At 33.7% G+C, this 115,343-nt stretch carries 100 protein-coding genes and 1 tRNA gene (1 of these 101 running past the window's edge); 48 read left to right on the top strand and 53 right to left on the bottom strand.

The window, feature by feature from the left end:
• The 4 genes from HNQ90_RS05530 to HNQ90_RS05515 form a co-directional block, all read right to left on the bottom strand.
• A protein-coding gene (locus HNQ90_RS05530) for a peptidylprolyl isomerase (protein ID WP_144116887.1) crosses the window boundary here: on the bottom strand, window positions 1-14 show its 5' end (the start). 919 nt of this gene lie to the left of the window's left edge; the window shows 14 of its 933 coding nt (coding positions 1-14); it begins with the start codon at window positions 12-14; its stop codon lies off the left edge, out of view.
• A gap of 184 nt (window positions 15-198) precedes the next feature.
• Complete coding sequence (locus HNQ90_RS05525) at window positions 199-1,101, bottom strand: TIGR01777 family oxidoreductase (RefSeq protein WP_144116886.1); 903 nt, start codon at window positions 1,099-1,101, stop codon at window positions 199-201.
• A gap of 293 nt (window positions 1,102-1,394) precedes the next feature.
• Window positions 1,395-2,087: a tRNA (5-methylaminomethyl-2-thiouridine)(34)-methyltransferase MnmC2 gene (gene mnmC2 / locus HNQ90_RS05520; protein WP_144116885.1), complete on the bottom strand. Its 693-nt coding sequence runs from the start codon at window positions 2,085-2,087 to the stop codon at window positions 1,395-1,397.
• 226 nt (window positions 2,088-2,313) lie between these two features.
• Window positions 2,314-2,817 carry a DUF4920 domain-containing protein gene (locus tag HNQ90_RS05515; RefSeq protein WP_144116884.1) on the bottom strand — a complete coding sequence of 168 codons (504 nt, stop codon included), beginning with the start codon at window positions 2,815-2,817 and terminating at the stop codon, window positions 2,314-2,316.
• A 94-nt stretch (window positions 2,818-2,911) separates the two neighbouring features.
• Here HNQ90_RS05515 and HNQ90_RS05510 point away from each other — a divergent pair, with 94 nt between their 5' ends.
• Window positions 2,912-3,976: a branched-chain amino acid aminotransferase gene (locus HNQ90_RS05510; protein WP_172625889.1), complete on the top strand. Its 1,065-nt coding sequence runs from the start codon at window positions 2,912-2,914 to the stop codon at window positions 3,974-3,976.
• Window positions 3,977-4,071: 95 nt separating this feature from the next.
• On the opposite strand, the gene HNQ90_RS05505 is transcribed toward HNQ90_RS05510, so the two are convergent.
• Both HNQ90_RS05505 and HNQ90_RS05500 read right to left on the bottom strand, forming a co-directional pair.
• Window positions 4,072-7,086 carry a ThuA domain-containing protein gene (locus HNQ90_RS05505; RefSeq protein ID WP_144116883.1) on the bottom strand — a complete coding sequence of 1,005 codons (3,015 nt, stop codon included), beginning with the start codon at window positions 7,084-7,086 and terminating at the stop codon, window positions 4,072-4,074.
• A gap of 58 nt (window positions 7,087-7,144) precedes the next feature.
• Window positions 7,145-7,531: a pyrophosphohydrolase domain-containing protein gene (locus tag HNQ90_RS05500; RefSeq protein ID WP_144116882.1), complete on the bottom strand. Its 387-nt coding sequence runs from the start codon at window positions 7,529-7,531 to the stop codon at window positions 7,145-7,147.
• A 733-nt stretch (window positions 7,532-8,264) separates the two neighbouring features.
• Between HNQ90_RS05500 and HNQ90_RS05495 the strand changes: the two genes are divergently transcribed.
• The 4 genes from HNQ90_RS05495 to HNQ90_RS05480 all read left to right on the top strand — a co-directional run bounded on the left by HNQ90_RS05495 (window position 8,265) and on the right by HNQ90_RS05480 (window position 12,495).
• Complete coding sequence (locus tag HNQ90_RS05495) at window positions 8,265-9,590, top strand: DUF5723 family protein (protein ID WP_144116880.1); 1,326 nt, start codon at window positions 8,265-8,267, stop codon at window positions 9,588-9,590.
• Window positions 9,591-10,168: 578 nt separating this feature from the next.
• Window positions 10,169-11,218, top strand: a complete 1,050-nt coding sequence (locus tag HNQ90_RS05490; RefSeq protein ID WP_241678377.1) for an SRPBCC family protein — start codon at window positions 10,169-10,171, stop codon at window positions 11,216-11,218.
• A gap of 3 nt (window positions 11,219-11,221) precedes the next feature.
• A complete protein-coding gene (crcB, locus tag HNQ90_RS05485; protein ID WP_144116879.1) occupies window positions 11,222-11,587 on the top strand; it encodes a fluoride efflux transporter CrcB in 366 nt (121 codons plus the stop codon).
• An 86-nt stretch (window positions 11,588-11,673) separates the two neighbouring features.
• Window positions 11,674-12,495: a hypothetical protein gene (locus tag HNQ90_RS05480; protein WP_144116878.1), complete on the top strand. Its 822-nt coding sequence runs from the start codon at window positions 11,674-11,676 to the stop codon at window positions 12,493-12,495.
• 169 nt (window positions 12,496-12,664) lie between these two features.
• Here the strand turns inward: HNQ90_RS05480 and HNQ90_RS05475 are convergent, their stop codons facing one another.
• Entirely contained in the window at window positions 12,665-13,258 is a 594-nt protein-coding gene (locus tag HNQ90_RS05475) for a DUF1684 domain-containing protein (RefSeq protein WP_172625902.1), read from the bottom strand.
• A 170-nt stretch (window positions 13,259-13,428) separates the two neighbouring features.
• A complete protein-coding gene (locus HNQ90_RS05470) occupies window positions 13,429-13,956 on the bottom strand; it encodes a DUF4252 domain-containing protein (RefSeq protein WP_144116876.1) in 528 nt (175 codons plus the stop codon).
• A gap of 269 nt (window positions 13,957-14,225) precedes the next feature.
• Between HNQ90_RS05470 and HNQ90_RS05465 the strand changes: the two genes are divergently transcribed.
• Together HNQ90_RS05465 and HNQ90_RS05460 are read left to right on the top strand one after the other, a co-directional pair.
• Window positions 14,226-15,440, top strand: coding sequence for an MDR family MFS transporter (locus HNQ90_RS05465; RefSeq protein ID WP_144116875.1), 1,215 nt, complete (start codon window positions 14,226-14,228; stop codon window positions 15,438-15,440).
• Window positions 15,437-16,402 (top strand): YpdA family putative bacillithiol disulfide reductase, encoded by a 966-nt coding sequence (locus HNQ90_RS05460; RefSeq protein WP_144116874.1) that lies wholly within the window; start codon window positions 15,437-15,439, stop codon window positions 16,400-16,402. The genes HNQ90_RS05465 and HNQ90_RS05460 overlap by 4 nt, the downstream gene beginning before the upstream one ends.
• 160 nt (window positions 16,403-16,562) lie before the next feature.
• Here HNQ90_RS05460 and HNQ90_RS05455 read toward each other — a convergent pair whose 3' ends face one another.
• Window positions 16,563-17,006 (bottom strand): Lrp/AsnC family transcriptional regulator, encoded by a 444-nt coding sequence (locus HNQ90_RS05455; RefSeq protein WP_144116873.1) that lies wholly within the window; start codon window positions 17,004-17,006, stop codon window positions 16,563-16,565.
• 123 nt (window positions 17,007-17,129) lie between these two features.
• On the opposite strand from HNQ90_RS05455, the gene HNQ90_RS05450 reads away from it, so the two are divergent.
• Complete coding sequence (locus tag HNQ90_RS05450; protein WP_144116872.1) at window positions 17,130-17,525, top strand: hypothetical protein; 396 nt, start codon at window positions 17,130-17,132, stop codon at window positions 17,523-17,525.
• Window positions 17,526-17,542: 17 nt separating this feature from the next.
• Here HNQ90_RS05450 and HNQ90_RS05445 read toward each other — a convergent pair whose 3' ends face one another.
• The 3 genes from HNQ90_RS05445 to HNQ90_RS05435 form a co-directional block, all read right to left on the bottom strand.
• Complete coding sequence (locus tag HNQ90_RS05445) at window positions 17,543-18,082, bottom strand: sigma-70 family RNA polymerase sigma factor (protein WP_144116871.1); 540 nt, start codon at window positions 18,080-18,082, stop codon at window positions 17,543-17,545.
• A 321-nt stretch (window positions 18,083-18,403) separates the two neighbouring features.
• Window positions 18,404-18,826 (bottom strand): hypothetical protein, encoded by a 423-nt coding sequence (locus HNQ90_RS05440; protein ID WP_144116870.1) that lies wholly within the window; start codon window positions 18,824-18,826, stop codon window positions 18,404-18,406.
• A gap of 140 nt (window positions 18,827-18,966) precedes the next feature.
• Window positions 18,967-22,404: a methylmalonyl-CoA mutase family protein gene (locus HNQ90_RS05435; RefSeq protein ID WP_144116869.1), complete on the bottom strand. Its 3,438-nt coding sequence runs from the start codon at window positions 22,402-22,404 to the stop codon at window positions 18,967-18,969.
• A 143-nt stretch (window positions 22,405-22,547) separates the two neighbouring features.
• Between HNQ90_RS05435 and purU the strand changes: the two genes are divergently transcribed.
• Window positions 22,548-23,402: a formyltetrahydrofolate deformylase gene (gene purU / locus HNQ90_RS05430; protein ID WP_144116868.1), complete on the top strand. Its 855-nt coding sequence runs from the start codon at window positions 22,548-22,550 to the stop codon at window positions 23,400-23,402.
• Window positions 23,403-23,530: 128 nt separating this feature from the next.
• Window positions 23,531-24,628, top strand: a complete 1,098-nt coding sequence (locus HNQ90_RS05425; RefSeq protein WP_144116867.1) for an OmpA family protein — start codon at window positions 23,531-23,533, stop codon at window positions 24,626-24,628.
• 565 nt (window positions 24,629-25,193) lie between these two features.
• On the opposite strand, the gene HNQ90_RS05420 is transcribed toward HNQ90_RS05425, so the two are convergent.
• Entirely contained in the window at window positions 25,194-26,327 is a 1,134-nt protein-coding gene (locus HNQ90_RS05420; protein ID WP_144116866.1) for a TlpA family protein disulfide reductase, read from the bottom strand.
• A gap of 121 nt (window positions 26,328-26,448) precedes the next feature.
• On the opposite strand from HNQ90_RS05420, the gene HNQ90_RS05415 reads away from it, so the two are divergent.
• Together HNQ90_RS05415 and HNQ90_RS05410 are read left to right on the top strand one after the other, a co-directional pair.
• Window positions 26,449-27,153: a DUF4197 domain-containing protein gene (locus HNQ90_RS05415; RefSeq protein WP_144116865.1), complete on the top strand. Its 705-nt coding sequence runs from the start codon at window positions 26,449-26,451 to the stop codon at window positions 27,151-27,153.
• Window positions 27,154-27,289: 136 nt separating this feature from the next.
• On the top strand, window positions 27,290-27,436 hold the full coding sequence (locus HNQ90_RS05410; protein WP_172625888.1) for a hypothetical protein: 147 nt from the start codon (window positions 27,290-27,292) through the stop codon (window positions 27,434-27,436).
• Here HNQ90_RS05410 and HNQ90_RS05405 read toward each other — a convergent pair.
• The 3 genes from HNQ90_RS05405 to prfA all read right to left on the bottom strand — a co-directional run bounded on the left by HNQ90_RS05405 (window position 27,396) and on the right by prfA (window position 30,220).
• Window positions 27,396-28,202 carry an ABC transporter substrate-binding protein gene (locus tag HNQ90_RS05405; RefSeq protein WP_144116864.1) on the bottom strand — a complete coding sequence of 269 codons (807 nt, stop codon included), beginning with the start codon at window positions 28,200-28,202 and terminating at the stop codon, window positions 27,396-27,398. The genes HNQ90_RS05410 and HNQ90_RS05405 overlap by 41 nt on opposite strands.
• Before the next feature lie 117 nt (window positions 28,203-28,319).
• Window positions 28,320-29,132, bottom strand: coding sequence for an orotidine-5'-phosphate decarboxylase (gene pyrF, locus HNQ90_RS05400; protein WP_144116863.1), 813 nt, complete (start codon window positions 29,130-29,132; stop codon window positions 28,320-28,322).
• An 11-nt stretch (window positions 29,133-29,143) separates the two neighbouring features.
• A complete protein-coding gene (gene prfA / locus HNQ90_RS05395; RefSeq protein WP_144116862.1) occupies window positions 29,144-30,220 on the bottom strand; it encodes a peptide chain release factor 1 in 1,077 nt (358 codons plus the stop codon).
• Window positions 30,221-30,497: 277 nt separating this feature from the next.
• On the opposite strand from prfA, the gene HNQ90_RS18050 reads away from it, so the two are divergent.
• Entirely contained in the window at window positions 30,498-30,623 is a 126-nt protein-coding gene (locus HNQ90_RS18050) for a hypothetical protein (protein ID WP_260847856.1), read from the top strand.
• A 76-nt stretch (window positions 30,624-30,699) separates the two neighbouring features.
• On the opposite strand, the gene HNQ90_RS05385 is transcribed toward HNQ90_RS18050, so the two are convergent.
• Together HNQ90_RS05385 and HNQ90_RS05380 are read right to left on the bottom strand one after the other, a co-directional pair.
• Window positions 30,700-31,662 (bottom strand): DUF3078 domain-containing protein, encoded by a 963-nt coding sequence (locus HNQ90_RS05385; protein WP_144116861.1) that lies wholly within the window; start codon window positions 31,660-31,662, stop codon window positions 30,700-30,702.
• A 71-nt stretch (window positions 31,663-31,733) separates the two neighbouring features.
• On the bottom strand, window positions 31,734-32,912 hold the full coding sequence (locus HNQ90_RS05380; protein ID WP_144116860.1) for an AIR synthase related protein: 1,179 nt from the start codon (window positions 32,910-32,912) through the stop codon (window positions 31,734-31,736).
• 204 nt (window positions 32,913-33,116) lie between these two features.
• Here HNQ90_RS05380 and HNQ90_RS05375 point away from each other — a divergent pair, with 204 nt between their 5' ends.
• Window positions 33,117-33,617 (top strand): DUF1648 domain-containing protein, encoded by a 501-nt coding sequence (locus HNQ90_RS05375; RefSeq protein WP_144116859.1) that lies wholly within the window; start codon window positions 33,117-33,119, stop codon window positions 33,615-33,617.
• A gap of 161 nt (window positions 33,618-33,778) precedes the next feature.
• Window positions 33,779-34,489, top strand: coding sequence for a hypothetical protein (locus tag HNQ90_RS05370; RefSeq protein ID WP_144116858.1), 711 nt, complete (start codon window positions 33,779-33,781; stop codon window positions 34,487-34,489).
• A gap of 261 nt (window positions 34,490-34,750) precedes the next feature.
• On the opposite strand, the gene HNQ90_RS05365 is transcribed toward HNQ90_RS05370, so the two are convergent.
• Window positions 34,751-36,937 carry a glutamine synthetase III family protein gene (locus HNQ90_RS05365; RefSeq protein WP_144116857.1) on the bottom strand — a complete coding sequence of 729 codons (2,187 nt, stop codon included), beginning with the start codon at window positions 36,935-36,937 and terminating at the stop codon, window positions 34,751-34,753.
• Window positions 36,938-37,208: 271 nt separating this feature from the next.
• Here HNQ90_RS05365 and HNQ90_RS05360 point away from each other — a divergent pair, with 271 nt between their 5' ends.
• The gene (locus tag HNQ90_RS05360; protein WP_144116856.1) at window positions 37,209-38,225 is read left to right on the top strand and encodes a glutamine synthetase beta-grasp domain-containing protein; all 1,017 of its coding nucleotides are present in this window, start codon (window positions 37,209-37,211) and stop codon (window positions 38,223-38,225) included.
• 327 nt (window positions 38,226-38,552) lie between these two features.
• On the opposite strand, the gene HNQ90_RS05355 is transcribed toward HNQ90_RS05360, so the two are convergent.
• A complete protein-coding gene (locus tag HNQ90_RS05355; protein ID WP_144116855.1) occupies window positions 38,553-39,503 on the bottom strand; it encodes a calcium/sodium antiporter in 951 nt (316 codons plus the stop codon).
• 568 nt (window positions 39,504-40,071) lie between these two features.
• Between HNQ90_RS05355 and HNQ90_RS05350 the strand changes: the two genes are divergently transcribed.
• From HNQ90_RS05350 to HNQ90_RS05335, 4 genes are all read left to right on the top strand, one after another.
• Window positions 40,072-40,224: an SsrA-binding protein gene (locus HNQ90_RS05350; protein ID WP_144117365.1), complete on the top strand. Its 153-nt coding sequence runs from the start codon at window positions 40,072-40,074 to the stop codon at window positions 40,222-40,224.
• Between the two features lie 101 nt (window positions 40,225-40,325).
• Window positions 40,326-42,443: a hypothetical protein gene (locus HNQ90_RS05345; RefSeq protein ID WP_144116854.1), complete on the top strand. Its 2,118-nt coding sequence runs from the start codon at window positions 40,326-40,328 to the stop codon at window positions 42,441-42,443.
• A 220-nt stretch (window positions 42,444-42,663) separates the two neighbouring features.
• The gene (locus HNQ90_RS05340) at window positions 42,664-43,158 is read left to right on the top strand and encodes an RNA polymerase sigma factor (RefSeq protein WP_092851761.1); all 495 of its coding nucleotides are present in this window, start codon (window positions 42,664-42,666) and stop codon (window positions 43,156-43,158) included.
• A 4-nt stretch (window positions 43,159-43,162) separates the two neighbouring features.
• Entirely contained in the window at window positions 43,163-43,804 is a 642-nt protein-coding gene (locus HNQ90_RS05335; RefSeq protein WP_144116853.1) for an MFS transporter, read from the top strand.
• A 158-nt stretch (window positions 43,805-43,962) separates the two neighbouring features.
• Here the strand turns inward: HNQ90_RS05335 and HNQ90_RS05330 are convergent, their stop codons facing one another.
• Together HNQ90_RS05330 and HNQ90_RS05325 are read right to left on the bottom strand one after the other, a co-directional pair.
• Complete coding sequence (locus HNQ90_RS05330) at window positions 43,963-44,553, bottom strand: pseudouridine synthase (RefSeq protein ID WP_144116852.1); 591 nt, start codon at window positions 44,551-44,553, stop codon at window positions 43,963-43,965.
• A complete protein-coding gene (locus HNQ90_RS05325; RefSeq protein ID WP_144116851.1) occupies window positions 44,540-46,831 on the bottom strand; it encodes a type IA DNA topoisomerase in 2,292 nt (763 codons plus the stop codon). The genes HNQ90_RS05330 and HNQ90_RS05325 overlap by 14 nt, the downstream gene beginning before the upstream one ends.
• 266 nt (window positions 46,832-47,097) lie before the next feature.
• On the opposite strand from HNQ90_RS05325, the gene HNQ90_RS05320 reads away from it, so the two are divergent.
• Complete coding sequence (locus tag HNQ90_RS05320) at window positions 47,098-48,240, top strand: fibrinogen-like YCDxxxxGGGW domain-containing protein (protein ID WP_144116850.1); 1,143 nt, start codon at window positions 47,098-47,100, stop codon at window positions 48,238-48,240.
• A gap of 5 nt (window positions 48,241-48,245) precedes the next feature.
• On the opposite strand, the gene recQ is transcribed toward HNQ90_RS05320, so the two are convergent.
• The 3 genes from recQ to HNQ90_RS05305 all read right to left on the bottom strand — a co-directional run bounded on the left by recQ (window position 48,246) and on the right by HNQ90_RS05305 (window position 51,948).
• Window positions 48,246-50,390 (bottom strand): DNA helicase RecQ, encoded by a 2,145-nt coding sequence (recQ, locus tag HNQ90_RS05315; protein WP_144116849.1) that lies wholly within the window; start codon window positions 50,388-50,390, stop codon window positions 48,246-48,248.
• A gap of 40 nt (window positions 50,391-50,430) precedes the next feature.
• Entirely contained in the window at window positions 50,431-51,228 is a 798-nt protein-coding gene (locus HNQ90_RS05310; protein WP_144116848.1) for a lysophospholipid acyltransferase family protein, read from the bottom strand.
• Window positions 51,229-51,306: 78 nt separating this feature from the next.
• The gene (locus tag HNQ90_RS05305) at window positions 51,307-51,948 is read right to left on the bottom strand and encodes an NUDIX hydrolase (RefSeq protein WP_144116847.1); all 642 of its coding nucleotides are present in this window, start codon (window positions 51,946-51,948) and stop codon (window positions 51,307-51,309) included.
• 5 nt (window positions 51,949-51,953) lie between these two features.
• Here HNQ90_RS05305 and HNQ90_RS05300 point away from each other — a divergent pair, with 5 nt between their 5' ends.
• The gene (locus HNQ90_RS05300) at window positions 51,954-52,658 is read left to right on the top strand and encodes a peptidylprolyl isomerase (RefSeq protein WP_144116846.1); all 705 of its coding nucleotides are present in this window, start codon (window positions 51,954-51,956) and stop codon (window positions 52,656-52,658) included.
• Window positions 52,659-52,809: 151 nt separating this feature from the next.
• On the opposite strand, the gene HNQ90_RS05295 is transcribed toward HNQ90_RS05300, so the two are convergent.
• Window positions 52,810-53,418, bottom strand: coding sequence for a trimeric intracellular cation channel family protein (locus tag HNQ90_RS05295; protein ID WP_144116845.1), 609 nt, complete (start codon window positions 53,416-53,418; stop codon window positions 52,810-52,812).
• A 261-nt stretch (window positions 53,419-53,679) separates the two neighbouring features.
• A complete protein-coding gene (locus HNQ90_RS05290) occupies window positions 53,680-54,399 on the bottom strand; it encodes an RDD family protein (RefSeq protein WP_144116844.1) in 720 nt (239 codons plus the stop codon).
• Window positions 54,400-54,423: 24 nt separating this feature from the next.
• Between HNQ90_RS05290 and HNQ90_RS05285 the strand changes: the two genes are divergently transcribed.
• From HNQ90_RS05285 to HNQ90_RS05260, 6 genes are all read left to right on the top strand, one after another.
• Window positions 54,424-55,413, top strand: coding sequence for a stage II sporulation protein M (locus HNQ90_RS05285; protein WP_144116843.1), 990 nt, complete (start codon window positions 54,424-54,426; stop codon window positions 55,411-55,413).
• On the top strand, window positions 55,410-56,135 hold the full coding sequence (locus tag HNQ90_RS05280) for a hypothetical protein (RefSeq protein WP_144116842.1): 726 nt from the start codon (window positions 55,410-55,412) through the stop codon (window positions 56,133-56,135). The genes HNQ90_RS05285 and HNQ90_RS05280 overlap by 4 nt, the downstream gene beginning before the upstream one ends.
• The gene (locus HNQ90_RS05275; protein ID WP_144116841.1) at window positions 56,135-57,340 is read left to right on the top strand and encodes a DUF4350 domain-containing protein; all 1,206 of its coding nucleotides are present in this window, start codon (window positions 56,135-56,137) and stop codon (window positions 57,338-57,340) included. The genes HNQ90_RS05280 and HNQ90_RS05275 overlap by 1 nt, the downstream gene beginning before the upstream one ends.
• Window positions 57,341-57,342: 2 nt before the next feature.
• The gene (locus HNQ90_RS05270) at window positions 57,343-58,413 is read left to right on the top strand and encodes an AAA family ATPase (RefSeq protein ID WP_172625887.1); all 1,071 of its coding nucleotides are present in this window, start codon (window positions 57,343-57,345) and stop codon (window positions 58,411-58,413) included.
• A gap of 71 nt (window positions 58,414-58,484) precedes the next feature.
• Entirely contained in the window at window positions 58,485-59,816 is a 1,332-nt protein-coding gene (locus HNQ90_RS05265) for a DUF58 domain-containing protein (protein WP_144116840.1), read from the top strand.
• Between the two features lie 268 nt (window positions 59,817-60,084).
• Window positions 60,085-60,474, top strand: a complete 390-nt coding sequence (locus HNQ90_RS05260) for a hypothetical protein (RefSeq protein WP_144116839.1) — start codon at window positions 60,085-60,087, stop codon at window positions 60,472-60,474.
• A 72-nt stretch (window positions 60,475-60,546) separates the two neighbouring features.
• Here HNQ90_RS05260 and HNQ90_RS05255 read toward each other — a convergent pair whose 3' ends face one another.
• A complete protein-coding gene (locus tag HNQ90_RS05255) occupies window positions 60,547-61,353 on the bottom strand; it encodes an alpha/beta hydrolase family protein (RefSeq protein WP_144116838.1) in 807 nt (268 codons plus the stop codon).
• A 323-nt stretch (window positions 61,354-61,676) separates the two neighbouring features.
• On the opposite strand from HNQ90_RS05255, the gene HNQ90_RS05250 reads away from it, so the two are divergent.
• A complete protein-coding gene (locus tag HNQ90_RS05250) occupies window positions 61,677-62,099 on the top strand; it encodes a DUF2141 domain-containing protein (protein WP_144116837.1) in 423 nt (140 codons plus the stop codon).
• Between the two features lie 93 nt (window positions 62,100-62,192).
• On the opposite strand, the gene HNQ90_RS05245 is transcribed toward HNQ90_RS05250, so the two are convergent.
• The 4 genes from HNQ90_RS05245 to HNQ90_RS05230 all read right to left on the bottom strand — a co-directional run bounded on the left by HNQ90_RS05245 (window position 62,193) and on the right by HNQ90_RS05230 (window position 70,220).
• Window positions 62,193-63,989, bottom strand: a complete 1,797-nt coding sequence (locus HNQ90_RS05245) for a RagB/SusD family nutrient uptake outer membrane protein (protein WP_144116836.1) — start codon at window positions 63,987-63,989, stop codon at window positions 62,193-62,195.
• Between the two features lie 30 nt (window positions 63,990-64,019).
• Window positions 64,020-67,136, bottom strand: a complete 3,117-nt coding sequence (locus HNQ90_RS05240; protein WP_183822291.1) for a SusC/RagA family TonB-linked outer membrane protein — start codon at window positions 67,134-67,136, stop codon at window positions 64,020-64,022.
• 513 nt (window positions 67,137-67,649) lie between these two features.
• Window positions 67,650-68,885: a BamG family beta-barrel-assembly machinery protein gene (gene bamG / locus HNQ90_RS05235; protein ID WP_144116834.1), complete on the bottom strand. Its 1,236-nt coding sequence runs from the start codon at window positions 68,883-68,885 to the stop codon at window positions 67,650-67,652.
• A gap of 12 nt (window positions 68,886-68,897) precedes the next feature.
• On the bottom strand, window positions 68,898-70,220 hold the full coding sequence (locus tag HNQ90_RS05230) for a DUF4270 family protein (RefSeq protein WP_144116833.1): 1,323 nt from the start codon (window positions 70,218-70,220) through the stop codon (window positions 68,898-68,900).
• Window positions 70,221-70,485: 265 nt separating this feature from the next.
• Here HNQ90_RS05230 and HNQ90_RS05225 point away from each other — a divergent pair, with 265 nt between their 5' ends.
• The 3 genes from HNQ90_RS05225 to HNQ90_RS05215 all read left to right on the top strand — a co-directional run bounded on the left by HNQ90_RS05225 (window position 70,486) and on the right by HNQ90_RS05215 (window position 73,393).
• Window positions 70,486-71,469, top strand: a complete 984-nt coding sequence (locus HNQ90_RS05225) for a Kelch repeat-containing protein (protein WP_144116832.1) — start codon at window positions 70,486-70,488, stop codon at window positions 71,467-71,469.
• A gap of 440 nt (window positions 71,470-71,909) precedes the next feature.
• The gene (locus tag HNQ90_RS05220) at window positions 71,910-72,683 is read left to right on the top strand and encodes a sensor histidine kinase (protein WP_172625886.1); all 774 of its coding nucleotides are present in this window, start codon (window positions 71,910-71,912) and stop codon (window positions 72,681-72,683) included.
• The gene (locus HNQ90_RS05215; protein ID WP_221279761.1) at window positions 72,680-73,393 is read left to right on the top strand and encodes a LytR/AlgR family response regulator transcription factor; all 714 of its coding nucleotides are present in this window, start codon (window positions 72,680-72,682) and stop codon (window positions 73,391-73,393) included. The genes HNQ90_RS05220 and HNQ90_RS05215 overlap by 4 nt, the downstream gene beginning before the upstream one ends.
• Window positions 73,394-73,501: 108 nt before the next feature.
• On the opposite strand, the gene HNQ90_RS05210 is transcribed toward HNQ90_RS05215, so the two are convergent.
• Complete coding sequence (locus tag HNQ90_RS05210) at window positions 73,502-73,984, bottom strand: Dps family protein (RefSeq protein ID WP_144116830.1); 483 nt, start codon at window positions 73,982-73,984, stop codon at window positions 73,502-73,504.
• Window positions 73,985-74,086: 102 nt separating this feature from the next.
• On the opposite strand from HNQ90_RS05210, the gene HNQ90_RS05205 reads away from it, so the two are divergent.
• The 6 genes from HNQ90_RS05205 (at window position 74,087) to HNQ90_RS05180 (ending at window position 80,683) form a co-directional block, all read left to right on the top strand.
• Window positions 74,087-75,028, top strand: coding sequence for a LysR family transcriptional regulator (locus tag HNQ90_RS05205; protein ID WP_144116829.1), 942 nt, complete (start codon window positions 74,087-74,089; stop codon window positions 75,026-75,028).
• Window positions 75,029-75,109: 81 nt separating this feature from the next.
• Window positions 75,110-75,475: a hypothetical protein gene (locus HNQ90_RS05200; protein WP_144116828.1), complete on the top strand. Its 366-nt coding sequence runs from the start codon at window positions 75,110-75,112 to the stop codon at window positions 75,473-75,475.
• A 290-nt stretch (window positions 75,476-75,765) separates the two neighbouring features.
• On the top strand, window positions 75,766-76,689 hold the full coding sequence (locus tag HNQ90_RS05195; protein WP_144116827.1) for a hypothetical protein: 924 nt from the start codon (window positions 75,766-75,768) through the stop codon (window positions 76,687-76,689).
• Between the two features lie 4 nt (window positions 76,690-76,693).
• Window positions 76,694-78,679: a TonB-dependent receptor plug domain-containing protein gene (locus HNQ90_RS05190; RefSeq protein WP_144116826.1), complete on the top strand. Its 1,986-nt coding sequence runs from the start codon at window positions 76,694-76,696 to the stop codon at window positions 78,677-78,679.
• Between the two features lie 30 nt (window positions 78,680-78,709).
• Window positions 78,710-79,588, top strand: a complete 879-nt coding sequence (locus HNQ90_RS05185) for an MbnP family protein (RefSeq protein ID WP_144116825.1) — start codon at window positions 78,710-78,712, stop codon at window positions 79,586-79,588.
• Window positions 79,589-79,663: 75 nt separating this feature from the next.
• Entirely contained in the window at window positions 79,664-80,683 is a 1,020-nt protein-coding gene (locus HNQ90_RS05180; protein ID WP_144116824.1) for a cytochrome-c peroxidase, read from the top strand.
• Between the two features lie 87 nt (window positions 80,684-80,770).
• On the opposite strand, the gene HNQ90_RS05175 is transcribed toward HNQ90_RS05180, so the two are convergent.
• From HNQ90_RS05175 to HNQ90_RS05150, 6 genes are all read right to left on the bottom strand, one after another.
• A complete protein-coding gene (locus HNQ90_RS05175; RefSeq protein WP_144116823.1) occupies window positions 80,771-80,968 on the bottom strand; it encodes a hypothetical protein in 198 nt (65 codons plus the stop codon).
• A 321-nt stretch (window positions 80,969-81,289) separates the two neighbouring features.
• Window positions 81,290-83,959 carry a T9SS type A sorting domain-containing protein gene (locus tag HNQ90_RS05170; protein ID WP_144116822.1) on the bottom strand — a complete coding sequence of 890 codons (2,670 nt, stop codon included), beginning with the start codon at window positions 83,957-83,959 and terminating at the stop codon, window positions 81,290-81,292.
• A 327-nt stretch (window positions 83,960-84,286) separates the two neighbouring features.
• Complete coding sequence (locus HNQ90_RS05165; protein ID WP_144116821.1) at window positions 84,287-87,346, bottom strand: T9SS type A sorting domain-containing protein; 3,060 nt, start codon at window positions 87,344-87,346, stop codon at window positions 84,287-84,289.
• 133 nt (window positions 87,347-87,479) lie between these two features.
• Entirely contained in the window at window positions 87,480-89,063 is a 1,584-nt protein-coding gene (locus HNQ90_RS05160; RefSeq protein WP_144116820.1) for a helix-turn-helix transcriptional regulator, read from the bottom strand.
• A gap of 99 nt (window positions 89,064-89,162) precedes the next feature.
• The gene (locus HNQ90_RS05155) at window positions 89,163-89,963 is read right to left on the bottom strand and encodes a TIGR00266 family protein (protein WP_144116819.1); all 801 of its coding nucleotides are present in this window, start codon (window positions 89,961-89,963) and stop codon (window positions 89,163-89,165) included.
• A 316-nt stretch (window positions 89,964-90,279) separates the two neighbouring features.
• The gene (locus HNQ90_RS05150; RefSeq protein ID WP_144116818.1) at window positions 90,280-90,735 is read right to left on the bottom strand and encodes a DUF4442 domain-containing protein; all 456 of its coding nucleotides are present in this window, start codon (window positions 90,733-90,735) and stop codon (window positions 90,280-90,282) included.
• Window positions 90,736-90,894: 159 nt separating this feature from the next.
• Here HNQ90_RS05150 and HNQ90_RS05145 point away from each other — a divergent pair, with 159 nt between their 5' ends.
• The 6 genes from HNQ90_RS05145 to HNQ90_RS05120 all read left to right on the top strand — a co-directional run bounded on the left by HNQ90_RS05145 (window position 90,895) and on the right by HNQ90_RS05120 (window position 96,704).
• Window positions 90,895-91,341, top strand: a complete 447-nt coding sequence (locus tag HNQ90_RS05145; protein ID WP_144116817.1) for a DUF4870 domain-containing protein — start codon at window positions 90,895-90,897, stop codon at window positions 91,339-91,341.
• A gap of 278 nt (window positions 91,342-91,619) precedes the next feature.
• Window positions 91,620-91,961, top strand: a complete 342-nt coding sequence (locus HNQ90_RS05140; protein ID WP_092851718.1) for a PadR family transcriptional regulator — start codon at window positions 91,620-91,622, stop codon at window positions 91,959-91,961.
• Window positions 91,958-93,745, top strand: coding sequence for a PspC domain-containing protein (locus HNQ90_RS05135; RefSeq protein WP_144116816.1), 1,788 nt, complete (start codon window positions 91,958-91,960; stop codon window positions 93,743-93,745). Before HNQ90_RS05140 ends, HNQ90_RS05135 begins: the two co-directional genes overlap by 4 nt.
• Window positions 93,746-93,898: 153 nt before the next feature.
• The gene (locus HNQ90_RS05130; protein WP_144116815.1) at window positions 93,899-94,627 is read left to right on the top strand and encodes a head GIN domain-containing protein; all 729 of its coding nucleotides are present in this window, start codon (window positions 93,899-93,901) and stop codon (window positions 94,625-94,627) included.
• A 148-nt stretch (window positions 94,628-94,775) separates the two neighbouring features.
• The gene (locus tag HNQ90_RS05125; protein ID WP_144116814.1) at window positions 94,776-95,612 is read left to right on the top strand and encodes a GIN domain-containing protein; all 837 of its coding nucleotides are present in this window, start codon (window positions 94,776-94,778) and stop codon (window positions 95,610-95,612) included.
• Between the two features lie 345 nt (window positions 95,613-95,957).
• Window positions 95,958-96,704: a 6-phosphogluconolactonase gene (locus HNQ90_RS05120; RefSeq protein WP_144116813.1), complete on the top strand. Its 747-nt coding sequence runs from the start codon at window positions 95,958-95,960 to the stop codon at window positions 96,702-96,704.
• A gap of 2 nt (window positions 96,705-96,706) precedes the next feature.
• Here the strand turns inward: HNQ90_RS05120 and HNQ90_RS05115 are convergent, their stop codons facing one another.
• Entirely contained in the window at window positions 96,707-97,729 is a 1,023-nt protein-coding gene (locus tag HNQ90_RS05115; protein WP_144116812.1) for a LacI family DNA-binding transcriptional regulator, read from the bottom strand.
• 379 nt (window positions 97,730-98,108) lie between these two features.
• Between HNQ90_RS05115 and HNQ90_RS05110 the strand changes: the two genes are divergently transcribed.
• The gene (locus HNQ90_RS05110) at window positions 98,109-99,587 is read left to right on the top strand and encodes a sodium:solute symporter family protein (protein ID WP_144116811.1); all 1,479 of its coding nucleotides are present in this window, start codon (window positions 98,109-98,111) and stop codon (window positions 99,585-99,587) included.
• 4 nt (window positions 99,588-99,591) lie between these two features.
• Complete coding sequence (locus HNQ90_RS05105; protein WP_144116810.1) at window positions 99,592-100,749, top strand: N-acetylglucosamine-6-phosphate deacetylase; 1,158 nt, start codon at window positions 99,592-99,594, stop codon at window positions 100,747-100,749.
• Window positions 100,750-100,752: 3 nt separating this feature from the next.
• On the opposite strand, the gene HNQ90_RS05100 is transcribed toward HNQ90_RS05105, so the two are convergent.
• Window positions 100,753-100,827, bottom strand: a tRNA-Pro gene (locus tag HNQ90_RS05100).
• 98 nt (window positions 100,828-100,925) lie between these two features.
• Window positions 100,926-101,906 carry a thioredoxin-disulfide reductase gene (trxB, locus tag HNQ90_RS05095; RefSeq protein ID WP_144116809.1) on the bottom strand — a complete coding sequence of 327 codons (981 nt, stop codon included), beginning with the start codon at window positions 101,904-101,906 and terminating at the stop codon, window positions 100,926-100,928.
• A 161-nt stretch (window positions 101,907-102,067) separates the two neighbouring features.
• Here trxB and HNQ90_RS05090 point away from each other — a divergent pair, with 161 nt between their 5' ends.
• The gene (locus HNQ90_RS05090) at window positions 102,068-102,538 is read left to right on the top strand and encodes a hypothetical protein (protein ID WP_144116808.1); all 471 of its coding nucleotides are present in this window, start codon (window positions 102,068-102,070) and stop codon (window positions 102,536-102,538) included.
• Window positions 102,539-102,635: 97 nt separating this feature from the next.
• On the opposite strand, the gene HNQ90_RS05085 is transcribed toward HNQ90_RS05090, so the two are convergent.
• The 9 genes from HNQ90_RS05085 to HNQ90_RS05045 form a co-directional block, all read right to left on the bottom strand.
• The gene (locus tag HNQ90_RS05085; protein WP_172625885.1) at window positions 102,636-103,940 is read right to left on the bottom strand and encodes a TRAP transporter large permease; all 1,305 of its coding nucleotides are present in this window, start codon (window positions 103,938-103,940) and stop codon (window positions 102,636-102,638) included.
• 2 nt (window positions 103,941-103,942) lie between these two features.
• Window positions 103,943-104,434, bottom strand: a complete 492-nt coding sequence (locus HNQ90_RS05080) for a TRAP transporter small permease (protein ID WP_144116807.1) — start codon at window positions 104,432-104,434, stop codon at window positions 103,943-103,945.
• 2 nt (window positions 104,435-104,436) lie between these two features.
• A complete protein-coding gene (locus HNQ90_RS05075) occupies window positions 104,437-105,411 on the bottom strand; it encodes a TRAP transporter substrate-binding protein (RefSeq protein ID WP_241678375.1) in 975 nt (324 codons plus the stop codon).
• A gap of 46 nt (window positions 105,412-105,457) precedes the next feature.
• Window positions 105,458-106,864, bottom strand: coding sequence for a glucuronate isomerase (gene uxaC, locus HNQ90_RS05070; RefSeq protein WP_144116806.1), 1,407 nt, complete (start codon window positions 106,862-106,864; stop codon window positions 105,458-105,460).
• Between the two features lie 9 nt (window positions 106,865-106,873).
• The gene (locus tag HNQ90_RS05065; protein WP_144116805.1) at window positions 106,874-108,055 is read right to left on the bottom strand and encodes a DUF4861 family protein; all 1,182 of its coding nucleotides are present in this window, start codon (window positions 108,053-108,055) and stop codon (window positions 106,874-106,876) included.
• 92 nt (window positions 108,056-108,147) lie between these two features.
• Entirely contained in the window at window positions 108,148-108,942 is a 795-nt protein-coding gene (locus HNQ90_RS05060) for a gluconate 5-dehydrogenase (protein ID WP_144116804.1), read from the bottom strand.
• A 3-nt stretch (window positions 108,943-108,945) separates the two neighbouring features.
• Complete coding sequence (gene kduI, locus HNQ90_RS05055) at window positions 108,946-109,788, bottom strand: 5-dehydro-4-deoxy-D-glucuronate isomerase (RefSeq protein ID WP_144116803.1); 843 nt, start codon at window positions 109,786-109,788, stop codon at window positions 108,946-108,948.
• A gap of 23 nt (window positions 109,789-109,811) precedes the next feature.
• Window positions 109,812-110,987, bottom strand: a complete 1,176-nt coding sequence (uxuA, locus tag HNQ90_RS05050) for a mannonate dehydratase (RefSeq protein ID WP_172625884.1) — start codon at window positions 110,985-110,987, stop codon at window positions 109,812-109,814.
• A gap of 18 nt (window positions 110,988-111,005) precedes the next feature.
• A complete protein-coding gene (locus tag HNQ90_RS05045) occupies window positions 111,006-111,833 on the bottom strand; it encodes an SDR family oxidoreductase (RefSeq protein WP_144116801.1) in 828 nt (275 codons plus the stop codon).
• A 189-nt stretch (window positions 111,834-112,022) separates the two neighbouring features.
• Between HNQ90_RS05045 and HNQ90_RS05040 the strand changes: the two genes are divergently transcribed.
• Window positions 112,023-113,105, top strand: coding sequence for a substrate-binding domain-containing protein (locus HNQ90_RS05040; RefSeq protein ID WP_144116800.1), 1,083 nt, complete (start codon window positions 112,023-112,025; stop codon window positions 113,103-113,105).
• A 125-nt stretch (window positions 113,106-113,230) separates the two neighbouring features.
• On the opposite strand, the gene xylA is transcribed toward HNQ90_RS05040, so the two are convergent.
• Both xylA and HNQ90_RS05030 read right to left on the bottom strand, forming a co-directional pair.
• Window positions 113,231-114,547 (bottom strand): xylose isomerase, encoded by a 1,317-nt coding sequence (gene xylA, locus HNQ90_RS05035; protein WP_144116799.1) that lies wholly within the window; start codon window positions 114,545-114,547, stop codon window positions 113,231-113,233.
• A 190-nt stretch (window positions 114,548-114,737) separates the two neighbouring features.
• Window positions 114,738-115,343, bottom strand: a 606-nt coding sequence (locus HNQ90_RS05030; RefSeq protein ID WP_244962212.1) for an FGGY-family carbohydrate kinase, incomplete at its 5' end; no start/stop codon positions are given.

The following is a 115,343-nucleotide window of genomic DNA, read 5'->3' as shown; positions in this document are numbered from 1 at the left end:
AATCCGTCTTGCATTGTTCTAAATTTTAAGATGTGCAAAGATAGGAAAGTTAGTTAAAAGTTCTTACCAAAGGAATATAAGTTTTAGAAATGCTTAACATATCGCTTTCGCGGAAAGCATAGCGTACCAAAAACAAACTTCTTTACTCTTGCGTTGTATGTTTTTAAAATGAATTAAAAGAATAATTACTACTGAAGCTTAAAGTAAATCTTGTAAAGCTGGTTCTAAATAATTGTACTTAAAAGAAAATCCCCTATTTACTATATTTTTAGAACTTACCCGCTGACTTTCAAACAATAAAATGTGCATTTCTCCTAAAACCAACTTCATTATACCTTTTGGAATGTTAGGCATAAATAAAGGTCTAGATAAAACATTGGCAGCCGTTTTTGTTAACTCGGTATTAGAAACCGGGTTTGGAGCAACACCATTATAAACACCAGATAACTTATGTTCTAAAACATATAAAAACAGGTTTGCTAAATCTTGAATATGAATCCATGACTGCCATTGCTTACCCGAACCAAATGCAGAACCTACGCCTAATTTTATAGGTTTAACCATTTCCTTAAGCGCACCACCTTTGTTTGATAACACAAGGCCAATCCTGATTTTAGAAACGGGAATATTTAGCGCTTCAAAGCCATCGATAGCTTGTTCCCAAACCGACACGACTTGCCCTAAAAAGGATGTGCTAATTTCGCTCGAAGATTGATCGTAATACTTTGTTAGCGAATCGGGATAAATACCAATAGCACTCGCCGAAACCACATGTTTAACAGTATGTTTTATAGATTTTAATGTACTTATTAATAAAGTTATAGTCTCTGTTCTACTAGAAAGAATTACTTTTTTGTAGCTGGACGTCCACCGTTTAGAAATCGTTGCTCCTGCTAAGTTTATTATAGCATCGACACCATCAAAGCAACTTGAGTCGATCTCTTTTGTTTTAGGATTCCAATAGAACCCTTTATAATTTTCTTTTTGGACAATTTTAGATTTACTAGTTGTTAAATAGTTGACTTTTATCTCCTTTTCGTGGCAAAGTTTAACTATTTCACCACCAACTAAACCTGTAGCTCCTGTTATTAAAACACGCATTTTTCTTTTTTTATTAAAGTTACAAAATGCATAATCAATGTACTAATGTTTTATATAAGGTTTAACACATTTAAGGGACGAAGATGGGAGTTGGAAGATTGAAGACGGAAGACGGAAGACGGAAGACGGAAGACGGAAGACGGAAGACGGAAGACGGAAGACGGAAGACGGAAGACTAAAAGCTATAAAAACATCTCGTTACAGCACTGAGCCACAAAAGAAAAGTAGAATAAAGAATAAAACCCCAAAAACACTTTATTATCGCCAGCCCACTGAGTATTGTTTACTGAAGACTACTTACTAGCTCTTAACATTTCGCGTTTTCCTGGAGGTCCGGGTAGTCTTTCTACCTTAAACCCTACAGCTTGCATAGCTCTACGAACGCTACCCTTAGCCGAATACGTTACCAAAACACCTTTTGGCTTTAAGGCTTTAAACATGATTTCGAAAATATCTTCTGTCCATAACTGGGGTTGAACACGTGCTCCAAAGGCATCAAAATAAATGATATTATATTCCTCAACATCCTTTATTTTCGAAAAAAATTGCTGCCGCTTAGTTAATGTAAAGTCATCGTGTATTTTATGAGCTTCTTCCCAAGTGGTGCTATGAAGCTTATTGAAAAGTATATCGCTGTTTTCGGTTTGTAATGAATTGGTATAATTAAGTGCATCGATTTCCTGAGGAGAAACTGGGTAAGCTTCCACACCCGTATAATTTATATGTAAGCCTAGTTTTTGCGCTTCTATTAGGGTAATAAAAGCATTAAGACCAGTACCAAATCCAATTTCTAGAATGCCTATATTTTTAGATTCTGAATCTGCTTCTTTACTGCAATATAATGTATTGTAATGCTGTAACCCATGTTTTATAAATACATGATTAGCCTCTTGTATAGCGCCATGTATGGAATGGTATTGCTCGTTCCATTCTGGAATTTGTATGGTGGTCGAGCCATCGCCTGTTATTATTATTTCGCGTTTCATGGGGTTATAGTATTGATATTATAATTATATTTTTTAATACTCGCTTCTATTTTGATGTTTGCATGACCCAATGATAGCAAATAAATAGAACTGACAGGTTGAGCATAGGTTTTAGCAAAAGGTTGCGTTAGGGATTGGAATGAAAAGCCCACAGCCCGACGTAGGAGGCGCGAGGACTTGTAATGAAAAGCGCGACCCTTGTGGTAACGCCCAAAATATTATTAGATTATTTCGCCACTAAAACGCCATCCGCCTCGAAAGAATATGTACGTTTCGGAGTGGTTATTGCAGCTATATCTTGAGGTGATTTTCCAGCGTCTTCGGCGTAATGCCTTTGCTCATCGACAGAAACCTCGGTTACAAATGCCTTTCCGTTTATTATAACTTGCTTACCCTTAATGTCTTTGGGTACAAAAAAACCGTAGTCTTTAAATTTTACCATGACCTCGTTTTGGTCGTCTAAATTTAAACGCATCCAACAGCCTTTGGCTTGACAAACATCGTTAACCGTTGCTATAATTTTAGAGTTAATACTATCGCCACTTTTCATGGTTTTATAATGTGCAGCCATAGAAGTTGCCGCAATAGCATCGTTAGGAATTATGACTTCTCCGAATGATGCATATTCTACTTTTTCTTGTTTTGCTGTGTTTTTAACCTCTTCCTTAGTTTTATTATTGCAAGAAATTAACATTAAAACGCATATTATTACTAAAGAAATTGACTTCATAGAACAAATATTTCGATTTTATTGGATTTGTGTAAATATACCGCTTTTTTAAAAACGTTTTTCTTTAAATTTGTATTAACAAATAACTTGGAATATGAATTCTATAATCAACGACATCGAGATTATAAAGACGAAAACTTCGAAAATTAACGAGGTAGATTTTGACAACTTAAAGTTTGGAAGTGTTTTTTCTGACCATATGTTAGAATGCAATTTTAAAGACGGAAAATGGCAAGCGCCAAAAGTGCTGCCTTACCAACCTATTGTGTTGGATCCATCGGCTAAAATTTTTCATTATGGGCAGTCTATTTTTGAAGGCATGAAGGCTTATAAAGATGTGGATGAAAATGTCTGGTTATTTAGACCATTAGATAATTTTAAGCGTTTGAATATTTCGGCTAAACGTTTGGCAATTCCTGAATTACCTGAAAACTATTTTATGGATGGTTTAAAGGCACTTTTGGAGGTTGACCAAGAATGGATTCCTAAAAAAGATGGAAGCTCGTTATACATAAGACCATTTGTATTTGCTTCTGGTAATGGTTTTCATGCATCGCCTGCCGATGAGTATAAATTTATTATTTGTACTGCGCCTTCTGGGGCTTATTTTGCTGGTGAAGTTCGTGTTTTAATTGAAGAAAAATACTCGCGCTCTGCTAATGGTGGAGTTGGTTTTGCTAAGGCTGGTGGTAACTATGCTGGTCAGTTTTACCCAACGCAATTGGCTATTGATAAAGGTTACCAACAGGTAATTTGGACCGACGATAATACACACGAGTATATTGAAGAGGCTGGTGCAATGAATATTTTTATTCGTATTAACGATACTTTAATTACAGGACCTACAAGCGATAGAATTCTTGATGGTATTACGCGTAAAAGTATTATTGAACTTGCTAAAAAGGAAGGTATAAACGTTGAAGTTAGAAAAATAACGGTTAGCGAAGTGGTTGAAGCTGCCAAAAACGGATCGTTAAAAGAAATGTTTGGAGCTGGTACTGCTGCTGTAATTTCGCCAATAGCCGGATTTGGTTATAAGGATGCAGATTACGAATTACCAAAGCTTGATGAAACTTACGCTAGTTTCTTGAAAAAACGTATTACAGATATACAAACTAATAAAGCCGAAGATATTTTTGGATGGCGTTATCAAGTTTAATCTAAAACAATAACTCAAAGAAAAAGCCTCTAAAAATAATATTTTAGAGGCTTTTTTAATTTTTTAATTCTGAATAATAGATTTTAAAAGCTAGCTTACTTCTCTCTGTTAAGTCTTACCGATGCCGCTCCAATTAATGGTCTTACTCCGTTTAAACCATTATCTGTATAACTTGCTTTAAGCACCAATACATTATCGTCTTTTGAAGTGCTTGGTGTTATACTTCCTTCTTGAGGTAATGATTTTTTATCACCACTATTTTTTACCAACGACATAATATAAGTTGCTATTTGTCTTGTTTCATCGCTAGAAATACTTGGATGTATAGGCATCATAACTTCGCCCCAAACGCCACCGCCACCATTCACAATTTTATTTTGCAAATACGGAATAATTTTTTTCTGGTGTTTATATTTTTGTGCTACGGCTAAGTAACTTGGCCCTATTGATGCTTCTTTTTCTTTGTGGCAGGCTTTGCAATCCATAGCTTGAGTTAAGGCTTTACCTGTAATTTCGGCAGAAACTTGTTGATGTCCAAGTGCTACATTAGCTTCGTCCAAGCCTTCTAAATAATCAACCGACACAAAAATATTATCAGGATTAACATCTGTATTGCCATCGGGATCGGTTACTGTTACTTTATACTTTATAGGTTTCCCCGAAGTAAAGGTTGATGTGTTTCCATCCAACAAATCGACATTAACTACTGGTGTTGAATTTCCTGCAACTATTGAAGATAAATTGGTATGCGTTATGCCGCCTTTATCATCCTTAACATCTAAAGCAACGTTGTACTCACCAATATTGTTGTAAGTATAAGTTATTTCAGCCTCTGTGGTTTCTTTGGTTTCCCCATTACCTAAATCCCACAAATAAGTCATACTATCGCCATCGCGATCTATAGCTTTGGCTTTAGCTGTAACGGTTAAAGGTACGGTTCCAGAATTTTTATTTACTGTTACAGTTTCAATTACTGGCGGTCTATTACCCGCATTAAAGGAAATATAGCCTAAAGACGAGTTTAAGTTATGGCTGTACCATCCACTACCATACTCTAAAATATATAGTCTTCCATCTGGACCAAGTTCCATGTCCATAGCAGAATTAATTTCTACATTTGGAGCAAAAGGTTCCATTTTATTAAAACTACCATCTTCAAAATTGGTTATAGCCATCATCCAACCACGTACCCAATCGTATACAATAACCTTACCATCGTAGTATTTTGGTAATCCGCCACCGTTAGGAAACAAATCTGAATAATAGGTTGGTCCAGCCATAGCATTTCGGCCTCCAGTACCTAATTGCGGAAAATCTCCAGACTTAGCATATGGATAATACACAAAAGCAGGCATTGCTTCTGGTAATATTTTAAGTCCTGTATTGTTTCTTGAATCGTTTACGGGTTTACTAGGATTAAAGGTAACACCACTTTCTCCTGTTTCATAATCATAATCTACATACGGGATATTATTGGCTATAAACAGCGGCCATCCAAAATTACCTGCTTTTTGTGCTTGCCCAAACTCATCGTAACCTTTTGGTCCACGATTTTTAAAATCGTCTTTTCTAGAGTCTGGACCTACTTCGCCCCAATATAAATAGCCTTTTTTAGGATCTATGGAAATACGGTATGGATTACGGTGTCCCATGGTATAAATTTCTGGCTTTGTTTTTTCAGTGCCTTCAGCAAACAAATTGCCTTCTGGAATGCTGTAGCTACCATCTTCATTCACTTTAATTCTTAAAATCTTACCTCTTAAATCGTTTGTGTTTCCTGATGAACGTCTGGCATCATATTGCTCATGCCCTGGTATATCGTTTAATGGCGCATAGCCACTACTTACGTATTCTACATTTTTCTCGTTAAAAGGTGTTGTATTATCTCCGGTTGAAAGATATAGTAATCCATTAGCATCAAATGCAATAGAACCTCCTGTATGGCAACAAATTTCTCTATCTGAATTGACGTCTAAAATAACTTGCTCTGATGCCATATCAAATACATCATCCTTAAACTTAAATCGAGATAAGCGGTTTACCCATGCATCACCTGTTGGGCTATAATACACGTAAATCCAATTATTGGTAGCGTAATTAGGGTCTTTCTGCAAACCCAAAACACCTTCTTCTGCGTTTACTTTAGGTGTGTGTAATGTTCTATCGTACACATCTAAATTAGCTACATCTATTAATTCTTTTGTGGCTTCCTTATATAATTTAATTTTACCTCTACGTTCTGCAACAAGTACATCGCTATTTGGCAGAACCGTCATTTCTGTAGGTTCAAAAAAATCACCTTCTTTTAATGTTACTTTCGAAAAACGATCGGCATCTGGAGGAATTTGAGTCGTAGATTTGCTATAATCTAAGTTTTCATTTTTTCCGATTGCATATTGAATACCTCCTAAAATATGCTTTAAGAAATCTGGTTCTTCAAAACTTTCAGCAGTATGCCCTCCACCAGTGTAAAATGCGCGTCCTCCATCATACTCATGATACCAAGCAATAGGATGAAAATCGCCATTTTCTCCACCTTTATAAGACGACTCATCCAGCGTTAATAACACATTAACATCTGGATTCATGTTTTTGTAGTTATACAATTCATCGGTTCTATGCCATATAGTATCTTTTAAATGCTTGTTTGCTATAAAATTTTTATCTTTTACAATAAAATCGGCTTCTGGAGTGCCTCGTGGATGACTTAAAAATTGAGCACCCGCTAATTTTGTATACCAACCCCAATCGTATTCCGTATCGGTTGCTGCATGAATACCAACGTAACCTCCACCTGCTTGAATGTATCGCTCGAAAGCTGCTTCTTGTTTATTGTCTAAAACATTTCCTGTAGTACTTAAAAATATTACGGTACTATAGTTTTTTAGATTATCGTCGGTAAATAAATTGGCGTTTTTTGTAGTATCTACATCAAAACCAACCTCTGAGCCAAGTTTTTTAATAGCCGCTATTCCTGCTGGAATTGATTTGTGTTTGTAACCCGAAGTTTTTGAAAACACTAACACTTTTGCTACACCATCTCTTTTATTACTGCAACTGCTGATAATAAAACCGAATACAATAATTAAAACAACAACAATTTTTTTCATTTAAAATATATTTATAATCATTAACGAGTTCATATGTATTTATAATTAAGTTATAAATTTACTTATCTAAAATAGATTTTATATTTGGTTTAAAATAATTAGGCCCCTTTAAGACTTTGCCGTCTTCTCGATAAATAGGCTCGCCATTTTCTCCTAATTTACTCATGTTACTGCGCTGTATTTCCTCAAAAACTTCTTCAATTTTATATTGCATGCCGTGTTCTATTATAGTACCACATAAAATGTAAAGCATATCGCCTAAAGCATCTGCTACCTCAACTAAATCGTTGTTATTTGCGGCTTCAAAGTACTCCTCATTTTCTTCTTTCATTAAGTTGAAACGTAAGGTGTTTTTGTCTGTCCCTAAATCGGCCTTTGGAGTTTCTCTGTGCCCTATTTTAAAAGCGGTATGAAATGCTTTTACATCCTCGATTTTATTTTTCATAAATACTTTTTTTTGTCTTTTACAATACGTGGAAATATTTGTTTATTCATTCCCACAAATACAAATAGTTATAAGGAGGGAATCTCACGAATATTCTATAAATTTGCATAAAAGTAACTATATGTTTAGTAAAGGTCAAATCATTTTCGGAATTATTTTCTTCATAGTGTTCGCTATTGTTATTGCCTACACTTACCGAAAGGACTTTAAACTACATAAGCGTTTTTATAGCGGTAGTATTTGGATTTTAGTTGCCTTCATTGGTTTTATATTAATGATTTCGGCTATAAAGTTTTTCTTTAAATAGACCTTTTCTACCTGTTTAAATACTATTCATCGATTATATTATTAGTTGAAAAACATTTTGTTTTAAATTAAAAATCTCCCTTAGATTATTTTTTAGCATAGGTGGTTTCGCCTCCTATTTTTTTGTGTATGCTAAACTTAATAATCTTAATTATGAAACAACTTTTACTTTCTAAACATTTTCAATTTTTTCGAAACATAAACTTAATATTAAATTCACTCTATTTACCTTAAATTCTTTTAGCTTACCGAAATAACTAAAGTGAAATTCAAAACGATTTTATTATTGCCACGCTCTATTAAAAAACACAAACACACTATTATTCAGTACATTAAAATATTCTTAAACAAAATCCCTCATGTAGCGGTTTTCTATTTTAATATTTATTGTATGTTTGAAAGCTATAATTAACCAAACCAATTAAAAATGAAAAAACTAAATTTAAATCTTTTAGTATTATTAATTTTAACTATTCCAAACCTAGTTAAAGCCCAAAGTTATGTTGGGCATTCCGTAGACAATTATTCAGGTGTACACGGATTAATTTCAAACCCATCCAATGTAGTAGACTCTAGAGTTAAAACCGATGTAAACTTGTTTTCTGCAAGTGTTTTTGGCGGAAGTGACTACTTCGGAATAAATGTAGGCGATGTAATAAAATCTGATGGCGGTTTCGATTTTGAAGCTGATGCTGAAAAGTTTCCATCTAATGCTAACAATTTCTTTTTAAATGCCGATATATTAGGCCCTTCGTTTATGTTTAACCTTACTCCAAAAAGCAGTATTGGTATGGTAAGCAGAGTTCGTGCCTTTTTTAATATTAATAATATTAGCGGAGAACTTTATGAAAACTTAGCCGATAATTTTGATACCGATGAAGATTTTATTTTTGACTCCCAAAACCTAACAGGAACCATACATGCTTGGGCCGAAGTAGGCTTAGTATATGGTCGCGTACTTATGGATAAAGAACAAAACTTCCTAAAAGGTGGTGTAACTTTAAAATACCTGCAAGGTGCAGGAGGCGTATTTATAAACAGTCCTAGCTTTACGGGTAATTACAACGCTACTAACGAAACCCTTACTACAACAGGATCTCTACAATATGGTATAAGTCAAGACTTTGATAATGACGATATTGAATTTAACAATTTAACATCTGGTTTTGGAGCCGATATAGGTTTTACTTATGAGTTTAGACCAAGAACCGATTTAGATTCTTTAACAAAAAAGCATAATAAATATAAATTGAAAATTGGAGCTTCAATAACCGATATAGGGTCTATAAATTACAAAGAAAGTGTTGTAACCACTTATGATTTAAATGCTACAGCAGATGCATCAGATTACGATGAGGATACTGAAGATTTTTTAGATGATAATTACACAAGCACCGAAGAAACTATTGCTCAAAAAATAAACCTACCTACGGCGTTTCACTTTTTAGCAGATTATAACATAAAGAATAAACTTTTTGTAAGCTTACAAACTAATTTATCGTTAGTAAAGAAAAACACCGCAAGTGGTAATAACATTATTAATTCTGTAACCATAGCGCCTCGTTTAGAAACCAAGTGGTTTAGCATCTATTCACCAGTAAGCTTTAGGCAATATGGAGATTTTGCTTGGGGTGGTGGCATAAGATTAGGACCATTAATGGTTGGTTCTGGATCAATACTATCTAATCTACTTTCCGACACTACAAAAACCACAGATGTTTATTTAGGTTTAAAAATTCCTATATACCAATAAACTAAAACATTATAAATATTTAAAATCCCCTTTAATGGGGATTTGTTATTTCGAAATTAAACTTAGTTAGAGTTGCAATAACCTATAATATGACAGCAATAAAACCGATTATAAAAAAAATGTATTTTTTACACGCAACCTTTTAAAGTTATTAGCATCTAGTAATTACTAAACCATACTAAAATGAATATTATATTAATTATTAGTGCTCTAATTGTTTTTAACGTCATCCTATTAGTTTTTAGTGTAAATAAAAAAACGGAGCCTTAATTACCCTTTTTTATCGATGACTTTTTTATGTTTTTGCGATGTATTTTAAGCATACATTCGTAAACGTTATAAATATCTTTTTAAAACTTTATTCTTTACTTATTTTTAAATATAATTCTATTTTTTTAGTGTTAATAAATACCGTAAACACTAATTTAAACAAGGTGTTTTTTTTGGCTTCATCTATTTATTTTAGCCATAGTTACATCAATTATTAAACGAAGTAAAACCTTAAATCGGCAATCTATCCATCGGCTTTATTTAGTGATTTTTCTTAAAATTCTTTTAAGTAGTAAAAATCATTATATTTGATTATTAAAATCTCTCAAATAATTAATATGAAGGCTGCTAAATACATTTTATTTTTACTACTAATTGCTATAATTGGTTTAGCCATTTATATTGCTGTGCAGCCTAATAATTTTGAGGTTTCACGAACAAGAACTATTAATGCTCCTGCAGCAGTAATTTATAATAACGTTATAGATTTTAAAAATTGGGAAGCTTGGTCGTCTTGGGCAGAAGCAGATCCAGAAATGACCATTACACTTGCCGAAAACACTAAAGGTGTTAATGGCGCTTACTCTTGGGAAGACAAAGATGGTATTGGAACCATGAAAACTACAGAAACCTTACCAAACCAATCGATACAACAAGAAATGCAATTTGCAGATTTTCCTGCATCGGATATTTCGTGGTTATTTAAATCGAATGAAAATGGATCTACCGATGTAACTTGGACTATAACCGGCAAAGATTTACCTTTTGGGTTTAAAGCCTTCGCAACTTTTACGGGCGGTATGGAAAAACAAATTGCACCGCATTACGAGCGTAGTTTAGAAAAACTAGATAGCATTGTACAAGAAAGCATGAAGGTTTACACCATTAATATTGATGATATAACCGAGTATGGTGGCGGCTTTTACTTGTATAAAACCACATCGGCAAACAAAACAAACATAAGTCGAGTAATAGGTAAACAATTTGGCGAAATTATGAAGTTTATGTCTCAAAACCATATTGTTGCCAATGGCATGCCGTTTACCATTTATAATGAAATGAATACCGAAAACGGTAGTGTAATAATGAGTAACGCTATACCTGTAAGAGACCGTGTTATTGTAAACGACACTAGCGAGGTATTATGTGGCTACATACCTAAAACAACAGTTTTAAAAACAACATTAAAAGGCAACTACACCAACTTACCAGAAGCTTGGACATCTGCAATGGAGTATTTGGCTGCTAAAAACCTTGAACAGTCAGATTTAAAACCTTTTGAAATTTACGCCAACGATCCTGGTGAATTTCCTAATCCGGCCGATTGGATTACAGAAATTTATATCCCAATAAAATAACATATGAAAAACATTTTATTGGTTTTTTTAGGTGGTGGTTTTGGTAGTAGTTTACGTTACATTATTGGAAAATACCTAAACAACCCCGAAACAGGAATTCCTTATGGCACTTTTGCTGCCAATATTTTAGGAAGCTTATTAATTGGTATTTTTTTAGGATTAGCGGCAAAAAACAATGCCCTATCTCAAAGCCATACGCTATTGCTAGCCACAGGCTTTTGCGGTGGCTTTACAACCTTTTCTTCCTTTGCTTACGAAAACCATGTGTTTTTAAAATCTGGAGATTTTACAAGTTTTGCTGTGTATACTATTGCTAGTTTTGTTATTGGCTTTTTGGCGGTATTTGCAGGGATGTATTTGGTTAAATAAACACTTGACTTTGTAAAAAATTTCGAATAACTTCGTTTAACGTCGGATATAAAACATTGTAGTTTATATTTAAGAAAAAAATAATTATGAAAAAACTTCTACTGATTTTATTGATATTTCAGATTTCTTATTCACAATCAAATTTAAATTTACCGATTTCAGATTATGAACTAAACTTTAAATCTTTAACTCCTATTTCAAACATATATGTCTATAAAAATGGAGATGTCTATTTAGAAAAAGAGAAGACTAGAATTTCAGATTTAGGAATGACACTATTTGAAACTAAAAATGAATTTCCAATTCAAAATCAAAGATTTATTCAAGTTCATCTTTTAGCAGATAAATCTACAGATTTTGAGATTATTGATTCTATAAAGACTCAAATGAGTAGTGCGAGACTTCATTTATATTATAGAACAAATCATATTGAGGATGTAACAAAAGGAATTAATTGGAGAAATCATAGTTCTTTAAAATATTTTGAAATTAAAGAAAAAGAGCCCGAAAGTAACAGCGAATCAGACTTTTTTGAAATAGTGACAATTAAAAACCCTATAGAACTTCAAATCAATGAAGAACTATACAGCCTTAATTTGGATAAGGCTAAAGAATTGATTAAAAAAATCAAATATGCAAATATTAGATTTATTAATAAAAATAGAATTAAAATTAATAACATTAAAGTTAGAATTAACGATTCACAAAAAATATTTGATATAATTTCAAATTATGATATTCTATTTATTCGATTTAAAGATAAAATGACTTATAACGATTATATCACTCTAATTACATCAATTAAGGATGTTTATAAAATCTTAAGACAAGAATCTAAAGAAAAACCTGTTTTTGAAATATCATTTGAGTTAGAAAAAGAATTAAAGAAAAATGATTTCAAATTATAAAAATACAAACTACAACAACGTACAAAATTAATTGCTTGGTTAGAGCACATTTACGAAAGTCCTCACGGACTTTCTTTGCTCGGGAATTATTTACTAAATTTATAGCCTAAACACACAACTAAATCTTGTACAAGCCCGTTAAACGAACCATCCAAAACTCATAAGATAATTAACCCTTATTAAACGCCTTAACCCCTGCTTCTACTCTAGTTTTTAAATAATTTTTTCTTGGCACTATAGGGCAAGAATACTTATCGTTATAAGCACAATATGGATTGTAAGCCTTATTAAAATCGATTTGCATGGTATTGCCTTTTGGTATTCTGGCATCTAGATAACGGCCGCCACCGTAACTTTCTAGCCCGTTAGTTTCATCTAAAAAAGGTAAAAACAAATAGTCTTCGAAGCCTTCTGTTTCAATGAGTCCTTGATTTTGGTATATATTTAATTTAAATGCTTCTCCTTTTAAACTAAAACTTAACTCGCCGTATTTTACATAAATTGGTCGGTGGTCTGTTGTGGTTTTCATTTTAAAAGTTTTTTCGTTTGGTGTTCTTTTAAAATTGGCGGTTACCACATAGGTAGAATCGAACTTAAAAAAATCTAAGCCTTTAAAGTTTTTTCTATCCTTGTCTTTTAAGGGTGATTTACTGGCATCCTTATACTCTGCATTCAATTCTTTTTGAAATTCGGTTTCGCCTTGTATTGGGCGTTTATCTTGAGCGCAACTTGTGCAAACTACAAATAGAGCTAGTAATGCCAACCATTGGCCTTTACTTTTAACTGGCTGAAATACCCGCGTTAGGGATTGCAGCAGAAAGCCCACAGCCCGACGTAGGAGGTGCGAGGACTTGTAGCGTAAAGCCCGCCCCTTGTGGTAACGCCCAAATAATTTTAGGCTTGCGGCTTGGTTACTTCCTATGGATTTAAGCATTAGTTTATGGGGTTTAATGTTGGGTTTAGATTTGTGTTATAGGATTGTAATAAATCGGTTGAAAAGGTGTTAAAGGTTTCGGGATCTGAAAATGACTTAATTTTTTCGGGATCGAAATTGCCCTGTAAATAATAAGCCGTAGTTTCGGTGGCAGTGCTATTAAAAATAATAGCGTGGGTTACTACAGCGCCTAATTCTACCACAGAAATAATTCGGGTATTATCGACTTCGTTTTGCCTAAATATATCGGTATAGCCACTATTTGTTACAGCATTCATTTCATCGATTAGCGTGTTGCGTTTTAGTGCGTTTGTGTTTTGGAACTTTATGTATTTAAAATCTGAAATATTACCAATGGCATTTTTTACCTCGGGCGATATGTTACTTAAAACTGCCTTCATAAAATTTGGTACTTGAAAGGATGTTGCTCCCATATCGGCCTTATGATTATTATAAAAGCTTTGAAAACTACTACCACAAGATACCAGTAGAATACTTAACAGGAGAACTAAACGTATTCGTTTCATTTTTAAAAATTTACGATTATAAAATGCAAGTTAAAATTATTTTACCTAGATTTGAAGTATAAGAGAAATTAAAATGCGTAATAACGTCACTATTTATACAAAGCAATGGACTTCTTGTTTAAAGACAGGTTGTTGGGCTAGTTATATATTGTGTTGATGTTTATATAAGATATTACAATATTAAAAAGTCCGACTTCGCAGTCGGACTTTTTATTTTTAAACCAAACATAAATCCATTTAAATATTTAGAAAAAGTACATCTAGAACTCATGAAAAAATTATTACACAATTACATTGAAACGTTTAGAGGCCTCTCGGAAGAAGTTTGGTGGCTCGCATTAATTACGCTTATAAACAGGGCTGGAACTATGGTAATTCCTTTCTTGTCGTTGTATTTAACCGAAGATTTAGAGTTTTCGTTAACCCATGTAGGTTCTATAATGATGTGTTTTGGATTAGGTTCTGTGGCGGGCTCATGGTTAGGTGGCAAACTTACCGATACTATTGGCTATTATAAAGTAATGGTTAGAAGTTTAATTGGTACTGGCATTCTATTTATAGCCTTACAGTTTTTAACCACTTTTTATGCCTTTTGTTTGGGTATATTTTTGGTTATGTTGGTCGCCGATATGTTTCGTCCGGCTATGTTTGTGGCATTAAGTGCTTACAGTAAACCCGAAAATAAAACACGAAGTGTAACCCTTATTAGGTTAGCCATAAACTTGGGGTTTTCGGCAGGACCTGCAGTTGGCGGTATTATTATAACAACCTTAGGTTATAGTGGTTTATTTTGGGTAGACGGCATTACATGTATACTTGCTACAGTTGTGCTTTTTAAAGTTTTAAACCCTAAAAAAATTACGGTGTTAGATAATGTGGTAGTGACTAATCCTGATTCGGCGTATAGAGACAAAGCATTCGTTATTTTTTTAGTTGCCATGTTTTTATTTGGTGTTATATTTTTACAATATTATTCTACCATGCCTATTTATTACAGAGAAGTGCATATGCTATCTAAACTAGATATTGGCTTGCTATTAGGTGCTAATGGCTTTTTAATTTTCTTGTTAGAAATGCCGCTTATAAAATGGTTGGAAAACAGTAAGTTTTCTAAAACAGACCTCATGATATTTGGTGCTTTATTAACCGCATCGAGCTTTATTATTTTAAACAGCACAACATGGTCTGGTATATTAATTATTGGTATGTTTTTAATGACTATTGGCGAAATGATTGCCTTTCCGTTCTCTAATGCCTTTGCTATGGAACGGGCTAAAAAAGGGAACCAAGGCGAGTATATGGCATTGTATTCCATAGCGTTTTCTATGGCGCATATTTTTGGTCATAAAGCCGGTATGCAAATGGTTAACGATTGGGGATTTGATAACACCTGGTATATGATTACAGCTATTGGTACTTTTTGTGTTATATTATTACTAATTTTAAAAAGTCATTTAAATTTAAAAGTAAAATTATTAAAATGAAAGATGTTATAATTATAGGTGGTGGCCCGATTGGAATTGCTTGTGCCTTAGAGTGTAAAAAAAGAAACTGGAATTATGTTATTATTGAAAAAGGCGCACTTACCAACTCACTTTTTAATTATCCTAAAAACATGACGTTTTTCTCGACTTCTGAGAAATTAGAGATTGACGATATTCCGTTTATAAGTAATAACCCGAAGCCAAACCGAGATGAAGCTTTGGAGTATTACAGGCGCGTAGCAACCTCAAACCAAGTAAATATTAACTTGTTTGAAACCGTTGAAACCCTAAAAAAAACAGGAACACATTTTACAGTAAACACCAATAAAGCCAATTACTACACAAAGCATATTATTTTGGCTACTGGCTTTTACGATATACCCAATCTATTAGATGTGCCGGGTGAAGACTTACCAAAAGTAACACACTATTACAAAGAAGCGCACCCTTACGCTATGCAACATAGTGTGGTGGTTGGTGCCAGTAACTCATCGGTAGATGCGGCATTAGAAATTTACAGAAAAGGCGGTTATGTAACCATGATAGTTCGTGGCAATGCTATTGGGCAACGTGTAAAATATTGGGTAAGACCAGATATTATAAACCGTATTGAAGAAGGCAGTATAAAGGCGTATTTTAATTCTGAAATCACCGAAATTAAAGCCCATGAATTAACGTTTAAATCGCCTGAAGGTTTAAAAACGATTCAAAATGATTATGTAGTGGCGCTAACAGGCTACAAACCAAATTTCGAGCTCTTAAATCAGTTAGGAGTTTCACTTAGTAACGATGATAAAAAACGACCGGAATATAACCCAGAAACCATGGAAAGCAATATTCAGGGTGTGTATTTAGCTGGTGTAATTTGCGGAGGAATGGAAACCCATAAATGGTTTATTGAAAATAGCCGTATTCATGCGAAACAAATAGCAACGCATATTGAAAAGACTTTAAATCAATAAAAAATGAACCTAAATTAGATTACAATACCTTCTTTAGATTTAGAAAAAGCAGTAGAATTCTATTAAACTTTAAGGTTGAAACTTATTGTAGTTGAAATCTCGAATTTATATGTTGCTAGGAAAAACAGAAACAATCCGCCTTGGCGTTTATAACAAACCACTATTTTATAGGAATGATACCTTTCTGTTTAACCACTCTAGACAATACAATTTGGGTTTTAGATTCGCCGTAAGTAATAAGTTGGTCTATAAAAGATTCTAAATGCTTTTGATTTTTTAAAACCACTTCCATAACAATGTTTTCATCTCCAGTTATGCGATAGCAATTTATAACCTCATCGTAGGTTTTAACCTTATCTAAAAAAGGCTTTAATTTCCCCATAAAGGCACGCAATGTAATAATAGCTTTAAATTGATATCCCATTTCGTAAGGCGAAATAATGGCCTTATAATCTTCAATAATTCCAAGATCTTCCATTTTTTTTATCCGTTCGGAAACAGCAGGCGAACTAATGCCAACTTGCCTACCAATTTCGGCATTGGAGAGTCTTGCATTTAGCTGTAAACAGCTTAGAATCTTACTGTTAATCGAGTCTACTTTCATTTAAAGGAAAATTAACACAAATAAATTAAAATTTAAAGCAAATATACGGTTTTACTTTAAATTGTAAAGTCAAATGTCATTTCTTGTGAGTAATTTTGGTACAATTGCTATTAGAAAAAGATTATGTTACACAATACCCCACCAAATCTATCGGATTTACCGGTTTATCAAAAAGCACTTGAGATTTTCGCCCTATCTCAAAACATATCCACGTATCTCAATCACGACCTATCTAATTTAAAACCAGATGGTTCAGAAGATAATGATATTTATTTTTCTGGAGATATTGTACAACAGTCCGTTTCATTAGTTCCTGAAATTTTGAATGCTGAAAGGGAGCGTTACTCAGATAGGAAGCATAGACATCTTGCTACTCTTAAAAGGTTAACCAATAAACTTTACAAAAACTCTTATAGATTAGAACGTTCTAACAGTAACGGAAAAGATTTTTTACCGATTCTTAGAAGCGAATTGAAAAAATTTAAAAAGCTACAAAGTAATTGGATACTCACTTTGTAATTATATTCTAGACTTACTTAATGACACATTTTACAATCGGCTTTGTCTTTAACTTCGCCTACTAAAAAGCCATCATCGTTAATTACAAAATCACAACAATCCACAAAGCCTTGAGCTATTAGTTTTCTGCCACGTTGTATTTGAGATTTTACAGTAGGTAGTGGCAATTGCAGTTGCTCTGCAACCTCCTGTTGCTTAAATCCTTTTACATCGCTTAAAAATAATGGATCTCTGTACTTTTTAGGTAAACTTTTAATAATACCACGTAAGCAATCGGCCTCGGAGTGTTCTAGTTTTTGTTCTTCAAAAATAAAATCTTCATCGGTGGTTTCGTAAACCAACTTTTTACTTTTAAAATAATCTAAAACCGTATGTCTGGCTATAGAAAATAACCAAGACTTCATTTTATTGTCGTCTTTTAAAGTATTGAGCTTAGTATGTACTTTTATAAAGGTTTCCTGCACCAAATCATCTGCAATAGTAGTATCCTTTACTTTACTTAAAATAAAGTACTTAATATCGTTTGCATGTAAGGTCCAAATATCTTGAGTATTCATAACTAATTATTAAAAACAACGCTAATTGTAGTATAAAGTTACTAAAATTAGCGTTGTTATTACTGGATTTAAGTCTTACTTAACAGTTGCAATTTGCACAAGTACAATTCTCGCAAGTACAATTTTTACAATTTCCTTTAGAGCAGCCTTCGCAGTTGCAAGTACAATCTTTATTTTTCATGATATCTAATTTATAGGTTCATATAATAGACGAGTTCATTCTAAAAAAGATGCAAAATAATTGAAGTTTTTTTTTAAAACTGAAGTATTGAGCTCATAGCAAGTATTAAAATGGATGAATTCAGACTTTATAATTAAGCTTTAAATTTTACTGAATTTTTGCCCACAGCCCTCTATACAAGGATACCAAAGAATTAAATTTCCACTAGTAGGTAAATCAAAATATACTCTTGCTGATTTTGAATTACAAGTATTCGGAATTATTTCACCATCATTTTGTGCATCAGAATCTGTAATGAGATTATAAGTCCCTGTTTCTTCATCTCCTACGTCATTCGACATGTAACATAACACACCATTAACTGTTACTGTACCATCACTAAGAAATTCGATGACACGGTTGCTAGAAACGGGCTGAAATGTTCCACTACCATCTCCAGGATCTGCATATTGCTCAATAAGTTTCCATTTACCAACGAGTCCAGTTTCATCTTTTGGCTCACTATCATCTGATGAGCAACTAGAAATTACAACGAGTAAAACGATACATAAATATTTTTTCATTCTATATGAATTTAACCTTTACTTTATAGATGAATACTTTTCGAAAAGGTTGCGTAAGCCGTTTATTTAAATAGATAACGTTATAAACTCGGGATAAGCGATTCACACACTTTTTGCTAGGGCAAAAAGTGGTTCTCTGCTTACATATTTCTGCGGTACTGCCCGCCTACTTCAAATAATGCTGAAGTAATTTGCCCTAAAGAACACACCTTACAAACTTCCATTAAGGCTTCAAAAATATTTTCGTTATTAATGGCTTTATGTTGTAAATCTTTCAATAATGCTTCAGAATCATTTGCTTTATGAAGGTTGTTAAGGGTTTGTATTTGAAACTCTTTCTCTTCTTCGGTAGCTCTTATAACTTCCGCAGGTAAAACCGTTGGCGACCCTTTACTACTTAAAAAGGTATTTACACCTATAATTGGAAACTTGCCATTATGTTTTAAGGTTTCATAATACAAACTTTCTTCTTGAATTTTTGAGCGCTGATACATGGTTTCCATAGCGCCTAAAACCCCACCACGTTCGGTAATTCTATCGAACTCCAACAACACAGCTTCTTCAACTAAATCGGTTAATTCTTCAATTATAAACGATCCTTGTATTGGATTTTCGTTTTTTGCTAATCCTAATTCTTTATTTATTATAAGTTGAATAGCCATAGCACGACGCACAGACTCTTCGGTTGGCGTTGTTATCGCTTCATCGTAGGCATTGGTGTGCAATGAATTACAGTTGTCGTAGATAGCGTATAACGCCTGAAGTGTGGTACGAATATCGTTAAAATCAATTTCTTGAGCATGTAAACTTCTTCCTGAAGTTTGAATGTGATATTTAAGCATTTGCGCTCTAGCATTAGCCCCATATTTGTGCTTCATGGCTTTTGCCCAAATTTTTCTAGCTACACGCCCAATAACCGCATATTCTGGATCGATTCCATTTGAGAAAAAGAAGGACAGATTAGGACCAAACTTATTAATATCCATGCCTCTGCTTAAATAATATTCTACGTAAGTGAAACCATTGGATAACGTTAATGCTATTTGAGTTATTGGGTTCGCTCCTGCTTCAGCTATATGATAACCAGAAATAGAAACGCTATAAAAATTACGCACATTATTTTCAATAAAATATTCTTGGACATCGCCCATTAAACGGAGCGCAAATTCCGTTGAAAAAATACAGGTGTTTTGTGCTTGGTCTTCCTTTAAAATATCGGCTTGAACGGTTCCTCTAACTTGAGCAATGGTGTTCTTTTTTATTTCGGAATAAATAGCTTCTGGCAATACCTGGTCTCCGGTAACACCTAAAAGCATTAATCCTAAACCATTATTCCCTTCTGGTAAATTACCATTGTATTTAGGTCGCTCTTTGCCGTTATAAATCTTAGCAATTTTAGCTTCAATTTCTTGCTCTAAGTCGTTTTCAATAATATATTTTTCGCATTGTTGATCTATGGCTGCATTCATAAAAAAACCAAGTAACATGGGAGCAGGCCCGTTAATGGTCATACTTACCGATGTCATAACATCAGCTAAATCGAATCCAGAATACAACTTTTTAGCATCGTCTAAACAACAAATAGATACACCGGCATTTCCTATTTTTCCGTAAATATCTGGACGGTAATCGGGGTCGTTTCCATATAGTGTAACACTATCAAAAGCAGTAGATAGACGTTTAGCTGGCAGACCCGCGCTTACATAATGAAAACGCTTATTTGTACGCTCTGGACCGCCTTCGCCAGCAAACATTCTAGCAGGATCTTCGCCCGTTCTTTTAAAAGGATATAATCCTGAAGTATATGGAAATTCTCCTGGAACATTTTCTTGTAAACACCATCTTAAAATATCGCCCCAAGCTTGGTATTTTGGCAACGCCACTTTAGGTATTGCTGTGTGCGATAAGGATTCGGTATGCGTTTCAATTTTTATTTCTTTATCTCTTACCTTAAATGTATAAATTGGATTTTTATATTTATTTACTTTCTCGTCCCAACCCGTTATTACCTCCCAGTTATAAGGATCTAAATCTAGCTTAACTCTATCAAATTCAGCAATAAGAAGCTTTACAAACACCTTATTATCCGCTTTAATTTGTTTTAGAATGACTTCACTATTCAAGCCGTGTTTATCAAGTAGCGTTTGCTTTGTTGCAGTGATACTTATATTAAGGACGGATTCTAAGGTTTTATAAATACCGTATAATTTTTGAGCCACTTCAACTTGCGTATCTGCTTTTTTATCGTAAGCTCTATTACTTTCGGCTATTTCAGATAAATAACGCGTTCGTGATGGAGGAATAACAAAAATCTTTTCGCTCATTTCGTTTGAAATGGTGAATGTCGATTTTAAATCGGCATCTGCTTTTTCAACCAATTTATCCATAACCGCTTTGTAAAGCGTATTCATTCCTGGGTCGTTAAATTGAGATGCTATGGTTCCAAAAACAGGTAAATCATCTTGATGCACATCCCAAAGATTATTGTTACGCATGTATTGTTTCTTCACATCGCGTAAGGCATCAAGCGAGCCTCTTTTATCAAATTTATTTATGGCTACCAAATCGGCAAAATCAAGCATGTCAATTTTTTCTAATTGTGTAGCAGCACCAAATTCTGGAGTCATTACATATAAGGACACATCAGAATGTTCAATAATTTCTGTATCCGATTGTCCAATACCAGAAGTTTCAAGAATAATTAAATCGTATTCGGCAGCTTTTAAAACTTCAACAGCTTCATTAACATGTTTAGATAGTGCTAAATTAGATTGACGTGTAGCCAAACTTCGCATATACACTCTATTATTGTTAATGGAGTTCATTCTAATTCTATCTCCCAATAAAGCACCTCCTGTTTTTCTTTTAGAAGGATCGACCGAGATAATTCCCACTGTTTTATTAGGGAAATCTATTAAAAACCGTCTTACCAACTCATCTACCAAACTCGATTTACCAGCACCACCAGTTCCTGTAATTCCTAATACAGGTGTTTTTGATGTTTTATTTATAGCATGAATAGTATCTAAAATATCTTTTGCTACTTCAGGAAAATTTTCAGCAGAAGAAATAATACGTGCAATATCCTTTGAATCTTTATTTTTTAAATAGTTTAAATCAACATTTACTTTGTCGCCAATAGCAAAATCAGAACGCTCAACCAAATCGTTAATCATGCCTTGCAATCCCATTTCACGACCATCGTCTGGTGAATAAATTCGTGAAATACCATATTCCATTAACGCTTTAATTTCTGAAGGCAAAATAACGCCACCGCCACCGCCAAAAATCTTGATATGTTGTGCACCCTTTTCTTTTAGTAGGTCGTACATATATTTAAAGTACTCATTGTGTCCACCTTGATAGGAAGTAAGGCAAATGGCATTTACATCCTCTTGAATGGCGGTATTTACAACCTCTTCTACACTTCTATCATGTCCTAAATGAATCACCTCAACTCCAGTAGCCTGAATAATACGACGCATAATGTTTATAGAAGCATCATGACCATCAAAAAGTGATGCGGCGGTAACAATTCTAACTTTATGTTTTGGCTTATATATAGTTTGTTGGTTCATTCGTAAAGATTATAGAATAATAGTCCTGCAATTTACGAAATATTCAAAAAATTCAACCGTTTACAATAAATAATATAAATTTTAATTCTCTACTATAGCTTGTATCTTTTTTAAACTAAATTTATTGCCAATAAAAACTATTTATGAATAAGATTACCATATTAATACATTGTAAGGACAGACCTAATATTATTGCTTCGGTTACCAATTTTATAGCAAAAGAAGGCGGTAATATTGTATATATTGATCAACATGTTGATAGAGAGCAAAATATATTCTTTATGCGTTTGGAAAGTGAGTTTGCTTCGGAATCTTTTTCTACTAATGCTTTTAAAGGTGTTTTTAAAAGTGAGTTAGCCGATACCTTTGAAATGAAATGGAGAATTTACTCCTCTGAAAAAAAACCAAAAATGGCCTTATTCATTTCTAAATACGATCATTGTTTATATGATTTACTAGGGCGTTATAATTCTGGCGAACTTAATTTAGAGATACCTTTTATAATAAGTAATCATTTAGATTTAAAAACGATTGCGGATAATTTTAAAATTCCTTTTCACCATATCCCAGTAACCAAAGCTACCAAAGCTGAAGCCGAAGAACAACAGTTAAAACTATTAGAAGCTCATAACATAGACTTTATAGTGTTAGCGAGATACATGCAAATTGTTTCCGGAAAACTTATAAATAAGTATCCAAACAAAATTATTAATATTCATCATTCCTTCTTACCTGCCTTTGTAGGCGCTAAGCCTTACCATTCTGCTTATAAAAGAGGTGTGAAAATTATAGGAGCTACAAGTCATTATGTTACAGAAGAATTGGATGCGGGTCCTATAATAGAACAAGATGTAACAAGAGTAACTCATGCCCATGCTATTTCCGATTTAATTTCTAAAGGTCGCGATTTAGAAAAAATTGTGCTAGCAAACGCTGTGAAGCTACACGCAGACCGTAAAGTCATGGTTTTCAATAATAAGACTGTTGTTTTTTCTTAAATTTTTGTTAAAGAAATTTCGTATTTTTTGGTTAACCAAATTTTTATTCACTAATTTTGTGACTTATTAATAATATATGTGTCTTACATATGTGGATTAATTAACCCATTAACTAAATTTTAATTTTTATGAAAACAAATTTATTTTTATGCCTAACTTTTTTATTAGGCTTAGGTTTTGCTCAAGCTCAAAACTTACCAACTAGCCCAGAACCGGGAAAATGTTATGTAAAGTGTATTACTAAGGACGAATTCAAAGATGTTCAAGAAACTATCGAAGTTTACCCATCTTACACAACTTTAGAAATTGTACCTGCTACATACAAAACTGTAGAAGATCGTGTTCTTATTAAAGAAGCTTCTAAAAAATTAGTGTACATCCCTGCAGTATACGAAACAGTAGAAGTTCCTTATACTAAAAAAGAAGGAAGAAGCGATTTAAGCATCATTCCAGCAACTTTTGGAACTAACTCAAGAACTTTTGAAACTTACCCTGCAACTTCAGGATGGGAGTACAAAGAAACTGCTTGTGATTCTCCAAACAAAGAAGATTGTATGGTAGCTTGTTTTGTTGGTTACCCAGCACAATACAGAGATGTATCTTTCACTACTTTAGCTAAAGATGCTACTGTATCAAACACTCCAGTAAGTGAAGTACCTGGTACTTATACTAAGCAAGTAGTTAAGACTCCAGCTCGTATGGATCAAATTGATATTCCTGCTCAATATGCAACTATCAAACGTCAAGTTTTAGCAACTTCTGCTACTACAAGATCTAACACTATTCCTGCTAAAACTCAAACAGTAACAAGAACTGTATTAGCTAAAAAAGGTGGAATTACTACTTGGGAAGAAGTTGATTGTGGATTATTTGAAGCTAACGCTTTACCAATCTTTTACGAAACTGGTAGTGCACGTATCACTCAAGCATCTCAAAAAATCATTGATGATAACTTATTAGCTTTATTAAACAGTAAGCCAGTAAATGTTGAGATTATGTCTCATACAGATTCTAGAGGTAATGATGATTTCAACATGTCTTTATCACAACAACGTGCTAATTCTGTTGTAAACTACTTAGTATCTAAAGGTATCTCAAGAAGTCGTTTAACTGCAAGAGGATTTGGAGAATCTAGATTAGTTAACCGTTGTTCTAACGGAGTTGACTGTTCTGCTGATCAACACCAAAGAAACAGAAGAACTGAATTTAGAGTTATCAATAACTAATTCAAGTTTTTCTATAGGATATCCAATAAAGATATTTTTAAAATATATAAAGCCTGTGAAATAATTTCATAGGCTTTTTTTATGTCTATAACTTAAGTATTCTACTTCTCCCCTATCTCGCTATAAAATAAAAAAGCAACACGATTAAGGTGTAAAGAATACGCTGGAAAATTAGAAATGAATAATTTACTGTAAGTCAATTAAGAACTTTAGATTGTAGAAAGAAGAAAGCAAAACATTATCACCGCTAACTAACTAACTAACTAACTAACTAACTAACTAACTAACTAACTAACTAACTAACTAACTAACTAATACAATGATTATAGCACTAGTAACACCTTCAGAACAAAACATAATAATTATTTAGTAATAGGACATTCTGTAATTAAGCTATTAAAACAACAGCTTTTACATTTACGCACGACCTTTCAATAGGCACACATAAGCTTAACATATTGAATAATAATAACAATCTAGTAGGGCAGAAAAACACGAGAACATATACACTTAGAGCAGGTATACAAAAGAATAAATTAGCAAAACGTAGAGGAAAGGATAGCTACTAAAAGAAACCTCTTTTAGTTATAACATACTTAGGATACTTAATGTTTTTCTTGGCCACATCAATACCATAACTATCCCACATTCCAGACACCATTAAATCGAAATATTTGTAGTGTATATCCCAATCATGCACAAGTTTTACATCAATATTATCATGACGCAATACTATAGGCGTATCTAACAGATTAATAAGTTTGTACTTCACTTCTTCTAAACTAACACCATCAGCTTTAATTTCGGAATCTCCTATTAAAAATTTAGGTGTATCTGGTCCCCAATCAATTTCATTATCTCCCCAAAAACGAGGATCTTTAATATCGAACACAATAACTTCTCCTTCTAATTCGGCATCCGTTTTCTTTAATTTCAACTTCTTTAAAAGCATTTTAGTTTGCTCAAAATAAGCACGAGAATCAAGTTTAAATCGTATTTCGTAAGATTTGTTTAACTCATCTGGAATTTCAATTTGATTTCTATGGCTATTTAAAGTATAAGCAAGTATAGCTTTTAGATCACCTTTAAGTTCTAAATAAGATTTATGTTCACTTGTTCTTAATTCGCTATTATCTTCAACAAAATTTAAATTGGTAATAATAAGTTCATCTTCTTGAATCTCCTCTTCTACAACAACAAATTTCTCATATTCATGTAGCTTAATCATTTCCGACACTGGAATTGTTTTTTTGTTCTTATTTAAAAAACCACCAATTTGATAGCCTTTTAAATCGGCCGGATGTCCTTTCCAAAGTTCGTCACCATAGGCATTATAAAGAATACCATAAGGTAAACTACGAACATTATTTTTTTTGAAAGTTTCACCTTCATAATCAATAGCTACTGCTAAATTCATTTTATGCTTTTTCATAAAACGATCTACTATATCTGGACTTTCCTTAGTTAAGGACACCACATAAAAATTATTTGGGTATTGCTCTTGCAAGGATTCTAAATACTTAGAAACATGAATACATGGTCCGCACCATGTTGCCCAAAAATCGACAAAATACAAAGCATTAGCATCTTGTTTAGCTAATGAGGAAGGCTGAATTTGTTCAGAAATATTTATTTGTCCAAAACTAATTTTGGCACATAATAAAAATAAAAAACTGAGCGTGATTTTATTAAATTTCATTTTTAAAGGCGACTTAATGCTATAACAATATAAACATTGCAAATATTATGCTAAAATAGTATTTTATAAATATACTTTAAAAACTAAAATATATATTTGCCAAAATATAAAACCCAAAACCATGATTCGTAAAATATTAGCTATTATTTTAGTACTTAATTTCACTGCTTGTGCAGAATTACAACAAGTTGTTAACCAATTACCACAAAGTGGTACTATTGCAAATACTGAAATAGCATCTGGTTTAAGACAAGCATTAGATTTAGGAATTGATAAACAGGTTACAAAACTTACTCAAACTGATGGTTTTTTTAAAAACGATCTAGTTAAAATTTTATTACCAGAAGAATTAGCCAAAGTAGATAAAGCGTTACGCGATATAGGATTAAGCAATTTAGCAGATGAAGGTTTAAAAGTATTAAATAGAGCTGCTGAAGATGCTGTAAAAGAATCTACTCCAATTTTTGTTGATGCTGTAAAAAGCATAACGTTTGATGATGCAAAAAATATTTTATTAGGAGATAATGATGCCGCAACGCAGTTTTTAACATCGAAAACTCAAGATGCGCTTTACGCTAAATTTAACCCAGTAATTAAAAACTCTTTTAGTAAAGTTGGTGCCGACGAGATTTGGTCTAATTTAATTAACAAATACAATAGCATTCCATTTACAAACAATGTAAATCCTGACTTAACGGATTATGTAACAGGAGAAGCTTTAAAAGGTGTTTTTACTATGATTGCTGTTGAAGAAAAGGATATTAGAACAAAAGCATCATCTAGAACTACAGACTTATTACGTAAAGTATTTGCTTTACAAGATTAAGTTTTTACCCAAAAAAATGAATTAAAAACCGAATACACGTTATTCGGTTTTTTTTCGCCGTTATTTTAATGATTTTTTAACGTATCGATAACGTCTAAAAGCTTCATTTACACGTACTTTATACAAAAGAACGTATATGAACACACAATTTTGTAGAGTTGGTAAAATAAAACCAAACCTCAGTAAAGCCATAAGCTTAAAAGAAATAGAAAGAAGAATAGCTAATTTTGTAGATGATACTACTAAAGTACAGTATTCTGAAGACTTAAACGGAGCGATTTAAAATAAGTAAACGCTTTTGTAAGTCTAGAACCGTACCAAGAAAACATTTCGCCATCAACTAAAACAATTTTGGCGTTAGGATAATTTTCTTGCAACTCCTTTTTATGCGTTTCTTTAAACGGAAAAGGTTCAGATGAAAGTAAAACAAGGTCTACGTTTTCATTTGATGCAGGATCTAAAATATCAATTTCTGGGTATCGTATTTTTGATGCGAAAACATTTTCAAAATGATTTATCTTAAGTAAATAAGCTATAAACGTATTATTTGCTGCAACCATCCACGGGTTTTTCCAAATAAAATAAACCGTTTTTAAAACGGGCTTATTTTGAATAAACACGTTGAAACTTTCCATTTCTCTTTCAATTTTATTGGATATTGAAAGTGCTTCTTCCTTTTTATTAAATATAGAACCGTATTGCTGAATAAGCGCTACGCTATCTTCAACATTAAAAATATCCGATACATGAACGTTACAAATTAATTGGCAGGCTTCCACAATAGCCTTAGTATTTTCTTCCTTATTACAAAGAATAATATCTGGCTTAAGTGCCTTAATTTTTTCTATTTGAATTTGCTTAGTGCCACCAACCACAGCAACATTAGTTTTAATATGATGCGGATGCACACAAAATTTAGTAACGCCCACTAAAAAGGGTTCTAGACCTAAATCGCAAAGTAATTCTGTTTGACTTGGCACTAAAGATATAATGCGCTTAGGCGTGTCTTTAAAATAAATAGTTCTGTTGATTTGATCTACAAGTTCCATAGGTGGATTCCTGACGCCACAGGAATGATAAAGATTAAAATTAATTACTTAAAATAATTTCCGTTTTTTTATCGCAAAGCCACTGGAATTCAAAATAAAATATAGAAGTAGGTTTAACTATTCTAAAATCAAAGCCATTTCTTTTTGTAGTGCTTCAGCTTTATGGGCCGACATTTGAGCAAAATCTTCATTATTTGAAGCGTAAATAATACCTCTTGATGAATTAATTAGCAATCCAACATTATCGTTCATTCCGTATTTACACACGTCTTGCAAATTTCCGCCTTGAGCGCCAACACCAGGAACTAAAAGAAAACTATCTGGAATAATATTTCTTATATCGGCTAAGTATTCTGCCTTTGTAGCGCCTACCACATACATTAAGTTCTCTGCATTTTTCCATGATTTAGAAGTTTCTAAAACATGCTTATACACTTCTTTACCATCAATTTGTTTAGTTTGAAAATCGAATGCACCTTCGTTGGAAGTTAAGGCCAACATAATGGTATGTTTATCGTTGAATGCTAAAAACGGTTCTACCGAATCTTTACCCATATATGGTGCGACAGTAACAGAATCGAACGCTAAATCCTCAAAAAACGCTTTAGCATACATGGTACTCGTATTCCCAATATCGCCTCGTTTGGCATCTGCAATTGTAAATATTTCTGGATGATTTTCGTTTATATAATTAATTGTTTTCTCTAAAGCTTGCCAACCCTTAATACCGTAGGCCTCGTAAAAGGCCGTATTAGGTTTATAAGCCACACATAAATGATGTGTAGCATCAATAATAGCTTTATTAAAAGCAAAAATGGGATCATCCTCCCTTAAAAGATGCTTTGGTATTTTATTTAAATCTACATCCAATCCAATACATAGAAAGGATTTCTTTTTTTTGATTTGCTGAACTAATTGGCTTGTTGTCACTTAGTTATTTTTTAAATTTGATCACTTCCAGCCTTCAACTTCTCAGTATTATCAGCTAATTGCAATTCATCTATAATTTTTTGAATATCGCCATTTACGATATTAGACAAGTCGTAAAGTGTTAATCCTATTCTGTGATCTGTAACACGGCCTTGTGAATAATTATACGTTCTAATTTTAGCACTTCTATCACCACTAGTTACCATGGTACCGCGTAAGGCAGCATCTTCTTCTAATTTCTTAGCAAGTTCTAAATCGTATAAACGAGAACGTAATACTTTAAATGCTTTTTCTTTATTTTTATGCTGCGATTTTTGATCTTGACATTGTGCCACTAAACCTGTTGGTATATGCGTTAAACGCACCGCTGAATACGTCGTATTTACAGACTGACCTCCAGGACCAGAAGAACAGAAAAAATCGATTCTTACATCTTTAGGGTTTATTTCCACATCAAACTCTTCGGCTTCCGGAAACACCATTACCGTTGCTGCACTTGTATGCACACGACCTTGAGTTTCGGTTTGAGGTACACGTTGCACACGATGTACACCGGCTTCAAACTTTAAAGTACCGTAAACATCATTACCTGTAACTTCAAACTGAATTTCTTTAAAACCACCATTGGTTCCTTCACTAAAATCTACCGTATCGACTTTCCAGCCTTTACTCTCACAGTATTTAGTATACATTCTAAAAAGATCGCCTGCAAAAATACTCGCTTCATCCCCACCGGTTCCTGCACGTAACTCTACAACCGCATTTTTAGAATCTGTTGGATCTTTAGGGATTAAAAGTACTTTTATCTCTTCCTCTAATTTAGCAATGCTTTCTTTAGCTTCATCATACTGCATTTTGGCCATTTCCACCATTTCTGCATCACTGCCATCAGAAATTATTTCTTCTGCCTCAGCCAAATTATTGGTAAGTTCTATATATAACTCGCGCTTATCCATTAGTAAACGTAAGTCTTTATACTCTCTATTTAGTTCAACATAGCGTTTTTGATCTGTAATAATATCTGGTTGGATAATTAAATCACTAACCTCATCAAAACGCTGTTTTACTATTTGTAATTTCTCTAACATCTGCCTTTTTTAATTGGATATCAAAAATACGATAATTTATGAATTTATCATTATTAAAAATTTCTTTACCACTTTGAAAAATATATTCAGTTACACAAACGTTATGCGCTATATGTTACAGCAGTTTAGAGCTATATTAATATATTACAAAGCACTTGCCATGTGGTCTTTTTTCGCTACTATTATCCTTACAGTGATAGTACCACAAATAATACCTGCGCTTTTAACTAAACTCTTTTTAATGTTTATATACTATTGGATTATAAACGATATAAATATGAGAAAAAGAATAGGATTCTATAAAATGGTTGGTGTTTCTAATTTAAAACTAGTAGCGCAGCTTTATATAATAGACGGTATTTTAACCTGTAGTTTCTTGGTAGCAATTAAGTGTTATATTTAGTTTTTTACGGCTTTATTTATAGCGTAAGGCACTATAAACTTTAAATAATTAGTACAATGCGCTTTTGTATAGAACTCTAAAAATCTACAGCAAAACCAACTCCTAAAAACTGTTTCCATTGCACTTTTGCACCTGCCTCGTCAAACTCCCCTTCAATTTCTGTTGGAACTTGAGTTTTAACATCGTCGTCGTATCTAATATGCGACCCTAAAGTAGCCCTAACAAAAGAGTTTACTTTAAAATCAAAATCTATTCGCCAATCTACATCTACGTTTCCAAAGTTATTAACGTAATCGGAATATAAACTTACTTGGTTTTTTACGTTAATGTTTTCAATAATTTCCATTTCGTAACTATTGGTAACCAGAACACCAACTTCCTTTCTAACCTTATCTCCTGGAACAATAATATTTCCTTCAGAATCAAGAACCGCTGGTGTAACACCAAAGGATCCTGCGTTTGCCAAATCTTCATCTAAAACAAAAGTAGCTTTTAAGGTAATTGGCGAAAAGTAAAACGATAACTTATCGATGTTTTTACCGTACTCCATACCACCTCCAAAAAACAGATATCCTGGAGCTAGCAGTCTAGAAATAGGATCTTTTTTATTGGGATAATTAAAACCGTTGGTTAGCTGTGTTCTAAAATTAAGCCGCGCGGAGTAAAACCAGTTTGAAATACCATCGTTTGGATTATATCCTAAATTAGAATTTACCTCAAATAAATCGTCGGTTTTTCTAGTTTCTCTTGCCTCTTGCTTATTTATACCATAACGAATGTTAACGTTATTTTTCCAGTTGAAGAATTTATCTGTGTAATTTAAAGACGACACCAAACCTAACAAACCGGAAATAGATGTACTACCACCAGAATTCCAATTAGTAAATGAGACTTGATTAATATCGACTGTACCTTTATTTTCTTGTTTCCACTGTGGGCCAACATATTTAACCTTTTTTTCTTTTATAAAAAGAGAATCTGGTTGTGCATTTGAAAACTGAAAACAGAGCGTAATTAAAATAATTAATAAATACTTCATTGTTGTTGGGTTAGCATTAAATTTCTTTTAGCATCAAAAACTATTCCGTAATTGACTAAAATTGGATAATTTTAATACTTAAACTCCCCAAACTCCGATTTTATTGTAAGCTGTTTATTTTTTGAAGCTTCTACCCTACCAATAATTTGAGCATTTACATTAAATGATTTTGAAATTTCGATAATACTATCGGCTACTTCTGGTGAAACATATAATTCCATTCGGTGTCCGCAATTAAACACTTGGTACATTTCTTTCCAATCGGTTTTAGATTGTTCTTGTATTAATTTGAATAGTGGAGGAATTGGAAACATATTATCCTTTACAATATGAAACTCATCAACAAAGTGAAGAATTTTAGTTTGTGCTCCTCCCGAGCAATGTACCATACCATGAATGGAATCGCTATTATACTCTGATAATATTTTCTTTACAATTGGGGCATAGGTTCTTGTTGGCGATAATACTAGTTTACCAGCATCAATAGGTGCATTTTCAACCGTATCGGTTAATTTAACACCTCCAGAATACACCAAATCTTCAGGCACCGAAGCATCAAAACTTTCTGGGTATTTTTCGGCTAAATATTTACTAAACACGTCGTGGCGGGCAGAAGTTAATCCGTTACTTCCCATACCACCGTTATATGCTTTTTCGTAAGAGGCTTGACCAAAACTTTCTAAACCAACAATAACATCGCCAGCTTTAATATTGGCATTATCAATAACATCGGCACGTTTCATTCTTGCCGTTACTGTAGAATCTACAATAATAGTTCGCACTAAATCGCCAACATCGGCAGTTTCGCCTCCTGTAGAATGAATGGTTACACCAAAGGATTTTAAATCGGCAAGCAGCTCTTCAGTTCCGTTTATAATAGCAGAAAGCACTTCGCCAGGAATTAAATTTTTATTTCTACCAATGGTAGACGATAACATAATATTATCTGTTGCGCCTACGCAAAGTAAATCGTCAATATTCATAATTAACGCATCTTGAGCAATACCTTTCCAAACGGATACATCGCCGGTTTCTTTCCAGTACATATAAGCTAAAGACGATTTTGTACCAGCACCATCGGCATGCATGATTAAGCAATAATCATCATCGTTGGTTAAATAATCTGGAACTATTTTACAGAATGCCTTAGGAAATAATCCTTTATCTATATTCTTAATAGCATTGTGAACATCTTCTTTTGATGCCGAAACACCACGTTGTGCGTATCGTTTTGAAACTTCTTGACTCATAATGTTGTATTGTGATGCAAAAGTAAAGTAATATTTTAAAAATAACAGGCATTAATTAAAATATGAAACAGGTTTTATTAACGGGTTTTAAACCACTTTAACTACGTAAGAAAAATAATTATATTTACAAGACGTGAAACATAAAGGAAACTCAACAACAAATTATCGCCAATGTGGAAGCAACATTTCTGAAAAGAGTAAAACATGAATACCAGACCGAGAATAAAACTAAAATTAACAAAGACCGACAAGACTCTGGAGATATTTGGATGGGTTTCTTTACTTGTATTATGGTCTTTGACTTTAGCCAACTATGTTGAATTACCTGAAATAATCCCAACACATTACAACAGCACAGGAGAAGTGGATGCATTTGGTGATAAGTCAAATATATTTGCATTACCAATAATTACGACAATTTTGTTTGTTGGATTAACAATACTGAATAAAAATCCACACGTATTTAATTATCCGTGCGAAATAACAAAAGAGAATGCTTTACATCAATACACAAACGCAACTCGAATGATGAGAGTTTTGAAATTAGTTGTTGTATTAATTTTTGGAATAATAGTTTTTAGAACCATTGAAAATGTAAACGGAAATGCAGACGGACTAGGAACTTGGTTTTTGCCTTTAACTATGGCGATGATTTTTATTCCTATGATATATTTTTTGAATAACGCCAACAGAAATAAAAATTAAAACACTAGCTAAAACAACGAACAATAATAAATAATAGCTAGTTTTAGCTTGCTTACTTAAATCCCCTCAGGTTTTCTATTTGGTTTTTATTCACTAAATTGGTTGCTTAACTATGCAACTAATCTTACCCAAAAACCGTTGCAGTCAATTATAAGCTCGCCTTGAAAAACCGAATACTACTACTTATTATTGTTCTGTTATTTAATTCGTGTGGCATATTTAAAACGCATCATAAAGATAAATTAATTGATTTTGAAAACAATTCGTTAACCAATGATTCTCTAAAATTAAACGGATATTATTTTGCGGAATTCGACCTCGATTATGGAGAAAATGCTCCTCCTTTTATAGACGATTACATAAAGAAGACGGGGATAAATAAAATAAAACATCTATCTGTATTTTTTATTTACGAAGACGGTTTTATAGTTAATGCTGGCGGCATAAACGGCCTTTCACGTTATTATTGCGCTGAAAAGGAAAACTATGCAAACACATATGATAGCGCTCATAAAACAATTGAATTAATGCTCGAATCTCAAAATTCAATTGAAAAAAGAACTAAACGCCTTTGTAGTTTTAATCCAAACGATATTGGAAGTAAAGGTTTAATTCAAATAAATAAGGAAAAAATTAAAATTCAACTTTACCGAATTGAAATGCAAAAACCAACCAAAGATTCTTTTAATTCAGCTTATTTATACGAATTAAATGGGACCATAAAATCTGACTCAAGTTTTGTAATTAACAGTGAAAAGGAATTTAGAACAAAAGACATTACACCTAAAAACCAAGTGTTTGAATTTAAACAGATTGCACAGAAACCGAACGTTGAAAATTATTTTAAAAAGAATAAGAACCGATTTAAATAACGACTTACAACAGGTAAACAAAACTAATAAAACCGAAATACCCACAAGCCATTAAACTAAACCAAAAACCAGCAAACAAACCCGCGTTAGGGATTGAAACGGCATCCTTTTTTTAAACTAATAAACATAGACTTTATTATGTCTTTAATTTAAAAGATAGACACGTACTTTGGGCTACACCATTAAAAAAAGATATAGTGGAAAGCCCGACCCTTTTCGGGTAACGCCCAACTTCTCGATACATCTCAGATTAACAACAAACTACCTTGTAAAAAGCATTTCGCGGTACTTGGTTAGTGGCCAAATCTCGTCATCGACCAATAACTCTAGTTTATCGCAATGGTAACGGATATCATCGAACAAAGGTTTTACTTTATGGCAATACGCATCTGCTTTCTTTTCTATATCTTTTAAAGTATTGGCTGCTTTTCGGGCGTCAATCATTTTATTTACATTAACGTTAATGCCCTCTATATGGCTCGATATATCCTCTATAAGATTTATTTGCTCCTTGGATACGCTATTGTATTTTTCTTCGAAAATCTCCTTTAACCCACGTACGTTTTCAACCAAAATATTTTGATATTTTACAGCTGTTGGTACAATATGGTTTCGTGCAATATCGCCTAAAACTCGACTTTCTATTTGTATGTGCATAATGTAAGCCTCCACCTCGATTTCGTATCGGGCTTCAGTTTCTTTTTTGCTCATGACATTCATTTCTTCAAATAAGGCAATGGATGCTTTCGATACTCTAGCTTTTAAGGCTTCGGGTGTGTTTCGGTTATTACTTAGTCCGCGTTTTTTAGCTTCCTTTTCCCACTCGGCACCATAACCATTACCTTCAAATAAAATAGGGCGACACGATTTAATATATTCTCTTAAAACATTAAAAACAGCTTCGTCCTTTTTTAAATCTTTTTTATCGATAAGGGCATCCACCTCTATTTTAAAATCCTGAAGTTGTTTGGCTACTATAGTGTTTAAAACCGTCATTGGGTTACCGCAATTAGCTAATGAGCCTACGGCTCTAAACTCAAATTTGTTACCCGTAAATGCGAATGGCGATGTGCGGTTTCTATCGGTATTATCCAATAAAACATCGGGTATCTTACCTACTACATTTAGTTTTAATTCGGTTTTTTCTTGAGGCGATAATTTACCTTTTGTAACCCCTTCTAACTCCTCTAAAACTTTAGTTAATTGCTCGCCAATAAACACCGATATTATTGCTGGTGGCGCCTCGTTTGCCCCTAACCTGTGATCGTTACTAGCCGATGCTATGGCTGCTCTTAACAAAGCCTCGTGCGTATGTACCGCTTTTATAGTATTTATAAAAAAGGCTAAAAATTGCAGGTTGCTCATTGGTGTTTTTCCTGGTGCTAATAAATTTACACCGGTATCGGTTGATAAGGACCAGTTATTATGTTTCCCAGAGCCATTTACGCCTGCAAAAGGTTTTTCGTGTAATAGCACTTTAAAATTATGGCGAGAAGCTATACGCCCCATAATATCCATTAATAAAGAATTATGATCGACAGCTAAATTAGCCTCCTCATAAATAGGAGCCAACTCAAATTGGTTTGGTGCTACTTCATTATGTCTTGTTTTTACAGGGATTCCTAAAAGCATACACTCGGTTTCCAGTTCGCGCATAAAATTTAAAGCGCGTGTAGGTATCGACCCAAAATAATGATCATCTAACTGTTGCCCTTTTGCTGCAGAATGCCCAAGCATAGTACGACCTGTTAATGCTATATCTGGCCTGCTGGCAGCCATTAATTTATCTATTAAAAAATACTCCTGCTCCCAACCTAAAGATGAGCTTACTTTTTTTACATTTTTATCAAAATATTTACAAACTGCAGTTGCGGCATTATCAACCGCATTTAAAGCTCTTAAAAGTGGTGTTTTATAATCCAAAGCTTCACCCGTATAAGCCACAAAAATAGTAGGAATACATAGGGTTGTACCATAAATAAATGCTGGCGATGTTGGATCCCAAGCTGTATAGCCTCTAGCCTCAAAAGTGTTTCTAATACCTCCATTAGGAAAGCTTGACGCATCGGGTTCTTGTTGCACCAATTGCGAACCACCAAACTTCTCTACCGCCATGCCATCGCCAATAGTTTCAAAAAAGGCATCGTGCTTTTCTGCAGTTGTTCCTGTTAATGGCTGAAACCAATGCGTGTAATGCGTAACACCTTTTGTTAAGGCCCAATCCTTCATGGACGACGCTACTTGGTCTGCTATATTTCTATCAATCTTTTTACCATACTTAATTGCATTCATAACCCCTTTAAAGGCATCCTTTGTTAGGTAATGACGCATAGCGTTTTCATTAAACACATTTTTTCCAAATAAATCCGAACGACGCTCCTTCTCTTCAACCAAAATAGGTTTAATTTTAAGCGACTCTTTAATGGCGTGAAATCTTAATGTGGACATTGGCGTAGTAATTTAATTAGTTTGATAATAATTTGTTAGACAAAAATAAACAGCTTGCAGATAAAAACGCTACTCCTTAAATAAACTTTTAAGCTTTTTTCAGTATTTTTATTAAAAAATCATCTTTTTTTAAAATAAAGCTGAAATTAATAGGGTATAAATAAAAATAACTCATCAATTTACTAAAACACCCCCTATAAATATGAAGTAAAAATATAAAAATATATATTTGTGATATTATTATCAATATTTCATTTATAAAATATTCATTATGGCAAAAATTAAATTAGAATACCTTTGGTTGGATGGTTACTTCCCAACTCAGAATTTAAGAAGTAAAACCAAGGTTGAAGAACATGAAAACTTCCAAGGAACAGTAGAAGAATTAGGATTATGGTCTTTTGACGGGTCTTCTACACAACAAGCCTCAGGTGGATCATCTGATTGTATTTTAAAACCAGTTGCTGTTTATCCAGATCCAACAAGAAGAAATGGATATTTAGTAATGACTGAAGTTATGAATGCTGATGGAACACCACATATATCTAACGCACGTGCAACGATTGAAGATGATGATAACGATTTCTGGTTCGGATTCGAGCAAGAATACTTTATTATGAATACAAGTACTGAATTACCATTAGGATTCCCAAGAGGTGGTTACCCAGCTCCACAAGGAATGTACTACTGTTCAGTTGGAGGAAAACATACTCACGGACGTGATTTAGTTGAAGAGCATGCAGATTTATGTATTGATGCTGGATTAAACTTTGAAGGGATTAACCAAGAAGTTGCATCTGGACAATGGGAATTCCAATTGTTTGCAAAAGGCGCTAAAAAAGCCGGAGATGAAATCTGGGTTGCTAGATATTTATTAGATCGTTTAACAGAAGGTCGTGGAATGTACATCGAGTACCATCCAAAACCATTAGGAGATACAGACTGGAATGGTTCTGGAATGCACGCTAACTTCTCTAACTCTATCTTAAGAACTTGTGGTTCTAAAGAAAAGTATGCAGAAATTTGTGAAGCTTTCCGTCCAGTAGTTAAAGAACACATCGATGTTTACGGTGAGTTTAACGACCAACGTTTAACTGGTAAGCACGAAACAGCATCTATTAACGATTTCTCTTGGGGAGTTTCAGATAGAGGCGCGTCAATTCGTATTCCAATTATTGCTGTAGAAAAAGGATATAAAGGCTGGTTAGAAGATCGTCGTCCATCTTCAAACGCAGATCCATACAAAGTAGCTGCAAGAATTATTAAAACTGTTAAACCAGTTAAATAAGCATTGTACATTACAATATATAAAAGCGCTAACATTAATTTGTTAGCGCTTTTTGTTTGTTGTCACTTCGAGTGCTTCTGATATTTTCATCAATATTGTATCGAGAAGTATGGCGTTACCCGAAAAGGGTCGGGCTTTCACTACTCGCTCCTTCCTAAAAAGTCAGGGAGCTCAAACATGCCGTTCAATCCCTAACGCGGGCTTGTTTGCTAACTTGAGGTTACTAGAATGAAAGTTTAGTCGTTTTTTTTTGCAGGGTGTATTATCTTAATCAACTAGACCAATATCTAAAAAACCATAAAAATTTATAAAGAGAACCTGTATAGCTTAAAGCTTTCCTTGTGTAAAAACCAAAAACATAAAAACACCATAACAAATCACTAAAAAGAATCCTTTTAGTCTACTTATCTGCAAACGTTTTGGTAAAAATATAAGCGGTATTAATATTGCCGAAAAACCTAGCATCCAAAAAATATCGCTCGATAATATTTGTGGTTCTGTAACCGGAATAGGTTTTACCATAGCCGTTAAGCCCAACACTGATGCAATATTAAAAATATTAGAACCAATTAAATTTCCTAAAGAAATAGCTTTCTCTTGCTTTGCCGCCGCAATAACCGAAGCCGCTAATTCTGGCACGCTGGTACCAATAGCTATTAAAGACACACCTATTACAGCTTCGCTAACACCAACAGACGTAGCAATATCTTTTGCTCCAAAAACAAGCCATTCACTTCCAAAATAAAGCGCTGCTGCTCCTATTAATAACCATAAACCTATTTTAAAGTTTGAAACTGTAGATAAAGTTTCATCAACTTCTTCTACAACCACATCCTTTTTTGCACTTTTAATAAGGTAAACTAAAAAGACAATAAGTCCCGCAAATAAAATACCACCTTCAATGGCAGATAAAACATTATCATTTTTCAAAAAATAATACAACACCATCGAAAAGATCATCATTACAGGCCAATTAAGCTTGTAAAACGACTTATCTACTGCAATAGCTCCAACCATAGCCGTAATTCCTAATACTAAACCAATGTTGGCTATATTGGACCCTACAACATTATTTATAGCAATAGCTGGCGACCCAGAAAGCGCTGCTTGTAAACTCACCAATAATTCGGGTGCAGAAGTGGCAAACGAAACCACCGTCATACCAATTACCATTTTAGAAATGTTAAACTTAAATGATAAGGCTACAGAAGATCTTACCAAAAACTCGCCCCCTACCACTAACAAAACAAAACCAAGGATAACCCAAAGAATACTCATAAATAATATTTTTTTGCGAAGATAAAAGAAAGTAAAAAGCTAAAAGTGATTTTTTTTTAAAACTTAAATTTTAGTTTTAAAACAAATAGAATACCCTTGAAAAAATTATAAATTAAAAATCATTTTCTATTCTTAAAATGATGAAACACAATAAAATCTATACTTTACAAACTAAACACTCCTTGAAACATAAAAATTGTTTCTAAAACAATCTATAATTATTACATATAATCATTAAAACTACCATTTTTAATTTCATATTAAAACTCAAGTAAAGGGAGTCACACAAATATTAAAACCAAAAGCATTATTTAACTTACAAATCCGTATTTAAATTCATTGTTTTTACAAAAAATTCTTGGTAAACATAACACCAAACCTATATCTTCAAAAAACATTGAAATAATTAACCCTTTTAACTAACTTTTAAAACGCTAAAATATGATTACACTTGCCAAACTATTAATTGATATAATAATTTATATTGTTTCGATTATTTAAACCAAAAACAAAGTAGAGCTTAGTCTAGAATAAGTTTTACTATTTTTGTACCTTAATAATGAAAAAAGTGAAAAAGCAAGTATTCAAGGTTTTAGCCAAGGTTAACAAAATTATCTTACCAAGTTACACTAAAAGTAAATTAGATATTACCAAAGCAACAAAATTTCAACTAGCAATTATAGGCTGGAGAGCGTATATAACCAAAAATGCATTAGGTTAATAGTTAAAAACTGCATTTTGGCTTAATTTTTGCATTTTTCTAAAATCATGCAGTACTTTTACATCAAATTAATAATTATCCCACAAATCTAAACCCTCCCTATGGTTAAGTATTTATACCTATCGCTACTATTATTTGTTAGCTTCACCGTACAGATTTTCGGTCAAGAAGAAGCTAATATTTCAACAAAATTCTCCCAAGACGGCAAAATCTATAAATCAGAATCTAACGGTTCTGAAATTATTGCTGAGTTTAACGAAAACCAAAAATGCGTAGTAACAGCATTTTTAGGCAACTTTACTTATAAGGTAAAATATAAAGATTTCGTTGGTTTTGTAAAAGACCAATACCTATTTGTTAACGAGCAAATGATGGATTTATATTTTGATCATGAAGAAGAACAGCGTGAAAAAGCCATTCAGGAACGAAAGCAAAGACAAGAAAAATCGCAATCTTATGTAAAAGAAGCGCAAGAGAAATTGCAACAGATTGAACAAAGACGTTTAGATTCTATTGCAAAAATTGAAGAAATTAAGCAACGAAAAATCCTTGAAAACAAACGAAATGACTCTATAGTTAAGGCGGCTCAAGAAGCTAAGAGACAACACGAAATTTTAAAACAAAAAGAAGCACAAGCTAGAGCTGAAGAAGAAGCTAAGCGACAGCTATTAGAAATTCAAAGACAAAAGGAAGCCGCTGCTAAAGAAGCACTAGAAGCTAAAAGGCTACTAGAACTTAAAAAGCATAAAGAAGCTGAAGAAAAAGCCGCTCTTGAGGCTAAACGACAACTAGAACTTCAAAAACAAAAAGAAGCGGAAGAGAAAGCTGAACTTCAAGCTAAAAGACAATTGGAACTCCAAAAACAAAAAGAAGCCGAAGAAAAGGCTGCTCTTGAAGCTAAACGACAACTAGAACTCCAAAAACAGAAAGAAGCCGAAGAAAAAGCTGCTCTTGAAGCTAAAAGACAACTAGAACTCCAAAAGCAAAAAGAAGCGGAAGAGAAAGCTGCTCTTGAGGCTAAAAGACAACTAGAACTTAAAAAGCAAAAAGAAGCCGAAGAAAAAGCTGCTCTTGAAGCTAAAAGACAACTAGAACTCCAAAAACAAAAAGAAGCCGAAGAAAAAGCCGCTATTGAAGCTAAAAGACAACAAGAGCTCCAAAAGCAAAAAGAAGCTGAAGAAAAAGCTGCTCTTGAAGCTAAAAGAAAACTAGAACTCCAAAAACAAAAAGAAGCCGAAGAAAAAGCTGCTATTGAAGCTAAAAGACAACTAGAACTCCAAAAACAAAAAGAAGCTGAAGAGAAAGCTGCACTAGAAGCTAAACGACAATTGGAACTTAAAAAGCAGAAAGAAGCGGATGAAAAAGCAGCTCTAAAAGCAAAAAGAAAGCTAGAAATTCAGAAGCAAAAAGAAGCTGAAGAGAAAGCAGAATTAGAAGCTAAAAGACAATTGGAGCTTCAAAAACAAAAAGAAACAGCAGCCGCGTCTGATCTCGAAACTGAAAAACAGTTAGAGACCAAAAAACGTAGAGAGTCTGCTATTAAAGCAGAACGCGATGCCATTAGAAAACAAGTAAACGAAGCAAGCAAATACAACTCTATAGCAAAAGCAAGAGAAAAAGAGGAACAACAATTAATAGAATTAAGAAGACAGAACGATTCTATTGCTAAAATGATAGAGAAGGAAAGACAAGAACTTGAAGGTTTAAGACGAAGTACCGCTTTAGCTCAAAACGCTATGAATTCTGAACCTGAGGAACAAGATGCCGAAGTCATTGCTTTAGCAGAAAGAATGAAATATAGAAATGAGTGTCACTATCAAATTAATGATTATGATAGATTCTATAACATAACAACCAAAAGAACAGAAGAATATAGTATTTCTAATAAATTAACAGCCGAATTATACCAACAAGGTGTAAAAACAAATGTGTTTTTTAATTTATCCGAAGACTTAGGTTGCGCTTCGTACCTTCCTAATCAGCGTTCTAGTTTAAAAATAACTCTAGAAAATAATCGTACCGTGATGTTTTATCATTCATGGGATATTGAATGTGGTGAAATCTTCCATTTTAAAGCCATTTTAACTAACGATCAAAAAAGTGCATTAAAAAGTTCGCCAATTAAATCTATCGTTTTAAAAGGAACTAAGGGCACCAAAGACATAAACTTTATAGAGTATAAAGAATTTTTTATAGATAAATTAAAATGCATCGATTAAATTTTTATTCCTAGTCTTATACTAGAATATAAAAACTTAATACCATAAAAATCAAGCCGTTTAAAATAAATAACTTTTTAAACGGCTATTTTTTGCTCTTAAATTTGCCGGCCTTTCAAAATCAATATTTATATAAAAACGCTAGTCTTAAAATTAAATTTTCATTTACTTGTAACATTTTTAAATTTTAAACTACTTATAGAGTAACTAAACCACACCATTGAATAAAGAGCTAGAACATAGTTTTGTAGAATTGCTAGAAAAGCATCAAAATATTGTGCACAAAGTTTGCCGTTTGTACACCAATAATTATGACGCCCATAACGATTTATTTCAAGAAATAACCATACAGCTTTGGCGCGCATATCCAAAATTTCGTGGTGATGCCAAATTTAGTACTTGGATGTATCGCGTAGGATTAAATACCGCAATTACACTCTACCGAAAATCTAAGCGCACCATAAACACGCAAGATTACGCTGGTGTAGAATTTAAAATAAAGGCGGAAGATTATGATGATACCGAAGAACAGCAATTAAAAACCCTATACAAAGCAGTACATCAACTAAACGATATTGAAAAAGCATTGGTCTTTTTATATTTAGAAGACAAAGACTATAAAGAAATTAGTGAAACACTTGGTATAAGTTCCGTTAATGCTCGTGTAAAAATGAACAGAATTAAAACGAAACTTAAAGCCATACTAAATCCGTAACATTATGGATGAATTAGATTTATTAAAAAAAGACTGGAAAAAGGGCAATAGCAATTACCCTAAGCTTTCCTATAACGATATTTACAAGATGATTTTAAAAAAATCGTCCTCCATCGTAAAATGGATATTTATAATCAGCCTCCTCGAATTCGGGTTTTGGCTATCCATCTCATTTGCCTTTAAAGGAAGTGTATATTCTAACAAAATAGACGAGCTAAACATTAACCATATTTTAATCCCAATAACTATAATAAGCTATGCGGTACTAATCTATTTTTTCTATTTATTCTATAAAAACTACAAAAACATCTCAACTACCGATAGCTCCAAAACCCTTATGGAGAACATCTTAAAAACCAGAAAAACCGTAAAACATTACGTCATTTTTAACCTAGCATCACTTTTTATTGGTGCATTTATAGGTGTTTTTTATAACTTTAATCATAATCCCGAATTTTCAAGCAAGCTAGAACTAGCATCGGCAAGTGGCGAAGTATTTAAATTTTATGCCGTTATTTTTATGGTAACCTTATTGGTAATAGGGGTTGTAATTGGTGTATTACTATTATTTTATTGGCTTATTTATGGTATTCTTTTAAAGCGCTTAAACAACAATTATAAAGAGCTAAAAAAGTTAGAATCTTAGAGTATTTGGGCGTTACCACGAGGGTCGGGCTTTACGCTACAAGTCCTCCCACCTCCTTCGTCGGGCTGTGGGCTTTCCACTGCAATCCCTAACGCGGGTAAATCTGCTTTTATCTAGAATAAACGTAAAGCTTCAGCAGTTCCGCTACACTTCAAATTTTACAAGTCAAACTCGGTAACCTCAATAACCTCACCAGCATCCATAGTGTTTATATGAACACCTCCTACTCTAACCCTAACCAAACGTAACGTAGGAAAACCAACCACCGAAGTCATTTTTCTAACCTGTCTAAACTTCCCTTCATTTAAAGTTATAGACACCCAACTGGTTGGTCCATGTCTGTCATCTCGTATCTTTTTAGCGCGTTTAGGTAATACAGGAGTTGTGTCTAGTTTGAAGGCTTTACACGGCTTCGTGCTATACATCTCACCTTCTACCCGAATATCCAAACCCGTTTGTAATTGGGCAATAGCAGCCTCGGTAATATCGCCATCAACCTGAGCGTAATATTCCTTATCCACTTTCTGGCTGTTAATATGCGCACTCATTTTACCATTGGTGGTGAGTAGCAACAAACCTTCCGAAGCTTCGTCCAACCTACCAATAGCCATAATCCCTTCCGGAAAAACATGTAAACGTCCTAAAAATTTTTTCGATTGTTGTTTGGAGTCGTTACTCGCAAACTGACTTAAATACCCAAAAGGCTTAAAGATTATAAAATGCCTATGCTCAGTTTTATACGCTTCCATTCAAAATACTATGCACAAGCGCTTTAGTTGGTGTTTGTCCGTTCATTTTCGCTCTAACAGTATCAAAAGTAACTTTAAAATCGCAACCCGATTTATAAGCGCTACAGCCATAAGCTGTTTTCCCTTTTATAACTGTTCCTGTTTTACATTTAGGGCAAGCTAACTCATCTGGTTTAGCTTTCACCTTAGCCCGCTTTGGTTCAAATTTTAGCTTGAAATTTTCATCAAAACGCAATAAGCCTTCAACAGCCCCATTCTCCGTTTTAAAACCTTTTAAATTAACCGTCGAGCCTTTTGTAAGCAACCTTAAAAACTGTTTTTCAGATACTTTTTTATCTAAAAAACTAAAAGGCATTACAAAATTACAACCCGATTTATAAGCACTACAGCCATAAGCCGATTTCCCTTTAATAATTTGTCCTTGTTTGCATTTCGGGCAACTTTCAGCCGTAATACCAGCGCCTTTTTTAGCCTCAACCTTAGCAGCTCGTTTTTTTATAGTTGTAGCATACGATATGTTAGCGCGTTTTGTTTCACTACGCACTTCATAAACTAAAGCATCAACCATACGCTTCATATTTTTTATAAAAGCACCAGCACTATATTCACCCTTTTCAATATCTTTTAATTGCTTCTCCCAAGAGCCAGTTAATTCCGCAGATTTTAGCAAATCATTTTTAATCGTATCAATCAATTGAATACCTGTTTCGGTTGGCAACACCTGCTTTTTGTTACGTTTTATATATTTTCTTCTAAAAAGCGTTTCAATAATATTAGCACGTGTAGATGGTCTACCAATACCGTTTTCTTTCATTAAATCGCGTAACTCCTCATCATCCACCTGTTTACCAGCAGTTTCCATAGCTCGTAACAAAGAGGCCTCGGTAAATTGATTTGGCGGCTTGGTTTCTTTTTCTAAAAACGAGGGCTCATGTGGCCCTTTTTCACCTTTTTCAAACGTTGGTAAAATTCCCGATTCCTTTTGTTTTTTATCGGGATCTTCAAAAACGACCCGCCACCCTTTTCCTAAAATTTCTTTTCCCGTAGTTTTAAATACTACTTTTGCTGCATGTCCTAAAACCGTTGTGTTCGATACTACACAATCATCATAAAACACAGCAATAAAGCGTTTTACAATAATATCGTAAACCTGCTGTTGGTTGTATTGCAAGTTGGTTTGCATCCCTGTTGGAATAATAGCATGGTGATCGGTTACTTTTTTATCATTAAAAACACGCGTTGTTTTCTTTATTTTTTTCCCTAATAAAGGTTGGGTCAACTTCGAGTAATTCGTTAATTTTTGAAGAATCCCAGACACCTTAGGATAAACATCATTTGGTAAAAATGTGGTATCTACTCTAGGGTAAGTAACCACTTTACGCTCGTACAAAGCTTGTACAATTTTTAAAGTTTCATCGGCCGAAAAGCCAAATTTAGTATTACAATACACCTGTAATCCTGTTAAATCGAACAGTTTTGGTGCGTATTCTTTTCCTTTCTTTTTGCTAATGGACTGGATTTCAAAATCACTTTCTTTTACCTTATTTGCTAAAGCTTCACCATCTTCTTTTTTAAGAAAACGTCCTTCTTCATAGCTAAACAAGGTATCTCGATACAAGGTTTGCAATTCCCAGTAGGGTTGCGGTTTAAAATTTTCAATTTCCTTAAACCGATTAACAACCATGGCTAACGTGGGTGTTTGCACACGACCAACCGATAGCACTTGCTTGTAACCGCCATGTTTTACAGTGTATAATCTTGTGGCGTTAATACCCAATAGCCAATCGCCAATAGATCTAGAAAAACCAGCATAGTATAAATTATCGTAATCCTCTGATGGTTTTAAGTTTTGAAAACCTTCTTTTATAGCCTCGGTAGTTAAGGACGAAATCCAAAGGCGCTTTACTTCGCCTTTATAATTAGCCTCACTCATTACCCAACGCTGAATAAGTTCTCCTTCTTGACCCGCATCCCCGCAATTAATTACAAGTTCTGCCTTGTCAAATAAACTTTTCACAATATTAAATTGCTTTTTTATCCCAGAATTTGAAGACACTTTAACTTCAAATTTTTCTGGAAGCATGGGTAAATTATTTAAATCCCAACTTTTCCAATAAGGCTTATAATCAACAGGTTCTTTTAAAGTACATAAATGTCCAAAGGTATAAGTTACCGCATAGCCATTACCTTCATAATAGCCATCGCGCTTTGTATTTGCTCCTAATACAGTAGCAATTTCGCGGGCAACACTTGGCTTTTCGGCTATACAGACTTTCATGTGTCGATATCGTTTTTTTTTATTATTCACATGTAGCTTCCATACAATCTCTAACTTTAGTGTTAAGTTCTTGTAATAGAAGTTTCACTTGTTCATTTTTAAATGCAAGGTGCAAAATATAACTTTTAACGCCGATTTTAAAGGAGAATTGTTAGTAGTTATTAACTAGAAAAAACAAATTAAGGAAACCGCTTTATTTTATTTCATTATTAGTTGCCTATCTTTGTAAAAACATATAATCAGTATTTTTTCAGTTCTCCCTCAGTATGAAAAAAAATATTTTATTAGTATGCATACTATTACTTAGTATGCACTCTATCTCCTGTCAAGTAGGTATTGGAACCGCCAATCCCGATCCTTCGTCTATTCTTGATGTACAATCTGACACGAAAGGTTTTTTACCTCCTAGAATGACCACTAGTCAAATTAACGCTATAGCAAATCCTGCGGAAGGTTTATTTATTTATAATTTAGATGAAAGTTGTTTTAAATTCTATAATGGATCGTCGTGGTCTGGATGTTTAACAGAAGCTGCAACAAATTCTTTAGATTGTAGTTCTCCAACGGCCACAGGCGCCTTTGCTAGCGGCACCAACTTAAACAGCACAAATACCATAACTATTGATGTTCTTGTAAATGTTATAGAAACTTATACTATAAGTACAAATACAGTAAACGGATACAGTTTTTCTGCCTCTGGAACATTTAGTAATATAGGCTTAAACAAAATAACATTAACAGGCTCTGGAACACCCATTCTAGAACAAACAGATACGTTTACAATTACTTTTGCAGGTAAAAATGATACTTGTAACATTGACATTACTGTAACAACTGTTTTATCAAATTGTTTGGAATATTTAAACGCTGGTTCTACAACAGATGGTGTATATACTATTGATCCGGATGGAAGTGGTCCTACACTTGCTTATGATTGTTATTGTGACATGACCAATGATGGTGGAGGATGGACCCTTGTATTTAACCATAATACAGTAGGAGGTTATTGGACTAATGATGCTGAAGCTAATGAGTTTAATGTAGCAACACCAAACATAACCACTAATAAATACTCGATTTTAAGTAAACTAGATGAAATAAAAAGTAATACACCCTACGAATTTAGGCTGCACTACCCAGCAATAGGAATCACCAACCATTGGAGTCAAACTTTTGACCCTAGAAGTGGAGGTTCATCAACGAGGCCAGTAGCAGGCTATGTTGCAATAAATATTGACTCAACTAGTAGCTTTTGGGGTGGGTTGGAATTATCTTTAGGAAACACCTATTTAGATGGGTCTGTAAATAGCAGTAATTGGTGGTACTCCTTAGGTAGCATAAACCCCTATGGAAGTGGTATTCCAGGACCTGGTAGCGTAGTGAATAATGTTCAACTTTTTATAAGATAAAAAAACTAAACCTTTTCAATAACGCTTAAGGCTAGTCTAATTTTAAAATAATCCAAGTCTTCATTAAAGTATTCAAAATAGGGCCTCAATGCTTTGGGGCTATCTAATTTATCTTTAGCCTTTTTAACAGCTTCAACTTCACTTTTAGAAACAAAATCGAAAATATTTATAGCTTTCCCTGAGCTGTAAAGTTTAGCTATATGTGAGTAAACAGTTGTTGTAGCAATTTTTCGCTCTGTTGAAATCTCTTCAATGGAACGCCCTAATTTGTATAAATCGTAAGTTATCAATGTGGTATCTCTCTTTTTAGGCTTCTTAATTTTAGATCCTAAAAAACGGGTAATTTCTGCTATAAACTCATCGCCGTAAACCTCTAATTTTCGTTGCCCTACTCCACTAATATTTAAAAAATCGGCATCGCTTAACGGACGTTCACGCTCTATTTCTTTTAATGTGGCATCACTAAACACCAAATAAGCAGGTATATCTTCTTCTTGAGCTATTTTATAACGCAATAATCGTAAGCGTTCAAACAAACTATCATCACTCTTTTTCTGTCTTAACTTAGGCTTAGCCAGTTTTGTTCTCGTTTTCTTACCTTTTTTGGCCGTTGCTTTAAGTTCTGGAATTTCAACAGGTTTTGTTAAGGCTACTTTGGCTCCATCAAATAACACATTTTTTGAAAACTGAGTTAACTGTAAGGCATTGTGCTTATGAAATGCTATTTCGCAAAACCCTTGATTTATAAGTTGAATGATTAAATGTTGCCAATGTTTCCATGAAATTTCTTTACCAATACCGAAGGTTCTAATATTTTGATACCCTTTTTCAATTACAGCTGCATTTTGCGAACCACGAAGCACATCGATAATCATACCCATAGCTTCTTTTTCCTTTAAACGATAGATTGCCGAAAGGATTTTTTGAGCAATTATAGTCCCATCAAAAAACTGTGGTGGATTATTACAAACATCGCAGTTCCCACAATTTTCGGCCAATAATTCGCCAAAATAACTTAAAAGAATTTTACGTCTGCATGTTGTGGATTCTGCAAACTGTTTCATACGGTCTAACTTAGCGATCTGAACGTCTTCGTTGGCAGCGCCACTAGCAAAATTTCGCAATTGAATAACATCGGCATAGCTATGAAACAATAAGGCATGAGCTTTTAGCCCATCTCTACCTCCACGACCTATTTCTTGATAGTAACCTTCTATGTTTTTAGGCATATTATAATGCACTACCCAACGCACATTCGATTTATCAATACCCATCCCAAAAGCTACGGTAGCACAGACAATTTGAGTTTTATCGTAAACAAAAGACTCTTGTATTTTACTTCGCTTATCAAAATTTAATCCTGCATGATAAGCTTCGGCAGGAATTTTATTAGTTTTTAATTTTTTAGCTAATTGCTCGGTTGTTTTTCGACTTAAACAATATATAATTCCAGATTGATTAGGTCTACTTTTAATAAACTTGACAATTTGCGGAATTCTATCGTTTGCTACCCGTACTTCTAAAGCTATATTTTGCCTATCGAAAGATGATATAAATTGCTGCGCATGTTCAATACGAAGTTGTTTTTTAATATCGTCTCGCGTTGCCTTATCGGCAGTAGCTGTTAATGCTATAAATGGTGTATTAGGAAGTGTAGATTTTAAAAAACCTAATTGCTGATATGATGGTCTAAAATCATGCCCCCATGATGATATACAGTGCGCCTCATCAATAGCCACACAACTTACATACGTTTCATTTAAAATATTTTGAAGACCTGCAAGACTTTCTGGAGCGACATAAAGCAATTTTAAATCGGCATTAATAACCCGATCTATAATTTGTGATTGCTCTTCTGAAGATTGACTACTATTAAAAAAAGATGCAGCAATACCGTTGGCTAGTAAACCATCTACTTGATCTTTCATTAAGGCTATTAAAGGAGAAATAACAATAGTTACCCCATTAAACATTAGCGCCGGAAGCTGGAAACATATGGACTTACCACCTCCTGTTGGCATAATAACCAAACAGTCTTCTTTATTTAAAACCGACTCAACAATATGTTGCTGATTTAACCTAAAACTATCGTAGCCAAAGTAAGTTTTTAGATTATTAAATAACCGAGTATTAATTGCTGCTTTGGGCATGAAGGCATCCTGAAGTAAAAAACATTAACAATTTAATGTTTTACCACTCTCTTTTTTTATTTAATTCATCTAGCGCTTCCAATTCTTTCTTTGAAATAACCTTTAAAAAAGAAGGATGTTGTTCTATAGCGTATTCTATTTTTTTCACAATATCATCAAAAGATTCATTCTCATAGTCAATGTCTAAAGGCTTCTTTATTTCAAACGATTGTAGGATGTTTTTCTTTTTAATTCGTAACCCTTTTTTATCAAAAGATCTTCTAAAACCATCAATAACTATAGGAACTACAATAGGTTTGTATTTTTTAATAATATGAGCAGTACCTTTCCTTACTGGCTTAAACGGCGTGGTTGTACCTTGCGGAAAAGTAATTACCCAACCATCATCAAGAGCTTTACCAATACTAGAAATATCACTCATTTTAACTTGGCGCTTTACATCCTTACCTTCAGATCGCCATGTGCGCTCAATACTAATAGACCCCATATAAGCCAAAATTTTAGGTAATAATCCCGCTTTCATGGTCTCTTTAGCCGCAACGTAATAGATATTTAATTTAGGGTTCCAGATGTAACCTAAGTTTTTAATTGAATCTGTACGACCACTTAAACTCGCATTAAACACATGAAACATAGCAACCACATCGGCAAAATAAGTCTGGTGATTAGAAATAAACAAAACGTTAGTATCTGGTAAATCTTTTATGATTTCAGACCCTTCAATTTGCAACTCATTAAACCCTCTAAAACGTCTATGCGTTAAAGCTCCAAAAAGTCTAATTAGCCATTTTTTTAAAAACAATATATGTCCGAATGGATTTTTTTTAAATAATCCCATAAATCTTGCTTCAGGTTTTGTTAGTAAGTTACTTAATTTATATAATATTCCGATTACAAATGTAATAAAACTACCATACTACAAAAGTTGTTTTAGCAAGTCTTTAATTTCACTAAGCATCATTGCGGTTGCTCCCCAAACTATATAATCATTTAATTTAAATGCAGGCACCTCTACTTCAACACTATAAGAGGTTTTTACTTTTTTTAAAATTAGTGAACGCTCATCTAAAAAATGTTCTAAATCGACCTCTATAACGGCCTCAACTTCGTCATCTTGCTTAATAAACTGCGGTGTATTTTCTGTAATTCCAATAAAAGGCTGCACATAAAAATTACTTGGAGGAATATAAACTTGAGATATTTTTTTTACGATTTGAACGGTTTCGGTTTGCACACCAACTTCCTCGAAAGTTTCCCTTAACGCAGTATCCTGCAGTGTAGCGTCTTGGTTTTCTAATTTACCACCAGGAAATGCTATTTGTGCAGAATGTACGCCTTTATAAGTATTTCTTAATATTAAAACGAACTTAGTATTTTCAAATTTATCTGGATAAAACAATGCCAAAACACCCGCTTGTTTAGCCTTTTTAATTGCTTTTTCTTGCTTTTTTAATACCTCTTGCCGAAAAGGTGGTACCATTTTAAAGTGAGAAGCTTCGGCTGGTAGCGGTATATTTTTTATTTTTGAAACTGATTTTAAAAATTCTTCAAACCTCATAGTCTATGCGCGCCGTATTATTTTTCTGTTTTTTTGCTGCTTTTCTGAATTGTGAAGATAAACAAACTAAAAAGAAAAATACACCTAAAACCGAGGTTGAAAAACCAATTAAAAAAGTCGTTGAAGAAGATTCTAATGAAGAACCAGAACGCGAGTTCCCTAAGCTAAACTCTAGAAGCGCTATGGAATTCTTTTTGGAATACGACAAACACCACAAAGAAAACAAAGTACGGCTAACAACAGATTTCGGAGAGATTGATATCCTGTTATACAACGAAACCAAGTTTCATCGCTCTAACTTTATTTGGCTAACAAAACAAGGCTATTTTAACGACACGCAGTTTTATAGAGTTATAGATAATTTTATGATACAAGGCGGAAATAGCGACGATGTTAAAACGGCTAGAAAGCGTGGCTACATTGGAAAATACTTACTACCACCAGACACTAAACGTGGTTTTAAACACGACCGTGGTGTTATTTCTATGCCTAGTAGCGATATTAGAAACCCACATAAACTAGCCTCGCCTTACGAGTTTTTTATTGTATGCCAAAAAGGGGGCGCTCACTTTTTAGACGGCGATTACACTATTTTTGGTCACGTTACACGTGGTATGAATGTGGTTGATAAAATTGCAGCCGTTGAAACCGACGATGGCGATTGGCCAGCACAAAACATTTATATTAAAAAAGTGGAAATTATTGATTGAGGGAAGACGGAAGTGAGAAGGGTGAAGACCGAAGACGGAAGACGGGAGACAGAAGCTTGAAGACGGGAGATGGAAGTTTGAAGACGGAAGTTGAAAGATTGGAGATGCCTAACATTTGTTAATTAATTTTGCTAAAAGCACTACTAAACAATCACACTTTATCAGAATAAATTCTAGGCAATGCTATTTTAAATTTAACGGCTAGCAGCCTTGTTACTATAACTACAATTCCTGCAATAACAAAAACATAATTGTACTGTATTGGAAATTCGCGCAACGCAAAATACGTAACACCTCCCAAAATACAGGCTGTGGCATAAATTTCCTTTCTAAAAATTACGGGTATTTCATTACAAAGTATATCGCGAATTACACCTCCAAAACTAGCTGTCATGGTACCTAAAGCAATACATATTATAGGGTGTAACTCTGCGTTAAGGCCTTTTTCTATACCCACAACAGTATATAAACCAATACCAATAGTATCAAACAAAAACAGGGAGGTTCTTAAATAATTAATCTTACTTCTTAACAAAATAGCAAACACCGAAGACCCTAAAATAACATAAGTATATGTAATGTCTTTCATCCAACCAACGGGTGTATTTCCAATGAGCAAATCGCGTAATGTACCACCTCCTACTGCCGTAACAAAGGCAATAATAAGAATACCAAATAAGTCCATACGCTTATTAATAGCTATTAACACGCCCGAAATAGCAAAAGCTATTGTTCCTAAAATATCTATGGTGTAAAACATTTATTTGTATTGGATGTAAAATTTTATTTCTACTTAAAAATATTAATTATAGTTACTGTTTGCGTTAGGGATTGAGGCATTTTTGTTGAAGCTCTTTTTGTGTTGTTGCACATATGCAACACAAAAAAGCGACTACCGAAAAGCCCGACCCTTGTGGTAACGCCCTAAAAATGAATTTAGTTTTCTTAATATTAGATCCGGAGACTATGCTCGGGATGTGTGATTCGGACACTTTTTTAAAAATAAAAAGTGGTTTACTAACTACATACTCTGAGTATAGAAATTATAATCCTTTAAAATAACATCGATAAACTCTACGTCGTTGCTCTGGATTACAGTTTTTATACCTACTACTTCTATAATTTTTTGACGTAATTTAATTAGCGTTTGATAATCGCGAGCAACTCGGGCCACCTGAAAGGTTTCTTTTATTATTCGGGCGTCGTTATCGGACAATTTAATTACGTTAGGGTACGTAGGCTTGTAATTATCTTTTAAATTTTCGAGAATAGTATGACTAATATTTACATTGTTTTTTAATGCTATTACCGCTGTTCCGGCAGCCATATCGCCAATACGTTGGGCTTTTTTATTAAATAGCATAACGAAAAAACCGAGTCCGAAAATATAAACATCGACAATTCTAAAAAACCAACGCACCACATAATCTGAAAATGAGGCTTGATATCCATCTATTTTTACAACTCTTATTTTTAATATGCGTTTGCCAATGGTTTGCCCTTGTAAAACAGACTCTAACACCAAAGTATAGAGCATTACAGGGAAGCTAAGCACTGTATTTATGGCTATTTGCGACCATTGATCCATATTATCGAAGGCTCCAAAAGTCCAATTTAAAACTAACATATAGCCAATTTTAATAGCCATATCTATAATAAAAGCCAATAAACGCTCGCCAGCTCCTGCGGCATTGAACGTTATTTTTACATTTTGAGTCGTGTTAATTTGTAACTCTGACATTTTATATTTTAATTTATCAAATATATGAGAGAAGTTGCATTTATCAAGCAAAATAAGGAAAAATGGTTGAGTTTTGAAAAAGCAATCGTTAATAATGATTTTGATAATCCCGATGAATTGGCTTCGCAATACATTCATGTTATTAACGATTTGGCTTACGCACAAACCTACTACCCTAAAAGTAAGGTTATTGCGTATTTAAATCAGCTATCGGCAAACGCTTACCAGAAAATTTACAAAACAAAAAGTACAGATACCAATAGAATTATTGAGTTTTGGAAAACCGAGGTGCCCTTAATTTGCTACCAATACCGAAAATTTATTTACATCGCTTTTATTATTTTTTCTGTATTTACCTTTATTGGAGCTATATCGGCAGCTAACGATGGGGAATTTGTGCGCTCAGTTTTGGGCGACAACTATGTAAATATGTCGTTAGAAAATATTGAAGCCGGCGACCCTGTAGCGGTTTATAAAAGTGGGAGTAATTGGGGCAGTTTTATTGGCATAACCATAAACAATTTAAGAGTTGGTATTATCGCCTTTGTTTTAGGTGTATTTTTAGGCATTGGCACCCTTTATATTATGTTTAAAAACTGTATTATGTTAGGCTCTTTCCAATATTTCTTTTACGATAAAGGTGTATTTTGGGAAAGTGTTCGAGGTATATGGATACATGGCGCCATGGAAATTTTTGCTATAGTAATTGAGTGTGCAGCGGGTTTAATTTTAGGTGCAAGCATTTTGTTTCCGGCAACACATTCTAGATACACTTCTTTTAAACTGGGTGCAAAAACTGGTATTAAAATTTTAATTAGCACCTTTCCTTTTACTTTTGCTGCTGGTTTTTTAGAGGGATTTATTACCCGATACTCTAACATTATGCCGCATTGGTTATCGGTTGCTATTATTTTAATTACGCTTAGTATTATTAGTTATTACTATTTAATTTATCCGTTTAAAATACAAAAACAAATTACTAAAACCCCAAATTTAAGTCTGTCTCATATTTGAAAACAAAACACCTACATATCTTAATTTTACTATGTCTTACAACTTGTATTTTTCAGGTATCGTTTGGATTAAACCCTACGCAAACGCCAGAACATATTAGAACTTTTGATGACGACTTTAAATCCCGTTACAACAGCAGCAAATATAATTACGAAGGTGATGAAGTGGTCTCGAAAACACCAACGGGCTCTGGTGAGTATGAAGATTATAAAAACGGGGACGTAAAAAGAGAAGAACAAAATAACACAGATGCTTTTAGCTTAAATCTGGGGCCGCTTTCTTGGTTGTTTTACATAGCCATTACGCTTGCTGTGGTATTTTTAGTTTACATTTTACTTAACGAAGGAGGTACAGGTTTATTTACATCAAACCGAAATAAAGCCATTAACACATACAACGAAATAACAGCCGAAAATATTGAAAACGCCGATATTAACACCTTAATTAAAAATGCTGAAAACGATAAGGATTACCGACTAGCTATTCGATATTATTACCTATTGGTTTTAAAAACACTAAGCCTAAAAAACCATATAAAATTTGAGGACGATAAAACCAACAACGAATATTTAAACGAGGTAAGCAACCAACCCTTTAGTAAAGATTTTGAGTACACCTCGTATTTGTACAATTACATTTGGTATGGCGAATTCCCGCTAAACCTAGACAAATATAATAAGGCTAAAGGGAATTTTTCTAACTTTTTAAAACAGGTAAATTAATGAAAAAGATACTGCCTGTTATACTTATTCTTGTGTTGCTAGTTATTACAGCATCGATTGTTATTGGTGTAAAACGCACCAAAGTGGTGGATTGGGAAGAGTCTTTTGATGAAAAAAGCAACAAACCTTACGGTGTTAGCGTACTTTATAAGGAACTCCCTGAATTATTTAAGGATTATAAAGTAAGAACGGTTTACCACCAACCATCGAGTTACTTAAGTGCCAATTCTGAAGATGGCTATGGCGAACATGTAGCGCAAGGAAATTATATTATTATTGGAAATTCTGATTATTTAGAAGACGATTCTATTGATGAGTTACTAAGTTTTGTTGATGCCGGTAACACCCTATTTCTTTCGGACTATTACTTTCCTCAAAAACTTCATGACACACTAGAGGTTAGTGTTAAATACATTGACAATGAAACCGATAGTATTTCAGTTTTATCATTAAAACATTTAAACATACCGGAGATAACGCTCGATAGAAATGTAAGCGACCAATATTTTTCTGATTTCGATTCTATAAATCACTCCGTGTTAGGATATTCTAAAATAGATTACAAGCACCCTAACTTTTTACAGGTGCCCTTTGGAGATGGCACTATTTATTTGCATTTAGAGCCTAAAATATTTACAAATTATCATCTTTTAAAAGAAGACCGCTACCAATATATTGAAGGCGCACTGTCGTATTTACAAGATAACGATGTGTATTTTGACTCGTATACCAAAATACAAACAGGTTACGATGGCGATGTTGAGCAGGAATCGAATCTGGGTTGGTTTTTAGAGCAATTATCCTTTAGATGGGCTTGGTTTACGGCTATCGTATTTGGTATATTATTTATGATTTTTAACGCGAAACGCAGACAGCGTATTATTAAAATAGTTAAACCGTTGCAAAACACAACAGTGGCATTCGTTAAAACAGTATCCAACTTATACTTTGACACTAAAGACCATAAAAATTTAATCGATAAAAAAATAACGTACTTTTTAGAAAAAATTCGTCACGATTTAAATTTAAACACCGATGTTTTAGACGAGCAATTCGCCGAAAAACTAGCTGCTAAAACCGGAAAAAAATTGGACGACATTAAAAAGCTAGTAAACTATATTAATTTAATGCGAGCTAAAAATGAGTTTTTTGAAGAAAATTTAATAAAGCTCAACAGACATATTGAAGCATTTTACACCAAATAATTATGGACGAGAATAACGAACAACTAGAACCACAAAACACACCAATTCAGCCAGAAGATGCATTATCGTCTATTGATAGTAGTGCGTTGAACACTAATGAAGATTTAACATTTAAAAACCGCTTAGATTTATCGGAACTTCAAGAAAGTGTTGAAAAAATAAAGCTAGAGGTGGGTAAAATTATAGTTGGCCAAAAGGATATGGTAGATATGCTTATTGCATCGCTACTAGCCAAAGGACACGCGCTTATTGAAGGGGTCCCTGGTGTTGCAAAAACGGTAACAGCCAAATTATTAGCAAAGTCTTTAAGCGTTGGGTTTAGCAGAATACAATTTACGCCAGACTTAATGCCAAGTGATATATTAGGAACTTCGGTTTTTAATCTTAAAGATTCGGAATTCGAATTTAAAAAGGGTCCTATTTTCTCTAACATGATTCTTATTGACGAAATTAATAGAGCACCTGCAAAAACTCAAGCCGCCTTATTTGAGGTTATGGAAGAGCAGCAAATTACTATTGATGGCAATAAATTTAAATTAGATTCGCCCTTTATGGTTTTAGCAACACAAAACCCTATAGAACAAGAAGGTACTTACAGATTACCCGAAGCTCAATTAGATCGATTTTTATTTAAAATAGATGTTGACTACCCTAATTTAGAAGAGGAAATTGAAATTTTATCGCGCGAGCATGCCTTAAGAGATGGCGTTAAAACCGATAAAATAGAATCCTTTTTAACGGCTAAGCAAATAACAGAATATCAAAATTTAGTAACCCAAGTTTTAGTTGAAACGCATTTACTAAAATACATTGCACAACTAATTGTAGCCACACGAAGCAATCAGTTTTTGTATTTAGGTGCTTCTCCAAGAGCATCCATAGCCATTTTAAAATCGAGTAAAGCATTTGCAGCCATGAGCGGCAGAGATTTTGTTACACCCGAGGATATTAAACGTGCAGCTGTACCTGTTTTACATCATAGAGTTATTGTAACTCCAGAGCGCGAAATGGAAGGCGTTTCTAGCAAACAAATTATTAAGCAAATTATTGAAACGGTAGAGATACCACGTTAATAGTGTTCAGTCGCAGTCGCAGTTTTCAGTCTTACTCAAACGTAACAACTAACAACTAACAACTAACAAATTTGAAACTTTTCAAACCCTTCTACATACAACCGCGTTTTTTCTATGCTGGCATTGCCATTGCGGTTTTGTTTGCATTAAGTTATTTTATTCCAGTTTTATTTAATGTTGCGCAACTATCTATTTTAGTTTTAATCTTACTTTTTATCATAGATTTTCTAATTGTTTTCATGGGTAAACATAAAATTGATGCCATAAGAAATCTGCCTGATAAATTTTCGAATGGCGATAAAAATCAGATTCATATTGATATCACTAACAATTACCCATTTACCATTTATCTTGAAGTTATAGATGAAGTGCCCGAGCAATTTCAAATAAGAGATTTTAAAATTAAAGAATCTGTATCTTCTCGTAAAACTAGAAGCATTGAGTATCATTTAAAACCAACCGAACGCGGCGAATATTATTTTGGCGATTTAAATGTATATGCATCATCAGTTTTAAATTTAGTGGCTAAACGCTTCACTTTTAATAGCGGTGCCATGGTACCAACCTACCCAAGCTTTAAACAATTAAAAAAGTTCGAGCTTTTAAACATCAATAAAAACTCGTTAGAATATGGCTTAAAAAAAGTACGCCGACTTGGTCATTCCATGGAGTTCGAGCAAATTAAAGATTACGTTTTAGGCGACGATTTACGTACCATTAACTGGAAAGCTACGGCCAAGAAAAACCAGCTAATGGTAAATCAGTTTCAAGACGAAAAATCGCAACCCGTTTATTCCATTATCGACAAAGGCCGTATTATGAAAATGCCTTTTAACGGCTTAAGTCTTCTAGATTATGCCATTAATGCGACCTTGGTAATGAGCAATGTGGTTTTAAAAAAGCATGATAAAGCTGGTATGTTGTCGTTCTCTAAGCGTATTGAAAATGTTGTAGTTGCCGAAAGGCGCAGTTCGCAAATGCAACTCATACTAGAAGCGCTATATAATGTTAAAACAGATTTTTTTGAAAGCGATTTTAGTCGTTTATACGCCAGCATCAAACGCCATATTACCCAACGTAGTCTTATTTTAATGTACACCAATTTTGAAACTTTAGATGGTTTAGAGCGTCAACTACCCTATTTAAAAGCCATTTCAAAAAGTCATTTATTAGTGGTTGTATTTTTTAAAAACACCGAACTTAATAACCTTATAAACAACAAAGCCGAAACTATCGAGCAAGTTTACGATAAGGTTATTGCCGAAAAATTTGCCTTCGAAAAACGCCTTATTGTAACCGAGTTAAAAAAATATGGTATTTATTCCATTTTAACCACACCTGAAAATTTAACCATAGACACCATTAATAAATATTTAGAAATTAAGGCGCGTGGCTTACTATAAAATTTAATTAATGGGCGCCTGCCTGCCGGCAGGCAGGTTACCACACCCTTCGACTACGCTCAGGACAGGTGGTCGGGCTTTCCAATACAAGTCCTCGCTCTCCCGATAACAATCGGGAGCGCTGTGGGCTTTCCTTTTCAATCCCTAACGCACACATTTGCCAACCAACTGTTCTAACATAGGCTTAAAGACATATTTGCTTAGTTCTGTTAAAATTATTAATGCTATTTTTGAGGCTTCAAATCAATATTTTATTAAACCTTAGTTTATGCCATATCAAGAAACCTTTATTGAATTCTGGGAACAAGTAAAAGAAAGTTACCAAGAAGGTCGTTTTGCCAAATTAACCTTGGCTAAAACCATTGGTAAACCTAACTTAAAAAACATATTTGTTAGACCTTTGTCTTCCGATAAAAGCCTAAAAGTTTTAGTAAAATTACGTTACCAATCACGAGAGACCGAAGATGAGGAAAGTGAACTTACGCTAGATGAGGCTTTCACTTTTTTAAAACCCTACCTTAAAACTCATTTTTCGTCTGTACTTTTATTTACAACAACCAAAGATGTTATTTTAAAAATCAACAAAAAAGGCGTAGGAAAAATCACCGAAAACGCACCTACATTCCAAAATGTTATTATAGCTGAAAGTGGTGTATAACCATTCAGAACGTAATTTAAAGATTTTTTATAGTAAAGCTATATAGCTTTAAATAACATACGCTCACACCTCTCATTTTTCTTTATATCCTACATATTTCACTATAAAATCCACAATGGGTTTAGGTTCTTCTAAACTGTGTGGATGATGCCCAACGCCTTCTTTTTTAATTAATTCAATATGCCCTCCTGCTTCTTTATATTTTTCGGCTAATAAGGCTGTATTTTCTTTATAAGGTACGGCTTCATCCATATCACCAAACACATGCAAAACAGGCACACCAGCTTTTGCAAGTTGTACACTATTATTAATTGGAATATTTTTAAACGTCCTAACCGAAATGGTATCTAAACTATAGGCATTTAAACAGGTTTTCCAAGCTTTAGCATTGCCTTTTCCTTTAAACATACCTCCAGGCCAGCTTTTTATATCGCAAACAGGAGCATCAGCATAAATACAGAAAACCTTATCTGTGTTTTGCGAAGCCCAATTATAAACTATTAATCCGCCACGGCTCATCCCTTCTAAAACAGTTTTTTCATTTAGGTTATACTCCGAAACACAAAATGCATAAAAATCATCCCACAAGTCTACTGCTTCTTGGTTTCCAAATAAGTTGGCCACATCTACATAAACCAAGTGAAACCCTTTTTCTAACAATGCCTTGTCTACTTGCGGTTCTGTACCCCAAAATCTTGCTCTCCAAATCCAGAGATTGTCTTCGTGTTTTTTATTAGGAAATACAATTTTAGCAGCATGCCCTTGAAATGAAAACTCTTTCATTTCATATTTACTAAATGTTTTATCGTTCTCACTTCGGAAAGATGACAACGTAATTAAAATTATAAATAGGACTAAAATGGTTGTTAATTGCTTCATTCTTGTTTTTCTTAGTTTAAAAAATGCTAATGCTTCCGCTGAAATGAAATCGTTTTAACACTAAAACAGCTTCACATTTTGTGGCGATAATGATGAAAAACGAATGTACCTGAAAATTTTAATAAAGTCAAATTATCAATTACAAAGACACCATTTTTTTTGCAGTTAAAAAGTTCAATTAGGTCATTAATACAATAATAAAGTCTTCAATTTTATAGAAAATGACAATTCATCATATAGAAATTACAGTTCGGTAACATCAATTATAAAAACCTCATTTCATGTTAGATCTTTGGAGTGTAAAACAAATAAAACCATATATTATGAAAGCTTTAACTTTAATCATCGCATTAGTATTATCAGTAACTTTTAGTAACGCTCAAGAAACCAAAAACGGCAAAAGTATTACCGTAATTATTGAAAATATTAAAAACAATAACGGAACTATTATGCTATCGCTGCATAATGAAACCACTTTTATGAAAGGTCGTGGCATTCAAACGGTAGAAAGTAAAATAGTTGATGGTAAAGTAAAAGTAACTTTTAATAATGTAGAAGCAGGAACTTATGCTATTATGGCGTTACACGACGAAAACGAAAATAAAAGAATGGATTTTCAAGATACTGGAATGCCTAAAGAATCTTATGGTGTATCTAATAATGCAATGAGTTTTGGACCTCCAACATATAGCAAAGCAAAATTTAAAGTTAGTACAGAAGATTTAGAAATGGACATCATGCTCTAAGTTTAATTTATACTTAATACATATAAAAAAAACAGCTATAAGTTTTACACTTATAGCTGTTTTGGTAAATAAAAATATTAATTACTTATTGCCTTAATATCCTGGGTTTTGTAATAATTCGTCAACTAGATTAACTTGAGATGTTGGCAAAGGGAATAAATAGTTATCCCTTGAAAAATTACGGATTGATGCTGGCTGAACAATTACAGCTCTTCTTTCACCAACACCCGTTTCTGCTACGCCTTCTCCATATCCATAAACTTCGGGCTTATAGATATCAGTATTGTTCTCGTATACAGTACCTTCTATAACCGCACCAAAAATGGTTTCACCCAATTCAGCTTCGGCTAAACCCCAACGTTTAAGATCGTTAAATCGAGTTGCTCCTTCTGCATATAATTCAATGGTACGCTCTCTTCTTATCTCGTTTAGCATATCTAAGTTGTTTGCAGCTACAAAAGCATTGGTTAAAGCTGGTAAACCTGCTCTATCCCTCACTAAATTGATAGACTCATTAAGTTGTCCGTCAGTAATGGCACCGTTTAACTCATATAACGCTTCGGCATACATTAAGTATACTTCTGCAAGGCGAATATGTGGCATATCATAACTCTCAGTTTGGGTAGCTCTATAAGCCTCATCTGTTCCCCATTTCCAGCTCATAAATTTGGAATTAAAATATCCAAATTTGTTGGTACCATCTAATCTTAATTCAGGATCGTTATTAATAGTTGGAATTACACCTAAGAATTTATGATTGGTAAAATACGCTCTCATTCTTAAATCTCTGTTTTGAAACTCATCTTCTGGATTAGTGTACCCTGCGAATCCACTTAATGGTTTATCAATAGGTAAACCAGACGTAGTTAAAAACATGTCCATCATTTTTCTACTAGGCTTTGTTCTACCTTGGTAAACATGACTTACTAAAGTTCCTGCTCGTCTAAATGTAAAATCGAATTTACTATAAAAGATAAATTCTTTATTAGTTGCTTTATCTAAACCAGCTGGGTTAGAACCTGAACCTTCTAAATTGAATAAGAAGTTGTGGCTTAAATTGTCAAGAACATCGTTGTAATTCCAAAGTTCATAACCGCCTTGGTCCATAACTGTTTTAGTTAGAGTAACAACTTCTTGTAAATAAGGTTCTATTTTAGATGGATCGTAGCCTTCGCTTCCTGCTCCTTCAGATACACCATCACCGTCTGTAGTTGTACCAACGTTTTTCATCCATGTAGCTTCATGTAACAAAACATCAGCTTTAAATGCCATAGCAGCCCATTTACTAATTTTTCCTTTATCATCAGAAGCAATATCTTGTTCTCTAGGTAAACCAGCAATTGCATCGTCTAAATCTGTTATGATTTGTGCAACGACTTCATATCTACTATTTCTTGCTGCATAAAGCTCTTCAGAGTTTTCAGTAAGTGGTTCTGTAATTAATGGAACACCCCCAAATCGTTGTACTAAAAAGAAATACTGCCATGCTCTATGGAACTTAGAGGCAGCTACGTATTCTACGATACTTTCTTCACCAGTATAGTTTTCTGCTCTAGCAATTAAAAGATTAATATCTCTAAGAGCTTCATAAGTGTCAGAATAATAATCATCATTCGCTTGAGCTTGAATTAATCCTCTACTGTAAATTTGCATTTCACTATCCTCATCATAGCCAATCAAATCCGATCCATGATCAGAATAAATACCTTGATCTTTCCAATCTAATAAATATGGATAAAACCTATTTGTTGCTGCTTTAAAATGTTCAGCTTCGGTGAAATAAACTTCATCAGTAATTTCAGCTGGAGGTGTTAAATCTATAAATTCTTCTGCGCATGATGCTAAAAACACCATCATACACGGTAATATTATATATCTTAATTTTTTCATTTGTATAGAATTTAATTATTCGTGTTCTTCTTAAATAGATAATTTTAAGCCCAATGCCCAAGTACGCATAAACGGATAAGCACTTGCATTTGTGTTAGCCTGAAATTCAGGGTCGTAACCATCTTTTACTGTGGTTAATTCAAATAAATCGTTTCCAGAGAAATAAACGCGACACGTATTTATTGGTGTGTTTCCTAATTTTAGACCTTTAATATTATAACCAATAACTAAAGACTTAAGTCTTAGGTAACGGTTATTTTGAAGGATATGATCCTTAAATTGGTAGTTCCATTTAGATAATCCACGTTGGGTAGTTAATCTAGGAAATTCTGCGTTACGGTTTTCTTCCGTCCAAGTTCTACCTAACCATGTGTTAGATTGGTTTTGCCATTCCGCTTGGAAAGGTTGTGCAAAAAATCCAGTTCTGTATACTTGCTGCTCTAAAGTACCTTGAAAAAACGCACTTAAATCCCAGTTTTTATACTTAACGTCAAAATTTATACCATATACATAGTGCGCTGCGTTATCGCCTTGGTAAGTTAAATCGTCTTCATCTAACTTGCCATCGCCACTAGAATCAACAACTCTCATATCTCCTGGTCGTAAGGCATCGTTAGATGTTTGCGACGGTAAAATACCACCTGGCTGCAAGCTTGCGTAATATGCATCTACTTCGGCTTGAGAATCAAAATAGCCGTTTGTTTCATATAAATATAACGAGTTAATAGGCCTTCCTAAAATATTTTCAGATTCTGAAGCTTCATTTAATCCGGCAACTACAGATTGAGCTCCAACATATTTAGTAATTTCATTACGAGTATCACTTATATTAGCACTTACCGTATATTCGAAATCATCAATTTGATCTCTCCAACCTAACATAACTTCCCATCCGTTAGTCTGTAATGTACCAATATTAGTAAAAGGTGTAGCAGTACCTAATATGTCTGGTGTTATACCTCTAACAAGCATTCCTTTATTATCTTTTTGGAAGAAATCTAAAGAACCAAATAGTTTAGAGTTAAACATTCTAAAGTCTAAACCAATTTCTTTGGTTGCAATGCGCTCCCATGTTGTAGTGCTACTAAATAAACTACTTGCACGAGAAGTTACTTGCTGACCAGCATCTGTTTGTCCAAATACAGTGTTACCAAAACCTACTGTTGATAAGTACCCGAAATTACCAATTCCAGATGTACTACCTAATTCACCATAACCACCTCTAAGTTTTAGGAAAGAGATAATCTTGCTATCTTGTAGAAACTCTTCAGAGCTTAATACCCAACCGGCAGAAACACTTCCGTAATTAGACCATTTTGCACCTTCAGCAAATCTTGACGATCCATCACGTCTACCTTGTAATTCTAATAAGTATTTACTTTTATAATCGTAATTTACACGACCAATATATCCGTAGAAGCCCCAAGTATTACCACCACCTTCTGTAGTAATTTGTTGGTCTGTTGCACCTAAATCTAAATCATAAACACCATAGTCTACAAATCCATTTCTTCTTGCTCTTAAACCATTACTTGTGTTTTTCTCAGCTTCAATTGCTACAAGCCCAGAAACGTTATGGTCTCCAAAGGCGTTACTGTAGTTTAAAGCAGCCTTGTAGTTTTTATATGTAATAGTTCCTGTTTCTTCTTCAATAAATGAAGTAGGATTAACTTGACCTGGCGCTACATCGCCATACCAGTTGTAAGTCGGCACGGTTAACTCATAAGTCTGATCTTCTGAGTGTTGTTTACTAAGTGCATAAGATCCAGAAACATTTAACTCATCAGTTATTTTGTAAGTAGCTATTGTTGCTATTTTAAATTGTTGGTTCTTGTCATTTGTACGACCACCATCAATGGCATTAGCAACGGAGTTTTTTCCACCGCCAATATTACCACCAAAATTACCGTAGTATTGTCCAAGAAGATTATACGTAGGGAACAATGGAGCATCATAAGTAATAGCTTCACTATCTACACCGCCTGAAGGACCAGAATAAATATTATCAAAATAGGTTACATTAGTATTAATGTTCAATCTTTCGCTAATATCAACGTTATAATTTAAAGAGAAATTATATCTATCTACACCATCATCAGCTACTAGTAAACCTCCAATATTTTGATCGTAACCTGCAGAGATACGGAAATTAGAGTTTTCAGTACCACCAGAAACACTAATATTATGTTGGCTAGAGTATGAGTTACCAAACATTTCGTCAAATCTAGGAGCGTTTCCTAAATAAACACTTCCGTTAATTGGTAAGTCATAAATACCTTCTTCTCCGTTAGCAATTCGTTGTACAGTTGCACGGTCGCTCCAAAAGAAATAACGAGGAGGTTTGCTTGAAGCAATATCCTCATCTACTGCTGCTAAATAAAGTTGTCCGTATTCTGACATAGATGGCGATGGAGGACGAATACCAATAGTTCCCATACGGAACACAGAACTTATATCAACTTTAACATCTCCACGACCTTTTTTAGTAGTTACTAAAATAACACCACCAGCGGCACGAGAACCATATACCGATGCCGAACCACCTTTAAGGACACTTATACTTTCAATATCATTCGGGTTCATATTATTAAAAGAATCTGAATTTATCGAAGGTACACCATCAATAACAATAAGTGGGTCGATACCATTAATAGAAGACGCTCCCCTAATTAAGAAGTTAACACCTTCGTCTCCTGGTCTAGATGACGAACGTGTAACTGTTAAACCTGGAGTTCTACCTTGAAGCGCTAATGCTGGACTACCTTGAGCTAAATCGGCAAAAGCCTCAGCTTTAACTTGTTCTACAGAACCGGTAAGAGTCTCTTTTTTCTGAGTACCATATCCAACAACAACTACTTCATCTAAAGCAGCAATATCAGATTCTAATGTTACATTAATAGTAGATTGGCCACCTACCGGAACTTCTTTAGTTACATATCCTATATATGAGAATACTAAAACAGCATCATTTGATGGTACAGCAATAGAATAATTACCATCAAAATCTGTTACCGCTCCTGTGCTTGTACCTTTTACTAATACATTTACACCAGGAATCCCCATATTATCATCGGCACTTACAATGGTACCTGTAATGGTCTTGTTTTGCTCAATAGAAGCAGCATACATATTTGATGATGCACTCATTGTTAGAAAGCCCATTATCCAAAATAGACTCGCAAAAATTTTCAGTTTTAACTGATTAAGTTTAGTCATAAATTTCTTTTTAAATGTTATATTATTTGTTTAGTAGTTACTTACTTCCAAAACTAATATCTATTCAATGTATAACATATAAACTATGATTCAATAGATATAAAATAGTATTCATTTAGCGACAAATACAGCTTATCAGCACCGTTTAATAGTATTTTTTATTTAGGTTTTTTCTTATAAATATCCATACCCAAATAAATTATAACCGATAATTAACACCTATAATCGAATTAAAAAAAATAACGCAGTTTAAGAATGGGATTAAATTACAAATGACTAACCATTAAAGACTAAAACAAAATGTTACATTTAATAACATAAATCTATTGAAAAAGCAGACCGATAAGCAAAAAAAAGTGACCCATTAAGATCACTTTTAAGTGTGTTTTTTTTTAAGAGTACTTAAGTTATACCTGAATACAGTTAAAACTTAAAGCATAATTATTAATCGTACTTTCTTTTATTAAACCAGTTACCTATAAAGCTTAAGTTAAGCGTTATTTTATGAAAATTTTCTTGAACTAAACTATTACTTGTAGATCCTTCTCTACCATAAGAATACGATATATTTAGTTTAGAATGGTTAGACATAGGCAAACCTAAACCAACAGATGCAAAGTAACTATCAATTTTTTGGTTAGAGATATTTAAAAACCCGGTATTATAGTTTAAACCAAACCTATATTTAACCAAGCTCCAATACTTATTTTTATCGGTTGGTAAATACTCTGCACCAAAAGCATAAATATCTTGGTTATTATAACTCTCGTTATTTTGAACCTGATTGGTATTATCCCAATACAGCTTGGTAAAATCGAAGCTAGTAGTTAATGAGCTGTTTAGCTTTGTTGTTAACCCTAAACCAAATGTTAACGGCAATTCGAAATCTTCCAAATCACTTTCAACATTTTCATCTATAAGTACTTTAGTTCCTCCTACCGATGTTTTATACGAGTTGCTAACCTGATCGCCTCCTAAATTAGCAGGCAATTCTAGAATAGCACCTAATGTAATTTCTTTATTAGTGTTTTTAATAAGGTTATACTGCACCCCTGTTTTAAGTTTAAAACCGCGATAATAATTAACATCTGTAATGTTTACAAAGGAGTCGTAATACAAATTGGTTTCTTGGTTTACAGACCCAAAAAGATAAGATAAATCTACCCCAAAGGATAGCTTATTAAAAACCTGAACACCACTAGACAGGTAAAACTTATTTAATCCGCCAGAACCAGTTACTCTAGAAATATAAGTATCTGTTGAGCCTTCAATAGGGTTTTCGAAATCTATATCGTAGCCCACTTTAGTATATGGTAATAGCCCAAAACTCATTCCTACATTTTTGGTAATAGGAAACGCCATAACGGCATGCGACATATTAAAATCATAAGTAGTATCGCTTATATTATTGGTTTTTAGCGTAGAGTATACACCGTTTATACCAAACTCATATAAGAACGTTTTTTGCTGAATGTTACCTAAGCTAGCTGGGTTTATTAAATTTATTTCTCCTGAATTGTTTTGAGATATCCCTGTGTTTCCTAATCCTGTTAATCCTCCTGTAGCTGTTTTATTTTCTACCCCTAATCCAAATAACGAATATGGCGTACTCGTATCATTTTGAGAAAAACATGATGGTATAACAACTATTAATACTAGTAGTGTTTTTATTTTATACATTTAAAAGGCTATTTAATAATTTAAATAAGTTACGCTTAGCTTAATATTGTCGTTGTTTTCATTAAGGTTATCAATTATTAATGCATCAACAACGCTATTATAGTCTTCAAATTGAATCATGATAGCATAATCCAAATCGAATTCAGAATTCCATATCATTTCAACAAAACCACTCATATCAATGCTGTAATAGGTGTTTTCATCAAACTCATTATCGGCTTGATTTAAAACGGCTAAACTTGCGTTGGAATCTAAATCGGTAAGCTGACTAACAATTCTGTTTTGACCATCAACAACATAAACCAAAAGCGATTCCTTTAATGGCTTTGATGCATCGTAACTTCCTTTTAGAGGTTTAAAAGTTAGTTCTGCATTTAGAGCTGCACTTTCATTAGAGAGTGATTTTAAATCTTTTACCGTAGGCATTTCAATTCTAGCCGAAATACCGGTACCAGCTTGCGCAAATATTAATTGATTAGTATCATCACTAGAAATTGTTGTACCTGTTGTAGAAAGACCACTAATAGTTGTGTTATCTAAATTGGCCGAAATACTATTAAATTGCATACTTGTATTTGGAATAAAGAAATCTATAACCTGGTCGTTACCCTCACTACTATCACTTATATTTTCGGTATAAAAAATTCGCATTGAGGTATTATCGATTAAATCGGAATAGGATTTAAAATTAAAACCTAATACATGGCTGTTGGTTGTAGCGTCTGGTATTACTGTTAAACCATTAAAATATTGAACAAAATCGTCGGTAGTATTAATTTCATTATCTCTAATTTTATTGAAAATCTCTTCACCTATATTCGTGTTTAAAGCAATATAAATAGAATCTGTAGCGCTATTAGGCCTTGGAGTAAATGTTACTTCCCCTAGAGCTTCTTCATCATACTTAAGTTTAGAGGTGTTATAAAAATCATCATCTTCCACTGGTTCAAAAAATTCTAATAAACGATGTACTTTATAGGTTTGCGGTTGCAACGTATCACCATAATAATAGGTGTCGTAATTTAAAACCAACCCAATGGAATCGTAAACTGCGTTTGTACTAATGGAAAAATCTGAATTATTAACTTGAAAATACGTTTGTGCAGTTAAATTCCCTAAATATTCATCTTTTAAATGTCCTAATAGCATACGGCTAGTGCCCGATGTAATTAGCGAGTCTATTTTATAAGTAGCCGCCTTAATTGAAAACGTATCGACTATAACTATATTTATATCATTATCAATAAAATCGGTACCTACCGGATAGTTATTTACCTCTTCACTACAAGAAAACATAAATAATAAACTAAAAACACTTATCAAAAATAACTTCATTATCCTTTTTTAAGGAGCTAAACTATTGGTAGTACAATCTAAAAACACAGCATAATAGACTAATCGAGGTTTTTTATAGACGAAAGTGTAAATGTTATGTTAAAATATTAATATTCAACACATTAAACACGTCATAGATATAAACGGGCGTAACATAGACAAAAAGTACATGTTGGTCTATTTTGTGGTGTTTTAAAACCAAGTAGCTTCTAGATTTGCCCCGTATTTAACTAAGAATTAATTATAAATATAAACAGTAACAATAATGAATGTAATAAAAAAGAGCAGCATTTTAGGTCTTGCAATCCTATCCGTTTTATCTGTTGGATGCAGTAGTGATGATGAGGATTCTGATGAGTATGGAAACTGGGTAGAAAGTTCATCGTTTGATGGAGATTCTAGAGGAAACGCTGCAAGCTTTACTATAGGCGACAAAGGTTATTTAGTAACAGGTTATGATGGTGACGACTATTTATCTGATACCTGGGAGTACAATTCTGAAGGCGATTATTGGATACAAAAAGCCGATTTCCCCGGTACTGCGCGTAGCGGAGCTGTAGGTTTTACCATTGATGGTAAAGGTTACATAGGTACAGGATATGATGGTACCGATGAGTTAAAAGATTTTTGGGAGTACAACCCGGATACCAACCAATGGACACAAAAGGCAGATTTTGCAGGTACTGCAAGGTATGGCGCCATAGGTTTCTCGGTAAACGGTTACGGTTATATTGGTACAGGCTACGATGGTAGCGAGCAAAAAGATTTTTACAAATACGATGCTAGTACAGATTCCTGGGAACAAGTTGTTGGGTTTGGTGGTCAAAAACGCCAAAATGCATCGGTATTTGTTATAGATGATATCGCCTATATAGGCACTGGAATACACAATGGTAGCGTGGAATACGATTTTTACTCTTTTGATGGTACAACCTGGACTAGCTTAACCGATTTGGATGACGACGACGATGAGTACATAACATTTACAAGTAGCGTTGCTTTTTCTTTAAACGGAAAAGGTTACTTAACCACCGGTATTAGCGGTTCTATTACCAATGTTTGTTGGGAATACTCACCACTTTCCGATACTTGGGAAGAAGTGCCTGAATTTGAAGGCTCGTCTAGAAAAGATGCATCGGCTTTTTCTTTTGATACTAAAGCATTTGTATTAATGGGAAGAAGTAGTAATTATTATTTTGATGATGTTTGGGAGTTTAGACCAGACGAACTAGAAAACGAAGATGATTAATAGTAGGTTTGATTAATGTTGATAATAAGGTTAAACTAGACATACAATTTGTGTTATAAATTAAAGCCTGTTTAACCTTATTTCTTTTATCAAAACAATAACACTTCTTAGCATTTTATTAAGAATAAAGCGCCTTAGTTTTGAACAAATATTTAATATTGAGTCAGTTTAAAAAGATACCTTCAACAGTTATCCATATTCTTATATGGATAATTTTTTTGGTTATAATGGGCAGCCAAATTTATTTTAAAATCGGTATCATCCCGAAAGACTTCTTAATACGATCTAGTCTTTTAATATCTGCCTTTTATCTTAATTACAGTTTACTAGTACCGCATTTATTATTAAATAAAAAAACAACGCTTTTTTTTATTGTGCTATTTGCTTTTGGCCTGTTCTATATATATATAATAGAGACCATTTTACCAAAACCAAATTTTGTGCCACCCAATAATTTTCATAGACTAGAAAATCACAATTTAAGGCCTAACCATCAATCGCCATTTCTTATCAATTTTAGAGGCTTTTTTCCGTCTGGAGGCCTATTATTATTAATTTTCGCACTAAGTACAAGTATAAAATTAGGTTTAGAATGGTTTAAATCTGAAAAGGAACGTATTGAAATTGAATCGCAAAAAGTAAACTCTGAGTTATCGTTTTTAAAAGCACAACTTAATCCGCATTTTCTATTCAACTCACTAAACAGTATTTATTCGTTAGCCCATAAACAATCAAAAAACACAGCAAATGCCATTGTTATTTTGGCAGATTTAATGCGTTATATGATTTATGAAGCCAATAAAGACCTAGTGCCTCTAGAAAAAGAAATCGATTATATAAGGAATTACATGTCGCTTCAATTACTTAGGTTAAAAGATTCTAGCAATGTAAAAATTAATATACATGGTAATTTAAACTTTAGTATCGAGCCCTTGCTATTAATTTCATTTATTGAAAACGCTTTTAAATACGGAACAGATTTTAAAGGCAATACTAATATTTTAATAAAAATCACTATTGAGGACGCCTTGTTAAAACTATATGTGCAGAATTCTGTATCGCACCAGCAGCAAAAAACAGAAAACTCTGGTGTTGGATTGCAAAATATTAAAAACAGACTAAATCTCCTCTACCCCAACCAACATACCATTGCTATTAAAAGTGAGCAAAACAGTTACGAAGTTAATTTGATTTTAAAACTAAAAAACCTATGATAAGCTGTATTATTATTGATGACGAACCACTCGCTTTAGAGTTATTAGAAGATTTTATTTCAAAAATATCCTTTTTAAATTTAGTGGCTACATGCTCTAACGGATTCGAGGCTACCAACATATTACATACACAAAAAATAGATTTAATATTTACAGATATTGAAATGCCTAATTTTTCGGGAATCGATATTATAAAATCTTTAGAGTATAAGCCACACTTTATTTTTACCACCGCTTATTCACATTATGCCGTTGAAGGTTTTAACTTAAACGCTATAGATTATTTAGTAAAACCAATACCCTTTCATAGATTTTTAAAAGCAGCAACAAGAGCATTAAATATAATAACCGAAAAAGTAGAACCAACACCCACCATAATTGAAAAACCAAGTAACGAACCGGAATATATTTTTGTAAAATCGGAATACGAAAACTTAAAAATTAATGTTAACGAAATAAAATATGTTGAAGGTTTAAAGGATTATATTAAAATACATACAGCAAACAAAAAACCTATTTTAACTTTAAACAGCCTTAAAAATTTTGAAGAAAAATTGGGGTTATCCAATTTTATTCGGGTTCATAAATCGTACATAGTATCCATAAGCCACATTCACTCGGTACAACGTAATCGCATAATTATAGACGAAAAATGGATACCAATAGGCTTTAGTTACAAAAACGACTTTATCAAAAAAATTAACTGTTAGTGCTACTTTCATCCCTTTAACTTTTTACAATAAAAAAAGCGACCTTAAAATAAGATCGCTTTAATAGCTAGTAATCAAAGTTGTAAATTGTAAAAACCAACTATTTATTTAGACGGTTTCATTTAACCAAGCTTTCATCATCCAAACAGTTTTTTCTTGTTCAGTAATAAAATCACTCATCATTGAGTTTGTTCCTTCATCATTTGCATCTCCTGCTTTTTCTAAAAGTGCTCTTTCAATACTTAAAAGCTCGGTAAGCGATTCAACTATTAAACGTACTGCTTTTTCATCTTCCGAAATATTTTTTCCAACAGGAACTCTTGCCTTAGCCGAATAATCTTCGAAAGTATGTAACGGCGTTTCACCTAAAGTTAATATACGTTCGGCAATTTCATCTACCTTCATATTTGCATCTGTGTACAACTCCTCAAATTTAACATGCAAATCAAAAAATCGCTTTCCTTTTATATTCCAGTGAATACCTCTTAAATTCTGATAATAAATCTGAAAATTAGCCAATAAACTATTTAAATCTTCAGCTAAACCTTTTGTCTTGTTGGTATCTAAACCAATACTATTTAATGTTGTCATAATCTTTGTTATTTTCTTACAACAAATTTAATTTATAATTAACACGTGTTTCAATAAGTTTTATTGATACTTTTTATATTTTTATAGCCTAAATTGATACTGATGACTATTACCCAATTATACTATGTTTTGGCTGTTGCCGAAAACCAAAACTTTACTAAAGCAGCCGAAAAATGCTTTGTTACGCAACCAACATTAAGCATGCAAATTCAAAAGCTTGAAGACCAGTTAGATGTTTTAATTTTCGACCGAAGCAAAAAACCTATTGAGCTTACCGAGGTTGGTAAAAAAATAGTAAATCAGGCTAGAAATATTGTAAACGAATCGTACCGCATACAAGATATCGTCGATCAACAAAAAGGATTTATTGGTGGCGAATTTAAATTAGGAATTATACCAACGGTTATGCCTACTTTATTACCTATGTTTTTAAAGAGTTTTATTAAAAAACATCCTAAGGTAAAACTTAAAATTGAAGAGCTAACTACCGAAGAAATTATAACAAGACTTAAAGATGGCCACTTAGATGCTGCCATTGCTGCAACACCTTTAGAGGATGACAACATTAAGGAACGAGTACTTTATTTTGAACCATTTGTAAATTACATACCAAAAGGACATCGCCTGCACACAAATGGTAAAATTGATGTTACCGATCTCGATATAGATGATATGCTTTTACTAGAAGATGGGCATTGTTTTAGAGATGGCGTTATTAACTTATGTAAAGTACTTAAAAATCAACCTGATGATAATTTTCAATTAGAAAGCGGAAGCATTGAAACGCTTATAAAATTATCGAACGAAGGGCTAGGAATGACTTTATTGCCATACCTACATACTTTAGATATTAATGAAACTGAAAAAGCCAATTTACATTACTTTAACGAACCTACACCTGCTAGAGAAGTAAGTTTACTGTATCATAAAAGCGAATTAAAAATGCAGATTATAGAAGCTTTGCAAGATGTTATTTCTGGTATTATTAGAGGCGCTATTGCATTTCAAAATGTAAAAATAATAAGTCCGTTACCTAAAAAATAAAAGATAAAAACCGCGTCCTAATTAACATCAATAACGATTTTAATATTAGGAAAATTTAAAAAAAAGCAAGACCTTTGCACCGTGAAAACAGCAGCACTTATATTCGCTTTATTCTTGCTTGTCAAGCCTATAATTCCAGTATTGGAATATGCTGCATTTTACGATTATATTAAAAATGAACTGTGTATAAACCAAGACAAACCAGAGTTAGCTTGTAATGGTAAATGTCACCTTAAAAAGGAATTAGCTAAAGCTTCAAATTCTGAAACAGGGAATGAAAACAGTCATTCTATCACGGCAGAACAATCTATAGTGTTCTTTCAAAACACAATTAATTATTATGATTTTGTTATTCTTAAAGAACAAAATCCAAAAATAAGCGTGTCATATAATGCGATATACAAATATCACTATATGAACTTTATTTTTCACCCACCTCTTACATAGTTTCTTCATAAAATAAGGGACTCAAAAAAAATCCAGAATAGTAAACTACTATCGTATTCTATTAATTTAAAAATTAATAAGAATATAATTACTTAACATGCAAAAAACGCACACCTAATAAGGTGGTTTTTGGTGTATAAGCATAGTTTAATGCGTTCCCTTAATGATTTCATTTAGCGGTAAAACGTACAATTATATTAATTGTACAAATCTAACTAAACACAATTCTTTAAACAGAATACTTTAGTTAAGCACAACCTCTATCATTTTTAAATAAAAATCAATAAACAATGAAACTTATACAATTTACTGTATTTGTACTTTTTGTTGTGGTTACTTCTTGTACACTAGACAAAACAGATTACGAAGCAGAATTAGTTACCGAAACTACCGAATACATAGAGTATGAAGAAGTAACAGCCATAGTTAGCGAGAATTACACCATTAGAATTGAAGCTTTAAACGGCACGTTATATAAAGGATACAACGAAATTCACCTTAAAATTAACAATAGCCAAACCAATGAAAGTTTGGATAATTCAGAGGTAACCTTTTTACCTATTATAACCGATGCCAATGGCAATAAATCGTCTTGTCCACATGCCTATAATTTAGTTTATAATGACAATGAAGGCTACTATACTGGCTATGCCGTTTTTACTAGCGAAAGTGACTCGACAGTACATTGGGAGATATACATTGATATTACTGATAATGGTGAAGTAACAACTGTTAATCCTGCTATTACTATTGCGGAGCAAAACAATTTAAATTTAAACATGACGGCTTTTACAGGTAACGATGGCGAACACTATTTTATAGCCTTAGTAGCCCCACAAAGTCCAAGCGTGTCACAAAACGATTTGCTTGCAGGTATATACAAATACAACAAGCCAACTAGTAACGCTGGCACATTTCCTGATGCATCACAATACTCGTATAGCGTGGTTAAAAATCATACGTTATTATTAGACCCAAGAATGCCAGAACCATCTATGGGAAATCACTCTTCGCCTAACAACCAAGACCTTACTCAAGAAAGTGATGGTTTATATTACGGCGTTGTTAACTACACCATGACAGGCAATTGGACCTTGAATTTTATTTTAAAAAATGAAAATGATGACATCATAAAAGGAACCGAAGTTTCAACAGAGTTTACACCAGGAATTGAAGGTGAAAAAGGTGAATTACACATCGATATATTATTCTAAAAAAATGAAAGGAATTACAGTACTAATACTTTTGTTTGGCACATTTGTGAGCGCTCAAAATTTACAAATGCAACAGGATAGTGTGGACGTACAATTGGATGAAATTGTGATTATTGCGGCTAAGAAAAAGAAAATTGAAACCGAAATGAAAATGGCGGTTTCTGTTGATGAATTTTTAGCCTCGTCTGATAATATTAGCTTTATAAAACGCGGTGCTTACGCCTGGGAACCTTTACTCAATAATATGAGTACAGAGCGTTCTATTATTACTATTGATGGTATGCATGTGTTTGGAGCTTGTACAGATAAAATGGATCCTGTTACATCGTATGTTGAAAGCAATAATCTTGCGGAAATTGATATTCAATCAGGACAAGCAGGAGGCTTAAATGGCGCTACTGTTGCTGGAAGTATCGATTTAAAAAGGAAAAGCACATCCTTTGGCCTAAGTAAAAAATGGAATGCAGCCTACCAAACGGGTTTCGAATTTAATAACAATCAATTCTTTAACCTTGGTAATGCTTCATATTCAGGAGAAAAACTGGTAGCCGAAGGTAGTATATCGTATAGAAAAGCAGAAAATTATTCTGATGGAAATAACGATGAAGTTAACCACTCGCAGTACGACAAATTCAATACATCATTGGGCTTAGCGTACAAAACGAGCGACTTATCGGCCCTAAGAGTCGATGCCATTTTCGATAAAGCGAAAGATGTTGGTTTCCCTGCGCTTCCAATGGATTTATCTTTATCGAGAGCCCTTATAACCTCGGTGGCATACAAACAGTTTTTTGAAAATGGGATTGTTAAAGTATGGGACACTAAATTATATTTTAACGCAGTTGAGCATTATATGGACGATACCACACGTCCAGAAAACTTAGTACATATGGATATGCCTGGTTGGAGCACAACCTACGGTATGGTTTCTAAAATTAATCTTAAAAAAGAAAAATTTGCTTCAGAAATACAGCTAAATGCATATGATAATTTATCTATTGCAGAAATGCGTATGTACCCACAAGACCGCAGCGAGCGTACTATGTTTGCTTTTAGTTGGCCCTGGGTTACCACACAATACGCAGGACTTTCAACGAGTAACACTTATGATATCTCGGAAAAAAGTCAACTAAATTTTGGAGGGGCTTTAGGTGTTAATTACAACTATTCAAAATATGTTGAGTTTAACCGAATTTTTCACCCTAGTGCATCGCAAGAAAAAACACGGTTTTTACCAAGTTTACATGCCGGTTACAACCTAGATATCAACCAATTTAATTTATCAGTTGGTGGTGGATATGGCCACAGGGCACCTTCGGTTTCTGAAGGTTATGGGTATTATATTTATAACAGTTTTGACCGTTATGATTACATTGGAAATCCAGATTTAAAAAACGAGGTGTCTTATGAGGTTAATGCTAGTGCAGGTTATAAAACTAAAAAAGGTGGCATTTTGGCAAAGGCAAATTACTTCTATATACAAGATTACATTATAGGAAGAATTTTAAGTGCCGGAAGTCCTATGAATTATCAATCGGTTGGTGTTAAAGGCTACACGTCTTTAGACAATGCTACCCTATTTAACTTTTCATTGAATGGTAAATATACCGTTTTAAAGGATTTACACTGGAAAGGAACCCTTACGTATGCTCGAGGGCTAGATGACAATAAAAATAATTTACCGTTTATTCGTCCGCTAAGCTACCAAACGTCTTTGCATTATGCATATCAAAAATTCGGATTCTCAACGTCCCTTAATGGCGATTATAAGCAAATTAATTACAGTCCAGAATATGGCGAAGATCAAACACCTTCCTATACAAACTGGAATGCTTCGGCAAATTACACCTTCTACATAGATGGTTACAAAACAGTATTCCAAGTAGGTGCCGAAAATATTTTAAACGAATACTACAGCACCTATGCCGATTGGGGAAATATCCCTAGAATGGGACGTAACATCTTTACGTCTTTAAAAATAAATTTTTAAACAAAATCAATAACAACAAACAAAATCGAAATGAAAAATTTTAAAAAGTATCTACTATTATCTCTTAGCACATTAGCAATCGTTTCTTGTAGTGATGATGATGCTCCTGTAGCTAACAATGTAACCCTAGAGTTTAATAATACCTTTGGAAACGAAACTATAGTACTTGGTAATGCTAATTCAACCGAGGCTACTACAAATACTTCTGCCGAAGGACAAATACACCACTTTGAAGAGTTAAAATATGTAATAAGTAACATCCGCCTTATTAAAGAGGATGGTACCGAAATACCATATAATGTTAACGATTTAGATAACGGTGCTACTGTAATAAACCAAGCTAAAACTGAAACTTTACAATATGTTTTAAATGATATTCCTACTGCTGATTACAGTCAAATAAAATTTGGTTTAGGTGTAAAAACATCATTAAATACTCTAGACGAAGTTAGTTTCCCTAACTTTTATGCAGCAGCTGGCGAGAACGACACGCAAATGCACTGGGAATGGGGAACAGGATACCGTTTTACTAAAATTGAAGGTTTTTATGACAATGATAATAAAACATTGTCTTTCCACTCTGGTAGCACGATAGACGAAGATCCAGATGATACTACTGGTGAAAGCTTTATTCAAGGTGTTGATGCATATCGAGATATTACATTAAACCTTCCAACTTTGGCAACTGTAGGGAATAGCGCTCCTAAAATTGTTATTAAAGCAGATCTTAATAAATTTTTAAGCGGAGATACTCATACTATTACTTTAGTAACAGCAGAAAATATTACCAACAACGCAACACCAAGTGCGCATACTGCAACAGAAATGATGAGGTTTGTTGACAATATTGGTGGAACCGGAGATACTAATACTACAGGTATGTTTTCAATTACTAGCGTAGAAAACTAAATATAAATATAGCTTCAGCTTGCCATATATAGCGAGCTGAAGCTTATTATTAATGTCCCTAAAAGCGTTTACAAAATGAAAAATTCAATAAGAAATATGTGTGTGTTATTAGTACTTGCATCTTGTAGTAATGACGACTACCAACCCATTTCTTATGATAATCCGGAAATCACGCTAAACATTCCGGAAGGTTTTCCAGATTTAAACATTACCGCTACTACTAATGCACCAACAACATATGGTGTAGTGTTAGGAAAAAAGTTATTTCATGACAAAAGGTTAAGTGCAGATAATACCATTGCGTGTGCTAGTTGCCACATTCAAGCAAACGCATTTACCGATAACTTATCCAAAGCCATAGGTATTGAGGGTAGAGTCGGGTTACGTAATACCCCACCCATTCAAAATATGGCATTCATGCAATTTTATAACTGGGATGGAAATAAATTAGTTTTAGAAAACCAACCATTAGTACCTATTATAACGCACGAAGAAATGGATTCCTCTATTTTAGAAGTTATAGGCAAAATTGAAAACGATCAAGAGTATATTGAACTATTTAATAAAGCTTTTGGTGATGAGGCTGTTACAAACGATAGAATATTTAACAGTATTGCTCAGTTTGAATACACTTTAATTTCTGCAAATAGTAAATACGACAAAGTTATACGAGAAGAAGGTGTAACTTTTACCAAAAGTGAAGCCCAAGGTTATCAAATTTTTAAAGATAAATGTATAAGTTGCCACAGTACAGAATTATTTACAGATCAAAGCTTCAGAAACATTGGCTTTCCTATTAATACAGATAGCGAAGAAGGTGGCCGATCGAGAGTTACTAGAGAAGTAGATGATTATTTACGTTTTCGTGTACCTTCATTACGAAATATTGAATACACAGCGCCCTATGGTAGTTTTGGACAATTTAATACTTTAAAAGACCTCCTAGATTATTTAGATAACGGTGTTGTAGATGCCGAAAACTTAGACCCTATTTTAAAAGATAATGGCAATAAAATTTCTCTCACAGAAGAGGAAAAAACCCATCTCATTTCATTCATGAAAACACTAAGTGATACTGAGTTTATTGGGCAATAACTTATAATCCCAGAACTTGCGTTGAATACACCATTCAACAAACCTACCTATTTAATGCAAAAAAGCGACTCTAGAGTCGCTTTTTTATTATGCTTTTAAATAAATTAAACATTGATTTAAATCGGGATTTTGCAATACCAGAGAATGAATATAAATTTTAAGCTCTTCAATCTCATAAGGCAACAATCTATTTAATGCCTTTTGTACTTCTTTGCAAAACAACGACGAGTCAAAACTAACTTTGTTAAGTATAGTTTTTGTGTAATCTAGCATTGCTCTTGCCATGATTTTTACAGGGTTTTAGGTTTTAATAATAAGTAGGTTTATAGTATAGGCTTTATATTTTTTGATGTTTAAATTTAGTGAAAATATAATCAAGTTCTATAATTTTAAGGAATATTAACACAAATAACTTTAAATAGAACATCAACAAATTTCTAAAAAAAAACGCTAATCACCTAAACTAGAGCCTTCACCTTTATATTTTTCTTTATTTATTATCAAAAAAAAATCCTGTATAGCGAACTACACAGGATCCATTTAATGAGTTAGAAGCTATTAATCAAATTTAACTAAACCGAATTACCGCTTAATTTACTTTGTTTTCTACTCAATTATTATTTTCTGACTGTACACTTTATTCTCATTTTTCACTTTTATAAAATAGAATCCACTTGTGTTATTTTTTAAGTCAATAACGGTATTGTTGCGATCAATTGTTCCAGAAGACACTTTTTGACCAATGTTGTTATAAATTTCGAAATCGAATTTTGAATTAGGGTTGTTCAACTTCACATTTACAAATCCTTGTTTTACAGGATTAGGATGAAACCTAGGAGCTTCCGAAGCTAACATAGTATTTTCATTAACTTCTAAAGTAGTAAAGTTTATACTTGTTTCCCATGAACCTCTACCGTAAGTAGCAGCTCTTAACTTTGCACTTGTTGCCGATGTATAAAAAACCTCTAAATCTTGAACTGCGTTTCTAGGTAAATTGGTTGCTTCTTCTGTCCAAGCACTTTGAGAATCATCAATGTAATACACTCCTATATCGGCTCCAATAAACACACCATTTTGAGTACTATTTTTAAGGTGTACAATTGTATTTATAGGTAAGTTTGGTAATGTACTAGAGTAAACATCTGTCCATGAGGTTCCGCCATTACTAGTTTTAAATACTTTACTAGACGCGTTATATCCAGAAAACACAACCCATACCTCATCAGAATTAGAATTTGATATGGTTAAGTTTTTTAGTGATGCAGACCCAACAGGTAATGTGCCTGTTACATCTGTCCAGTTAACTCCAGCATCTGTAGATTTTGAAAGTTTATTTTCTGTAATCGCATACATTACTTGATTATTAGTAGGTGCAATTTCAAAACGTAAAATATTTTTACCAGCAGCAGGCGTTCCTAGGGCAGTCCAATTTGGAGCCGAATCGCCATTTGGTTTCGTTAGCATATCTGTACTTTTATACAGTGCTGGTCTTCCTCCTAAATAAACCCAATCCGCTTCAATTGGATCTTGATGAATCGGGCTAAACCACTCGCCATTTGTTGAAGGAAAGTACGATACCACGCCGTAACTTGTGCGGTAAAATTGTCCGTTTGTTGTAGATGAAATAATGATATTATCATCTGTACGATCTATAAAACCATCTTCACCATCACCACCACTTAATACAGACCACATACCTGCACTAGTTGCCATAATAGAACCTATATCTTGTAAACCTGCAAAATATTTATTTGGGTCTGTAGCAGAAAGTGCGATATTTGTTTGCTGACCAACAGCTATGTTATTGGTAATATCTTCCCATGCCGATTGCCCGTTAGAAATTCCTTTTGATATTCCTCCATCGCAAGTTGTATATAAAGTAGTATCATCGTGCGGAGAATACGCAATGTATTGAATATCTGCATGGATATAAGGTTTGGTTTCTGTTGAAGGGTATTGAGACCCCGGAAAACCATCTTTAACACCCAACCAATATGTAATTCTTTCCCAACTTGTACCACCATTAGTGGATTGCCATTGGTTTATTCCTCCAATGGTTACTAAATTGGCATCTAAAGGAGACACTGCAATTGCTAAATCATGGTCTGCTTGTCCGCCATTCCAACCTTCGGTTGGTGCTGACGGCGGATTATCATTAGCGTGTAAAATATTAGGAGTACTAGCTGTTGTTTCATAAACTAATGAGAAATTAGAGCCACTATCGGTCGATTTATAAACGCCCTTTAAACCTCGCTCTAAGTTTCCAGCTATAGCGTATACCACATCTTCATCATTAGCTGAAACTGCCATTTCAATTCTACTTACATCAGAGGTTGGAATACCTGAAGCAATGGTCCAATTTGCACCATTATCGGTTGATTTATAGATATAACCTTCAGTGTAATTATACACACTAGCAGCATAAACTGTATTAGAGTTTCCAACGGCTGTTCCTGGTTTAAATTCAATATCATAAAATGCTTCTGCACCAGTTGTTAATGTATGTGTTGCCCAACCATCGGTAGTTCTAAAAACCCCACCATCTGTAGCAACCATCATGGTAGATGGTGTGTTTGGGTCCATAACAATTTTTGTAATTCTGTAATTATCTGCCACTGTCCAAGTTAATCCTGTAGGATTCCATGATGCGCCACCATCTGTAGATTTTAGGACACCTATACTTCTTCTATCATCCGCCCTGTCTCCTGTTGCTAAATACATTGTAGATGTTGTTGTTGGGTGTATTACCAACCCAGAACATCCTATTACTGATAAAAAATCAGTATTAGTTGTCCAATTATTACCACCATCTGTGGTTTTCCATAAGCCACCATCTGGAGCACCAACATAAAAAGTAGATGCGTCTAATGGATCGAAAGTTATAAATGATAATCTACCAGAACCTGTATCGTAACCTGATGCTACTGAATTACCATTTAAAGAAGACCAATTTGAAGCGTTGGACTTTGCACTATTTTTATTTAAAACTTTATTAGAAGTAGACCACTCCACATAATTGGAATAGTTAGATGATAAAAGTGACATATCGCCTGAAGGATATACCTTATCGGCCACCTTTTTTTCCCAACGTTTAAAAATATTATAACCCTGTCCTTTTGCTGGTGTTTTAGTTTCCCAGTATTTGTCAAATTTTGCTTGGACATTATAAAAAGTTTCCTTTTTACTCGTTCCTTTTTTACTCCAACTTTTACCGTTTTGTCCAAATGATAAAACAGAGAAAAGCACAGTAAATAAAATTGCGTAGATTTTTTTCATTTTTTTATTTAATTAAATTTATTATAAATAATTTGTTCAGCTAGCGTAGACTAAAATTTTGCTTACTTAATGATCTAAAAACAAGTAATTTATTTCATACACTTGTTCTATTTTCCCTATTTTTTTATTCTACCTAAATTTTAACACAAATATTACAAATCCTTTGATATGATAGACACAAAACAACTACTCACCAACTACACAAAGCGGAAATAAAACAAACTTAGAGTTACAATAACCCTTTAACTTTTTTATCCATATAAACTTTTTGAATTAGAAAAGGAGATTAATAAATAACCTCCTTTTCTAAAAAACCTATATTAAACGCTAGTTATAAACTACCAGTTTTTTAACAACTACATGTTCTTTATTATTAATTCTAACGTAATATAAACCCGCAGTATATTCCGATACATCTATTTTGAATGCATTTACTAAAGTAATATCCTTAGAATAGTGCATTAATTTACCTAATGAATTGAATACTTTAATATTAACTGTTTCTTTTTTAGAAGAGATTAAACTAAATGAGTCCGTTGCTGGATTCGGATATAGAGAAACCTCTTTTAATTGTATATCTGCACTTTCACGTCCTAATGTAACAATATTAAAACGAGGAGTACGCCATACACCACGGCCAAATGTTGCTGTGTATAATTTATTATCAACATAATTAACTTCTAACTCACTAATTTTTACGTTTGGTAAATTATTATTAAAGACTTCCCAAGTATTGCTTAAAGTATTGTCTGTATAATAAACACCATAGTCCATCCCTATATATAAGCCATCGTTTCCATTGTTATCCCAAACTACAGCTAATGCGCTAAAATTTGGTAAATCGAATTTATAAGATGTCCAAGTTGTTCCTCCATCTGTGGTTACATATATTTTTTCGGCGCCTTCTGTGGTCACAGCCACTTTGTTAGGATTAGTTGGGTGAACAGCAATGGATGTAATAAAGCCACCATTATAGCTGTTTAACTTCTCCCAGGTACCTCCTCCTGTTGTTGTTTTATTTAACCCAACAGTACTTGCGCCTGATGCATACAATATTAAATTATTGGAAGGTGCAACTTTAAGCTCGAAAAGATTACCACCAAACTGCTGGGAAATTGCTGTCCAATTATCTCCATCATCAGACGTTTTATAAACATGTTTAATTCCAACGTAAAACGTATTTGGTAATATTGGATCTTGTTCCATTGGAGTAATAAAACTCCCACTTCCATCTGGAGTACCGCTAATATAAGCTATAGAGGCTTGGTTTACATCTGTTGTTTTACGAATAATCCCCCCTTGTTGCGTACCGTATAAGATATTTGAATTATTTTTATCAACAAAGCCTTCGCCTCCATCTGCACTAAGCCAGTCTCTCCACACTCCTGCTGCAGTTCGTCCAGAACTTCCGTTATCTTGAGCTCCTCCAGTAATAACAACAGGGTCTGTTTGACTAATTCCAAATCTATAAAATTGTCTTATTCCCAGACCACTAGATAAATCGGTATAAAAGCTTGGACTCATAGTAGCAGAAGGCGTATTTGCCACATAAAAACCACCATCTGTTCCTAAATACACCTTAGAACCAACGGCCTCCATAATACAAATATCGGCGTGCGTATAACCTGCATTGCGACTAGTAGATAACGACCTTTCCCAATGAGAAGCTAAACTAAAATTAAGACCACCATCTAATGATCGCCAAGTATTAACACCTCCTAAAAAGACTACATTAGCATCTGTTTGGCTAACAGCAATATCCATATGATGTGGAGCTTGTCCCCTAGTTCCATCCCCATCTATATCTGAACCAAAAAAGTTTTTTGTTTGAGAAATTCTTTTTAATTTTTCCCCACTATCTGTAGATTTATAAATCGCCTCAAAATAAGCACTTTGCGTACTTGGTTTTGAAGCTTCTGCTAGATAAACCACAGTAGGATCTATTTCAGATACTGCAATCATTTTAGCCCCTAGAGTTCTAAATACATTTGATGATTCTCCTTCAAAACCTTCTGTTAACACTGGGCCATTATCCGTTTGCACTAAAACATCATCAAGAACAATACTTCCACCTTTTGCTGTTTCACCCTCAAAAGCAATATAATAATCGAATGACGGATTTGGCAAAGGAATCGTTTCAGAAACCCAACCTTGTATATCTCCAGAATAACTTGCTAATTCTACCCAAGGATCAAAAAAATCTGATTTATAAAACACTTTAAGCTTATCTATAGATCCAAAATAATCTGATTCAGCATGAAGAAACTTTAAAACAGGATTGTCTCCAACCGAAAGATCTAAAGGAACAGAAACTAGCTTTGTTTTATTTCCTGCCACATTATCCGTACCTGTATTAAATCGGCCAAGGCCATTACCTGTAGCAGCAAAAACAGCTTCAATTCCAAAAGCCTCTTTATTACGTGAGGCAATATACCAAGGCACATTACTTCCATTAACCGATGCTGGTGCATATTCAAATTCCCAATTATCAATTCCAGGTTCATTTAATGAGAAGGTAGCACCACCATCTGTAGATCTTAAAAAATATTCGCCAGATGCATAAACTGTATTATAATCCATGGGCTTAAACTCTACATCATATCCACTAGTTAAAATAGAACTTATCGCTAGCCATGAAATCCCAGAATTTGTCGATTTATAAATCCCTTTGTTCTCTACACTACAATAAAGTTTAGCTGTATTTGAAGGGTCTACTAAAATTTTATTCACGATCCCTGCACCTGGTGTTACTGTTGCTAAAACATTCCAAGTTGCACCAGCATCTGTGGATTTAAAAATAATTCCATTATTACTACCCCAATAATAAATGGAAGAATTGGTGGGATCTATTGCTAGGGAATTAACTCTTAGGTTAGACATGTTATCTGTTAATGGAGTCCATGAAACACCCGCATTTATACTTTTCCAAACACCTCCAGTTTCCGATGCTGCAATAATATGATTAACATTAGTTTTATCTACAGCCAGAGCCATAACTTTACCCGTACCAGGAGAGTCACTTGAAGACGCATTTTCTGAATATGGCCCCAATTGTTCCCAATTACCAGGATCTGCAACCGCAGCTTTTGCCCTAGCAGCCTTTTGATTTATGGATTTATTATAACGCTCCAATTCTTCAAAATAAAATTTTGGAGATTTTAAAACGCCATTATCTTTCATTGAGCGCATGGCTTGGTATTCCCAGCGCTTGTATTGCTTATAACCAGACCCCTTACCTTTATCTCGATTCTCAAAATAAGTTTCGGCGGCTTCTCTAATTTCTTCCACAGTATAAGTCCCTGCGGAAATCATCTGATTGTAATCTTGCTTTTGCGAAAAAGCGGTAATTGCAAATAAGACAAATACCAATGTGTAAATTCTTTTCATAATATTAATTTGTTATAATAACAAACGAATATCCAAAAGCTTCTTAATATACTAGCAGTAAGTGGCTACACAACAACTACACATTCCCATTTTAATCGTTTAAAATCACTTCGACTATGTGATTGATGTTCAATTATAAATTTTTAAATTCTTTATTTAAAAAATCTACCAAAGTGTATTCGCTTTCCTGAAGATTCATTTTTTTGGAAATACGATAGCGCTTACCTTCAACAGCACGTGTAGTGGATTTTAAAAACACAGCTATTTCTTTACTTTTAAAACCCACAAATAAATAATAGCATATTATAATTTCGGAATCTACTAATTGAGGATATTCCTTCTTAATTTTTGTAAAAAAATCAATATTAAGTTCGTTTACCAATTTTAAATGATCCTCATTTTTATCTAAAAGAAGTGGCGCATTAATATGTAAATTTTTATATAATTCCTTTACCTTATTTTGCTGATTTCCGCTTCCATCAAGAGATGAAATACTCTTAATTTCCTTTTTAACATCGCTTATATATTCTTCTAAACCATGAACTTTTAATTTCAGCTTCTCATGATTGGATTTTAAGTAAGTGAACTCGTCATTATTTTTCTCATAATTATCCACCATTTTTGAAGCGCGCCTATGTTTAACAACATAAAAAACAGACACCACAAGAACTACTATAATTAACACAATAATCCATAGCTTATTTATATTTTTCCACTTCCGTTCTTTACCTAATTCAGTTTCAGACTGCATTAATGTATCTCCCAAAAGCAGGCTCGCATTCATTGTTTTGTTTAACACCTCATTTTCTAAAATTCGTAAAGAGTCTACGTAGCTATTTTTAGCCTTAAAATCTTCTTTAAAATCGTAATAGTCAATATAAAGATTATAGTAATTTCTTTTATCATTATCGTTCATTCCGTCTATAACACCTGCGGATTTGGATAAATACAATAATGTTGAATCGATTGCCTTTTTATTAAAATGAAATTCACCCAAACTACCATAGACTGTAGCTAAATGTCGTTTGTGCAATAAAGGCTGAATAGTAGTATTATTTTTTAAAGCTTTTAAGGTATTAAAATGCTTATGCGCCGCATTTAAATTATTTAAATCAAGGTAATTGGTAGTTAATAAAAACTGAGCATACATGTGGTAATATGCATCATCCTTTATGCTTTTATAACGTTCTAAATTATCTAATAATATCTTATTACTCTGCGCGTATTTTTTGTTTCCTAAGGCTTCTAAGGCCTTCATTTGGGTAACTTCAATAATGCCATCATTATTATTAGCTAACTTATAAAATTTTTCAGCTTTTGCTAGATACTCATAAGCACTAGAATCTTTTTTTACGATATAAGAATTATAAAAAAGCTCTAATGAAGCCCAACCTGCTACATTATAATTTTTTTCAAGCTCGGCATATTTTAATGCCAAAATGCTATTTTGATACCGTTTTACGGTTTCGTTATTTTTATCGTTAATTAATACTTTTAACTCGTAATAACAGGCAAGATGCCCCTTAATTTTTTCGTTTAAGGGTAGCGTAATTGAATCTAAAAATAAAGCTGCTTTTTTAGGGTTTTTATCGATTATATTATTTGCCGAATCAATATATTTCAAATTTGGACCTTTATGATCATTTTGAGAAACAACAGGATTACTAAATAAAAAAACAGCTAAAAATAATAGATTAAATAATAATTTTAAATTCAATGGTCTTAGGGTTAAAGTCTATATTTTATTACATGCTAAAATATAAAAAGGCTGCATCAAATGATGCAGCCTTTAACAAAAATCTTTTTTTTTATAAATTTAGAATCTATTATCGCCATCAAGTAAATCGCCAAGGCCTCCAAGTACACTTCCTTCGCCTTTACTCTTACCACCTGCTCTAGGTGCCGATGCCAACACACGACCTGCCAACCTACTAAAAGGTAGGGATTGAATATATACGGTACCAGGACCTTGAAGTTTAGCAAAAAATAAGCCTTCGCCTCCAAAAACCGTGTTTTTAATACCACCAATAAACTCGATATCGTAATCTACCGTTTGATCGAAACCTACAATGCAGCCAGTATCTACGCGTAATGTTTCGCCCGCTTTAAGTTCTTTCATAGCCATGGTTCCTCCTGCATGAACAAATGCCATACCATCGCCTTCTAGTTTTTGCATAATAAAGCCCTCACCTCCAAAAAGTCCGCGTCCTAGTTTTTTAGAAAACTCAATACCTACGCTTACACCCTTTGCTGCGCATAAAAAAGCATCTTTTTGACAAATAAATTTGCCGCCAAAACGCGATAAATCTATTGGGATTATTTTTCCTGGATATGGTGATGCAAAGGATACATTACGTTTACCGACTAGATCGTTATAAAAAGCCGTCATAAATAAGCTTTCTCCTGTTAAAATTCGTTTTCCGGCACCTAATATTTTACCTAAAAACCCTGTATCGTTTTGCGAACCATCACCAAAAATGGTTTCCATTTTAATGCCATCGTCCATCATCATAAAACTTCCAGCTTCGGCTACAACGCCTTCTTGTGGATCGAGTTCAATTTCTACGTATTGCATTTCTTCGCCGTAGATGCGATAGTCTATTTCGTGTGAAGTCATTTTGCTAGTTTTTTTTGTGATTCGCTTATATGTTGATTTGTTTTGAGTTTTGTTACAAAGTTTTTAAAAAAATTTGAATTTGAATTGGCTAAATTTTAAATTCTAAAAAAGTTGTAAAAGTTATTTCACTGAGTTTCTCGGAGACTGAACAGTTAATTTTTAAAGTTCCAAGTTTTAAAGTTGGAATATTTTTTTTCACGCATGAAGCCGCAAAGTGTTATTATTGACTAAAAAACACGCTATTCCTTATGAAACTAAATATCCTAAACTTTTACGTGAACAAACTGAAAACTGATACTGTGACTAAGACTGAAAACTAACTTTTAACCTTTACACTCCACTCAAAATTAAATGTTGAAACAACAATACCTTCCTCGTTTTTTCCTACAGATTCCATCCAAAGGGCTTGTCCTTCGCCGGTTTCTATGGCTTTTTTTAGTACTTCGTCCACAGCCTTACCATCTGTACAAGTAAATGTTATTTTACCTAATGCTTTTTTAGTAAATGTGGCTTTATTTGATGTTACCAACATAGATATGCGTTTACCAGAGTCTTGAATTTTAGAAATCATTAATGCACCGGTTGAAAACTCTGCTGCCATGCCTTGTACTGCCCAAAACATAGACTTAAATGGGTTTTGGTTTATCCATTTAAATTTAACACCTACTATACATTTTTCTGTATCTATATGTTTTGTTCTTACGCCACAAAGGTATGCCGATGGCAGCTTGAACATGGTGTAAGTATTTAATTTATTTGGTGTTAACGCCATTTTATATGTTTTAATTTTTTACTAAGTTATGAAAATAATTCACATTCCTAAATGTTAATTTTATGTTAATTTTTAGTACTATGCGTAACAAAGTACCTTCTTTTAGACATATATTTGCATAAGAAACTATTATATGTTTTAAATCAATCGAAAAAAATCATGTTAGACAATCATCAAAAAAACATTGCCACTTTTATTCACTTATCTACGTTTAGTAGGTTCTTTATTCCTTTTGGGAATTTTATTGGGCCTATTCTTTTATGGAGTGTGAATAAGGACAAATCGGAATTTATAGATAGAAACGGGAAAGCGATTATTAATTTTCAGTTAAGTGTGTTTTTGTACGCTATTATTTTAGGTACGTTATCCATTCCGTTTTTTGTTTTTAAAATTTTTAGTGGTATTGATTTTATAGATTTTAATGCCTTTGAGAGTTTCCATATTACTATTGGTAAGCCTTCGCCTCTACTATACATTGGTGGCGCTTTAGGTGCTATAGCAGTAATTGGTTTTATTATTGAATTGGCCTTAATAGTTGTGGCTAGTTTAAAAGCTAGAGATGGCGAGGTGTATAAATACCCGTTTACTATTAATTTTTTAAAATAACACACCCCTTAATCCCCTCTTTTTAGAGGGGAAACTGAAACCTTAAAAAGAAAACCATGAATACTACAGAGCAGCTAAATCTGCGGACTAACCCGCGTTAGGGATTGCAGTGGAAAGCCCACAGCCCGACGCAGGAGGTGCGAGGACTTGTAACGGAAAGCCCGACCCTTGTGGTAACGCCCAACTAGTCGAAGTGACAAAATAAAATTTCATCAATAATCAATCAATCAAATCAATCAAAAAATGAACAGTTTCACAACATTAAAACGCCTTAGAACATGAAGATAGAAAACACAAAAGCACAAATGCGTAAAGGGGTTTTGGAATTCTGTATACTATCGGTCTTAAAAGACGACGATGCTTATGTAGCAGAAATTTTGAGCACCTTAAAAGATGCCAAGTTGCTGGTGGTTGAAGGGACCATTTACCCTTTACTTACCCGACTTAAAAACGCAGGACTTTTAAATTACAGATGGGAAGAATCAACCTCTGGACCACCAAGAAAGTATTACGGTTTAACCGAAACCGGAAAATTATTTTTAAAGGAATTAGATACCACTTGGAGTGAATTACACAACGCAGTAACTATAGTAACAAGCCAAAAAACACCAAAGAAATGAATAAAACAGTCAACATAAATTTAGCAGGTATATTTTTTCATATAGATGAGGATGCGTACTTAAAATTACAACGCTATCTGGAGGCTATAAAACGTTCGTTTACGGACTCGCAAGGGCGATCTGAAATTATAGCCGATATTGAAGCGCGTATTGCCGAACTTTTTAATGAGCGCGTGCAAAACGATAAACAGGTTATTAGAATTGCCGAGGTAGATGAAGTGATATCGGTAATGGGACAACCTGAAGATTACTTGGTGGACGACGAGATTTTTGAGGATGAGCCACAGGCCAGTTACAGAACAAAATCTACTACTTCGAGAAAGCTTTTTAGAGATACAGACAACTCTTATGTAGGTGGCGTATCATCTGGATTATCGCATTATTTTGGTGTTGATGCTATATGGATTAGATTAGCATGGATCCTTTTAATTTTTGGTGCTGGTACCGGTATTTTACTTTATATTTTACTTTGGATTTTAGTTCCGGAAGCTAAAACTACTGCCGAAAAAATAATGATGACGGGCGAGCCTGTTAACATTAGTAACATTGAAAAAAAAATTAAAGACGGCTTTGAAACTGTTACCGAAACCGTTGGTGATGTGGCCAAAAATGTATCGGACTCGGTATCGAATGCGGCTAAGAATATAGATGTTAAGAAAACGGGGAATTCTATAAAATCGTCTTCCAGATCTTTTTTTGAAACCATAGGCGACATTATTATGTTTTTCTTTAAGGTGTTCTCAAAATTTATTGGCGTGCTGCTAATTATAGCTAGTGCTGCAACGTTAATTGCGCTTATTGTAGCTTTATTTTCTGTTGGTATTGCCGATGTAATTCATATACCTGGTTTAGACCTTGTAGAGATTGCCAATACCGGCGAAACCCCAATTTGGTTAGTGTCTTTATGTGCCTTTTTTGCCGTTGGAATTCCTTTCTTTTTCTTATTCTATTTAGGGCTAAAGATTTTAATAAACAACCTGAAATCCATTGGCAACCTTGCTAAATTCTCGTTACTTGGTTTGTGGATTATCTCGATTATAGCGCTTATTATTTTTGGTGTAAGACAAGCTAGCGAACATGCCTACGAGGAGAGCTACACCGAAAAAACCGAGCTTCCAATTACCGCAAAAGATACGCTTACTATTAAAATGGTAAACAACGATAATTTTAACTCGGATTATGGGCGTCATGATAATTTTAAACTAGCCTATAACGACAATGGTGATAAGGTACTATACTCTGCGGATATTGATATTATTGTAAAATCGACTACAGACTCGGTAGCTAGAGTAGCTATTAGAAAAAAAGCCGATGGTAGAGATTATGATAGCGCTATTGAGCGTGCAAAAAACATTAATTATAATTTCGATTTTAAAAACAACACCTTGTTACTGGACTCGTACTTAACCACACATCCAGATAATAAATTTAGCGACCAAGAGGTTGATGTTGTTCTTTATTTACCAGAAAACGCAGTAACATATTTTAATAATAGCGCCAAAGGACATTTGAATTACCGCACGTATGATGGCAATATAATTTCTAGAGATGACACCAATCATTACATGAAAATTATTTATGAAGATGCTGTATGTTTAGACTGCCCAGAGGAAAATATTAAAATTAAAGTGAATACACCTAGTGTTAAAATTAATGACGATGGTATTGAAATTCATTCCAACGAAGGCCATTTAAAAATAGATAAAAATGGTATTAAAGCCGAATCTGAGGAAGTAAACCTAAACATAAATGCCGAAGGTGTTGAAATAGACGCAGAAGATTAAATAATAAAACAAAAATCCCGATATAATATCGGGATTAGTTTACCTAACAATTCATCAATAAAAATCGACAATTCAGATATTTAAGTTTCTAATTAATGCTATTTAGAAGGATATTTGTACAACAGTTAATCATCAATCAAAAAACGAACCGTCATGACTACACTAATCAAATTCATTGTTGCCACCGTGTTAAGTTTAACCCTTTTTTCGTGTAATTTCGATATGAATTACAACACTGGTGTTCGCGGAAACGGCGAGATTATCTCTCAAGACCGCAGTATTACCGAATCTTTTACCGCCATTAAGGCTACCGAAGGCTTAGATGTTTATTTAACCCAAAGCGATATTGAAAGTATAAGCGTTGAAGCCGATGCTAACTTACACGACATTATTTTAACCGAGGTTGAAAATGGTGTTTTAAAAATTCACACCAAAGAAAACATTGGTAAAGCCAAAGCCAAAAAAGTACATATAAGCTTTAAAGATATATCGAGCATAACATCTACTAGTGGTAGCGATGTATATTCTACGAATACCATACATGTTGAGCGGTTAGATTTAAAAACAACCAGTGGAAGTGATATGACGCTTGATGTAAACACAACGGTTTTAAATTGCAAATCCACCAGCGGCAGTGATTTAAGACTCTCTGGAAAAACGGTTAAATTACTTGCTGAAGCTACCAGCGGAAGCGATATTGAAGCAGCCGATTTAATGGCAGAATCTAGCGAAGTAAAAGCCACTAGTGGCGCAGATATTACCGTAAACACATCAAAAGAATTAACGGCTAGAGCTACAAGTGGTGGCGATATAAACTACTATGGCAACCCAAAAACAGTCAATAAAAGTGATAGTTCGGCAGGCAGTGTAAAACAAAAATAACCAACCAAACCAACCACTGTTTAAACCATCTTGGTCTTTTTTAAAGGATTGAGATGGTTTTTGTTTTATATTTGATAGTGACTTATTTTACCTGTTATTGTCTAATAAGTATAGAGTGAAACAAAAAAAACAATTAACTCGTTTAAAAATGAAAAAATTTCTTTCCATATTTTTTTTAAGCTTACTATCTATTACCCTTTGTAAAGCGCAAAGTACCGAGAAAGTTAAGGGCAATAGAATTGTAACAATACAACAAACCAATATTGAAGCGTTCCATACTATTATTTTAGATGAAGACTTTGAAGTTGAAATTATTTATGATGCTAACCCATTTGTTGAAATTGAAACAGACGAAAACCTACATGAATACATTGATTTTAAAGTTGTTGATAGTGTACTTACCTTTAATAAAAAAGCCAGAATAACATCAAAAAAGCAGCTAAACATTAAAGTCACTCATAATGATGTTTTAAAACACATTGAAACGACTGATGATGCCGAAATACTATCGCTAGCTACAATGGATATTGAAAATGGATCTTTAAAAACAAGAGGTTCATCAAAAGCAGGATTAACTGTAGAATCGAATGTTTTTTCGGTTGATATGGATGATAAATCTAAAGTGAAATTAAATTTAACTAGCGAAAACTGTTTACTTTCTATGAGCGGCAACAGCAAGATTGATGCCTTAATAAACACCTCGGTTTTTACAACAAATTTATATCAACGTGCCACAGCAAACATTGAAGGTTCTAGTAAAACAGTTAAAGCAGAATTAGATAATAATACTGCGTTTAATGGAAAAAACTTTACAATAAATACCTGCGAAGTCATTTGTAGTATAAGTAGCGATGCACACCTAGAAGTTTTAGACGATATTACTATTGAAGCCTCTGGAGCGAGTTCTATTTATTTATATCAGAACCCTAAAATTATTATTAACAAGCTTGCTGACACGGCGAAACTTCAAAAGAAGGTTAAATAATTTTTCCTTCGTTAATTCTTACAACAAAAAAAGCCAAAGTAAATTACTTTGGCTTTTTTTGTTGCGATAAGAGAGAGCGTTTATTTTTAGTATTCTTATGGTTTGCTCCTTTCTTATAACGACCTCAATTTAACTTTATTTAAATACCAAAACAAAAGTCATTTAAAATATATTTATGCAAACGTTTGCATAAAACTAATAAATTATTAATTTTGATGAAGTTATTTCTAATTCTAAAAACCGAACATAGAACCCTTGTGGTATATTTTAGAAAAAAGAAACAGCTAACCATTGTATTATTGGTTAAAAATTAAAATTATATATCCTTATAAACACAAAGTAATAATGCCAAATTTAAACCTTAACATACACGTTTTTCCAACCAAAGAACAAACTGGAAATGCCGCAGGAAAGGCTATAGAAACTTGTATTGTAAACTTGCAAAAAACAAGAAACGATATTAGAATAATATTTGCAGCCGCACCTTCACAAGACGCCATGCTAAACCACCTATCAAGCTCAAAATTAATTGATTGGAGTAAAATAACAGCATTTAACATGGACGAATATATTGGTTTAAAACCTGGTGCACCGCAATTATTTTCATCTTATTTACAACGAAATCTTTTTTCTAAAGTTGATTTAAAGGAAATTAATACTATTAACACAAACCATGATGTCCCTAATGAAATTGAACAATACGAGCAGTTATTAACGGCTGCACCAATAGACATAGTTTGTTTAGGAATTGGTGAAAACGGACACATAGCATTTAATGATCCACCGGTAGCCGATTTTAATGACCCACAAACCATTAAAGTAGTGGAATTGGACCATGCTTGTCGTGTGCAACAGGTAAATGATGGTTGCTTTAAAACAATTTCTGATGTACCTAAAAAAGCGATAACCTTAACAATACCAACACTAAATAATGGAACTCATTTATTCTGTGTTGTTGTTGGTCATAAAAAAAATGAGGCCGTAAAAAACACCTTATCTGGTATAATAACTACAACGTGTCCAGCATCAATACTCACAAAACATCCAGATTGTAGTTTTTATTTCGACGCGCAAGCATACAAAGGCATCTAGGTTTACCCTATTCTCGAAGATTCTCTAATAATTAATTCTGTTTTTAAAGTTATTATTTCAGAATCTATAATATCATTATTATCTTCTATTTGACGTATTAAAAGTTTTGCCGAGGCTTCTCCCATGTGAAATGCACGATCATTAACCGTAGTTAAATTAGGCTCTATAATTCGAGATATAGGGTAATTACTAAATCCTACAATGGCCACCTGTTGTGGAATTTTTATTTCATTTTTTCTAAAAACTTGAATGGCACTAACTGCCGTATAATCATTAGCACAAAACAATCCGTCGGGCAATTCTGGAAGGCTTAAATATTTTTTAGCACATGCAACACCTTCGTCATAACTTAAGCTATTGGTTTGCATAATTAAAGTTTCATCTACAGGTAAATCATAACTTTTTAGCGCTGCTTTATAACCTTCCAATCGGGCTTTAAAAATATTAGTTTTTTGATTTCCAGCTATATGCCCTATTCTTTTACAGCCGCTTTTTATAAGATGCTCAGTTGCTGTGAAGGACGATTCAAAATCGTTAATTACAATTTTACTTGCATCAAAATCGGTAGGAACGCGGTCATAAAAAACAAGAGGCACACCAAGCTTATTGAATTTTTTAAAATGTTTACAATTAGTTGTTTCAATACTTAAACAACTAATAATACCATCTACCATTCTTGTTTGTAATATTTTAGTGATTTCTTGTTCTCTTTTTAAAGCGTCTTTAGATTGATAAATAGTTACGTTATAATTATTTTTATATGCAAAATCTTCAATACCGCTAATTACAAGCGAGTGAAAATGAATATCAATCCTAGGAACAATAACACCAAGAGATCTCGTTTTTTTCATTCTAAAACTAGAAGCTATAGAATTAGGAGTAAACCCCTTCTCATCGGCCTTTTTCTGAACTCTTTTTTTAGTAGCATCACTTATTGCAGGATGATTACCCAAAGCTCGAGAAATTGTTGAAGGAGATAAATTAAGATCTTTTGCTAAATCTTTTAATGTAATTCTGTTTTTCATAAAAAAATAAACAAACGTTTGCTACCCATATTTTTTATCGAGATTAACCTTCGATATTTCTTATTTGAAACACTTAAAAAGGTATTTCATTAAATTAACACTTTACACCACCATTAAGTTATATTTAGTATAATTGGGTGATTTATATTAAATGACAGTTATTATTTTCCAGCTTGAAGCCAATCCACAATTAACAAAGTTAAATATATATATTAAATAGCAATAATTCTACGTATCACAAGTTTTTATGCAAACGTTTGCATTAATTTGTATTTTTATTTAAGTTTGTGACGTTAGGTTGATAAATGAGTTTCTAAATTAGATACATTCGTTTATTGCATTAACTTCTAAAAACACACCAAAACAAAACAACAACTATATGCAATTACTCGATTGGATAGTACTGGCTTTTTACTTTATTCTATTATTATCAATTGGCTTATGGGCCTATTCTCGAGTAAAAAATTCCGCAGATTTTTATACCGCAGGCGGAAAATTACCTTGGTGGCTATCTGGTGTTTCACATCATGTTTCGGGTTATAGCGGAGCCGTATTTGTAGCGTATGCTGGCATAGCATATACACACGGTTTTACATTATATGTTTGGTGGGCTTTTACAGTTGCTATCGCTACCCTACTCGCCGCTTTTTATATCGCACCAAGATGGGCTAAACTTAGAAAGTTCGCAAATATTCAGTCGCCAACGGAATACCTACTAACTCGATACGATCTTAAAACCCAACAACTAATTGCGTGGGTAGGTTCTATTATAAAAGTATTTGATACTGGAGGTAAACTTGCTGCAATAGCCCTTTTGCTAAATGTTTTTAGCGGAACCTCAATAACTTTTGGTATTCTATTAGTGGGGGTTGTATCCTTAATTTACATAACTATTGGAGGTTTATGGGCAGATGTTTGGAATGATTTTGCTCAGTTTATTGTGCAGTTATTAGCTGGAATAACCATGTTTGTTATAATCATCATTAATTCTGAAGATGGATTAATGAGTGTTGCAACAGTTTGGGATAAACTTCCTGAAGGCAACTCAGACTTTTTTAACGACCCTTACACTATTACTTTCGCGTTTACCATGCTACTAATTAATTTCTTTAGTTATAGTGGCGGTACCTGGAATCTTGCCACACGTTTTATATCATCGTCTTCAGCAAAAGTTGCAAAAAAAGCTGGGATATTATCTTCAATTTTATATCTTATTTGGCCTTTAATCCTATTATACCCCATGTTTGTGGCACCCATGTTTTTAGAAAATCTTTCGGATCCAACACTTTCGTACGGATTAATGGCTAAAAAGTTTTTACCCGCTGGTTTACTTGGTTTAGTATTAGCATCTATGTTTGCTAATACGCTTTCCATGACATCATCAGACTCTAACACCATATCTTCTGTGATATGTAGAGATATTTTACCAAATCTATTTCCTAAATCCCGAAATTTATCGCAAAAAAAAGAATTAAGATTAGCTAGAATTTGTACCTTTTGTTTCACAGCAATTACAATTATCGTGGGGTTAAACGCTAGTAGTTTTGGTGGTATTTTTGGTTTAATAGTAACTTGGTTCGGCGCTTTATTAGGCCCAATATCAGTTCCTATGATTCTTGGCTTACTTCCAGCATTCAAAAAAAGTGGTAGCAGCGCTGCAATGGCATCAATTATAGGTGGTTTATTAGTTTTTATAATTTTAAAACTAGTAGAACAAAAATCACTTGCCTTAGAAATGGGAGGCCCTATATTAGCATCATTAGTTATTTTTACACTAGTTGGTTGGTTAAACAAAACACCTATTCCTCAAAAAATAACTGAACTCCATTTGAGTTTAAACAAGAATCCGAACGATTAACAGCATGAATTTTAAAGCTTTAGATTATAGAACAAATGAGCCCATTACCGTCGAGGTTGAGGGTGGTTACATTAAAAACATATCTAAATGCGAACAACGCCTTGAGCATTCCTATTACATAGCACCAGGATTAGTAGATCTTCAAGTTAATGGGTATAAAGGTATTGATTTAAACAGTTTAGACTTAAAAGTTGCCGACGTTAACAAAATATGTGAAGATCTCTTAGAAGAAGGCATAACAAGCTTTCTTCCAACTATAATTACAAATAGTGATGAAAGCACAACCTATTTATTAAAAATTGTTTCCCGCGCCTGTAATGAATCATTTAAAACAAATGAATCTATAGGCGGCATCCATTTAGAAGGTCCATTTATATCTTTAGAAGATGGACCAAGAGGCGCACATTCCAAAGCATTTGTAAAGGCACCCAATTGGGAACTTTTTACAAAATGGCAAAACGCAGCGAATGGAAAAATTCGAATAATAACCCTATCTCCCGAATGGCCAGAATCAATCGAATTTATTAAAAATTGTGTTGCATCAGGAGTAATTGTTTCTATTGGCCATACTGCTGCAAGTCCAAAACAAATTCAAGACGCAATTAAAGCAGGAGCCACAATGTCTACACACCTAGGAAATGCTTCGCACGCCATGTTACCGCGCCATAATAATTATATTTTTGAACAATTAGCTTCTGATGATCTCTGGGCTAGTATTATTGCCGATGGCTTCCATTTACCAGATGCTTTGCTGAATATTTTTCTAAAAACAAAACCAGATAAAAGTATTTTAGTTAGCGATACAACATCTTTCGCTGGTCTTCCTACAGGAAACTATAAAAGTCATATTGGTGGCGAAATCACACTAGATGCTTCAGGAAAATTACACATGCAAGGAAATCCTTATATGCTAGCAGGTTCTGCTCAATCTTTACTTTGGTGTGTGAACCAATTAATTAATAAAAACATCGCATCATTAAAAGACGCATGGCATATGGCGTCAATTAAACCTACAGAAATATTATTTGGCACATCCAATAACTTACTACAAGTTGGACAAAAAGCTAATTTGGTGATTTTTGAAAAAACCGATAATGGTTTAGAAGTAATAAAAACTATTCAATCTGCAGATATCGTGTATTCTAATCCTAATAAAAACTAATTGTCGGGATGACAGGATTTGAACCTGCGACCACATGACCCCCAGCCATGTACGCTAACCGGACTGCGCCACATCCCGTTTAAAACAATACCAAAGAACGTATTTTTTAAAATAATTACAAAACAAAAAAAGCCGAAGCAAATGCTCCGGCTTAATATTATTATAAATTCTACAAGTTAATTATAACTAGACGTAGACACCTCGAATGTAGAGTCTTTAGCTGCTAAATAACGTTCTGCATCTAAAGCTGCCATACAACCTGTACCAGCTGCTGTAACCGCTTGTCTATACACGTGGTCTGCTGCATCACCAGATACAAAAACACCTTCAATATTAGTTTTAGACGTTCCTGGAGTATTTATTATATATCCTGTTTCATCTAATTCTAAAAAGCCTTTAAATATATCTGTGTTTGGTTTGTGACCAATAGCGACAAAAAATCCAGTGGCTTCAATGTCGTGCTTTTCATTAGTTTTATTATTAACCACACGAACGCCTGTTACCACTTGTCCATCACCTAAAACCTCATCGGTTTCAGAGTTAAATAAGATTTCTATATTTTCGGTGTTTTTAACACGAGTAGCCATAATTTTTGAAGCTCTAAACTCATCTCTACGAACTAACATAGTTACCTTTTTACAAAGTTTAGATAAATAATGTGCTTCTTCGCAAGCTGAATCTCCCGCACCAACAATTACAACTTCTTGGTTTCTGTAAAAGAAGCCATCACACACAGCACAAGCTGAAACGCCTCCTCCTAATTTTAAATATTTCTGCTCAGAATCTAACCCTAAATATTTTGCAGATGCTCCAGTAGAAATAATAACGGTATCACAATGAATTTCTTTCTCTTCATTAACCCACACCTTATGCACATCACCAGAAAAATCTACTTTTGTTATCCATCCATCACGAATATCAGCTTCAAAACGTTGTGCTTGCGCTTGTAATTGCATCATCATTTCTGGACCAGTAATACCTTCTGGATACCCCGGAAAGTTTTCAACCTCATTAGTAGTTGTTAATTGTCCTCCTGGTTGCGTACCTTGATATAAAACAGGGCTCATATTTGCTCTAGCAGCATAAATTGCGGCTGTATAACCTGCTGGTCCAGAACCTATAATTAAGCATTTAACTTTTTCTATTGTATCAGACATAATTCCTATTAATTTTAGTAGTACAAAAGTAGAATTTTTGATTGAAACCTTACAGTTAAGTTATCAACAGTTTCTATAACCACATAACACTTCATTATAAAAAAGATTGCTATCTGTTTTTTTCGTAACTTAAGTAGCGTAACCTCCTAATAATTAACATTATGAAAAAGCTCACATTATTTATTTGTATTATTCTATTATGCTCTTGTAACAACAAACCAAAAGTTGATAACATAGAAAAAACACCTTCTATAATTGTTAACACCAATAATAGTTTAGAAGGCGCTTGGAAACTAGTAAGTTTTATAAATTATGGCGAAAACGGAATAGCAGACACCATTTTAACCTCGGATACTAATAAACAGATCAAAATGTATTCGAAAACAAAAGTGATGTGGAGCAGGACTAGAATTTTCGACACTATTGACTGGTTTGCTTATGGAGAATATAAGATTGAGAATGGTATTTTAACCGAAATTTTAGAATACGGCTCTAAATCGATGAACGAAGTTATAAAGGAAAAAACTGAATTTAGTTTTAATGTAACTATTAGCGAAAATGAATTTAGCCAAACCGAAATTGATGATTTAGGACATCCTATTATCTCTGAAAATTATATTCGATTGGAATAAAGACACTATTTCTTAATCAAATTAAGCTAAAAAGAAATAGGGACTATAATTGCTTATAGTCCCTTTTGTATAGTTTTAAAGTAAAAATTACTGGTTTTTAAAGATCAAACAAACCTGGTAAATACATTGATATTGCCGGAATGTAAGTTATAAGTAATAATACGATGATCATTATAAGTAAAAAGGGCAGTAAAGGCTTAACAACTTGCGTTACCGATACATTGGCAACACCACTACCCACAAAGAGTATAGTTCCCACAGGAGGCGTACATAAACCAATACATAAATTTAATACCAATACAATACCAAAATGTACAGGATCCATACCTAAAGCAACCACTACAGGTAAGAATATAGGTGTAAATATTAGTACTGCTGGCGTCATATCCATAAAGGTTCCAATAATTAATAACACGATATTTATTACTAAAAATATAACTATTTTATTACTGAATTGCTCCAACAAAAAGCCACTTATAAGTTCTGGAATACCTTCAAAAGAAAACAACCAAGACATCGCCATAGATGTACATATTAGGAACATAACTACGGCAGTTGTTTTAGCGCTAGTTAGTAATATATCCGGAAAATCCTTTGTACTAACATCGCCATAAACAAGTGCTAACACTGCTGCATATAACACTGCAATTGCAGATGCTTCGGTTGCTGTAAAAACTCCAGCTACAATACCACCAACAACAATAACCAATAGTAAAAGGCTAAAAAATGCTTTTCTAAAATAGGTCCATATTAATGATATAGGAGCACGAGTACCTTTAGCAAATTTTCTAGTGATAGCCACAAAAGCTATATACGCCATAATGGCAAGCCCTAATAAAATACCTGGTAAATAACCAGCAATAAATAAAGCGGCTACTGATGCGGTTCCGCCACTAGCCAATGCATATACAATTAAAATATTACTAGGCGGAATTAACAACCCTGTAGTGGCCGAAGTGATATTAACCGAGGCACTAAATTCTCTTGGATATCCTTCGTCTTCCATTCTATCTGTCATAATACTACCTATAGCAGATGTTGCTGCAATTGCAGACCCTGAAATGGCTCCAAACAACATGGAAGCTAATACATTTACATAAGCCAAACCTCCTGGTAAGCTCGCTACTAGAGATTTAGCAAAATTGATAAGGCGGTTAGCAATACCACCACGTTTCATAATTTCGCCTGCCAATACAAAAAACGGTATGGCTAATAGCGCAAAACTATCAATACCGGTGGTCATTCGTTGTGCAATAGTTGTTAATCCTGGCAGTTTATCAATATTAAGCAGTAAACTTAATGTGGTAGAAATACCAATACTATAAGCTACTGGTACTTTTAACATTAATAATGTAAAAAAACTTGCAAATAAAACGATAATACTTATTACTTCTATACTCATGTCTATTCGGTTATTTTGTTAGCACTAATTTGTGTGATGTGATAAATTGAAAACCACATAATAAGTAAACCACTTATTGGTAAAATGGCATAAATATAGCCTAACGGAATTCTTAATGTCCCTGATAATTGCCCTAAATGTAATGTGGTATACACTAAATTAAAACCACCTATTACCATAACTATTAAAGCAAATAAAAAGACACAAATCTCTATAAAATACAAGGCTTTTTTTCGTCCACTTGCGGAAAACTTCTGATAGAGAAAATCCATTGATAAATGCTGTCTTTTAGCATTAAGATAGGCTGCTCCTAAAATAGACAACCAAATTAGCGAGAATCTTGCAAGCTCCTCTGTAAAGGCAAAAGATGTATTTAGAATATATCTAGAAAACACTTGACCTAAAACATCTACAACCAACAATCCAAAAATAGCAACCAGGATAACCTCCATGATTCTACATACTTTATTAAAAAGAACATCTGCTGTTTTCATAATTATTGGTTTTTAATTTTATTAATTAAATCATCCATTTCTGGGTGCTCCTTTTGAAAAGTTTCTAAAACTGGTTTAGACTTTTCTTGAAATAAGGATTTCTCCGGAATAATAATTTCTACCCCAGCAGCCTTAGCTACTGCCATAGATTCTTCAACAGAATCACTCCAAAATTTCTTTTGTGCTTGACTCGATATATCGGCCGCTTCTTGTACCCAAATTTTTTCTTCTTCGGTTAAACTTTCCCAATATTTTGTACCAATTAATAATACATCTGGAACCGATGAGTGCTGATCTAGGGTATAATACTTACTTACCTCATAATGATTTGACGACACAAACGATGGCGGATTATTTTCTGCACCATCTACCACACCCTGTTGGATAGCGGTATAAAGTTCTCCATAAGCCATAGGCGTTGGCGAACCACCTAAAGAATTTACCATATTAATAGCCATTTGGTTGTTCATGACTCTAATTTTAAGACCTTTTAAATCATCGGGTGTACGTATAGGTTTATTTGAGGTATAAAAGCTTCTGCTTCCTGCATCATAATAACACAATCCGCGTAACCAAAATTTACTTCCTTTTTCTAAAATAGATTTCCCTACTTCGCCTTCTAAAACATCAAATTGGTGTTGCTTATCTCTAAATAAATAAGGAATCCCTAGAATATGATATTCAGGTACAAAATTAGATAAGGTCGCTGCACTCACTTTAGTAACGGCTACGCTTCCAATTTGCAATAACTCGAGCGTTTCTCGTTCGGAACCTAATTGGCCATCTGGAAAAATCTTGATATCCATTTTTCCTCCGGACTTTTCGGCAAGAGCTCTTTTAAATTCCAAGATTCCTTTGTGAACTGGGTGCGATTGCGGTAAGGTATGTGCTAGATACATAACTTTTACATCGCTATTCCTTTTACAGCCTGTAAAAAGAAATACCAGTAATAGGCAATAAAACATTCTATTCATCATAATTGTGGTGGTGTTTTTTCAAGTTTAATTTAGTTTAGTTTAGTATTTAAAATTTAAAGTAGTTCACTGCGTTATTATAACAAATATCTTGAACCAATTTTCCTAGAAATTCTATGTCGTTTGGCACCAAGCCATTGTTAACATCTTCGGCAAGAAGATTACATAAAATTCGTCTAAAATAATCGTGTCTAGGAAAGGATAAGAAACTTCTGCTATCGGTTAACATACCCACAAAACGACTTAATAAGCCCATGTTTGATAAGGTGTTAAGTTGTTTTTCCATACCGTCCTTTTGGTCTAAAAACCACCAACCAGAACCCCATTGCATTTTTCCTGGTGCATCCGAATTTTGAAAGTTCCCCATCATGGTAGCAAACACTTCGTTTTGCGATGGGTTTAAATTATAGGTAATGGTTTTTGCTAATTGATTGGTTGCATTTAGTGTATCGAATAATTTAGACATAAACTCGGCCATTGGAAAATCGCCAATAGAATCTACACCTGCATCTAGTCCAACTTGCTCTAACAATAATGAATTATTATTTCGAATAGGTCCTAAATGATATTGTTGTATCCAATCGTATTCGTGGTATTTTTTACCTAAGTAAATAAACAAAAACGAGCGATATTTATTAACCTCGTTCTCGCTTAGGTTATTTCCATTTAATTTTTTAGTAAATATCTCTGAAACTTCGGCTTCATTATAATCTACCATAGTAAGCGCTTCTCCTACACCAAAATCGGATAAGCGACAGCCATGACTATTAAAGAATTCTATTCGCGTATCTAAAGCGCTTAAGAAATCATTTAATGTGGTTATTTTTAAATTGGTACTAGCTTCTAGCTTTTGTAAATAGCTTAAAAAGTTATCTTTATTAATAAAAAACAAAGCATCTGCTCTAAAGGTCGGCAATACTTTGGCTGAAATATTATCGTTTTCAGCTATTTGCTTATGGTAATTTAAATCGTCCGTTGGGTCGTCTGTAGTACAAACTACCTCAACTTTCATATCTTCTAATAATTGGGCTGGCGTTTTATTTTCTAGAATAGCATTTGCTTTTTCGTAAATAACATCGGCTGTTTTAGGACTTAAAAGCTCATTAATACCAAAATAGGCCTTTAGCTCTAAATGCGTCCAATGAAACAATGGATTCCTTAGCGTATAAGGTACTGTTTCTGCCCATTTTAAAAACTTCTCCTTTTGCGAAGTATTAGAACCCGTTATATACTTTTCCTCAATACCATTTGCTCGCATACCACGCCATTTATAATGGTCGCCTTGTAACCAAGCTTTGGTAATGTTTTTTACAGGTAATTCTTCAGCTATATCTTTTGGAGATAAATGATTATGATAATCAATTATTGGTAAATCCTTAGCATACTCATGGTATAGAACTTGAGCAACTTCAGATTGTAATAAAAAATTTTCTGTAATAAAAGGTTTTGGGCTCATAACAAATTTCTAGTGTACGGATACTTCTAAAGGGTTATTAATTTTTAAGGTGAAATCTTTTATGTAGTTTTCCCAAGATTCTTTTGTAGTAAACTCATTGGCTTCTTTCCATCCATAACCCGAATAGAAAACAGCTTTTCCTTGGTTTATTTTTATTTGAGCGTATAAATTACTTTGATCTGTTAAACCTGTTACAAAAAACTCTGAAGACATCATGTTTCCATTAGGTATAACTACCGCTGTACCTAACTCTGAATCGCCATGTGGCTCCCAATACGATATCCACCCTTCGTTTACATTTTCTGTTGGCACACCATCATTTTCATGTAAGGTTAAACCTGAATAAATAGAATTTGTACCACCAACTTCTATTTCATATTTAGTTAAGTTACTACCGTAATCTAAAGAAATGTGTTTCTTTTCAGAAATCATTTTTCCGTTAGCGTCCCAGTCTGCATAATCCAAAATAAAGCTTGTTCTAATTGGTCCTGTTGTAATAACTTTCCAATTAGTAAAGTTTTTAGAAACATAATACGTTGTATCGCTTTTTACCGCTGTTCCTCCAATACCGCGACTTACACCAACATGAAAATTATCTAAACCTTCTGGCGACGGTAAATGATAAGCACCAGGCGCTTTATCGTTTTTAGCATACCACTTATTAATAATTGGATATTCTACTTTTTTTAACCACCCATCAATACCACTTGATAAAGTTCCTCCTTTAGTGCCGTCCTCTACCATTTTTTGGGCAACTGGACCATAAGTTCTAAAGGCTACTTTATTGTTTTCCCAAGCAAAATCATCTGTTCTTTCTGGAACAAATCGAGAATAACAAAACTCTGTTACTTCTTGTGCTGTATTACCTTCAGCAGAAACTAGATTAAATTGTTTTTCTGATTTAGCTTCTAATTTTGGTTGAAATAAAAGTACATCGACATTACCGTCCTGATCTTCATCTACAAATTGAGATACTAAAATAGCTTTAGTTGTTGCATCTTGAACCGCTAAGTTTTCAAAGCTTTCGCCTTCCTTTAATGTTAAATCTGATTTTTTAATTTCAACCGTTTCATTTGAACGAGACACTTCCAATGCATTTTTAACAGTTACCCTGTGTCCTGATGCTTCCTGCTGACAGCTTTGGGTAAAAAAAGCTCCCATTAATAAAGCGGAAAATAGTATGTTTTTCATTTGTTTAATTTTTAGTGTTTTACAAGCAAAAGGTAATGCGCATAACTCTGCTTTTAACATAAATTAAAAGCATGAATTACGCGCAGTATTTACTAATCTTCGTTTGATGGTTTCCCTATTGTTGCCAATATACCACCATCTACGTATAAAATATGTCCGCTAACAAAATCACTAGCTTTAGCCGACAAAAATATGGCTGCACCAGCTAAATCGTTAGGATCTCCCCACTTTGCAGCAGGTGTTCTGTTTACAATAAAATCGTTAAAAGGATGTCCTTCTACACGAATTGGTTCTGTTTGGCTTGTTGCAAAATATCCTGGACCTATACCATTAACTTGCACATTATGTTTTGCCCATTCTGTTGCCATATTTTGGGTTAACATTTTTAATCCACCTTTTGCTGCGGCATAAGCACCAACACTGTTTCGGCCTAATTCGCTCATCATAGAGCAAATATTAATAACCTTACCTTCTTTTCTAGCAATCATGCCTTTTACAACATGCTTAGAAACTATAAACGGGCTTACCAAATCGATATCGATAACCTGCTTAAAATCGGCTACCTCCATGTCTATTAATGGTGTACGTTTTATAATACCTGCATTGTTAATTAAGATATCTATTTGACCAACTTCCGCTTCAATTTTTGCAACTGCTGCAATAACCTCGTCTTCATTAGCTACATTAAATTTATAACCAACAGCGTTTATACCTTCTTTTTTATATTCCGCAACAGCGTTATCGATTTTTTCTTGTGAAGAATTACCGTTAACAATTACCGTTGCACCTGCTAAACCTAAACCTCTGGCCATAGCCATTCCCAAACCGTGGGTACTTCCGGTTACTAAAGCATTCTTTCCTTTTATATCAAATAATGATGTACTCATAGCTTATCTTAATTCTGTTATTTTAGCAACATCCATATCGCCATAATCTAAATTCTCTCCTGCCATTCCCCAAATAAATGTGTAATTTGAAGTTCCTGAACCTGAATGGATAGACCATGGTGGAGAAATTACTGCTTGGTGATTTTGCATCCAGATGTGACGCGTTTCTTGTGGCTCTCCCATAAAATGACATACAGCCTGATCTTGAGGGATATCTAAATAATAGTAAATTTCCATTCTACGATCGTGGACGTGTGCTGGCATGGTGTTCCACACACTTCCTGTTTTTAACTCTGTCATTCCCATTTGAAGCTGACAAGTTTCCACTATTCCACCAATAATCATTTGGTTTACTGTACGGTGATTAGCTGTTTCTAACGATCCTAATTCTATTTTATTAGCATCAGCTTTACTTACTTTTATTGTTGGTAAGCTAGTGTGTGCTGGCGCTGAGTTTAAATAAAACTTTGCTGGATTATTTTTGTCATTACTTTTAAAGACAACTTCTTTTTTTCCGCTACCAATGTATAACGCATCTTTTAAAGTTAATTGAAATTCTTCACCATCAACTTCAACTGTACCATCGCCACCTACATTGATGATACCTATTTCTCTTCTCTCTAAAAAGTATGATGATTTTAAAGGATCAATAGTCTCTAAAGCTATTGGTCCTGCAACAGGTACCGCAGAACCTGCCATATATCTATCATAATGTGTGTAAACCAAAACTAATTGATCTTCCTGCATTAAGTTTTCAATTAAAAACTCTTCTCTTAACTCCTCTGTGTCGTACTTTTTTACTGCTTTCGGACTGGACGCGTAACGCGTTTCGTAACTTGTTTTCATGATAAGTTGTTGTTGTTTGTTTATTATATAGTTTGCTTTATCCCATATTCTAAACCTCGTAGTTCTGCTAATCCTCTTAGCCTACCTATCCCGGAATAACCTGGGTTTGTTTTTTTGTTTAAATCGTCAAGCATTTGATGACCATGATCTGGCCTAACAGGAATAGCAAAATCTGCATAACCTGCTGCTTTACGTCTTTTTTCTTCTTCTAAAATTGCTTTTACAACGCTGTACATATCTACATCGCCATCTAAATGATTGGCTTCGTAAAAATTACCAGCTTCATCGCGCTTTGTGCTTCTTAAATGCAGGAAATGTGCTCTATCTGCAAAGCGTTTAAAAATTTGAACAAGATTATTATCTGCTCTTACACCTAAAGAGCCTGTACAGAATGTAATACCATTGGCACGGTCTGGAACATTTTCAAATAAATGCGCATAATCGGCCTCTGTACTTACTACTCGTGGTAATCCTAAAATAGGATATGGTGGATCGTCTGGATGAATACACATTAAGACTTGATTTTGAGATGCTACAGGAATAATTTCTTTTAAAAAAGACACTAAATTATTACGTAATGCAGTAGCATCGATATCTTTATAGGTATCTAAAATAGTTTGAAATTGCTCTAAGGTATAACCTTCTTCGGCTCCTGGTAAACCTGCAATAATATTATTTACAAGTTGTTTTTGATCCGCTTCTGAAAGCTTATCAATATAAACCTTTGCTCCTTTTTGTTGCGCTTCAGTATAGCTTTGTTCTGCACCTGGACGTTTTAATAAAAAAAGTTCGAAGGCAGCAAAAGCAATAACATCAAAACGCAATGCTTTAGATCCGTCTTCTACTTGAAAACTTAAATCGGTTCGTGTCCAATCTAAAACCGGCATAAAATTATAGCACACAATATTAATACCGCATTGCGCTAAATTTGCTATACTTTGCTTATAGGTTTCAATATATTTTTGAAAATTACCAGAACGTGTTTTAATGCTTTCGTGTACCGGAATACTCTCAACAACACTCCATGTTAATCCAACACTTTCAATAGTGTTTTTTCTTTTTTGAATGTCATCAATTGTCCAAATCTCGCCGTTAGGAATATGATGTAATGCAGAAACAATACCTGTTGCACCTGCCTGTTTTATATCCGATAAGGATACGGGATCATTTGGTCCGTACCATCTCCATGTCTGTTCCATAAAAATAAATTAAAAGTATTAAACGCCGCTATAAGCACTAAATCCGCCATCAATTGGCACTACAACTCCGGTAACAAAAGCTGAACCTTCGCCACATAACCATAATGTTGTTCCTACTAAATCTTCTGGCTCGCCAAACTTACCCATAGGCGTTTGGTCTATAATTTGATTTCCGCGAGGTGTTAAACTACCATCACTTTCGGTTAATAAGCTTCTGTTTTGGTCGGTTAAGAAAAACCCAGGAGCCAATGCATTAACACGAATACCCACTTTACTAAAATGTACAGCTAACCATTGTGTAAAATTAGAAACCGCTGCTTTAGCACCACTGTATGCCGGTATTTTTGTTAATGGCGTAAAGGCATTCATAGACGAGATATTTAAAATACTACATCCTTTTCTGCCTACCATATCTTTAGCAAAAATTTGAGTTGGTAATAGTGTGCCAATAAAATTCAAATTAAATACGAATTGAATTCCAGAAGGATCTAAGTCAAAAAAAGTTTTAAAACCTTCGGTAGTATCTTCAAGATCTTTAGCTAATAAGTGCGGGTTACTAGTGGTCCCCAAAGGATGATTACCTCCTGCTCCGTTTACTAAAATATCACATGGCCCTAATTTATTATTAACTTCTGTTTTAGCCAATTCCAAGGATTCCTTTTCTAAAACATTAGCAGCAACCCCAATAGCAGTTCCGCCAGCGTTATTAATGTCGTTAGCAACTTCATCTGCTGCTTCTTTTCTTAAATCTAAAACTGCAATTTTGTGTCCTTCCTTAGCTAAAGCTTTGGCCAAAGTACTACATAAAACACCTCCTGCACCTGTTAAAACTACTACTTTACTCATTATTATTTTATATTTATTAAAGTGCGAAATACTTAAAATTACACAATTTTCGTGTACGCACACACAAATATAGCAAAAAAATAGTGTGCGCACACAAAATATTAAATATTATAACTAAATTGCTTCCAATTACAAAACGTATGGCATAGGTTTTATAATTAATAAAGTGGAGCCATTAATATTTTTTATATGATTACAATTAAAGATATCGCCAAAGAAGCCCAAGTATCAGAAGGTACCGTAGATAGAGTATTGCATAACCGAGGTGGTGTATCTAAAAAAACAGAAGCCAAAATAAAGAAAATACTTGAGCATCATAATTTTAGCGTAAACCCCGTTGCAAGTGCACTTGCAATGAAAAACAAATATGTTATTGCTACTTTAATTCCTGAACATAATGAACTCGATTTATTCTGGCAATCTCCCTATTTAGGTATTTTAAAGGGTGCAGAAGATGTAAAAAGCTTTGGTGTTCAAGTGACTAATTTCGGCTACAATCAATACGACCCTGACTCGTATTTAAACACGTTTAATGCCCTAATAGAAACCAAACCAACTGCTGTTATTATGGTGCCTAACTTTTCGGCAGAAACTAAAAAGATTGTAAACCAATTAGAAGCACTCAATATTCCCTACCTTTTTGTAAACATTGATATTGATGGATTTAACAATATTGGGTTTGTGGGACAAGACTCCTATAACGCCGGTTATATTGCGGGTAAACTTATGCATTTAAGCTTGCCAAAACCCGCTGCATTTTTAATTATTCAGGCTAGATATAACATTACCAAAAACAATGCGGTATCCAATAGAATTAAAGGCTTTAATGATTATTTTGTGAAAAACAATATAAATTCTACAACCCAAACGTTAAAAATTGAAAACTTAGATAGCTCTAACGAAACCAAAGAGAAAATTAATAGTTATTTAGAAAAGCACCCCGAAGTTAAAGGTGTTTTTGTTCCGTCGAGTAGAATTTATATTGTGGTTGATTGTATGAAAAAAGAGTATTTAAGCCAGTTAGAATGTATTGGATTTGATAATACACCGCAAAATATTGCATGCTTACAAAATGATACAGTTTCTTTTTTAATATCTCAAAAACCTTTTGATCAAGGATATGAAGCCATTAGACTTTTAACGGAATATTTACTTAAAAACGACATTACAAATCCTAAACATTATGTTCCTATTGATATACTAATTAAGGAAAACGTAAAGTATAACGAACGACATGAGTTTAATATCGTAAAAAATAACACAAAGCATTAGAATACTAAACTAGAGTAAATTATCACCAATAAACATCTCTTTTGTCTGAATATCATGTAATAAAAAAGCCTCTTCAAAATTTAGTTTTTGAAGAGGCTTAAAAATTTATATACTAATTAATCAGATTAAATATACTGATTGATAATATTCTCGAACAACTCTTGTTTACCACTTTGTAGTTTTAACTCGCCGTTTTCTTGAGCTAGTTTGTACAAGTCTTGTAAGCTTAATTTTCCGTTTTCGAAATCTTTTCCTTTTCCTGAATCGAATGAGCTGTAACGCTCTGTTCTTAATTTCTCGTAAGGTGAAGAAGTAATGATTCTATCAGCAATTAAAAGCGCTCTAGCAAAAGTATCTGCTCCTCCAATATGTGCGTGGAATACATCGTCCATATCGGTTGAGTTTCTTCTAATTTTAGCATCAAAATTAACACCACCACCTTGCAATCCGCCAGCTTTAATAAAAACTAACATAGCCTCGGCTGTTTCTTGAATGTTATTAGGGAATTGATCGGTATCCCATCCGTTTTGGTAATCGCCACGGTTAGCATCTAAACTTCCTAACATACCAGCTTTTGCAGCGGTTTCAATTTCGTGTTGAAAAGTGTGTTGCGCTAAAGTAGCGTGATTTACTTCAATATTGATTTTGAAATCTTTATCTAAACCGTATTCTTTTAAGAAACCTATTGCGGTTGCAGAATCGAAATCGTATTGATGTTTCGATGGCTCCATTGGTTTAGGTTCAATAAAGAAATTACCTTTAAAACCTTGCGCTCTTGCATAATCTCTGGCCATAGTTAAGAACTGCCCCATGTGGTCTAACTCGCGTCCCATATCTGTATTTAATAAAGACATGTAACCTTCGCGACCACCCCAGAACACGTAGTTTTCTCCGTTTAATTTAATAGTAGCGTCTAAGGCTAATTTTACTTGCCCTCCTGCTCTTGCCACCACATCGAAATCTGGATTGGTAGACGCACCATTCATATAACGTGGGTTAGAGAAACAGTTTGCTGTTCCCCATAATAACTTAACACCACTTTCGGCTTGCTTACCTTTTATATAATCGGTAATGGTTGCCAAACGCGCCTCAGATTCTGCAAAAGTTGCACCTTCTTGAATTAAATCGAAATCGTGGAAACAGAAATAATCGAAGCCCATTTTACCAATAAATTCGAATGCTGCATCGGCTTTATCTTTTGCTGCTTGAATAGGATCTGATGATTGATCCCAAGCAAAGTTTTGTGTTCCTGGTCCGAATGGATCTGAGCCTTGACCACAGAAGGTATGCCAGTATGCTATAGAGAATTTAAACCATTCTTTCATGGTTTTTCCTGCTACAACTTGGTCTGGGTTATAATATTTGAATGCTAGCGGGTTGTCTGATTCTTTACCCTCGAATTTAATGTTTCCTATGCCTTTAAAATACTCTGTATTTGCCATTCTGAAAATGTGTTTAATGGTTTAATTTTTTATTCGTTTGTTTGTTTTTATTTTTAATTCTCCTTGCGTTAGGGATTGCAATGGAAAGCCCACAGCGACCTTTTGGAAGCGAGGACTTGCAACCTTTCGGCTTTGCTCAAGACAGGCTTCAAGCCCGACCCTTTTGGTAACCTGCCGGCAGGCAGGCGCCCTAATTATTATTTGATGCCAACTCTAATTCTTTCTTCCAGGTTTTATATGCTTTTACATACGGTGTTTTATCCTTTAATGGCATAAATGTCATAACATGATCGTTATCCATAATGGCTTTTCCGAAGGCTTTAAAATCGCCTTTATGTAAGTTGGCTGCACGGGCAGCTCCTATAGCTCCTGTGGTATTGTAAATTTCTATTTCTTGCCCGATTAGTGTGGCTACAGTATTTGCGAAAATTTCTGAGCGGAATAAATTATCGTTTCCGGCACGAATGACGCTTGCTTTGATACCATCGGACTTAAGGATTTCCATACCGTAAAAGAATGAAAACGCAATACCCTCGAGTGCTGCGCGACATAAATGGCCTTTGTTATGGTTGTTTAAATTAACATTTACCAATCGTGTACCTATTTCCTTATTGTTTAGCATACGTTCTGCACCGTTACCAAAGGGCAACAAACAGACACCGTCTGACCCAACTGGAATCTCTGAGGCCAAAGTATTCATCTCTTCGTATGAGCTTACATCCAAATTATTTAGTAACCATCGGTATTGAATTCCGGCGCCATTAATATTTAAAAGTTTACCGATTTTTGGGCTGGA

It is taken from the genome of Algibacter amylolyticus, assembly GCF_014202225.1.
Taxonomy (GTDB): Bacteria; Bacteroidota; Bacteroidia; order Flavobacteriales; family Flavobacteriaceae; genus Algibacter_B; species Algibacter_B amylolyticus.
This window is presented reverse-complemented; position numbering and strand designations above follow the sequence as displayed.

Bases quoted from the DNA above. Each gene is read 5' to 3' on its own strand.
- HNQ90_RS05525 (WP_144116886.1), bottom strand. From the start codon at position 1,101: ATGCGTGTTTTAATAACAGGAGCTACAGGTTTAGTTGGTGGTGAAATA.
- mnmC2 (WP_144116885.1), bottom strand. From the start codon at position 2,087: ATGAAACGCGAAATAATAATAACAGGCGATGGCTCGACCACCATACAA.
- HNQ90_RS05515 (WP_144116884.1), bottom strand. From the start codon at position 2,817: ATGAAGTCAATTTCTTTAGTAATAATATGCGTTTTAATGTTAATTTCT.
- HNQ90_RS05510 (WP_172625889.1), top strand. From the start codon at position 2,912: ATGAATTCTATAATCAACGACATCGAGATTATAAAGACGAAAACTTCG.
- HNQ90_RS05505 (WP_144116883.1), bottom strand. From the start codon at position 7,086: ATGAAAAAAATTGTTGTTGTTTTAATTATTGTATTCGGTTTTATTATC.
- HNQ90_RS05500 (WP_144116882.1), bottom strand. From the start codon at position 7,531: ATGAAAAATAAAATCGAGGATGTAAAAGCATTTCATACCGCTTTTAAA.
- HNQ90_RS05495 (WP_144116880.1), top strand. From the start codon at position 8,265: ATGAAAAAACTAAATTTAAATCTTTTAGTATTATTAATTTTAACTATT.
- crcB (WP_144116879.1), top strand. From the start codon at position 11,222: ATGAAAAACATTTTATTGGTTTTTTTAGGTGGTGGTTTTGGTAGTAGT.
- HNQ90_RS05480 (WP_144116878.1), top strand. From the start codon at position 11,674: ATGAAAAAACTTCTACTGATTTTATTGATATTTCAGATTTCTTATTCA.
- HNQ90_RS05470 (WP_144116876.1), bottom strand. From the start codon at position 13,956: ATGAAACGAATACGTTTAGTTCTCCTGTTAAGTATTCTACTGGTATCT.
- HNQ90_RS05465 (WP_144116875.1), top strand. From the start codon at position 14,226: ATGAAAAAATTATTACACAATTACATTGAAACGTTTAGAGGCCTCTCG.
- HNQ90_RS05460 (WP_144116874.1), top strand. From the start codon at position 15,437: ATGAAAGATGTTATAATTATAGGTGGTGGCCCGATTGGAATTGCTTGT.
- HNQ90_RS05455 (WP_144116873.1), bottom strand. From the start codon at position 17,006: ATGAAAGTAGACTCGATTAACAGTAAGATTCTAAGCTGTTTACAGCTA.
- HNQ90_RS05450 (WP_144116872.1), top strand. From the start codon at position 17,130: ATGTTACACAATACCCCACCAAATCTATCGGATTTACCGGTTTATCAA.
- HNQ90_RS05445 (WP_144116871.1), bottom strand. From the start codon at position 18,082: ATGAATACTCAAGATATTTGGACCTTACATGCAAACGATATTAAGTAC.
- HNQ90_RS05440 (WP_144116870.1), bottom strand. From the start codon at position 18,826: ATGAAAAAATATTTATGTATCGTTTTACTCGTTGTAATTTCTAGTTGC.
- HNQ90_RS05435 (WP_144116869.1), bottom strand. From the start codon at position 22,404: ATGAACCAACAAACTATATATAAGCCAAAACATAAAGTTAGAATTGTT.
- purU (WP_144116868.1), top strand. From the start codon at position 22,548: ATGAATAAGATTACCATATTAATACATTGTAAGGACAGACCTAATATT.
- HNQ90_RS05425 (WP_144116867.1), top strand. From the start codon at position 23,531: ATGAAAACAAATTTATTTTTATGCCTAACTTTTTTATTAGGCTTAGGT.
- HNQ90_RS05420 (WP_144116866.1), bottom strand. From the start codon at position 26,327: ATGAAATTTAATAAAATCACGCTCAGTTTTTTATTTTTATTATGTGCC.
- HNQ90_RS05415 (WP_144116865.1), top strand. From the start codon at position 26,449: ATGATTCGTAAAATATTAGCTATTATTTTAGTACTTAATTTCACTGCT.
- HNQ90_RS05410 (WP_172625888.1), top strand. From the start codon at position 27,290: ATGAACACACAATTTTGTAGAGTTGGTAAAATAAAACCAAACCTCAGT.
- HNQ90_RS05405 (WP_144116864.1), bottom strand. From the start codon at position 28,202: ATGGAACTTGTAGATCAAATCAACAGAACTATTTATTTTAAAGACACG.
- prfA (WP_144116862.1), bottom strand. From the start codon at position 30,220: ATGTTAGAGAAATTACAAATAGTAAAACAGCGTTTTGATGAGGTTAGT.
- HNQ90_RS18050 (WP_260847856.1), top strand. From the start codon at position 30,498: ATGAGAAAAAGAATAGGATTCTATAAAATGGTTGGTGTTTCTAATTTA.
- HNQ90_RS05385 (WP_144116861.1), bottom strand. From the start codon at position 31,662: ATGAAGTATTTATTAATTATTTTAATTACGCTCTGTTTTCAGTTTTCA.
- HNQ90_RS05380 (WP_144116860.1), bottom strand. From the start codon at position 32,912: ATGAGTCAAGAAGTTTCAAAACGATACGCACAACGTGGTGTTTCGGCA.
- HNQ90_RS05375 (WP_144116859.1), top strand. From the start codon at position 33,117: ATGAATACCAGACCGAGAATAAAACTAAAATTAACAAAGACCGACAAG.
- HNQ90_RS05365 (WP_144116857.1), bottom strand. From the start codon at position 36,937: ATGTCCACATTAAGATTTCACGCCATTAAAGAGTCGCTTAAAATTAAA.
- HNQ90_RS05360 (WP_144116856.1), top strand. From the start codon at position 37,209: ATGGCAAAAATTAAATTAGAATACCTTTGGTTGGATGGTTACTTCCCA.
- HNQ90_RS05355 (WP_144116855.1), bottom strand. From the start codon at position 39,503: ATGAGTATTCTTTGGGTTATCCTTGGTTTTGTTTTGTTAGTGGTAGGG.
- HNQ90_RS05345 (WP_144116854.1), top strand. From the start codon at position 40,326: ATGGTTAAGTATTTATACCTATCGCTACTATTATTTGTTAGCTTCACC.
- HNQ90_RS05335 (WP_144116853.1), top strand. From the start codon at position 43,163: ATGGATGAATTAGATTTATTAAAAAAAGACTGGAAAAAGGGCAATAGC.
- HNQ90_RS05330 (WP_144116852.1), bottom strand. From the start codon at position 44,553: ATGGAAGCGTATAAAACTGAGCATAGGCATTTTATAATCTTTAAGCCT.
- HNQ90_RS05325 (WP_144116851.1), bottom strand. From the start codon at position 46,831: ATGAAAGTCTGTATAGCCGAAAAGCCAAGTGTTGCCCGCGAAATTGCT.
- HNQ90_RS05320 (WP_144116850.1), top strand. From the start codon at position 47,098: ATGAAAAAAAATATTTTATTAGTATGCATACTATTACTTAGTATGCAC.
- recQ (WP_144116849.1), bottom strand. From the start codon at position 50,390: ATGCCCAAAGCAGCAATTAATACTCGGTTATTTAATAATCTAAAAACT.
- HNQ90_RS05310 (WP_144116848.1), bottom strand. From the start codon at position 51,228: ATGGGATTATTTAAAAAAAATCCATTCGGACATATATTGTTTTTAAAA.
- HNQ90_RS05305 (WP_144116847.1), bottom strand. From the start codon at position 51,948: ATGAGGTTTGAAGAATTTTTAAAATCAGTTTCAAAAATAAAAAATATA.
- HNQ90_RS05300 (WP_144116846.1), top strand. From the start codon at position 51,954: ATGCGCGCCGTATTATTTTTCTGTTTTTTTGCTGCTTTTCTGAATTGT.
- HNQ90_RS05295 (WP_144116845.1), bottom strand. From the start codon at position 53,418: ATGTTTTACACCATAGATATTTTAGGAACAATAGCTTTTGCTATTTCG.
- HNQ90_RS05290 (WP_144116844.1), bottom strand. From the start codon at position 54,399: ATGTCAGAGTTACAAATTAACACGACTCAAAATGTAAAAATAACGTTC.
- HNQ90_RS05285 (WP_144116843.1), top strand. From the start codon at position 54,424: ATGAGAGAAGTTGCATTTATCAAGCAAAATAAGGAAAAATGGTTGAGT.
- HNQ90_RS05275 (WP_144116841.1), top strand. From the start codon at position 56,135: ATGAAAAAGATACTGCCTGTTATACTTATTCTTGTGTTGCTAGTTATT.
- HNQ90_RS05270 (WP_172625887.1), top strand. From the start codon at position 57,343: ATGGACGAGAATAACGAACAACTAGAACCACAAAACACACCAATTCAG.
- HNQ90_RS05260 (WP_144116839.1), top strand. From the start codon at position 60,085: ATGCCATATCAAGAAACCTTTATTGAATTCTGGGAACAAGTAAAAGAA.
- HNQ90_RS05255 (WP_144116838.1), bottom strand. From the start codon at position 61,353: ATGAAGCAATTAACAACCATTTTAGTCCTATTTATAATTTTAATTACG.
- HNQ90_RS05250 (WP_144116837.1), top strand. From the start codon at position 61,677: ATGAAAGCTTTAACTTTAATCATCGCATTAGTATTATCAGTAACTTTT.
- HNQ90_RS05245 (WP_144116836.1), bottom strand. From the start codon at position 63,989: ATGAAAAAATTAAGATATATAATATTACCGTGTATGATGGTGTTTTTA.
- HNQ90_RS05240 (WP_183822291.1), bottom strand. From the start codon at position 67,136: ATGAGTGCATCATCAAATATGTATGCTGCTTCTATTGAGCAAAACAAG.
- bamG (WP_144116834.1), bottom strand. From the start codon at position 68,885: ATGTATAAAATAAAAACACTACTAGTATTAATAGTTGTTATACCATCA.
- HNQ90_RS05230 (WP_144116833.1), bottom strand. From the start codon at position 70,220: ATGAAGTTATTTTTGATAAGTGTTTTTAGTTTATTATTTATGTTTTCT.
- HNQ90_RS05225 (WP_144116832.1), top strand. From the start codon at position 70,486: ATGAATGTAATAAAAAAGAGCAGCATTTTAGGTCTTGCAATCCTATCC.
- HNQ90_RS05215 (WP_221279761.1), top strand. From the start codon at position 72,680: ATGATAAGCTGTATTATTATTGATGACGAACCACTCGCTTTAGAGTTA.
- HNQ90_RS05210 (WP_144116830.1), bottom strand. From the start codon at position 73,984: ATGACAACATTAAATAGTATTGGTTTAGATACCAACAAGACAAAAGGT.
- HNQ90_RS05205 (WP_144116829.1), top strand. From the start codon at position 74,087: ATGACTATTACCCAATTATACTATGTTTTGGCTGTTGCCGAAAACCAA.
- HNQ90_RS05195 (WP_144116827.1), top strand. From the start codon at position 75,766: ATGAAACTTATACAATTTACTGTATTTGTACTTTTTGTTGTGGTTACT.
- HNQ90_RS05190 (WP_144116826.1), top strand. From the start codon at position 76,694: ATGAAAGGAATTACAGTACTAATACTTTTGTTTGGCACATTTGTGAGC.
- HNQ90_RS05185 (WP_144116825.1), top strand. From the start codon at position 78,710: ATGAAAAATTTTAAAAAGTATCTACTATTATCTCTTAGCACATTAGCA.
- HNQ90_RS05180 (WP_144116824.1), top strand. From the start codon at position 79,664: ATGAAAAATTCAATAAGAAATATGTGTGTGTTATTAGTACTTGCATCT.
- HNQ90_RS05175 (WP_144116823.1), bottom strand. From the start codon at position 80,968: ATGGCAAGAGCAATGCTAGATTACACAAAAACTATACTTAACAAAGTT.
- HNQ90_RS05170 (WP_144116822.1), bottom strand. From the start codon at position 83,959: ATGAAAAAAATCTACGCAATTTTATTTACTGTGCTTTTCTCTGTTTTA.
- HNQ90_RS05165 (WP_144116821.1), bottom strand. From the start codon at position 87,346: ATGAAAAGAATTTACACATTGGTATTTGTCTTATTTGCAATTACCGCT.
- HNQ90_RS05155 (WP_144116819.1), bottom strand. From the start codon at position 89,963: ATGACTTCACACGAAATAGACTATCGCATCTACGGCGAAGAAATGCAA.
- HNQ90_RS05150 (WP_144116818.1), bottom strand. From the start codon at position 90,735: ATGGCGTTAACACCAAATAAATTAAATACTTACACCATGTTCAAGCTG.
- HNQ90_RS05145 (WP_144116817.1), top strand. From the start codon at position 90,895: ATGTTAGACAATCATCAAAAAAACATTGCCACTTTTATTCACTTATCT.
- HNQ90_RS05140 (WP_092851718.1), top strand. From the start codon at position 91,620: ATGAAGATAGAAAACACAAAAGCACAAATGCGTAAAGGGGTTTTGGAA.
- HNQ90_RS05135 (WP_144116816.1), top strand. From the start codon at position 91,958: ATGAATAAAACAGTCAACATAAATTTAGCAGGTATATTTTTTCATATA.
- HNQ90_RS05130 (WP_144116815.1), top strand. From the start codon at position 93,899: ATGACTACACTAATCAAATTCATTGTTGCCACCGTGTTAAGTTTAACC.
- HNQ90_RS05125 (WP_144116814.1), top strand. From the start codon at position 94,776: ATGAAAAAATTTCTTTCCATATTTTTTTTAAGCTTACTATCTATTACC.
- HNQ90_RS05120 (WP_144116813.1), top strand. From the start codon at position 95,958: ATGCCAAATTTAAACCTTAACATACACGTTTTTCCAACCAAAGAACAA.
- HNQ90_RS05115 (WP_144116812.1), bottom strand. From the start codon at position 97,729: ATGAAAAACAGAATTACATTAAAAGATTTAGCAAAAGATCTTAATTTA.
- HNQ90_RS05110 (WP_144116811.1), top strand. From the start codon at position 98,109: ATGCAATTACTCGATTGGATAGTACTGGCTTTTTACTTTATTCTATTA.
- HNQ90_RS05105 (WP_144116810.1), top strand. From the start codon at position 99,592: ATGAATTTTAAAGCTTTAGATTATAGAACAAATGAGCCCATTACCGTC.
- trxB (WP_144116809.1), bottom strand. From the start codon at position 101,906: ATGTCTGATACAATAGAAAAAGTTAAATGCTTAATTATAGGTTCTGGA.
- HNQ90_RS05090 (WP_144116808.1), top strand. From the start codon at position 102,068: ATGAAAAAGCTCACATTATTTATTTGTATTATTCTATTATGCTCTTGT.
- HNQ90_RS05085 (WP_172625885.1), bottom strand. From the start codon at position 103,940: ATGAGTATAGAAGTAATAAGTATTATCGTTTTATTTGCAAGTTTTTTT.
- HNQ90_RS05080 (WP_144116807.1), bottom strand. From the start codon at position 104,434: ATGAAAACAGCAGATGTTCTTTTTAATAAAGTATGTAGAATCATGGAG.
- HNQ90_RS05075 (WP_241678375.1), bottom strand. From the start codon at position 105,411: ATGATGAATAGAATGTTTTATTGCCTATTACTGGTATTTCTTTTTACA.
- uxaC (WP_144116806.1), bottom strand. From the start codon at position 106,864: ATGAGCCCAAAACCTTTTATTACAGAAAATTTTTTATTACAATCTGAA.
- HNQ90_RS05065 (WP_144116805.1), bottom strand. From the start codon at position 108,055: ATGAAAAACATACTATTTTCCGCTTTATTAATGGGAGCTTTTTTTACC.
- HNQ90_RS05060 (WP_144116804.1), bottom strand. From the start codon at position 108,942: ATGAGTACATCATTATTTGATATAAAAGGAAAGAATGCTTTAGTAACC.
- kduI (WP_144116803.1), bottom strand. From the start codon at position 109,788: ATGAAAACAAGTTACGAAACGCGTTACGCGTCCAGTCCGAAAGCAGTA.
- uxuA (WP_172625884.1), bottom strand. From the start codon at position 110,987: ATGGAACAGACATGGAGATGGTACGGACCAAATGATCCCGTATCCTTA.
- HNQ90_RS05045 (WP_144116801.1), bottom strand. From the start codon at position 111,833: ATGAGTAAAGTAGTAGTTTTAACAGGTGCAGGAGGTGTTTTATGTAGT.
- HNQ90_RS05040 (WP_144116800.1), top strand. From the start codon at position 112,023: ATGATTACAATTAAAGATATCGCCAAAGAAGCCCAAGTATCAGAAGGT.
- xylA (WP_144116799.1), bottom strand. From the start codon at position 114,547: ATGGCAAATACAGAGTATTTTAAAGGCATAGGAAACATTAAATTCGAG.